General features: G+C 49.8%; 100 protein-coding genes (2 of these 100 running past the window's edge). 13 read left to right on the top strand and 87 right to left on the bottom strand.

The genetic code is table 11. The annotated features are described in order from the left end of the window. From BN3279_RS15335 to BN3279_RS24040, 24 genes are all read right to left on the bottom strand, one after another. On the bottom strand, positions 1-440 hold the start of the coding sequence (locus BN3279_RS15335; RefSeq protein WP_059052054.1) for a 6-phospho-beta-glucosidase. It extends 1,012 nt beyond the left edge of the window; 440 of the gene's 1,452 nt are visible here — the first part of the coding sequence; the start codon lies at positions 438-440; the stop codon falls past the left edge of the window. Positions 441-453: 13 nt separating this feature from the next. Next, a complete protein-coding gene (locus tag BN3279_RS15330; protein WP_059052053.1) occupies positions 454-1,488 on the bottom strand; it encodes a LacI family DNA-binding transcriptional regulator in 1,035 nt (344 codons plus the stop codon). Between the two features lie 115 nt (positions 1,489-1,603). After that, positions 1,604-2,998 carry a PTS transporter subunit EIIC gene (locus BN3279_RS15325; protein WP_059052052.1) on the bottom strand — a complete coding sequence of 465 codons (1,395 nt, stop codon included), beginning with the start codon at positions 2,996-2,998 and terminating at the stop codon, positions 1,604-1,606. A 294-nt stretch (positions 2,999-3,292) separates the two neighbouring features. Beyond that, positions 3,293-4,267 (bottom strand): sugar kinase, encoded by a 975-nt coding sequence (locus tag BN3279_RS15320; protein WP_059052051.1) that lies wholly within the window; start codon positions 4,265-4,267, stop codon positions 3,293-3,295. Between the two features lie 145 nt (positions 4,268-4,412). Beyond that, positions 4,413-5,009: a Fic/DOC family protein gene (locus BN3279_RS15315; RefSeq protein WP_059052050.1), complete on the bottom strand. Its 597-nt coding sequence runs from the start codon at positions 5,007-5,009 to the stop codon at positions 4,413-4,415. After that, positions 5,006-5,185 carry a hypothetical protein gene (locus BN3279_RS15310; protein WP_198343585.1) on the bottom strand — a complete coding sequence of 60 codons (180 nt, stop codon included), beginning with the start codon at positions 5,183-5,185 and terminating at the stop codon, positions 5,006-5,008. The genes BN3279_RS15315 and BN3279_RS15310 overlap by 4 nt, the downstream gene beginning before the upstream one ends. Before the next feature lie 157 nt (positions 5,186-5,342). After that, positions 5,343-7,061, bottom strand: a complete 1,719-nt coding sequence (gene rnjA / locus BN3279_RS15305; RefSeq protein ID WP_059052049.1) for a ribonuclease J1 — start codon at positions 7,059-7,061, stop codon at positions 5,343-5,345. Between the two features lie 24 nt (positions 7,062-7,085). Then, a complete protein-coding gene (locus BN3279_RS15300; protein WP_059052048.1) occupies positions 7,086-7,736 on the bottom strand; it encodes an SGNH/GDSL hydrolase family protein in 651 nt (216 codons plus the stop codon). 31 nt (positions 7,737-7,767) lie between these two features. Further along, the gene (locus tag BN3279_RS15295) at positions 7,768-8,541 is read right to left on the bottom strand and encodes a class I SAM-dependent DNA methyltransferase (protein WP_059052047.1); all 774 of its coding nucleotides are present in this window, start codon (positions 8,539-8,541) and stop codon (positions 7,768-7,770) included. Positions 8,542-8,577: 36 nt separating this feature from the next. Beyond that, positions 8,578-9,483, bottom strand: a complete 906-nt coding sequence (locus BN3279_RS15290; RefSeq protein WP_059052046.1) for a CvfB family protein — start codon at positions 9,481-9,483, stop codon at positions 8,578-8,580. Further along, the gene (gene rsfS, locus BN3279_RS15285) at positions 9,480-9,827 is read right to left on the bottom strand and encodes a ribosome silencing factor (RefSeq protein ID WP_059052045.1); all 348 of its coding nucleotides are present in this window, start codon (positions 9,825-9,827) and stop codon (positions 9,480-9,482) included. Before rsfS ends, BN3279_RS15290 begins: the two co-directional genes overlap by 4 nt. Beyond that, positions 9,828-10,415: a bis(5'-nucleosyl)-tetraphosphatase (symmetrical) YqeK gene (yqeK, locus tag BN3279_RS15280; RefSeq protein WP_059052044.1), complete on the bottom strand. Its 588-nt coding sequence runs from the start codon at positions 10,413-10,415 to the stop codon at positions 9,828-9,830. Next, complete coding sequence (locus tag BN3279_RS15275) at positions 10,399-10,992, bottom strand: nicotinate-nucleotide adenylyltransferase (RefSeq protein ID WP_059052043.1); 594 nt, start codon at positions 10,990-10,992, stop codon at positions 10,399-10,401. Before BN3279_RS15275 ends, yqeK begins: the two co-directional genes overlap by 17 nt. 15 nt (positions 10,993-11,007) lie before the next feature. Further along, complete coding sequence (gene yhbY, locus BN3279_RS15270; protein ID WP_059052042.1) at positions 11,008-11,304, bottom strand: ribosome assembly RNA-binding protein YhbY; 297 nt, start codon at positions 11,302-11,304, stop codon at positions 11,008-11,010. Positions 11,305-11,347: 43 nt separating this feature from the next. After that, positions 11,348-12,247, bottom strand: coding sequence for a shikimate dehydrogenase (aroE, locus tag BN3279_RS15265; RefSeq protein WP_082673098.1), 900 nt, complete (start codon positions 12,245-12,247; stop codon positions 11,348-11,350). A 50-nt stretch (positions 12,248-12,297) separates the two neighbouring features. After that, complete coding sequence (gene yqeH / locus BN3279_RS15260) at positions 12,298-13,425, bottom strand: ribosome biogenesis GTPase YqeH (protein WP_059052041.1); 1,128 nt, start codon at positions 13,423-13,425, stop codon at positions 12,298-12,300. Next, entirely contained in the window at positions 13,422-13,949 is a 528-nt protein-coding gene (locus tag BN3279_RS15255; RefSeq protein WP_059052040.1) for a YqeG family HAD IIIA-type phosphatase, read from the bottom strand. Before BN3279_RS15255 ends, yqeH begins: the two co-directional genes overlap by 4 nt. A gap of 107 nt (positions 13,950-14,056) precedes the next feature. Next, the gene (locus BN3279_RS15250) at positions 14,057-16,336 is read right to left on the bottom strand and encodes a DUF4129 domain-containing transglutaminase family protein (RefSeq protein WP_059052039.1); all 2,280 of its coding nucleotides are present in this window, start codon (positions 16,334-16,336) and stop codon (positions 14,057-14,059) included. Further along, complete coding sequence (locus BN3279_RS15245; protein ID WP_059052038.1) at positions 16,333-17,565, bottom strand: DUF58 domain-containing protein; 1,233 nt, start codon at positions 17,563-17,565, stop codon at positions 16,333-16,335. The genes BN3279_RS15250 and BN3279_RS15245 overlap by 4 nt, the downstream gene beginning before the upstream one ends. A gap of 2 nt (positions 17,566-17,567) precedes the next feature. Next, a complete protein-coding gene (locus BN3279_RS15240) occupies positions 17,568-18,524 on the bottom strand; it encodes an AAA family ATPase (RefSeq protein WP_059052037.1) in 957 nt (318 codons plus the stop codon). A gap of 156 nt (positions 18,525-18,680) precedes the next feature. Beyond that, positions 18,681-19,031: a stage V sporulation protein AE gene (gene spoVAE, locus BN3279_RS15235; protein WP_059052036.1), complete on the bottom strand. Its 351-nt coding sequence runs from the start codon at positions 19,029-19,031 to the stop codon at positions 18,681-18,683. Then, entirely contained in the window at positions 19,028-20,050 is a 1,023-nt protein-coding gene (gene spoVAD, locus BN3279_RS15230) for a stage V sporulation protein AD (RefSeq protein WP_059054448.1), read from the bottom strand. Before spoVAD ends, spoVAE begins: the two co-directional genes overlap by 4 nt. 3 nt (positions 20,051-20,053) lie before the next feature. Continuing rightward, a complete protein-coding gene (spoVAC, locus tag BN3279_RS15225) occupies positions 20,054-20,560 on the bottom strand; it encodes a stage V sporulation protein AC (protein ID WP_059052035.1) in 507 nt (168 codons plus the stop codon). Positions 20,561-20,605: 45 nt separating this feature from the next. Beyond that, the gene (locus tag BN3279_RS24040) at positions 20,606-20,875 is read right to left on the bottom strand and encodes a hypothetical protein (protein WP_059052034.1); all 270 of its coding nucleotides are present in this window, start codon (positions 20,873-20,875) and stop codon (positions 20,606-20,608) included. Positions 20,876-21,207: 332 nt separating this feature from the next. Here BN3279_RS24040 and BN3279_RS15215 point away from each other — a divergent pair, with 332 nt between their 5' ends. Further along, positions 21,208-22,281 (top strand): M42 family metallopeptidase, encoded by a 1,074-nt coding sequence (locus BN3279_RS15215; protein ID WP_059052033.1) that lies wholly within the window; start codon positions 21,208-21,210, stop codon positions 22,279-22,281. A 69-nt stretch (positions 22,282-22,350) separates the two neighbouring features. Here the strand turns inward: BN3279_RS15215 and BN3279_RS15210 are convergent, their stop codons facing one another. Continuing rightward, positions 22,351-24,378, bottom strand: coding sequence for a beta-galactosidase (locus tag BN3279_RS15210; RefSeq protein ID WP_059052032.1), 2,028 nt, complete (start codon positions 24,376-24,378; stop codon positions 22,351-22,353). A gap of 125 nt (positions 24,379-24,503) precedes the next feature. Between BN3279_RS15210 and BN3279_RS15205 the strand changes: the two genes are divergently transcribed. From BN3279_RS15205 to BN3279_RS15195, 3 genes are all read left to right on the top strand, one after another. Beyond that, complete coding sequence (locus tag BN3279_RS15205; protein WP_059052031.1) at positions 24,504-25,337, top strand: AraC family transcriptional regulator; 834 nt, start codon at positions 24,504-24,506, stop codon at positions 25,335-25,337. A 49-nt stretch (positions 25,338-25,386) separates the two neighbouring features. Next, positions 25,387-26,334 (top strand): helix-turn-helix transcriptional regulator, encoded by a 948-nt coding sequence (locus BN3279_RS15200; RefSeq protein ID WP_059052030.1) that lies wholly within the window; start codon positions 25,387-25,389, stop codon positions 26,332-26,334. A 113-nt stretch (positions 26,335-26,447) separates the two neighbouring features. Then, positions 26,448-26,852 (top strand): VOC family protein, encoded by a 405-nt coding sequence (locus BN3279_RS15195; protein ID WP_059052029.1) that lies wholly within the window; start codon positions 26,448-26,450, stop codon positions 26,850-26,852. A 98-nt stretch (positions 26,853-26,950) separates the two neighbouring features. Here the strand turns inward: BN3279_RS15195 and BN3279_RS15190 are convergent, their stop codons facing one another. From BN3279_RS15190 to yicI, 6 genes are all read right to left on the bottom strand, one after another. After that, entirely contained in the window at positions 26,951-29,320 is a 2,370-nt protein-coding gene (locus BN3279_RS15190; RefSeq protein WP_059052028.1) for a glycoside hydrolase family 95 protein, read from the bottom strand. A gap of 101 nt (positions 29,321-29,421) precedes the next feature. Then, a complete protein-coding gene (locus BN3279_RS15185; protein ID WP_059052027.1) occupies positions 29,422-31,152 on the bottom strand; it encodes an ABC transporter substrate-binding protein in 1,731 nt (576 codons plus the stop codon). A gap of 177 nt (positions 31,153-31,329) precedes the next feature. Beyond that, entirely contained in the window at positions 31,330-32,232 is a 903-nt protein-coding gene (locus BN3279_RS15180) for a carbohydrate ABC transporter permease (RefSeq protein ID WP_059052026.1), read from the bottom strand. A gap of 13 nt (positions 32,233-32,245) precedes the next feature. Beyond that, positions 32,246-33,226 (bottom strand): ABC transporter permease, encoded by a 981-nt coding sequence (locus tag BN3279_RS15175; protein WP_059052025.1) that lies wholly within the window; start codon positions 33,224-33,226, stop codon positions 32,246-32,248. A gap of 92 nt (positions 33,227-33,318) precedes the next feature. Beyond that, positions 33,319-35,097, bottom strand: coding sequence for a sensor histidine kinase (locus BN3279_RS15170; protein WP_059052024.1), 1,779 nt, complete (start codon positions 35,095-35,097; stop codon positions 33,319-33,321). Between the two features lie 127 nt (positions 35,098-35,224). Continuing rightward, positions 35,225-37,543 (bottom strand): alpha-xylosidase, encoded by a 2,319-nt coding sequence (yicI, locus tag BN3279_RS15165; RefSeq protein WP_059052023.1) that lies wholly within the window; start codon positions 37,541-37,543, stop codon positions 35,225-35,227. 149 nt (positions 37,544-37,692) lie between these two features. Between yicI and BN3279_RS15160 the strand changes: the two genes are divergently transcribed. Further along, on the top strand, positions 37,693-38,586 hold the full coding sequence (locus tag BN3279_RS15160; protein WP_059052022.1) for an AraC family transcriptional regulator: 894 nt from the start codon (positions 37,693-37,695) through the stop codon (positions 38,584-38,586). 15 nt (positions 38,587-38,601) lie between these two features. On the opposite strand, the gene BN3279_RS15155 is transcribed toward BN3279_RS15160, so the two are convergent. The 11 genes from BN3279_RS15155 to arfA form a co-directional block, all read right to left on the bottom strand. After that, complete coding sequence (locus tag BN3279_RS15155) at positions 38,602-41,448, bottom strand: glycoside hydrolase family 3 protein (protein WP_059052021.1); 2,847 nt, start codon at positions 41,446-41,448, stop codon at positions 38,602-38,604. A gap of 623 nt (positions 41,449-42,071) precedes the next feature. After that, the gene (locus BN3279_RS15150) at positions 42,072-43,628 is read right to left on the bottom strand and encodes a response regulator transcription factor (protein ID WP_059052020.1); all 1,557 of its coding nucleotides are present in this window, start codon (positions 43,626-43,628) and stop codon (positions 42,072-42,074) included. A gap of 209 nt (positions 43,629-43,837) precedes the next feature. Next, a complete protein-coding gene (locus BN3279_RS15145) occupies positions 43,838-46,390 on the bottom strand; it encodes a LamG-like jellyroll fold domain-containing protein (protein ID WP_059052019.1) in 2,553 nt (850 codons plus the stop codon). 38 nt (positions 46,391-46,428) lie between these two features. Continuing rightward, a complete protein-coding gene (locus BN3279_RS15140) occupies positions 46,429-47,913 on the bottom strand; it encodes an alpha-N-arabinofuranosidase (protein WP_059052018.1) in 1,485 nt (494 codons plus the stop codon). A 27-nt stretch (positions 47,914-47,940) separates the two neighbouring features. Further along, on the bottom strand, positions 47,941-48,786 hold the full coding sequence (locus BN3279_RS15135) for a carbohydrate ABC transporter permease (RefSeq protein WP_059052017.1): 846 nt from the start codon (positions 48,784-48,786) through the stop codon (positions 47,941-47,943). A gap of 48 nt (positions 48,787-48,834) precedes the next feature. Continuing rightward, positions 48,835-49,710 (bottom strand): carbohydrate ABC transporter permease, encoded by an 876-nt coding sequence (locus BN3279_RS15130; protein ID WP_059054447.1) that lies wholly within the window; start codon positions 49,708-49,710, stop codon positions 48,835-48,837. Between the two features lie 2 nt (positions 49,711-49,712). Further along, positions 49,713-50,966 carry an extracellular solute-binding protein gene (locus BN3279_RS15125; RefSeq protein ID WP_059052016.1) on the bottom strand — a complete coding sequence of 418 codons (1,254 nt, stop codon included), beginning with the start codon at positions 50,964-50,966 and terminating at the stop codon, positions 49,713-49,715. 65 nt (positions 50,967-51,031) lie between these two features. Further along, complete coding sequence (locus tag BN3279_RS15120; RefSeq protein WP_059052015.1) at positions 51,032-51,865, bottom strand: carbohydrate ABC transporter permease; 834 nt, start codon at positions 51,863-51,865, stop codon at positions 51,032-51,034. Positions 51,866-51,867: 2 nt separating this feature from the next. Then, a complete protein-coding gene (locus tag BN3279_RS15115; protein ID WP_059052014.1) occupies positions 51,868-52,761 on the bottom strand; it encodes a carbohydrate ABC transporter permease in 894 nt (297 codons plus the stop codon). Continuing rightward, the gene (locus BN3279_RS15110) at positions 52,761-54,092 is read right to left on the bottom strand and encodes an ABC transporter substrate-binding protein (RefSeq protein ID WP_059052013.1); all 1,332 of its coding nucleotides are present in this window, start codon (positions 54,090-54,092) and stop codon (positions 52,761-52,763) included. The genes BN3279_RS15115 and BN3279_RS15110 overlap by 1 nt, the downstream gene beginning before the upstream one ends. 129 nt (positions 54,093-54,221) lie before the next feature. After that, entirely contained in the window at positions 54,222-55,736 is a 1,515-nt protein-coding gene (gene arfA, locus BN3279_RS15105; protein ID WP_059052012.1) for an arabinosylfuranosidase ArfA, read from the bottom strand. A gap of 315 nt (positions 55,737-56,051) precedes the next feature. Here arfA and BN3279_RS15100 point away from each other — a divergent pair, with 315 nt between their 5' ends. From BN3279_RS15100 to BN3279_RS15090, 3 genes are all read left to right on the top strand, one after another. After that, on the top strand, positions 56,052-56,969 hold the full coding sequence (locus BN3279_RS15100; protein WP_059052011.1) for an ArsR/SmtB family transcription factor: 918 nt from the start codon (positions 56,052-56,054) through the stop codon (positions 56,967-56,969). Positions 56,970-57,121: 152 nt separating this feature from the next. Beyond that, positions 57,122-57,337, top strand: coding sequence for a heavy-metal-associated domain-containing protein (locus BN3279_RS15095; protein ID WP_059052010.1), 216 nt, complete (start codon positions 57,122-57,124; stop codon positions 57,335-57,337). 19 nt (positions 57,338-57,356) lie between these two features. After that, positions 57,357-59,222: a heavy metal translocating P-type ATPase gene (locus tag BN3279_RS15090; protein ID WP_059052009.1), complete on the top strand. Its 1,866-nt coding sequence runs from the start codon at positions 57,357-57,359 to the stop codon at positions 59,220-59,222. A 36-nt stretch (positions 59,223-59,258) separates the two neighbouring features. On the opposite strand, the gene BN3279_RS15085 is transcribed toward BN3279_RS15090, so the two are convergent. The 14 genes from BN3279_RS15085 to BN3279_RS23460 all read right to left on the bottom strand — a co-directional run bounded on the left by BN3279_RS15085 (position 59,259) and on the right by BN3279_RS23460 (position 75,997). After that, positions 59,259-61,562: a glycoside hydrolase family 3 N-terminal domain-containing protein gene (locus tag BN3279_RS15085; protein ID WP_059052008.1), complete on the bottom strand. Its 2,304-nt coding sequence runs from the start codon at positions 61,560-61,562 to the stop codon at positions 59,259-59,261. A 36-nt stretch (positions 61,563-61,598) separates the two neighbouring features. Next, entirely contained in the window at positions 61,599-63,215 is a 1,617-nt protein-coding gene (locus BN3279_RS15080; protein WP_059052007.1) for a response regulator transcription factor, read from the bottom strand. Then, positions 63,205-65,007: a cache domain-containing sensor histidine kinase gene (locus tag BN3279_RS15075; protein ID WP_059052006.1), complete on the bottom strand. Its 1,803-nt coding sequence runs from the start codon at positions 65,005-65,007 to the stop codon at positions 63,205-63,207. Before BN3279_RS15075 ends, BN3279_RS15080 begins: the two co-directional genes overlap by 11 nt. A 105-nt stretch (positions 65,008-65,112) precedes the next feature. Then, entirely contained in the window at positions 65,113-65,943 is an 831-nt protein-coding gene (locus BN3279_RS15070; RefSeq protein WP_059052005.1) for a carbohydrate ABC transporter permease, read from the bottom strand. A 17-nt stretch (positions 65,944-65,960) separates the two neighbouring features. Then, complete coding sequence (locus BN3279_RS15065; protein ID WP_059052004.1) at positions 65,961-66,836, bottom strand: carbohydrate ABC transporter permease; 876 nt, start codon at positions 66,834-66,836, stop codon at positions 65,961-65,963. A gap of 121 nt (positions 66,837-66,957) precedes the next feature. Continuing rightward, positions 66,958-68,274 (bottom strand): extracellular solute-binding protein, encoded by a 1,317-nt coding sequence (locus BN3279_RS15060; protein WP_059052003.1) that lies wholly within the window; start codon positions 68,272-68,274, stop codon positions 66,958-66,960. A gap of 353 nt (positions 68,275-68,627) precedes the next feature. Next, a complete protein-coding gene (locus tag BN3279_RS15055) occupies positions 68,628-69,644 on the bottom strand; it encodes a glycoside hydrolase family 130 protein (RefSeq protein WP_059052002.1) in 1,017 nt (338 codons plus the stop codon). Between the two features lie 265 nt (positions 69,645-69,909). After that, positions 69,910-70,623 (bottom strand): GntR family transcriptional regulator, encoded by a 714-nt coding sequence (locus BN3279_RS15050; protein WP_059052001.1) that lies wholly within the window; start codon positions 70,621-70,623, stop codon positions 69,910-69,912. Between the two features lie 11 nt (positions 70,624-70,634). Continuing rightward, complete coding sequence (locus BN3279_RS15045; protein ID WP_059052000.1) at positions 70,635-71,654, bottom strand: sugar kinase; 1,020 nt, start codon at positions 71,652-71,654, stop codon at positions 70,635-70,637. Next, positions 71,647-72,402, bottom strand: coding sequence for a 2-dehydro-3-deoxy-phosphogluconate aldolase (gene dagF, locus BN3279_RS15040; RefSeq protein WP_059051999.1), 756 nt, complete (start codon positions 72,400-72,402; stop codon positions 71,647-71,649). The genes BN3279_RS15045 and dagF overlap by 8 nt, the downstream gene beginning before the upstream one ends. Before the next feature lies 1 nt (position 72,403). After that, positions 72,404-73,510: a DgaE family pyridoxal phosphate-dependent ammonia lyase gene (locus tag BN3279_RS15035; RefSeq protein WP_059051998.1), complete on the bottom strand. Its 1,107-nt coding sequence runs from the start codon at positions 73,508-73,510 to the stop codon at positions 72,404-72,406. Next, positions 73,476-74,594 (bottom strand): amidohydrolase/deacetylase family metallohydrolase, encoded by a 1,119-nt coding sequence (locus BN3279_RS15030; protein ID WP_059051997.1) that lies wholly within the window; start codon positions 74,592-74,594, stop codon positions 73,476-73,478. Before BN3279_RS15030 ends, BN3279_RS15035 begins: the two co-directional genes overlap by 35 nt. Positions 74,595-74,796: 202 nt before the next feature. Next, a complete protein-coding gene (locus BN3279_RS15025) occupies positions 74,797-75,705 on the bottom strand; it encodes an oxidoreductase (protein ID WP_059051996.1) in 909 nt (302 codons plus the stop codon). Positions 75,706-75,835: 130 nt separating this feature from the next. Further along, entirely contained in the window at positions 75,836-75,997 is a 162-nt protein-coding gene (locus BN3279_RS23460) for an aspartyl-phosphate phosphatase Spo0E family protein (RefSeq protein WP_082673095.1), read from the bottom strand. Between the two features lie 171 nt (positions 75,998-76,168). On the opposite strand from BN3279_RS23460, the gene BN3279_RS15020 reads away from it, so the two are divergent. Next, positions 76,169-76,516, top strand: coding sequence for a helix-turn-helix domain-containing protein (locus BN3279_RS15020; RefSeq protein WP_059051995.1), 348 nt, complete (start codon positions 76,169-76,171; stop codon positions 76,514-76,516). Between the two features lie 187 nt (positions 76,517-76,703). After that, a complete protein-coding gene (locus tag BN3279_RS15015) occupies positions 76,704-78,524 on the top strand; it encodes an IS1182 family transposase (RefSeq protein WP_082673094.1) in 1,821 nt (606 codons plus the stop codon). 23 nt (positions 78,525-78,547) lie between these two features. On the opposite strand, the gene BN3279_RS15010 is transcribed toward BN3279_RS15015, so the two are convergent. The 22 genes from BN3279_RS15010 to BN3279_RS14920 form a co-directional block, all read right to left on the bottom strand. After that, positions 78,548-78,826, bottom strand: coding sequence for a holin (locus tag BN3279_RS15010; protein ID WP_059051993.1), 279 nt, complete (start codon positions 78,824-78,826; stop codon positions 78,548-78,550). A gap of 17 nt (positions 78,827-78,843) precedes the next feature. Continuing rightward, positions 78,844-79,779: a peptidoglycan recognition protein family protein gene (locus BN3279_RS15005; RefSeq protein ID WP_232436865.1), complete on the bottom strand. Its 936-nt coding sequence runs from the start codon at positions 79,777-79,779 to the stop codon at positions 78,844-78,846. Between the two features lie 26 nt (positions 79,780-79,805). After that, on the bottom strand, positions 79,806-80,093 hold the full coding sequence (locus BN3279_RS15000; protein ID WP_059051991.1) for a hypothetical protein: 288 nt from the start codon (positions 80,091-80,093) through the stop codon (positions 79,806-79,808). A 75-nt stretch (positions 80,094-80,168) separates the two neighbouring features. Continuing rightward, positions 80,169-80,312 (bottom strand): CD1375 family protein, encoded by a 144-nt coding sequence (locus BN3279_RS24035; RefSeq protein ID WP_187377803.1) that lies wholly within the window; start codon positions 80,310-80,312, stop codon positions 80,169-80,171. Then, on the bottom strand, positions 80,309-80,629 hold the full coding sequence (locus tag BN3279_RS14995) for a hypothetical protein (RefSeq protein WP_059051990.1): 321 nt from the start codon (positions 80,627-80,629) through the stop codon (positions 80,309-80,311). The genes BN3279_RS24035 and BN3279_RS14995 overlap by 4 nt, the downstream gene beginning before the upstream one ends. Positions 80,630-80,641: 12 nt before the next feature. Then, a complete protein-coding gene (locus BN3279_RS14990) occupies positions 80,642-81,394 on the bottom strand; it encodes a hypothetical protein (protein WP_059051989.1) in 753 nt (250 codons plus the stop codon). Between the two features lie 77 nt (positions 81,395-81,471). Continuing rightward, positions 81,472-82,761, bottom strand: a complete 1,290-nt coding sequence (locus tag BN3279_RS14985; protein WP_059051988.1) for a tail fiber protein — start codon at positions 82,759-82,761, stop codon at positions 81,472-81,474. Beyond that, complete coding sequence (locus tag BN3279_RS14980; RefSeq protein ID WP_059051987.1) at positions 82,754-83,329, bottom strand: YmfQ family protein; 576 nt, start codon at positions 83,327-83,329, stop codon at positions 82,754-82,756. Before BN3279_RS14980 ends, BN3279_RS14985 begins: the two co-directional genes overlap by 8 nt. Beyond that, entirely contained in the window at positions 83,322-84,440 is a 1,119-nt protein-coding gene (locus tag BN3279_RS14975) for a baseplate J/gp47 family protein (RefSeq protein WP_059051986.1), read from the bottom strand. The genes BN3279_RS14980 and BN3279_RS14975 overlap by 8 nt, the downstream gene beginning before the upstream one ends. After that, entirely contained in the window at positions 84,440-84,901 is a 462-nt protein-coding gene (locus BN3279_RS14970) for a DUF2634 domain-containing protein (protein ID WP_059051985.1), read from the bottom strand. Before BN3279_RS14970 ends, BN3279_RS14975 begins: the two co-directional genes overlap by 1 nt. Then, positions 84,894-85,271 (bottom strand): hypothetical protein, encoded by a 378-nt coding sequence (locus BN3279_RS14965; protein WP_392396884.1) that lies wholly within the window; start codon positions 85,269-85,271, stop codon positions 84,894-84,896. The genes BN3279_RS14970 and BN3279_RS14965 overlap by 8 nt, the downstream gene beginning before the upstream one ends. A 13-nt stretch (positions 85,272-85,284) precedes the next feature. After that, entirely contained in the window at positions 85,285-86,286 is a 1,002-nt protein-coding gene (locus BN3279_RS14960; RefSeq protein WP_059051983.1) for an XkdQ/YqbQ family protein, read from the bottom strand. After that, positions 86,283-86,936: a LysM peptidoglycan-binding domain-containing protein gene (locus BN3279_RS14955; protein WP_059051982.1), complete on the bottom strand. Its 654-nt coding sequence runs from the start codon at positions 86,934-86,936 to the stop codon at positions 86,283-86,285. Before BN3279_RS14955 ends, BN3279_RS14960 begins: the two co-directional genes overlap by 4 nt. A 15-nt stretch (positions 86,937-86,951) precedes the next feature. Further along, the gene (locus BN3279_RS14950) at positions 86,952-88,505 is read right to left on the bottom strand and encodes a hypothetical protein (protein ID WP_059051981.1); all 1,554 of its coding nucleotides are present in this window, start codon (positions 88,503-88,505) and stop codon (positions 86,952-86,954) included. A 558-nt stretch (positions 88,506-89,063) separates the two neighbouring features. Continuing rightward, complete coding sequence (locus BN3279_RS14945; RefSeq protein ID WP_059051980.1) at positions 89,064-89,537, bottom strand: phage tail assembly chaperone; 474 nt, start codon at positions 89,535-89,537, stop codon at positions 89,064-89,066. 462 nt (positions 89,538-89,999) lie between these two features. Continuing rightward, positions 90,000-90,416: a phage tail tube protein gene (locus BN3279_RS14940; RefSeq protein ID WP_059051979.1), complete on the bottom strand. Its 417-nt coding sequence runs from the start codon at positions 90,414-90,416 to the stop codon at positions 90,000-90,002. Between the two features lie 22 nt (positions 90,417-90,438). After that, a complete protein-coding gene (locus tag BN3279_RS14935) occupies positions 90,439-91,896 on the bottom strand; it encodes a phage tail sheath family protein (protein ID WP_059051978.1) in 1,458 nt (485 codons plus the stop codon). A 2-nt stretch (positions 91,897-91,898) separates the two neighbouring features. Beyond that, positions 91,899-92,153 carry a YqzN/YkzM domain-containing protein gene (locus BN3279_RS14930; protein WP_059051977.1) on the bottom strand — a complete coding sequence of 85 codons (255 nt, stop codon included), beginning with the start codon at positions 92,151-92,153 and terminating at the stop codon, positions 91,899-91,901. Positions 92,154-92,158: 5 nt separating this feature from the next. Continuing rightward, positions 92,159-92,665, bottom strand: a complete 507-nt coding sequence (locus BN3279_RS14925; protein WP_059051976.1) for a hypothetical protein — start codon at positions 92,663-92,665, stop codon at positions 92,159-92,161. Further along, a complete protein-coding gene (locus BN3279_RS23820) occupies positions 92,662-92,820 on the bottom strand; it encodes a hypothetical protein (protein WP_157686458.1) in 159 nt (52 codons plus the stop codon). The genes BN3279_RS14925 and BN3279_RS23820 overlap by 4 nt, the downstream gene beginning before the upstream one ends. A gap of 87 nt (positions 92,821-92,907) precedes the next feature. Continuing rightward, positions 92,908-93,030: a hypothetical protein gene (locus BN3279_RS24370; RefSeq protein ID WP_262362538.1), complete on the bottom strand. Its 123-nt coding sequence runs from the start codon at positions 93,028-93,030 to the stop codon at positions 92,908-92,910. 74 nt (positions 93,031-93,104) lie between these two features. Next, positions 93,105-93,608, bottom strand: a complete 504-nt coding sequence (locus tag BN3279_RS14920; RefSeq protein WP_059051975.1) for an ArpU family phage packaging/lysis transcriptional regulator — start codon at positions 93,606-93,608, stop codon at positions 93,105-93,107. Between the two features lie 302 nt (positions 93,609-93,910). Between BN3279_RS14920 and BN3279_RS14915 the strand changes: the two genes are divergently transcribed. From BN3279_RS14915 to BN3279_RS14905, 3 genes are all read left to right on the top strand, one after another. Continuing rightward, positions 93,911-94,264 (top strand): helix-turn-helix domain-containing protein, encoded by a 354-nt coding sequence (locus BN3279_RS14915; protein WP_059051974.1) that lies wholly within the window; start codon positions 93,911-93,913, stop codon positions 94,262-94,264. An 85-nt stretch (positions 94,265-94,349) separates the two neighbouring features. Further along, positions 94,350-94,943 carry an ImmA/IrrE family metallo-endopeptidase gene (locus BN3279_RS14910; protein WP_059051973.1) on the top strand — a complete coding sequence of 198 codons (594 nt, stop codon included), beginning with the start codon at positions 94,350-94,352 and terminating at the stop codon, positions 94,941-94,943. Between the two features lie 2 nt (positions 94,944-94,945). After that, positions 94,946-95,332, top strand: a complete 387-nt coding sequence (locus tag BN3279_RS14905) for a hypothetical protein (RefSeq protein WP_059051972.1) — start codon at positions 94,946-94,948, stop codon at positions 95,330-95,332. On the opposite strand, the gene BN3279_RS14900 is transcribed toward BN3279_RS14905, so the two are convergent. The 9 genes from BN3279_RS14900 to BN3279_RS14860 form a co-directional block, all read right to left on the bottom strand. Then, a complete protein-coding gene (locus tag BN3279_RS14900; RefSeq protein ID WP_059051971.1) occupies positions 95,313-96,506 on the bottom strand; it encodes an oxalate decarboxylase family bicupin in 1,194 nt (397 codons plus the stop codon). The genes BN3279_RS14905 and BN3279_RS14900 overlap by 20 nt on opposite strands. A gap of 86 nt (positions 96,507-96,592) precedes the next feature. Beyond that, positions 96,593-98,740, bottom strand: a complete 2,148-nt coding sequence (locus tag BN3279_RS14895; protein ID WP_059051970.1) for a phytoene desaturase family protein — start codon at positions 98,738-98,740, stop codon at positions 96,593-96,595. Positions 98,741-98,758: 18 nt separating this feature from the next. Then, positions 98,759-99,580, bottom strand: a complete 822-nt coding sequence (locus BN3279_RS14890; protein WP_059051969.1) for a 4'-phosphopantetheinyl transferase family protein — start codon at positions 99,578-99,580, stop codon at positions 98,759-98,761. After that, positions 99,558-104,348, bottom strand: a complete 4,791-nt coding sequence (locus BN3279_RS14885; protein WP_187377802.1) for an SDR family NAD(P)-dependent oxidoreductase — start codon at positions 104,346-104,348, stop codon at positions 99,558-99,560. The genes BN3279_RS14890 and BN3279_RS14885 overlap by 23 nt, the downstream gene beginning before the upstream one ends. 24 nt (positions 104,349-104,372) lie before the next feature. Further along, complete coding sequence (locus BN3279_RS14880; RefSeq protein WP_082673091.1) at positions 104,373-105,584, bottom strand: aminotransferase class I/II-fold pyridoxal phosphate-dependent enzyme; 1,212 nt, start codon at positions 105,582-105,584, stop codon at positions 104,373-104,375. A 61-nt stretch (positions 105,585-105,645) separates the two neighbouring features. Further along, positions 105,646-108,603 (bottom strand): beta-ketoacyl synthase N-terminal-like domain-containing protein, encoded by a 2,958-nt coding sequence (locus BN3279_RS14875; protein WP_059051967.1) that lies wholly within the window; start codon positions 108,601-108,603, stop codon positions 105,646-105,648. Between the two features lie 431 nt (positions 108,604-109,034). Further along, complete coding sequence (locus BN3279_RS14870) at positions 109,035-111,101, bottom strand: glycosyl hydrolase 115 family protein (protein WP_232436864.1); 2,067 nt, start codon at positions 111,099-111,101, stop codon at positions 109,035-109,037. Further along, the gene (locus BN3279_RS23455) at positions 111,098-114,613 is read right to left on the bottom strand and encodes a cadherin-like beta sandwich domain-containing protein (protein WP_082673090.1); all 3,516 of its coding nucleotides are present in this window, start codon (positions 114,611-114,613) and stop codon (positions 111,098-111,100) included. The genes BN3279_RS14870 and BN3279_RS23455 overlap by 4 nt, the downstream gene beginning before the upstream one ends. Positions 114,614-114,699: 86 nt before the next feature. Then, positions 114,700-115,343, bottom strand: partial view of an ABC transporter substrate-binding protein gene (locus BN3279_RS14860; RefSeq protein ID WP_059051966.1) — the final stretch only. It continues 691 nt past the right edge of the window; the window shows 644 of its 1,335 coding nt (coding positions 692-1,335); its start codon lies beyond the right edge, outside the window; the stop codon is at positions 114,700-114,702.

The following is a 115,343-nucleotide window of genomic DNA, read 5'->3' as shown; positions in this document are numbered from 1 at the left end:
GTCCATGAACCATATTTCTCTACTAAATATAACGGGGTCTCATAATGGGAAATCGTCACCACCGGCTCGATGCCATATTTCAAGCATTCATCAAACAGGCGATCGTAGAAGGCGAGTCCTTCCTCATTTGGCTCTGTTTCATCCCCTTGCGGAAATATTCTCGTCCAGTGAATGCTGGTGCGGAAGCATTTGAAGCCCATTTCCGCAAATAAGGCAATGTCCTCAGGATAACGATGATAAAAATCAATGGCCTCGTGATTCGGATAATACACCTCTTCCAGAATGCCGTCCGTATATACTCTCTTCTGCCCGTGCTTGCCAGCAGCAGCGACATCTGCGGTGCTTATTCCTTTACCTCCTACATTCCATGCTCCTTCGGATTGGTTGGCCGATATGGCCCCTCCCCATAAGAAATCATCAGGCAACTTCCCAGTTGACATACGGTTCCTCTCCTTACTCTCTACTTTTCACCGAGTTTCTTTCTATAATTTCCGAATGGAAAATAGCCCCTTGCTGCAATTTCTGCACCAGGTCGACCTTGGCTTTGTTCCCCTCCATCATGGCGATTAAGGATTTAGCCACTCTTCGCATAATCTGCTGTTGATGCAGGTCCACCGTCGTAATTGGCGGGGTAACCATTCTGGAGATCGGATAATTGTTGTAGCCTACGATCGATACGTCGTCCGGAACAGCAATCCCCTTCTCCAGCAGCTTCTGCAAACCTCCGACAGCCAGATCATCCGTAGCGTAAAATATTCCATCCACCCGCCCGCAAGCAATCTGTTCCACAATGCTCTCGGTAATCCCGTAGCCATGGTCATAATCGCTGCCGCGCGCTTCAAATATAAGCTCCTTGTCGAGCTCCAGTTGATATCTCTTCAACGTTCTCAAGTATCCTTTGTACCGATAGTTCGATCCGATCGACGTCCTGCTTCCTCGCACGAAAGCAATCTGGCGATGTCCTTTGGCAATCAGATACTCGGTGATATCCTCCCCGACGCGCTTGTAATCGAGGGGAACGTTGATCACATGTTCATTCGTAATCAGCTTCGCTGCCCGGCCGAGTACAAAGACCGGCATATTTTTATTGGCATACAGATTGATAAATTCCTCAGAAATAAATTTGGACATGCAGATGACTGCGTCCGCCCGATTTTCGGAAATAAACCGCTCAGCCGTTCCTTTATGCTTGTCATTGGCCGCAATAATTACCAGGTCGATATGCTTCGCAATCAACTCCTGCTGGATGACCTGCAACGAATCCGTAAAATAAGAACGAGTCGGATTATCGGTAATCAACAAGACAATATTCGTCTTCTGCCGCTGCAAATCAATTGCGGAGCCATTCTTGATATAGTTAAGCTGCTTGGCAGCTTCTCTCACTTTAATCTTGGTCTTCTCGCCAATTTCCGAACTGTCGTTCAAAGCCATGGAAACCGCCGAAACTGAAATATTGAGCAATTTTGAAATATCTTTAATCGTTGCCATGTTGTCTCACACCTCGCGCCTATTGTTCCGTTTTTCTTTATATTATAGAGTACGCCCAAGGGATTTGCAGTTTCGGTTGCTCTATGGCTTCTACCCGAGCTGGAAGCTAATCCTACTAAGACTTCTGCTTCTTGAACTGAATGTTTTGCTTGCTTAATAGAATTGTAGTAAAGAACGACACCGCCAGTGTTGCGCCTACCGCGATGAAATAAGTCGTTGCCGTTGGCGAAGACAGGAAGGCCGGAAGGCCGAACAGCCCCGTGAACGCAAAGTTCGTGATGTAGGACTTGGTCACGCCGCAGATAATACCACCAACCAGACCGCCTAGTGTGAGCGAGATGAAGTATTTCTTGTTCTTCATGACAACCCCGTACAATCCCGGTTCAGTCACCCCGGACAAGAAGTTGACGAAGGCGGAGGAGCTGGCAATCGTCTTCTCCTCCTTGCTTTTGGAGATGACCATAACAGCGAGACATACTCCAAGCAACGCGTAATTCCCCATTCCGCCCGAACCGAGACTGTATTCCATACCATGCTCGGCCAGATAGGACAATTGCAGAGGCAGCACCACCCAGTGAATGCCCAGCATGATGACGTAAACGAACAGAGCACCGAATATGGCGTTAAAAACAATGACGTTGGAGTTCAGGAAGAACTCATACCCGTCGGCCACCAGATTGGCCAGCAACCCGCCGACAGGACCAAATACCATCAGGGTCAAGGGAACCATAATCAGCATGGACAAGAGCGGCACAAAGATGAATTGCAGCATCTTGGGCAAAACTCTTCTCAGCAGCTTATCCAAATGGGAGTACGCCCAGATCGCCAAAATAATCGGAATTACGGTACTGGAAAAATTCATCGCCGTAAAGGGAATACCCAGGAAATCGATAACATTCCCCGTTGTCGTAATGCCCGTAATGTTCGGCTCCATCAATGCTGCACCAATCGCTGCCCCGATGTAAGGGTTAGCCCCGAATTTCTGAGCCGCTGTGAAGGCAAGCAAAATCGGGAAGAAATAGATAAGGGCATTACCCGCACCCGCCAAAATTAAATAGGTATTACTAGTAGCCGGAAGAATACCTGACTGTGCCAGAATATCAATAAGCCCTTTGATAATTCCCGATGTCGCCAGGATAGGAATGTATGGCGTAAAGATAGCCGAAATCGTCGCCAGCAGCTTATCGAACCAGGACTTCTTACTGCCCTTGGTATCGGCAGCAGAGCTGTCCGAGTTAACCGAGGCTCCCTCTACCACCGTGCCACCCTCCAATTGCTGCATGATTTCAGCGTGCATCTCATTGACCATTGGCCCGATAATGACCATGGTTTGCCCTTGGGCATCCATCACTCCCAGCACCTTAGGCAGAGCTTTGAGTGCCTCGCGGTCCGCCTTGGAGCTGTCATGTAATTCAAAGCGCAGTCTTGTCGCACAATGAACCAGGCTCGAAATGTTTTGGCTTCCTCCCACCAATTGGATGATACTTGTTGCCGTTTCTTTGTTACTCATTTACGTCACCCCAGTAACTTTATCATGTACTAAAATCCGTTTACTGAAACGTTACAGTAAAAGTTCAAAAAAATATTTTGAACAAACTGAAACGTTTCAGTAATGCTCAAAAAAATAAATCCCTGCAGGTATGTGCCTAGTATAAGTGACAAAATTCGACTTGTCAATAAACCGTTTTCAAAAAATAATGACAGCCTTTTGACAATCCTGGTCCGGTGATCCTCAACATAAATAAGGCATCATCGGCGGCTGAACTTCTCCCAGCTAATAGCCAGCCGATGATACCTCAGGTCATTACCGTTCCACATGCCCTTTCCCGGACAACAGTTGCTCAATCTCCACCGCGCTCGGCAGGCCTTCCCAGTCTCCCACCGCTTGAATCACTTGGGAGCCGATGAGATTACCAAGACGAACGGCTTCCTCCATACTGTATCCACGGACTACGCCCGTCAGAAATCCGGCGCAAAAGCCGTCTCCTGCCCCCACCGTATCAATGACCTGGTCAACCTTGAAATAAGGTACTGAGGTCAATTTATCCTTCTCCAGAACATAGGTGCAATCCTCGCCACCCTTGATAATGCTGATCCCTGGAAGCTTCTTCAATTTGTCCGTAATGGTCTCCATGGAATCGGTCTGATACAACAGCTTCAGTTCATCCAATCCCGGCAGGAAATAATCAGCTTGCTCTGCAAGCGGCAGGAGTACCTTCCGTGCCTCCTCCAAGCTCCACAGCTTGAGGCGCAGATTGGGATCGAAGCTCACCTTAACTCCATTCTGCTTGGCCATCTGAACCGCCGCATGGGCCGCTTCAATACAAGAAGCGCTTAGCGCCGGCGTAATGCCCGTCAGATGCAGCACCTTGCTACTAGCGATATACGCTTCATCCAGATGCTCCGGCCGCATGAAGCTGGCCGCAGACAGCTTGCGGTAATAGTAAACCGAGCTTTTGCCTGCTACATTCTCGCGAACCATCAAGCCCGTAGGTGCTTCATCTGTTAATTCTGCCCGAGATACGTCAACTCCCTCACCGCGAATTGCCTTAATTATACGGCGACCGAAGGCATCATTCCCCAAGCGACCACACCACCCCGAAGCTTGCCCCAGACGGGCCAGCCCAATGGCTACATTGGATTCCGCTCCGCCAAAGGAAGGGGATAGATTGCTGGCATATTCCAGCCCTTTGCCCCCTTCTGCAATCAGCAACGCCATGCTTTCCCCAAAGGTCACAACATCAAGCATTCCCTTGTCCTGCTGTTTACTCCCACTCATCGTTTCAAATTCACCTTCCTCTAATCTTCGGTACATGAGCAATTCATATACTAATCGTGTATATATGTATTTCTCTGAACCGCTTACATTTTCCTTTTTTCGAGTTTAAATAAAAAGGATCTAGCACCAGCATATAATTTCCGTATTAATCATCGGCAGCATATGGACCAATGATAGCCCTGAACATCGCTTCCATTTTTGCATAATCACATAAAAAGGACGCCGCGCTTGCTTCAATCATTTGCTTGCTTGTCACCTGAGATATATCCAGACTGTAGCCCGCCTGTTCCGCCAGGTAATCAATGAACAGCCTTTGTACTCTCCCATTTCCTTCCCGGAAGGGATGGAGGGCGTTGATTTCGCTAAGATAATAGGCCAGCCTGAGAGCTGCCTCATCTATAGAGGTCCCTCTCAGATCATTCTCTTTTTTTAGCTGTATGAACAATGAATCTGCATTGGAAGAAATATATGAGTAATTGCAAAACATATTCCCTTTAGCGATATTAACCCGTCTGATCTCACCAGCCCACTCATAAACATCTCCAAAAATGCACTTGTGAATCGCTCTCAAATGATTCAGGTCGAACTGGCCGGGGATGACCCTCAATTTCGCTTGGGCCATTCTCAAAGACGTGATTTCCCGCTCGGCAATGTGAAGCTTCTGCGCATCAGTAATGCCCAATTTGTTAATAAGAACATTCGACTGAGGATAGCAATAACTCTGATCCCACTCGCTGCTCATGAGGATGCTTCCTTAGAAGAAGTATGCTTCTTGACGAGTTCGGCTACCGCTTCCTCAACCTTCGCATCATCCCCAGCATAATGCCTGATTCTCTCTTTATCACTTTCCGTAAGTGGCATTCCTTCTATCGACATAGAACCGTTAACCTGCTCAATCAACTTCTCTAGGTTTTTCAAATAAGCACCACCTTTTTATACCTATTATACCATGCTAAGCCCTGCCTCTGGCATCTCAGTTCCGCTGAACAGCTCCGTCTTCCTAACAAAAAACAGCGATAGGACGCAACCTATCGCTGTTTGCTTGACTTCAACCAGAGTAACTACTCCGCATAAATTATATTTCAAGAATAGAAGGCATGATGTGAGGGGTACGGCCGACTTCTTTGATGAAATAACGCCGCAGTACCTGCCGCGTGGCCCGTAGCCAGACGGTCCGATCATAGGACTCCTTCTGGGTGCCCAAGCGGTTGAGATTTCGCTTCAGCATCGATTCAGCCCGCCGTAATAACGGTCTGGCATCCTGCATGTATACGAAGCCACGTGTGACGATATCCGGTCCCGCCATAATTTGCCGCGTCTTGCGATCAACGGTCATTACCACGATGACGATCCCTTCCTGTGCCAGCTCCATCCGTTCGAGGACCAGCGCATCTTCATTGGAGCGCATTTCCCCATTGCTGATTAATACTTCTCCGGACGGAATTGTTTTACCCCGCTTGGCCCGGTTACGATACACCGATAAGCTATCTCCGATATTCATAACGAAGATGCGATCATCAGAAATGCCGGTCTGCAAGGCCAGGTTGCGGTGGCTCAACAACATGCGATACTCACCGTGAATCGGAATGAAATACTTCGGACGGATAAAGCTGAGCATCAGCTTCAAATCCTCACGGCAGCCATGGCCGGAAGTATGAATGTCGAATACCGAGCCATAAATGACATTGGCTCCAGCCCGTAGCAGCAAATCGATGCTGCGATTGATATTTTGCCCGTTGCCTGGAATTGGCGACGAGGAATAAATCACCGTATCCCCAGGATACACCTGTACATTACGATGTGCCCCTGAGGCGATCCGGCTGAGAGCTGCATTTGGCTCACCTTGGCTACCGGTACAGACAATCAGCACTTGATGGTCTGGATAACGATCAATATGCTTCACATCAATGAGCATTCCTTCTGGCAAACGGATATAGCCCAATTCCTGACCGATGTTGAATACCTTCTCCATACTGCGTCCAATGACGGCGATTTTCCGTTTGCATAAGGCTGCCGCTTCCACAACCTGCTGCAAACGGTGTACATTCGAAGCAAAGGTCGCGAACAATATCCGGCCATCGCAATCCTGGAACTGCTTCAGGATGGCATCGCCAACCCGCCGTTCCGAAGGGGTAAACCCCTCCTTCTCGCTGTTTGTACTGTCCGCCAGCAATGCCAGCACACCTTCCCCGCCAACACTAGCCATCTTGAACAGATTGGCTGGACGATCCTCAGGCGTAAAGTCAAACTTGAAGTCCCCGGTATGCACTACCGAGCCGTAAGGCGTATCCACCACGATACCGAAGGCATCGGGAATGCTGTGCGTCGTGCGGAAGAAGTGAACCGCCAGATGCTTGAACGCATAGCGATCTTCCTCTTGGTAAACATGCAGTTCAGCCTGTCCAAGCAAACGATGCTCCTCCAGCTTGGCTTTCACCAATCCAATCGTGAGCGGTCCGCCATAGATAGGCAGTTGTAACTGACGCAGCACATAAGGAATAGCACCGATATGGTCCTCATGTCCATGGGTCAGGAACAATCCCTTCATTTTGTGCTTGTTTTCAATCAGATAACTGATATCAGGCACAATGCAATCGATCCCCGTCAGACGAGAATCCGGAAATTTCAACCCGGCATCAATGAGAATAATTTCATCCCTATACTCAATACCATACATGTTCTTGCCAATCTCCCCAATGCCGCCCAGCGAATAAATTCGCACGGGGGGTGGAGAAGATTTAAGCCGACGATGACTTTTGACTGGTTTAACTGGTTTACTAGCTGCTTCATTCATTAGGTTGTTAATCCTCTCTGACAATTACTGAAAAATCCCGCTGCTACCTACGACCTCAAGCCAGCGCTTGGCAACCAGATCATGACCCGCTGCCGTCGGATGAACCCCATCCCATAGCCAGTAAGCAGGACCCGCAACCTGTGCCGCTTGATCAAAAGCATTCTGTAATGGGACATGCACCGCACCAAACTGCTCCGCCAAACGCAATACAATCGCTTGATAGCGGGATACGAGCCCCTTCCACTCCTCCCATTTTTCCGCAGGAGCACCTGTGTTTAATATAAAGGGTTCACATAAGATCAACTTCGTCTCAGGCAGAACTTCCCGCGTCTCCTCAAGCAAATGCAGATAGGCGCGTTCAAAACGATCTGTTGCCCCACTAGGCTCGCCATTCATCTGCCGCCAGGCATCGTTCACGCCGATAAGAAGACTGATTACATCCGGCTTGAGACTGATGGCATCCTCATTCCAACGAGCATACAAATCCGAGGCACGGTCACCGCTTACCCCGCGATTAATAAAGCTAGGGCGCAAATGAGCGTATTCATGTCCCAACTTGGCAGCAATAATATAAGCATAGCTGTGTCCCAAAATATGATTCAGATCGTTACCGCGATCCCGGTTACCGTCCGTAATAGAATCCCCTTGAAATAACAACGTCATCGACTTATTCATCTCACCGCACTCGCTTTCCCCATGAATTCTTTTATTTTACCGCCACAAAAAATATCCGGGCCGCTTCATCTACGGCTTCAACCCACTCAAAATCCGCATAGCAGGTAATTTGGCTGAAGCCACAGCGTCTAAGCTCTTCCTTCATCCAGAGCGGATCGTAGGCCCGCTGAGTATGCGTCTCCTCAAAGCGGCGGTATAATCCCGGTCCCTGTTCTTCCTCGCGTGCGAAGATCGTCAAGTGATGTTCTATCTCGTTAAGACGGGCATCTCGCTCGCAAGTCCAGATATAAGCTACGCCGGATTCATCCCATATGAACGGCTGCTCTTCCTCATAACGGGCCAGGGTATTCGGATGGTGCACATCGAACAAGAACGTACCACCCGGCTTCAGGTTCTCATAGGTGCGGCGAAAGGTTCGCACGATCTCGTCCTCTTTCAACAAGTAATTCAAGCAATCACAAAAAGAAATTACGGCATCTACCGGCTCCGGTACGGCCCAATCTGTCATATCCTGCTGAACCCAGCGAACGCTTCCCTCACGCAGCAATCTGGTTCCCTGGGGAGTTGCATCCATCTTGCGCCGGGCCACTGACAGCATGTCCGAGGACAAATCAATGCCGGTTACCTCAAATCCTGCATTCACGAGCGGAATGGTAATGCTCCCTGTTCCGCAGCCCAAATCAACAACGGTTCGGGGCATCCCGTGGCGTTCCCAAGCTGTCCTTGCGAACCGAATCCAATCCGGGTACGGCATATCCTCCATTAACTCATCATACACGTAAGCAAATTTCCGATAGGAAGCCATCGTTGTACTTGTCACCGCTTTCTATAGATGCAAATATTACTGCTCGGTCTGGTTGCTTTCCTGCGGCTCCTGTACCAGATGCGTCCAGTTCTCCCGCTGCACAACCTTGCCTTCCTTCATCAGCTTCCCCAGCGCCCGCTTAAATGCGGCTTTGCTAATCGAGAAGCGCTGTTTGATCAAGTCCGGTGGAGTGCTGTCAGAATACGGCATGCTGCCGCCAGGACGGCTTGTCAGGTAGGCCATGATCCGCTCCGCATCCTGATCCATACCAATCTCCTTACGCGGCGCCATGGCCAGGTTCACCCGCCCATCCTCACGGATATGGGCAATGCGTGCCTGCACCCGTTCACCTAGCCGCAGCAAGCGATTACGCTCTGACGAATGAATCATGCCGATAGCTCCAAATCCAAGCACCCCGCCCTGCACAACGACAAAGGTACCCATTTGCAGCGGCTTGTACACGATGGCATCCATCCATTCGTTCCTCCAGGATTCTGGGGCATGGAACGCATGAGGAGCAAGCTCCTGCTCACCCGCCAGCTTGGCCTTAAGCCGCCCCTGCTTGTCATGCTCCATAATCACATAGACATGGTCGCCAACCTGAGGATGCAATTCCTTCAGTTCAGGGAGCTCGCGGATGGGAAGCAGCAATTGACGGCCCAGCCCCATCTCCAGGAAACAGCCGAGCCGTGGATGTACATCGGCTACCTCAAGCAACGCCAGTTCACCCAGCGTTAGATAAGGGCGCTTCATCGTGGCCGCAATCCGGTCCTCCGTATCATAGAACATAAATACTTCCACCGTTTCGCCTGGTTTCACCTGACGGGTCAATTCTGAATAATGCAACAATACATCCTGATCACCTGCACTCAGAAAATATCCGTAGGGAGAAACCTCGCGATCAATCGGCAATTGAACAACAGTACCTGCGATTAAGCTCATACCGTCTCCACAACTTTAGCGTCTGACCACAAGCGCTCAATATTATAAAACTCGCGTTCATCACGGTGGAAGATGTGAACCACGACATCACCCAAATCCATCAGTACCCAACGAGCTGCATCCATACCTTCTATGCCACGGATGTTTACTCCCGCCTCCTGTGCTCTTTTACGAACCTCAGTTGCAATTGCTTGAACCTGGGTATCCGAATTACCGTGACAGATCACGAAGTAATCAGCAATCAGGGAAATCCCTTTCAAATCCAAAGCTACGATGTTCATCGCTTTCTTATCATCCGCAGCCTGAACCGCCAAATTCAATAATTCATGTGAATTTACAGCCATTCACTCAGCCTCCTTAGATTTTGTTCTTTGCTTAATCAAATCATTACGTGCAAGCACAGTAAGGGGGAAAATCGGTTTGCCCTTCTCCAGTAAAAAAGAAATCGTCGAATCGAACCCGGCAATCAGCGCGTCCTCCAGACTTTTCTCCGCCAGCTCACGAATATGGTCCACACCGGGGAACTCTCTTCCCGGTTCAATATAATCAGCCAGACAAACGATCTTGTCTAGCAAGGTCATCCCGATTCTCCCGGAAGTATGATAACGTACCGCATCCAGAACCTCTACGTCCTGTACCCCATACTCCACACGAGCGATATAGGCACCTACCTCGGCATGAAGCAATTGCTTATCATGCTCTAACAGTTCCGCATTCAGCCCATGATTCCGAACAATCTCCTCTTGCTTGTCAATCGCCCAAAACTTGGCCAAGTCATGCAACAGCGCAGCCAAATCCGCCTTTACGGGATCAGCTCCATACCGCTTCGCCAGGAGAACAGCGCTCTCCATCACGCCTTCCACATGCTTCCACCGTTTGGCGGGCATGCCCGCCGATACGGCAGCTATCAATGCATCACGGTTGTAATCCATACAATCCGCTCCTTGTCATATACTCATACACGGAGTCAGGCACCATATAACGGACCGAGCGTCCTGCCAGTAATCGGCTGCGGATCAGACTGGAAGAAATATCGACCAGTGGCATCTCAGCCAATTGAACTGCCTGCTGAATGAACGGTGGCAACACGTCCAGTTCGAGGAAGCTTCCGGGACGCTGTAACCCGATGAAAGACAGCATCTTGACCAAATCCTCAATCCCCTCCCATTTGGGAAGGTAATTGACCATGTCGGCTCCGATGATAAAATACAGCTCCAACTCGGGGTGCAGTGAGCGGATCTCCCGAATGGTCTCCACGGTATAAGATACGCCACCCCGGCGCAGTTCAATGTCAATCGGCTTGAATCCCGGATGACTTCGTACCGCTGCCTCGACCATCTCCAGACGCTGTTGCCCGCTGACACCAGCCTGATGCTTGTGGGGAGGAATATGCGAGGGCATGAACCAGACCTCTTCCAATTGATACTGCTCCCTTGCGGCTTCAGCCGCGAGCAGATGCCCCAGATGAATGGGATCAAATGCCCCACCCATAATTCCGACCTTTTTCATGTACAGCCCCTCCTATCAGTTCGAGGGCAATACGATTTGCTTGTATTCACGTGATTCCTTGTACAGAATCACCGTACGGCCGATCAATTGCACCAGTTCTGCCCCTGCGCCAGAGGCCAACTCTTCAGCAATCTCCTGGGGAACTTCCAGGTTGTTGTTCAGTATGGACACCTTGATCAACTCCCGACGTTCCAGTGCCTCCGCGATCTGTTTGATCATGTGCTCGTTGGTACCGCCCTTGCCCACTTGAAAAATAGGCTGTAATTCATGCGCCAAACCGCGCAAATATCGTTTTTGTTTTCCTGTTAACATGTTATGCAAAACTCCTTACCTTCATATAGGTCATTTATTATGGCTACTGAGACATGCTCTCCATAACCACGGCTCGCATCGCTTCTACAGGAGCAGGCAGACCCGTCCAGTGTTCGAACGCATAAGCACCCTGGTATACAAACATCCCCAGACCCCCATGGACCGTACAGCTTCTAGCTTCGGCCTGCACAAGCAGCTTGGTCTTGAGCGGATTATAAATCAAATCACTAACGACAATCCCAGATGGAATTGCATCCACATCCAGTGGACATTCATCCACATGAGGATACATACCCAGGGTCGTTGTATTAATGACGATGTCGCATTGTTCCAAGAAATTGTTCGCTTCTTCCATCGCACAACCGATCAAATGACCGAGATGCGCCCATTCCGCAGCGAGTTCGAGCGCTTTAGCCGCCGTCCGATTAGCCACAACCACCTGTTCAGGCTGCTCTTGGAGCAGCGCATGAATGATACCGCGAGCCGCCCCGCCCGAGCCCAAGACCAGAATTCGCTTGCCTCGAAGGTCGGGTACGGCTTCTTCTTTCAAAGAACGCACATATCCAATTCCGTCCGTATTGTAGCCCGTCAGAATACCGCCGTCATTCACAATGGTATTGACGGCACCGATCAGCTTGGCTCCTTCGTCGATATGATCCAGGTAATTCATAACCTCCAGCTTATGTGGCACGGTCACATTGATCCCGCGGAACCCTAGTGCCCGAATCCCCCCAATAGCTTCACCTAGCCGCTCCGGCTTGACGTGAAACGGCAGATACGCACCGGTCAGACCACAGGATTGCAACGCAGCTCTATGCATAATCGGTGATTTGGAGTGAACGATGGGATCACCGAGGACTCCAAGGAGCAGCGGCAGATTATCTTTGCCTACTTCCTGCCCTTCATGCAGCTTGAGTTCGGTATGAGTTGCTTGCTTCTCCATGTTGTCTCCCCCAAATCGACTTAAATTAAACGGCTCTGCCACGTCTTGCGTTAAATAAGCGAAGGACGTACCAGCACCTTCACGCCCTTAGGCACATGCGCGGCAATAACGGCGCCCAAATCATTATTGATCTTGATCCAGCCTAGCCCCGAAATGAACAGATCGCTGCGGCTTCCCTTAGGAATACGGAACTCATGACGCGTCCACTCCGGCAAGCTCTCAAAATTCTCCCGGTTTGGCGGAGACAACATCTCCCCGGCATGATTTACGAACAGTTCATCAGCCCGTTCCAGCTTCGTGCGATGAATCGGCAAACGCCCGCTGATGAAGCAGGTAAAGGACTGACGTTCCCCTTGAATAAAGTCAAAACGGCCAAACCCGCCGAAGAAGAGCGTTTGCCCCTCGTTCAATTGATAGACGGCCGGCTTGAGCGTCTTCTCTGGCATAAGCACGGCCAGATCGACCGGGGCCACCAGTTCACTATAGCGTGAAGGATACACGATTCCCGGCGTATCAATAATAGCCCGACCATCATCGAGCGGAATATGAACCATATCGAGTGTCGTTCCCGGATAACGGGAGACGGTAAGCTCCTGCTCCAAATCGCTATAGTCGCGAATAAGCCGATTGATTAACGTAGATTTACCCACATTGGTTGCTCCCACAACATACACGTCGCGATCTCCACGTCGTTCGGCTATAGCATCCAGCAAGCGGTCAAACCCGCTGTTCTGCTTCGCGCTGCACAGGATAACGTCCTCTACCTTCAGGCCCATATCCTTGGCTTCCTTCTGCACCCAATTGCGCACTTTGTTCCAGTTCGTTACCTTGGGCAACAAGTCCGTTTTGTTGACGGCCAGTAATACTGGATTACTGCCCACAAACCGCTGCAAACCGGAAATCAAGCTACCTTGAAAGTCAAACAAATCGACGATATGAATGACCAGTGCTTCCTTCTGTCCAATCTGTGCGAGCAGACGCAGGAATTCATCCTGTTCTACTGTGACTGATGAGGACTCATTGTAGTTCTTAATCCGGAAACAACGCTGGCAAATCACCGGTTCCTTCGATAACGCCTGCTCCGGGGCAAATCCCGGCTTCCCGGGGTTCTCACTTTGCAGCAAAATACCACAACCGCTGCAACGAAGCGCGCGATCCGCGCTCTCTACCTCCGTCATTGCTTGCTTTCCTCCTCCAACCATAATCCTATTTTGCTAAGCCGCCGTTTGACCACTCGTTCCAAGCGACGGTTAATTCTTGTACCCATACCCTCATCCTGTACGGAAATTGGCAACACCAGTACCGTATACAGCCCTTGACGGTTGCCTCCGAACACGTCAGTCATCAACTGGTCGCCAACAACAATCGTTTCTTCCGGCTTCAACCCCATCATACCTACCGCCCGGCGAAAGGCCGCACCTGAAGGCTTCTTGGCTGCATGCACAAATTCAATATTTAAAGGGCCGGCAAAGACCGACACCCTGTTCAAATTATTGTTTGATACAATGACGAGTTTAAACCCGTTTTCCTTCACTTTCGCGAACCATTCAATCAATTCCGGAGTTGCGAGCGGCGCCTTGGCTCCGACCAGCGTATTATCGAGGTCGGTAATAATTCCTCGGTAGCCTTGGGCATATAGCTCTTCCAGATCGATGTCGAATACGCTGTCCACACGCATATCCGGTAAAAATTTCTCGAACAAGTATATTCACCTCAGTTTCATACGACAAACTATACCATAATCTTGTCCTGACTTCCTTATATTTTAAAAAAGAAAACGCCTCCCGCGCAAGCGCAGGAGGCGATTGTTCATCGCTTTGTTTCATTACGCCTGCTTAAGCCAGGTAAAGAAGCAAACCGCTGCCAACCTACGTCTCCGGCAACCTTCACTGCCTGCTTGACCAATGAGCGCGTAGCGAGCCAGTCGCCTGCTGTCACTGTGCCAGAGCTGTAATTAGCCCGTTCAAATTGCTGTAGCAACGGATCAAGTGTCTCGGCCAATTGCGGACGTTCCACCTTCCAACGCCCGAAAGCCTCGCGAAGTGTTTCTTCCCTCGTTCGAGACAAACCTCGGTAGCCAAGTCGCTTGACCAGACGCAACGTCTCGTAAATCGTCTTCTCTCCCGGTGTTAGTGGTCGACCTAGCCGCAAACGCAACCATAGGAAGTATAGCTCAGAGCGCCACTGATACAAGTTCCATGCCACGAGCACGCTGATGATGGAGAGGAGCACTCGTCGTACAATTCCCCAGTCCAGCCCGGAAAGGAAGCTCTCTTCCCTGGATACCGCCTGTTCCTCCTCCTCCACTTCCGGAGCCAGCGTTTCCTCGCTTTCCTCGGGAGCCAGCATAATCGGTGCATCAAAGCCCGGGGTTGCCTCAAACGTAATCCAGCCATATTCACCAAAATACAGCTCGGCCCAGGAATGGGCGTCCGCATTGCTAACCTGATAGGAACGTCCCAACTCCGGCGATCGAATCATCATTTCATCGCTTGGCTGGCTACCCGGAGCATAGCCTTTGACCCATCGTGCCGGTATTCCCAGCGAGCGAGCCATCATTACCATAGAAGTAGAGTAATAATCGCAATAGCCTTGTTGAATTTCAAACAAGAAACTATCAACGAAATCATCGCTTTGCTTTCTCGTCAAATCCGGTTTGTTGGTGTATTCAAAGTTCTGGCGCAAATAAACCTGCAACAAATCCATTTTCTCATAAGGCGTCGTTCCTTCAGCCGTGATTTCTTCGGCGAGATTCCTCACCCGTTCTGGTAAGCTACCGGGAATCTGCAAATATTCCTCCACGTCATTCGTGCCCTCCGGAAACAGACTTTCCAGACTGGCTGCCTTCAACTCTTCCAGCGGAATGAGCGGGATATTGGCTACCACCTTGTATTTCTGTGGGTAATTCGGCAATTCTCCAGGACTACGATAGCCGTTCCAGAACATCTCCGCCTCCTGGCTGGCCCATCGCATATTACCCGCTTCCCGTTCATCCAGCAGTTCTATGCTCTCCATAGCGTATCCACCGAATAACACCGGATAATCCTTCTCAGTATTCATGGTTACGATTTGTTCAACCTGCATCGTCTCCACCTTACCCGGCTGACCATTTACCAGCAACTCGGCATCGGGGGCCCCCTGATAACGTTCGGTATCCCGACTTTCATCGTCCAGGTCGGCCCAACCTTTACCGGAATAGATCCGCCGAGTCTCCCCCCGCCAATACGATCTCACTGGCGTCTCAATCGACATAACCGGGTTGTAGCTGAACTCAAAGCCGTCACCAAGGCTCGTATCGTCGCGGCTATAACCGGAGACAACCTCATTTGGAGCGGAGGATGATGAACTACCGCTCCCCGATCCGGACAGAAGGGTAGTGCCGCCTCCTGTTCCGCCGCTGCGCTTAATCCACGCCGTATAAGGGTCCGTTAAGGTAGGAGATATCTTGGGCATGCTGATACCAATCAGCAGCACGCAGGCAAATACCAGCATGACATTAACGGCAATCTTCAGTGGCCGTCTACGTAGCTTTTGCCACCCCTGCGGATACTGGAGCCGATATTCATAGAAATGAATACTGACCAGCCAACCTAATCCGGCAAATACCAGCCAGGCTACATTTGACCATAGATGATAGGAAGTAAATGAATCCAAAATGGTGAACGCCAGCAAATGCGCCCCTAGAAGGAATAAAATCCGGCGACGGCTCGTCATGGAGTACAAAATAGCTTCCATTAATATCCAAGCCGTGAGCGAGAACCAGATATAGGGTGTGAACGTAGCCGCCATATCCCGGAGCTGGTCCGGGAAGAAAGGCCCCTGCGGCTGATAAATTTGGGATTCCATCATCATGACTCGCCAAATCAGGAGGAGCAACGGAACCTTGACTGCCCATTTCCAGACCGTTCTGAAGGGGAGGACAAGCTCAGCCAAGGCCATTACCACCACGGTAACGCCGACCAAGTTGGTCGTTGCGGTCAGCCAGATTGGCTCGGTAAAGTCAACCCATTGGAACGCAATAATTACAACCCAGAGCAAGGATAATAATCGGTAGGAGAAAGATTGCGTGCCCTTCACAGCTTGCTTCATAGCTTGGCACCCCCGATCGCCACCGGAAGTTCGCTAAGGGAAGATACGCTTACTCCGCGAAGTCCCCGTTCCTGCAACACGCCTTGCCAGCCCGAATGGGGTTCCCCGATTTGAATATGATAGGGAATCATTTGCCGGGACTTGGCCCACCGCAGCATGGCCAGGGCCTGGTCATCCGCTAGCGGGGTAATCAAGATGAAGAAGGCACTGGGCTGGAAGAGCTCCTGGTGCGCTTCCAATTGCTCTTTATGGCGGCCCCGCCCGTCAGCATTGATATCTACCAGATGATGGAGCATTTGCTGTCGCTCCAGATAACCTTCCACTGGCGGAAAAGAGCGAAGCACCTTGCCCATGGTATACATCCCCATGCTGATACGCTCTCTGGCCCCATATTCGAGTAATGAAGCTACTGTAGAGACAGCAAGTTCGAACTGCTCGGGCTGTACATAGCCAGACGCATGAGCATCCAATACCAGCATCGTCTTCGGCAATGATTCGTGCTCGAACTCTTTGGATTTCCAAGTGCCCGTCTTGGCTGTGGCATTCCAATGAATCCGGGAAATGCGGTCACCATAGACGTAATCCCGCACTCCGTTAATTTGCGTGGTTTCCCGACGCGACAGTGTAATGGCCGTCTCCGGGCCCGCCATACGCGAGTTACGACTATAGAGGCCCCAATGGGGAATAAATACCGTCCGGGGCAGAATACGAAACTCTCCTTCGGCATGAAATACGCCGGTATGCTCCATAAGCCCGAAGATGTCCTCGGCACTACACAAGGTGCCATTAAAGATATATTTGCCCCGCTCCAGCGGAGGTGTCTTATAAACCAGTTCTGAACGAACGCGAAATTGGGGAACCACACTGTCTTCAAACGCCCAGGTGTCTCCATTGTGCCGCTGAAGCGATTCTTTGACGATAAAGTAAGGAATCGCAGCGAAAGCCGGGAGCTGAAGATTGAGCCGGACCAGCACTTGATCTCCAGCTTGCAGCAGGCTCCCATGTTCCCCATCGAGCGACAAGCTACGCGTCCCTCTAATTCGCTTCACTCCACCCAGGCTGCCGAGCAGCCAATAAGCGGCCAGCAACGAGACCATCATAAATAGCATGAGCGAGGTTTTCCCGCCCTGAAATAGTACGTAGAATAAGCAAATCAGCCACACTATGGTCAGGGCCCAAAATTTGCGAGAGGCCAAGCCTGCCTTGATGCCTTCTGCCAAAGCGCGCATCGTTATCGGCCTACGCTCACCGGCACATGGATCTGCCGCAGAATTTGTTGCAGGACCTCGCTTGCGTTTCGATGACCCAGCCGAGACTCAGGTCTGAGTAAAATTCGGTGCCCCAGCACGTAAGGCGCCAAGGTTTTGATATCATCAGGCAATACGTAATCCCGCTCTGCCAGGAACGCATAAGCTTTCACCGCCATCATAAAAGCCAGCGTGGCCCGTGGTGAGGCTCCCAGCAATACATCCGCATGCTCTCTGGTCTGGCGGACAATGTCCAGCAAGTAGTCAGACAAGGCATCGCTAAGATGCACCTGCTGCACCTCACGTTGTATCGCCGCGATCTCTTCCATTGTGGTCACCGACTCTAATTGTTCAACCGGCTGTCCCTGGCTATGAGAGAGCAACATCGCCTTCTCCGTATCCGCATCGGGATAACCGATACCAATCTTCATCATGAAGCGGTCAAGCTGTGCTTCCGGCAGCAAATACGTACCCTCGAAATCAATGGGATTTTGCGTTGCACACAGCATGAAAGGATGAGGAAGAGCATAGGTTACGCCATCAGCGGTCACACTGCGCTCCTCCATGACCTCCAGCAAAGCAGACTGTGTCTTGGTCGTGGCTCGGTTAATCTCATCGGCCAGCAAAATATGGGTCATAACCGGTCCGGGTCTGAACACAAACCGCTCCTCATGGGGGTGAAACACCGATACGCCTGTAATGTCACTAGGCAGGATATCCGGATTACACTGAATCCGCCGGTAATCACCGCGCATGGATTTGGCCAAAGCCCGGATCAGTTGAGTTTTCCCTGTACCCGGAACATCTTCAATTAAGACATGCCCTCCGGCTAGCAGCGCGGATAGCAAGAGATTGATTTCAAAAGACTTTCCCAAAATGCAAGATTCCAGATTATTTCTTACGGCGGTCAATATGCGTGTCGATTGCTCATTTACGGGCACGTGTCTTTTCCCTCCCAAATAAACCTGTCTATGTCAGACTGTTGAGCAAATCACAATGCTCTCTCTAAACAGTCTGACTATATCTACCTATTTTACATGAAGATAGATAGGGAGTACACTCATGCCCTGTTAAATGGCCCAATTTATTTCTGGTAATTAGCCCTTCGGCCTGACCACCAGTGCCGCCAGAAAGGAAAAGATGATCGCCGCAGAAATCCCTGCGCTGGTCACATCGAAGATCCCGGTGATAACCCCAATCCACCCGTCGCGCTGCAATTCGGTTAATGCCCCGTGCACCAACGAGTTACCAAAGCTCGTAATCGGAACCGTCGCTCCGGCCCCGGCAAATTTCACCAGCGGATCGTACAAACCGAGAGCATCCAAGACCGCGCCAGCAACGACCAGCGAGCTCATGGTATGTGCAGGCGTTAACTTTAACACGTCAAACATCAACTGGCCGATCACACAGATAAGCCCACCAACGATAAAAGCCCATACGTAAATCATGAATTGATTCCCTCCTGTTCAAGTGCTACGGCATGTGCAATGCAAGGAATGCTCTCGCCTTGCTGATAAGACAGCGGAGACAGAAGCGCTCCTGTAGCTACTACCAACACACGATTAAGCTCCTTGTTCTTCATCTTCTGCAAGATATGTCCGTAGGTGACCACTGCCGAACAGCCACAGCCACTCCCGCCAGCGATGACAAAGGGCTGCTTGTCCCGGTCATAGATCATCAGACCGCAATCATCAAAGTGTGTTGATTCCATAGACACACCGTCTCGTCCCAAAATTTCCTTCACAATCGGATGACCGACGGATGCCAAATCCCCCGTTACGATCAAATCGTAATCCTCAGGCTTCCGCCCCGTATCCCGAAAATGGGATACCAGCGTATCGGCCGCCGCCGGAGCCATCGCTGCCCCCATATTGAACGGGTCCTTCACTCCCAAATCCTGAATTCGCCCGATCGTTGCATGGGTAATACGCGGACCCGAGCCTTGGCGGGCCACTACAGCACAACCCGCACCGGTAATGGTATACTGGGCGGTCGGTGGCTTTTGAGAGCCGTATTCGGTCGGGTAGCGGAATTGCTTCTCCACGGTGCAGTTGTGGCTGGCCGTTCCGGCCATGACATAATTTGCCCCACCGGCATCGGCCAGAAAGGCAGCCAGTGCCAAGCTCTCCATTGAAGTCGAGCAGGCCCCAAACACGCCCAGGTAAGGTGCCTGGATCTCCCGTGCCGCAAAGGTGGCCGTAATGATCTGGTTCATCAGGTCGCCACCAATAAAGAACGACAGGTCCTCCTTATTGATACCGGCATGAACCAGTGCCAGGGATGAGGCGTGTTCCAACAGCTTGCGTTCTGCCTTCTCCCAGGTCTTCTCGTCAATTTCCAGATTATCGTATACAAAGTCAAAGGTATTCGACAGCGGTCCGGCTCCTTCTTCCGGCCCAACTACCGTAGCGGTCCCAATAATCGCCGGCTTGGTCTTGAACTCCCAGGTTTGTTTGCCCATTAGCATCACTTAATGCACTCCTCCCAAGCCAAAAATAACGTGAATGACACCGATGATAAAAGCAGCCACCACGCCAAAAACAATGACCGATCCCGCCAGTCTGAACATATTTGCCCCTACCCCCAGCACCAGTCCTTCGGAGCGTGCTTCAATGGCAGCCGAGCACATCGAGTTAGCAAAACCGGTGACCGGTACAGCCGAACCCGCTCCCGCCCATTGAGCAATCTTATCGTAGACACCGAGACAGGTCATAACGACGGAGATCAGGATCAAGACGGCCACGGTCGGACTTGCAGCCTCACGTGATGTCATGTCCGCGAAGGTCATGAACAACTGTTGAATGCATTGACCGATCAGGCAAATGAAGCCCCCGACCAGGAAAGCCCGCAAACAGTTACCCCAGATTTTCTTCTTAGGCTGGTGCCGATCTGACACCTGCTTGTATTCTTGCTCCGTTAACGACAAGCGATTAAGCTTGATACGGGCACCTGATGAATTTTTGCTCTTTGCTGGCAAACGATACCCCTCCTTATTTTCCGATTAAAAACGGTATACTCATCATTATTTGTCATTTGTGGATTTGTTATGTTTGGAAAATGATAAGAACATTTGAAAAGCAAAAATGAAAACAAAAAAAACCGCCGGAAGATGTCCGGACGGATACATGAACATGGCATGCCATAAGCTTTCCTTTACAAATATTGAAGGATAATGACCAGCAGGATGAACAGAAGACAGATCACGAGCCAATCCTTGGAATATCGCTCCATTATCGTTTGCCTCCCTTAACTCGCCCAGCGAAGTGCTGCTTGATACAGTATATGCGTCCATATATACAGGGTGCCTACCTTCACATGAGCCGAGACATGGACAATCGAAACGAGGTAGTTCATACTTAATATTATTGTTCACATTGTTAAGGTAAAAATACGAGTTCAAAAAGTCGGGTTTACAGGACCGAGAAGGTTGGATGAAGCCAGGGACGTCAGTAGCGGAGCGTAGACAGATCTACGTGAGCAACTGAAATGTTTCTGAAGGAAACATACTACGGAAGCATATGCTAGGCCCGGCTGAATTCAAGATTCGATGTCGAATGCACTCCTCGAACAACTTCGTCCTGGGAAGACGACTTTTTGAACATCCTCTAAAAGGAGAATTAGAGCATGAATAATCAAACACGGGAGTTGTTCAAACAACTTACCGAATTTCCCTCAGCCCCGGGATTTGAGCGAGAGCTACGTGCCCTCGTCAAAGAGAAAATGTCCGCCTATACTCAGGAATTTGTCCAGGATCGGCTAGGGGGACTGTTCGGCGTTCTGCGCGGAGATGATCAGGGCCCGAAAGTCATGGTCGCGGGTCATTTTGATGAGGTAGGATTCATGACCATTGGAATTAGCGACAACGGGATGATTGCCTTCCAACCCCTCGGCGGTTGGTGGAGCCAGGCCGTACTGGCCCAGCGTCTGCAAATTATTACCCCAAATGGCCCTATTGTAGGTGTGGTAGGCTCCATTCCAACACATTTGCTAGACGAATCGCAACGTAGCAAGCCTGTCGACCTGAAGAGTATGTATCTGGATATCGGCGCAGATAGCCGGGAACAGGCCGAAGCTGCTGGTGTACGCCTAGGTCAACAGATCGTGCCCATTTGTGAATTCACACCTCTGGTGAATCCGAAGAAAATCATGGCCAAAGCGTGGGATAACCGTTACGGGGTTGGATTGGGTCTGGAACTGCTAGAGGCTGTGCATCAGGACAAGCTGCCGAATACGCTTTACATCGGCGCCAATGTTCAGGAAGAGGTGGGTCTGCGCGGGGCTCGTACCGCCGCCAACCTGATCCAGCCAGACATCTTCTTTGCCCTGGATGCCAGTGCAGCCAACGACATGACCGGAGATAAACGTTCCTTCGGGAAGCTTGGTGAAGGCGCCCTGCTGCGCATTTTGGACCCGACCATGATTACCCATCGCGGCCTGGTAGAGTATATTCAGGACACTGCCGATACACATAAGATTAAATACCAATACTTCGTGTCACCCGGAGGAACGGATGCAGGACAAGTACATCTTAGCGGCATCGGCGTCCCTTCCAGTGTAATCGGGATATGCTCCCGCTATATCCACACTTCTACGTCAATCATTCATACGGATGATTATGAAGCCGCCAAGGAGTTGCTCATCCGCCTCGTACGCGGTCTGGACCGTACGACATTGAACACGATTTTGGAGAATAGCTGATTATTGAAGCTAAAAAAGGCAGTGCCAGAGGATTTATTTCCCCCGGCACTGCCTGTTTCATACTCTCTACTATTTGCTGCCTTGCAGAATGACAACACCACGTCCCGGTACGGTTACCGTGCCAGACACCTCAAGATTTGTCAGTGCGTCCTTCTTCCCGGAGCCTACCTCTACTTCCGCTGCTGCTTCATTATGATTTAGCAGGAATAAGAAGGCTTGATCGTTCTTCACACGGCGAGCTACTTCTACGCCAGCCGGAGTCTCAAGCAACGGCTGAATGCCTTTCTCTTCACACAGGTTCTTCAGGAAGCCTTGCAGGAAAGTAGCTTCCGGACTGCTGGCCAGATAATAGGCACGCCCTTTCCCGAAGGAATTAACGGTTACGCCTGGCATGCCCTTGTAGAAGTCAGAGCCATACTCAGCCAAAACTTCAGCCCCCTCCGCATGGATTAAGTCGCACAGGAGTTCACATTGATATTGACCGGAGAGCTCACCCCAAGCCTGCTTCATCACCAATTGATTGCTGCGTCCTGGCAACAGCGCATCGATTTCCTCCGCCCAGATGCCAAGAACCTTACGTAATTCACCCGGATAACCACCGGTGGTTACCAAATCATTTTCATTGACAATGCCGCTAAAGAACGTGGTCAAGAAGGTGCCACCACTTTCCACAAACTTCTCCACTTTCTTCGCGAAGCCTGGCTTCACCATATACATGACAGGTGCAATCACGACTTCGTATTTATCAAAATTTTCTTCAACGGAAATCATGTCACTTTCCACGTTCATCTGGAACAAAGCATCATAATATTTATGCACTTCATTCGCGTAATTAAGAGCTACGCTTGGACCGCTGGACAATTCAATGGCCCACCGGTTCTCCCAATCGTACACGATCCCGATCTTCGCTTCCGTCCGTGCATCCAGCAATTTGTCGCCAAGCTGCTGAAGCTCCTGCCCAAGTTCGGCGACCTCGCGGAAGACCCGGGTATGCTCGTGACCTACATGCTCGATGACCGCTCCATGATATTTCTCGCAAGCCCCGATCGAACGGCGAAGCTGGAAGAACAGTACCGTATCGGCTCCACGGGCTACCGCCTGGTAACTCCACAAACGCATGACACCCGGACGCTTGAGCGAGTTATATGGCTGCCAATTTTGCTGACTTGGTGTTTGCTCCATGAGCATAAATGGGTCGCCGCCCTTGAGTCCCCGCATCAAGTCATGGGTCATTGCCGTTAGACTTACCGGGGTATCGAGAGAAGGATAGTTATCCCAAGAGACAATATCCAGATGCTTCGCCCACTCAAAATAATCCAGTTCGGGGTACAAGCCCATCAGGTTTGTTGTGATCGGAATATTCGGCGTATGCTTTTTGATTTCTTCATATTCCAGCTTGTAGCAATCCAGTAAGGCCTGGGATTGAAAACGACGGTAATCCAGCGAAATCCCCTGGAAATTCGTGCGATTGCCGTTCCATTCCTCACTCAACTCGCTGGGCACCACAATTTCCTCCCAGTCATAAAAGGTATGGCCCCAGAAGCGGGTATTCCACACCCGATTAAGCTCATCCAGCGTCTTGTAGCGTTCCTTCAGCCAGACCCGGAAGCCGGCTGCACAATTATCGCAGTAACAGTAGCCGCCATATTCATTGGATACATGCCAAATCAGCAGTGCAGGATGGTCCTTATAATGTTCGGCTAGCTTGCCAGCCAGCTTGGCTGAATACTTACGGTACGTCGGGGAGGATGGACAGGAATTATGGCGACCCCCGAACTTACGTTTTCTCCCTTGAGCATCAACTCGCAATACATCGGGATGACGATGCGCCATCCAGGCAGGATGAGCCCCTGTGCTGGTCGCCAGACATACGTGAACTCCACTCTTGTACAAGCGGTCAATCGTTGCATCCAATTGGGCGAAATCATAAGTATCCTCGCTTGGCTGATTCAAGGCCCAGGCAAATACGTTGACCGTGGCAACGTCGATCCCCGCCAGCTTGAACATACGTTCATCCTCTTGCCAAGCATCAGGCCCCCACTGCTCCGGGTTATAGTCACCGCCGTACCAGATTTTCGGTAATTTATCATTTATCATTTAAGTGCACATCCTTTATATAATATAATTATAACCTCATTGTAAGCCGTATCATCTCCGCTTTATATATAATATTCTCGTTTTGTTATATAATAATATGGACGAAGCAAGGAGGAATACATAAGATGAATCCACGGGCCTTTACCCGTTTCGCATTTTCGCCCGCCGCCACTCCGGATCTCCCGCTGCTGATGGAGAGCGTGGGCTATAATCCACATCAAGAGAAGATCACTCGCCCGGATGGCTATCCTTACTATCATTGGCTACAAACCGCCGAAGGCGAGGGTCGCATTACATTGGGCAGCGGCACCATACCCCTGCCCCCTGGCAGCGGCATCCTGTTGCCTCCCGGCATGAGCCATGCTTACGAGGCCAAGCGGGGCACAAGCTGGAAGACCTATTACGTAACCTTCGGAGGAGGGGCGGCTGCAGCGATTCTAAGCGCATTTGGCATTCAGGAAGCTGCCCTGTTCCGCTGGGAGCCAGAGGCCCCCCTGACCCCACTGCTAGCCGAATTGCTGAACAAGTTGGAGAACACGCAGGATTTGTTTGGCCTGGAGACCTCCACGGAGGTATATCGATTTCTGGGCGTATTAAGCAAGTTCGGCCATGTCAGCAACAGTGCCGTTCCCCGCAATATGGAGAAGCTTGGCCCTCTACTCGCCTGGATGGAGCAAGAATACGGGAATCCCGATATCGGGCTGGATTCCATGGCTGATATCATCGGCATGTCTGGACGGCATCTGAGCAAGCTGTTCCAGCAGACGTTTGGTATCGCGCCTTACAGCTATCTCACTCAGATGCGTATACATAAGGCGAAGGAGCATCTGGCGAGCGAGCCCGGAGTGACCGTGTCCAGCATCGCCGGGAAGACCGGCTTCCGCGATGCAAGCCACTTTGTAGCCACCTTCCGCAAGCACACAGGCATGACACCGCAACAGTTCCGCAGACTGCATTAGCACAAATTTTCCGTTGTACAGCAGGCATTAGGTTTCAAGGGGGCAGTCCATGAACAAGACAGATCGTTTGTTAGCCATCGTGCTGGAGTTGCAGAGCAGGCAAACAGTACGTGCCGAAGATTTGGCGGCATTATTTGAGACCAGTGTGAGGACCATCTATCGAGATATTCAAGCGCTCAGCGAAGCTGGCGTGCCGATTAGAGGCACTACTGGCACAGGCTATTCCTTAATGGAAGGATATTTTCTTCCTCCGATCAGTTTTACCATCGAGGAAGCCGTAACCTTGCTTATAGGAACAGAATTTATCGAGCAACAATTTGATGATCAATATCGGGATAGGGCTAATGTGGCTAGAAGGAAAATCGAGATCACTTTATCAGACACTGTCCGCAGTGAGACCGCGCATATACGTAAATCCCTACGATTGCTCGCTCCTCGCAAAGAGATAGCTCCGTCCAACGAAAGAGAGAATCTCAATAAGATACGCCAAGCTCTATTAGATGGACGAAAGATTAGTTTTCATTATTGGAAAAGCATTCCTGATTCCACGGGGAATCGCCATAGCAAACGTACCGTTGCTCCTTATGGTCTTGTATTTATTGAAGGGTCCTGGATGCTTGTAGCCTGGTGTGATCTACGTCAAGGCATCCGCCACTTCCGATTGTCCCGAATGGCTGAACTTCTCGAACTGGACGAGAGATTTGAACTTCCAATGGGCTTTGACTTAAGGGAGTATGCCCCTCCAGATGATCGCCACTTGCAAGTCTTCCTTCGATTTAATCGTGAAATAGCAGATAAGGTCAAGGAATCGAACTATCATTACATAGATGATATGAAAGAGCATCAAGATGGATTGGATGTGGTCTTACGTATTCGTCAGGTGGATGATTCGCTGCAGTGGGTGCTTGGCTGGGGAGCGAACGTAATTGTGCTTGAACCGGAGGCCTTCCGAAATCGGATTTGCGAGGAAGCCCAAAACATTCTAAAACGCTACTGACATAATGCTGTCAGTAGCGTTTTTTTATAATGGACAATGTAGATGTAAAGCAGACTGATAGACAAAGCTATGTTTTGCAACAGTCAAGCCAATATTGGGAAGGATGTTATGTTATGAATTTTGCTTCTGTACGCATCATTACTGACGATGTAGATCGTCTCGTCAAGTTCTATGAGAAAGTTATGGAGGTTTCGGCGGAGCGCCCTGCGCCCGTCTTTGCCGAATTCGTTACGCCATCGTTCACCCTTGCAATTGGTCACTCTCAAACGGCGCAGCTATTCGGTGCGGATTCCGTAGTGGCGGCCAATAATCCCACTGTCATTATGGAGTTCCGCATCGACGATGTTGAGGCCGAATATGTACGCCTGAAGCCATTTGTCGAACATTGGGTAAAGGAACCGACCACGATGCCATGGGGTAATCGCTCCATGCTGTTCCGCGATCCTGATGGTAACCTCATCAATCTCTTCCAGCCAGTAACAGAGGATGCGATTAATCGATTTAAAGACAGACATTAACGAAATGACGAAATAGAAAATACTAATGCATTCAATTCAAACTCAAACAGCGCGCATCGATCGAGTATCGGTACGCGCTGTTTGTGGATATCCACTTATTATGCATGAATAGAGTAAGTTGCTCCTGCTTCCGTCTCGAACCGTTCGCCTTCGCCAACGACGGTACCATCGGGCTTCCAAAGTTTTAATCCATTTAGCCCCCGTACTGTGCACCAGCCTCCCACGACGGATAAGAGAGTCGCTGACGTCAGTCCATTATTCTCCCAAGCCAAGTCGACTGTAAATCCACCCCGAGCCCTCAGGCCGCTAACGAGTCCGCAATCCCAAGTCTTTGGCAGGGCTGGCAGCAAATCGATTCCATCCATATGGCTCTGCACCAGCATTTCGACGATCCCCGCCGCACCGCCAAAGTTGCCGTCAATCTGGAACGGAGGATGATCGTCGAACAGGTTCGGATAGGTAGAACGGGACAGCAGTGTATTGATAAACTGATGGGCCGTTTCTCCGTCTCCCAGGCGAGCATATAGATTGATTAGCCAAGCACAACTCCATCCTGTATGTCCACCGCCACTCTTGATCCGTGCGTCAAGCGTCTTTCTGACCGCTTCGGCCCATTCCGGCGTATCCCTTACGGTGATTACATCCCCCGGGTAAAATCCGTACAGATGGGACACATGCCGATGCCCTGGCTCAGCCTCAGCAAATGGTTCACTCCATTCCTGAATTCTCCCGTCCAGCCCAATCTTCGGCTTGACCATACGCTCCAGCACACCTGACAGTTCCTCGCGCCATTCCTCATCCAGATCAAGCAACCCGGCAGCACGAATCGTGTGCTCCAATAACTCGCGAATCAGGAACAAATCCATACTGCTTCCTGCCGACACACTGCATGGCTCCCCCTCAGCCGTCAGGAATTTGTTCTCCGGCGAGGTAGATGGAGCCGTAGTCAGTCTTCCATCAGGGCCTTCAATCAGCCAATCCTGACAGAACTCGGCCGCCCCCTTCATCAAGGGGTACGCTGTCTCCCGCAGAAATTCCTCGTTCGGCTCAAAGGCATAATGCTCCCACAAATGCCGGCATAGCCACACGCCACCCATGGGCCAAAAAGCCCAGCTTGCTTCGCCATCGGATGGGATGGATTGACGCCATACGTCTACATTATGATGTGCTACCCAACCTCGGCTGCCATAATGGATTTTTGCCGTTCTTGCCCCGGTGACACTGAGATCGCGAATCAATTCAAACAACGGCTCATGACATTCGCTCAAATTGGCTATTTCCGCAGGCCAATAATTCATCTGAACATTGATATTGCTGGTGTACCCGCAGTTCCATGGAGGCTGAACCCGAGGATTCCATATTCCTTGCAAGTGAGCAGCTTCCGTTCCGGGTCTGGAACTGGTCATCAGCAAGTAACGCCCATAATGGAAATAAAGCGCTTCTAGCCCTACATCCCCGCCCCCCTCGCGGTAAGCGTCCAGACGCTCATCCGTTGGCAGAGGGTTGTCTGCGTGAGATAACTCCCCTATCTTGAGCTCCACGCGATTGAACAAACGCTGATGGTCCTGGATATGGCGTTGCCGAAGTTCTGCATAGCTTAGCTTTGCAGCAGCCGCAAGCACCGCGCGGCACTTCTCCGCAGGGTCTACATCTCCACTGCCTGGCATCACATCGTAACCAGCAAAATCCGTTGCTGCTGCCAGCAGCAGGGTTAGCTCCTTCGCTCCCTGTACAATCAGCCGCCCCGCTTCATCGTCAAATGATACTATCCCGCCGGTAGAAAGCACCTGCAACTGCACTTCAAAAGATATACCCAAGCCATCCTCATATAACACCGATTGCGGATGATCCTCACGGTAGTTGTCGGCAACGTGACTAGGCGCTTGCCCTTGCATTTTGAGATAAGCTGCCTGTGGCACGCTACCTATGCGATAGGGTAGCAGTGAATCAAGCGATGCCGAGATATCGATTGGCTGATCCCCTGTAGCCTTTAGGTGTACAGCCAGCACCTGATCCACAGCGCTCACCAGTACCTCACGGATATACACCGCTTGTCCAACCCGGTAGGTGCTAGTAGCAATGCCTGTCGTCAAGTCCAACTCCCGCTGGTATTCTGTCTCCTCACCTGCTGCCAAATGCTCGACACGCAAATTGCCAAGAGGCTGGTAGGACTCTGTACCGCGACCAAGCATGCCCGCATCAATTAATTGCTCTGCCTCTTTATATTTCCCGGTAAATATTAATTCCCTTGCCGGACCCAAATGTCGTAATGCATCATAATTCTGAGGGTCCCTTGGGAACCCGGACCATAGTGTATCTTCATTTAAAGCAATCAGTTCCTGGCGGGCGCCTCCGTATACCATTCCGCCGATTCGCCCGTTTCCGACGGGAAGGGCCTCCTCCCAACGGGAAGCAGGCTGCTTGTACCAAAGCTTCCATTGCCTTTCGCGCTGATCTAATCCCGTCATGCTACATGCCTCCATATGTTCAATAATTAAGAGAAAAAAGCCCGAAACAAACGGGCCTTTTCTCTAATCAAAATATGCGGTTTTTGCTACCAAGTCAAGAATTATTGAACATCTTTTCCTGTGAACAAGGATACTCTCTTCTTAACAAGTTCTGTGTATTCAGCTTCCATTTTCTCAGCACCGGCTTTATCCAGCTCGGCAAGGAAGTTGTCAAACACGGTGTCAAATTTATCCGGTGTAGTCAATACAGCCTCAGGAATCCGTTTGCGGATAATATCCTGGGTTTTTTGATAGATGACTTGATAGTCTCCATCTGTTGGTACTGGCATATTGTACAGGGCGCCCCATTCCTTCGGTTTAAAGTCGCCTTCTTGAGGGAACAGGTCCTTCCATGTGGTTGCGCCATAAGCGGCTAACGTTTCTTTTTCCGCTTCGGTATAGCCAGCAACGATTTGGTCAGGGAAGTTCGTGGTGTAATAGTTACCAGATGGGTCCTTGACACCGTCACCATAGTGAACAGTCATCGCGGTATACAAGCTGATACCCGATTCTTTATTGAAGTTGTTTGTGTCGTTAACTTTTCTGTTCTGGATTTCTTCCGGAACTACGCGCACACCGTTCTCAACATTGTAGTGCTTGCCTTCGATCCCCCAGTTCATCAGCACTTGCCCTTCATCAGAAGCAAGCCAATCCAGGAATTTAATCAGGCGAACCGGATCTTTAGCAGCCGTCGTAATGGCGATACCCGATCCATCCAGACCTGCTGGCTGGAAGGAATGGTCCACATAATCTTCATTCAGCGTGACAGGGAAATGCGCATAAGTGTAATCATCCTTGCCTGCTGCCTTCAGCGCATTTTCACCGTCTTGGTATTCCCACTCCTGGCTGATCAGGCCAAGTACGCGTCCACTAGCGATCTTCGCTTTGTACTGGTCATCCTTTTGGATAAATGTATCTTTGTCAAGCAGGCCTTCGTTGAACATATGGTTCAACCAACGGAAGTATTCTTTTTCCTCAGCACGCTTGTAGTGCAATTGCGTCTCATAGGTTTCAGGGTTTACATAGTATTCACCATCATCCGGAGCGCCTGTTGCCAAGAAGGCCGGGTTTGTTACGGTGATCATGATCTTCCAGTCGTCTGCATTTAATGAAAGCGGGATGGTTGGCTGGCCATCGGTTTCAGGATATTTTTCCTTATATTTTCTAAGGATGTCCTCAAAGTCCTTCACTGTGCGAATTTCCGGATAGCCAAATTCCTTCAGCACGCGCTGTTGGATTTCAAAACCGCCACCTGCATCAAAGGATTGTTGGTCAACCCCCATATTCGTAGTAATTTGATAAATGGAAGGATCTTCATTACTGTACTTCATACGATTGATGTTATCGCCCAGAATCCTCTTAATATTAGGGGCATGTTCTTCAATTAAATCAGTCATATCAATAATGAGACCTGCATCCACAAGCTTGGACAAGCTGCCTTTTGCAAAAATGAAATCAGGAACATCGCCGCTGGCAGTCATCAAAGCAATCTTTTGTTCGCCCCCGCCAGAGCCTACATCATATTCAGCTTGGATTGTAACTCCTGTTTTCTCCGTAATCGCCTTACCTACTTCATCCTGCATATTGTTCCAGTTTGGACTTGCATCGGCCCCGAAGAAGGTGAAGGTAACCGGACTAGTGTCTTCTGCACTTGCGTTTTGACCATTGTTCCCTGTTCCTGTGTTCCCATTGTTGCCCTCGGAAGCACTTCCCCCATTACTGCCACAACCACCAATGAGCAGTGTTGTTGCCAATAAAAGCGCGGCAAAAGTTCTTGGAGTTTTCCACTTCATATCTGCTTGCCCCCCAATTCATAATTTGTGATGCATATTGTATATCAGGCTTAGCCTGGGTATACCGTCACTTAATCTAACTCGCCCAAAAGTAAGGGCTTACAAAATAAATGTTTTTTTATCAACTTCCTTCTCGATTTGCAGGGCTGGAGGCTCTGCAAATCGAGGAGAAATAACCTAGGCCTTAACTGCTCCAAGCGTCATACCCGATACAAAATATCTTTGAAGGAACGGGTAGACTAGCAAGATCGGCAACGTTACAACAATTGTAATCGCCATCTTGATTGATTCAGGTGATACCTGAGCCATCAGATTCGCCATATCATTGGCGTTGACCATCCCCGAGCCTTGATTGGTGCTAGCGAGGACCTTCATCAATTCATACTGCAATGTTGTCAAGTTAGGTTTATTTCCGTTATACAGATAAGTATCAAACCAAGAGTTCCATTGTCCTACCGCCAGAAACAATGCGATTGTTGCCAATACCGGTTTACAAAGCGGCAAGATGACTCTGTAGTAAATGGTGAAATCATTAGCACCGTCCAGTTTGGCCGATTCTTGCAAGGCGTAAGGTAATCCATCGATAAAGGAACGAATAATGAATACGTTAAATGCACTTACGATACCTGGTAATACATAGATCCAGAACGTACCAATCAAGTCCAGATGACGCATCAACATGTACCCCGGAACCAGACCACCCGAGAAATACATCGTCAGAGCGAGAAAGGTCGATACAAACCTTCTGGAACGAAAATCGGGACGGCTAAGTGTATAGGCCAACATGGAAGAGCTGATTAACCCGAATATGGTACCGACGATTGTTCTTAACACAGATATTTTGAAGCCTTGGATCAAGCCCGTGTAGTTAAAAATTGTCCTATAGTTCTCCAGTGTAAATTCGCGAGGCCAGAGATAAATGCCACCTCGTACGGTATCCGTCGAATCGTTCAAAGAGATCGCAAGCACGTTAAGGAACGGATATAAAGTGACGATAAGGATAAGAGTCATTAAAATGATGTTAAAGATATCAAACAATTTTTCTGATTTTGTAGCGTTAAATGCTTTTGAAGCCGCCATCTTTTTCCCTCCTTTACATGATGCTTTCCTTCGTAGTTTTCTTCATAATGCCGTTTGCCGTGAGTAGCAACATAACACTTACGACGGAGGTGAACATACTGATTGCCGTACCGTAGGAGAATCGACTAATCTTTATCCCATAATTCAAAGCATAAAGGTCTAGCACCTCGGAATAATCCAGAACAAGCGAATTTTGAAGCTGAAATTGCTTCTCGAAGCCGATCCCAATCAAGTGGCCAATCGACATAATCAACAATACGGAGATCGTTGTTCGAATGCCGGGGAGCGTGATGTTCCACATTTGACGCAAACGCCCTGCTCCATCCACGCGGGCTGCTTCGTACAATTCTTTATCGATACCGGTAATCGCTGCCAGATAAATAATCGCGTTCCAGCCGGTTTCTTTCCATATATCTGAAGCGGTTACAATTCCCCAAAACCATTTCCCTTGAGCCATAAACTGAATCGGTTCATTGATAATTCCAGTTGTCAGCAAAAGTTCATTGACAATCCCTCCGTCGATGGAGAGCATCTTCGTAATAATCCCGCCCACGACAACCCAGGATACAAAGTGAGGCAGGTACGATACGGTCTGAACTGTACGCTTGAACATCGTTCCCTTCAGCTCATTCAGGAATACTGCAAAGAAGATAGGAACGACGAAGCCAAATATCAGACCCATAATACTCATGGCCAAGGTGTTTCTTAACACCAGATAAAAACGTTCATCCTGAAACAAGGTGACAAATTGCTTCAGTCCGACCCATTCTTGTTCACTGAACGACTTGGAAGGCTTGTAGTTCTGAAAAGCCATGGTCCAGCCCCAAATCGGTAAATAGTTAAATACAAAACACCAGATTACAAATGGTAAAGACATGAGATAAAGATATTTTTGTTGGACGAGAATCTGCCAGAAACCTTTCTTCCGCTTTTTTTGCGGAGAAGGGGTTACGCTTGAGAAATCAGATTTATTCTTAGCTGACAGCGTTTCCATTTGTCCAATCCCCCCCTTCATTTATAGTTTAATTTTAGATAAAAAAAGCGTTTTCAAATACCTGGTAGATTGATGCAAAAACCATATAAAAATTAGAGATTCAGGGGTAAAGTGAAAATAATCAGGGTTCCTTCTCCATACCTGCTATCCATGTTCAAGCCATGCTTCTCTCCATAAGTGAGGACCAATCGCTGGTAGACATTGCGCAGACCGATTCGGTTTTTCTCTGATTCTTCGGAAGCCATGATGGACTCCCTGACCTCTTCCAGACGTTCCGGTGTCATTCCCATTCCGTTATCCTTAACGCTGACTTCAAGCATCTCTTCCAGCCGCCGGATGCTGACCACTACCTTGACCCCGTCTTCCTTGTTTTCAACTCCATGTACAACGGCATTCTCCACAAGCGGCTGAATAATTAATGGAGGAATCCGAAAATTCATGACTGAGGGGTCCACGTCAATTTCATACTTGAGGCGATTCTCGTAGCGGAATTTTTGAATCTCCAGATAGGAGCTGACCATTTCAAGCTCTTCCTTGAGCATGATGTTTTCCCGGCCCACCTCCAGGCTTTTGCGCATCATCTTACCTAATCTGCGAACCACGTTGGCAATTTCCTGGTCACCCTTGAGATGCGCATTCATCCGTATGGATTCTAGGGCATTGAATAGAAAATGAGGGTTAATCTGACTGGCCATCATCTTTAGCTTGATTTCCCGCTGAGCCAATTCAAGCGAATTATTTTGCTCCGTCTTCTCTACAACCTGATCCATCAGTCGACGTATGCTTTCTACCATATAGTTAAATTGCCGGGATAGTTGACCAATTTCATCCTGACCATCAATTCGCGAGACCACCGTCAAATCTCCCAAGGCCAGTCGATTTAAATGCCGACTCAATCGAAGCAACCGGTTTGTCGTCAGGAAAGAAACGGTATAGACGAAGATGAAGGCAAGCAACAAGACCAGCAGAATAATGAACAACCCCATCAAGCTAACCGCATTCGCGTCCTTAACAATAGATTCGGTGGTAAATACTGAAATAAACCTCAGACCATTCATGCTTGAATCCGGTGTTAGTGTATCTATGACAAGATAAGCAGGCTCGCCTTGGCTCTCCACCTGGAGTGTTTCCTTTTGCTGAGTGCTAAGATCAATTCCATAATCAAGTTCGCCCAACGTTTTGCCGACAAGAGACGGGTTCTTGGCCGCAACGACCACTCCCATATCATCCGTGATTAGTGTCTCGAAAGGCTCCTGCTGTAGCATGCGATTCAGCTCTTCCTGATTGATAATAACCATTAGAACGCCGCTTTTCCGCGTACCTTCAAAGGATATCTGCCTAACCAAGCTAAGTCGCTTGACTGGGAACTCCTCAGCATCATCGATGTAAAACCATCCTATTCGCTTGCTCTCCATCGCTTGCTTAAACCAAGTCGCCTGTTCAATTCCCTCATTAATCGGGATAAACTCCAGATTGTTGATCAAAGTCGGGTTATCGTAATAGAAACGAATGCCTGAGATCTCCCGGTATTGGAGGATAAATTCGCGGAAATTATCGTAATTCAAATAGGATTTGGTCAATTCAAGCACGTCAGGATATTCTGTCTTGACCGCTGTCGCCAGTTCCCGATCCAGCATAATCATATCGGAGATATCGCTGGGCACCCGCAGCATCATAGCCGTACGCGTCTTTACCTTCTCCACGTTGTTCGTGGCTTGGGCAATCGCACGCTCCATGGCCTGATGGCGAAAATAAGCGGTAACGCCAACCCCAACGATAAGTACGGGGATCATCACCACCACAATATAAGAAATAAGAAGCTTATGCTTAAGCTTCAGGTTGTTGGTAGAACGGATAATTCTGTTCAGCATGGCCTCGCCCCCTCAAAGAGGTATTTCGAAAAAGTCATCTCTTGATACGAAAATATCCCCTAACACAAGGGGAAAGGGGATATTTCGGTTACTTCTAATATAATGTCGTTCAGCATAGCCGAGCTACTTATTTTAAGGTAATGACCACTTCAGTTTGTCCACTGAAGCTACCTACTTCAATGACACCGTTACTGGCAAGCACGCCCCCTTGTACGGAGGAGGCCTCGCCTAGCCCGTGAAGGGCAACTTGGAACGGTTTGCCTGCTCCTTCTGCGGATAACTTCACTGTATTTCCATTGCGTGAGACAGATACCTGGAGCTCACTTTCTCCCTCGATGTTGCGGACCGTACGTGACACGGTAGCCCCATCCTGAATTTGATAGAGGCCGAGTTCTACGCCATCGGCAAAGTCATAATCCGGACGGTTGTCGTTGGCACCCTTCGCCAGAATCGAATTCTCCCGTACAAACAGCGGTAACCCGAAGAAATCATATTTCTCCTTATACCATTTGCCGCCTTGGACCGCTTTCCCGGTAAGAAGATGCGTCCATGTTCCTTCTGGCAGATAGTAAGTGACCTCACCATGCTCGCTGAATACCGGTGCTACCAAGATAGAATCACCTAACATATACTGACGGTCCAATGTTTCACTACCCGGATCGTTGGGGAATTCCAGGAACATCGCCCGCATCGTTGGCACGCCTTGCTCTGTAGCTTGAACGGCAGTATCGAACATATAAGGCATCAAGCTACATTTCAGCTTGGTGAAGAACCGTGTAACATCAACTGCTTCATCATCGTAAACCCAAGGCACCCGGTAAGAGCTGCTGCCGTGCAACCGGCTGTGGCTGGATAGCAGGCCGAAGGCCAGCCAGCGCTTGAATACATGTGCAGGCGCCGTATTCTCGAAGCCGCCGATGTCATGGCTCCAGAAGCCAAAGCCGGAAAGACCCAGGGACAAACCTCCGCGAAGGCTTTCCGCCATGGATTCATAATCGGCGTAACAGTCCCCGCCCCAGTGAACCGGGAATTTCTGTCCGCCAACCGTAGCCGAACGGGCAAACAATGCGGCTTGATTCTTACCGACCTTCTCTTCCAGGGCTTCAAACACAACCTTGTTGTAAAGGTAAGTGTAGTAGTTATGCATTTTCACAGGATCGGAGCCGTCATGGTAGACCACATCCGTTGGAATCCGCTCACCAAAGTCGGTTTTGAAGCTGTCTACGCCCATATCGACCATCTCGCGCAGATAGCCCGCAAACCACTCGCAAGCAGCCGGATTGGTGAAGTCCACCAAGGCCATCCCCGGTTGCCACATGTTCCATTGCCATACATCGCCATTCGCCTTTTTCACCAAATAGCCGTTCGCTTTGCCTTCTTCAAACAAACGTGAGCGTTGGCCAATGTAAGGATTGATCCATACGCAAATTTTCAAGCCCTTTTCCTTCAGGCGTTTCAGCATGCCTACAGGGTCCGGGAATACACGCTCGTCCCATTTAAAATCTGTCCAGTGGAATTCACGCATCCAGAAACAGTCGAAATGGAATACATGCAGCGGAAGATCACGTTCAGCCATGCCATCCACGAAGGAGTTCACTGTAGCTTCATCGTAGTTGGTCGTGAAGGAAGTGGTCAGCCACAATCCGAAGCTCCATGCCGGTGGCAGCGAAGGCTTACCTGTCAGAGCCGTGTATTTGTTCAGGACCTCCTTCGGTTCAGGACCGTCAATCACGAAATATTCAAGCGATTCACCAGGAACGCTGAATTGCACCTTTTTCACTTTTTCCGAAGCCACTTCAAAGGACACCGCACCCGGATCATTGACCAGCACGCCGTAGCCTTTATTGGTTACATAGAAAGGAATATTCTTGTAGGATTGCTCGGAGCTTGTACCCCCATCCTTATTCCAAATATCCACGACTTGACCGTTCTTGACGAAGGACGTGAAGCGCTCACCCAAGCCGTAAACCCACTCGCCTACACGCAAATCCAGTTCTTCACGCATGTAAACGCTGCCATCGTTCTCAGTAATATGAGCCATCGATTTAGCCCGGCTACCGGTAATACGCTCTTCACCACGATAGAAGTCAACAGCCCATTGCGGACCTTTCTTGATACGTACGCTCAAATTGCCACTCTTCAATTCAGCATATTCCTCATGTTCGGCAATCTCCACATGGGCCCCGCCCTTGGCTATCTCAAAATGAGGACCATGGTCAGTTGTCCCGGCAAAGTGGATCAGCTTGACTCCAATAACACCTGGAAGCGGAGAATGAAATTGCATAGTCAGCAAAGTCGTATTAATCATGTTGCCCCGGCCAGCGATTGGCGTCGTTGACGCTGAAGCGACCAACGTGTTGTCCTGAATCATAAAATCATAAGCCTGTACCGCAGTATCAAGCGTAAATTCCTCGCGAGTCATCCAGTTGCCATCCGTAAATTTCATGTTACTTAGCCGCCTTTCTGATTTACATTGATAGATGGACATTGTCTTCTAGTGGAAAACGTCCTATACTTGCATTATACTGACACAACGGCTTATTAACTAACATAATCAAACGAAAATATAACACTATCTTGACGAGGTGAACTCACATGGATCAAGCGCTTCGCCGCTCATTGAAGGAAATCAAGGATCATGGCAGTCAGCAGCTTCCTTTTGGTACTTACTGGTACCGATACGGCCCCGGTGAACATGTCATTGATTGCCATTGGCATGATGAGCCTGAGTTCTTCTATTGTCTAGAAGGGGAAACGCTGTTCCAGGTAGATACCGATTACTTCCCGGTACGCGCCGGAGAAGCCGTCTTCATTGATGGCGGCGACATTCATGCAGCCCACGCTCACGGCAACGAAGGTTGTACGTTCTTCTCCCTTGTCTTTGATACGCAGCTTTTGGCCAGCGCTCATTATGATGCCGTTCAGGAGAATCTGGTGTTGCCCTTACAGGAACGCAGAGCCACCTTCCCTCGTCACATGCGCCGCGAATCGGCTGCAGACATCTCGCTGTTAGAGCATCTTCTGGCAATGATGCATAGTTGCAGTAATGAGACACCTGGCTATGAAGGCGTAGTCAAAGGACATCTTTATTTAATGCTTGCGGAAATTGCCGCGGAAGGCCGGGCTGTCAGCCGGGCTTCCACGGCCACCCGCAGCGAGTCCTCCAAAATTGATCGGCTCAAAACCGTTATTCTTCACATACAGGATCATTATAGCCAGCCAATTCGTCTGGCCGAGCTGGCGTCCTTAATCCCTATGAGCGAAGGCCAGTTCTGCCGCTTCTTCAAATCAATGACCCGGCAAACGCCGGTGGATTACATCAATTCCTACCGTATCCGGCAAGCAGCCGAAATGCTGCGTAATCCGGAGCGTAAAATTTCGGATGTGGCGCTGGAGGTCGGATTTGATAATATCAGTTATTTTATCCGTGTGTTCCGCAAGGCGATGAATTGCGCACCCTCTGAATTCCGCAAGAAGCTGAACTCATGATTAAGGTTCCCCATCCTACTCTACCTGGAACCAACTGATTTGCACCTCTCCTTGAAGATGTAAGTATAGACTGCGTCGACCGGACCAGCCGGATTCTGCCTGCCCTGCTACTGTCGTCCAGCCTTGGCGGCCACCCGTTGGGAGCACTTTGCAGTCAAGCACTTGCTCACCCTCCGGCTTATCCAGTGTCAGCACGATCTGGCCTCCGCCCTTATTTCCCGTAACCCGGGCAGTAAAGCGAGAGGCCCCTTCACCAAACTCCACATCATGAAAGGCAATCCAGCCACTCTCCTGCGCAAGTCTTACGCTGTCCCCACCCTCGCGGCATTCATCCAGAAAGACGCCGCTGTAATCATCATAGTTGGCTGCTCTTACCTGCTCACAGAGCGAACGAGATGGAACGGTCTCGCCCTGAACCTGGAACGTAGCTGACTCCGCTATAAGCCCGGAAGAGGGTCCAACCATAACGGTGTAGTTCCCCGTCTCAACACAATAACGATCCCGAGTAACATCCCAAAATGCCAGGTCTTCAGCCTTCAGAGTGAAGGACACAAGCTTTGTTTCTCCTGGGAGCAGATGCACCCGTGTAAAGCCCTTCAGTGTCTTCAGAGGACGAATAACTCTGGATTGTTCAGCTCGAGCGTACCACTGCACCACTTCATCACCGGCCCGATGGCCTGTATTCCGAATTTGCACACTCACTGCAATCTGACCGTCCGCTGTCACTTCAGCTTGATCCAGCGATAGTCCACTATACTCGAACGTTGTATAGCTAAGTCCATGCCCGAACGGATACAGCACCGATCCATCAAAATATTGATACGTCCGTTTTCCTTTAATAATGTCATAATCCATCAGGTCCGGCAGTTGGTCCACCGATTGGTACCAGGTCATGTTCAAGCGCCCCGCTGGATTGTAATCTCCGAACAGCACATCAGCTAGCGCCCGGCCATGCTCTTGCCCGCCATGGGACATGAACAGCATCGCTGGTACATGCTCCTCTTCCCAATTCACTGCAAATGGATAGCTGCCAACGATGACAACCACCGTTCGGGGATTGGCTGCATACACGGCTTGAATCAAAGCCTGCTGCGCCGGAGGCAGCACAATATCCTGGCGATCGATGGTCTCCTTGGCGTTGATGAACGGGCTGTTGCCCACGAATACAACGGCCGTCTCTGCCGCCTTGGCCGCGGCCACTGCCTGGTCAAGACCATTCTCCACAATCTCGACGAACAGTCGTCCCGCTTCGTCTTCCAGCCGTTGTTCATCTTGGGCAACCGTCAAACGAGCTTGCCCGTCCAGTATGATTGGTTTGCCATCCCATGATTTCATGGCTACCTTGCCCGACTCTTCTGCATCAAATCCGAATACTTCCTTGACGAACCACCCGCTCACATCCACTGAGGTGGATGTCAACACACTGTCATCGGTCAAAGTCACAAACTTCTTGCTGGCTAAATCATACAAAGTGAATTGTCCCCAGCCCCAATCATTACGCTCAAAGACAGCCGCTTGAGATGCATCCTCCACATTGGCTGTTAGCACAGCTTCCCCGCCTTCTCCGGAAGCTACGGCAATGTACTTGCCAGTAGCTGCGCAGCGCAGACGAATCCGTTCCAGCCCGGTCCCGAAGTGGACCTGCCCACTGCTCACCTTCTCCTGTACCCCTTGCAGTGGCGTAACTCGGTAAACCGGCGTTCCACTGTACCAGTCGGTGAACACTTCACCCGCAAGCGGGCCGATCAAAGCAACAGAGGAGGAGCCTTCCTTCTCCAGTGGCAAAATGCCATCATTCTTAAGCAATACGATAGACTCACGAGCTGCGGTTAAAGCCAATTTCGCATGCTCCGGTGCGCATAATTTCTCTGTTGGGGTCTGTCCATAGGGATTGCGTTCCACAGGATCGAAATCTCCCAAGCGGAACCGGACGCGGAAGGCATTGCGCAACGCACGATCCAAATCAGCTTCGTCCAGCAAGCCTTGCTCCAATGCGTCATGCAGAGCCTGGAACATGATGGGCTCGTCATCGGTCAGGCTATCCAGTCCTGCCTTGATCGAGCCAGCTACGGCCTGAGCATAGGAATCTACATATCCATGCTCCAGCACGGTCCCCATTACATCACCAGCATCGCCTACGACAAATCCGTCCATGCCCCATTCGCCCTTGACGATCTCATTCACTTCCGTGTTGAAATTGCACGGGATGCCGTTAATGCCATTGTAAGCCGTCATCATTGACCCGGCTCGCCCCTCGCGGAAGACTTGCTCAAATACCTTCAAATAATATTCCCGCTTGTTTCTCGGGTCGATGCTGACCGAAGCACTACCCCGATCTATCTCGTTATTATTGCCATAGAAATGCTTCAGGGAAGCAACTGCCTTATAGTAGAAGGGATCATCCCCCTGCAGCCCCTTAACCAATTCCGTAGCTAAGGTTCCTGTTAAATGAGGGTCCTCGCCATAGGCCTCTTCCGTACGACCCCAACGCGGGTCCCGTTCCATATCAACTGTTGGCGCCCAAATCGTTAATCCGTTAACCACTGGGTCCCGGTCAAAATACACCCGTGCCTCATCCCCGATGACCGAACCGATCTGATGCAGCAATTCGGCATTCCAGGTACAAGCGAGTCCCGTATTTTGCGGGAACACCGTCGCTTCGCCCAGCCAGGCCACGCCATGCGCTCCTTCCGTACCTTGCTTATGTCCCTTCACCCCAAGGCGCGGAACGGCTACCTGATGCTGGCACATCAGTTGGATTTTCTCCTCTACCGTAAAGCGTGACACCAAGTCATTTACCCGCTCATCTAATGGCAAATCCGGATTCTGAAAAGGATACTGATTCGTATTGGCTGCTGTCATAGAGTTACCTCACTCTCCTACACTATAATTTTACTGTAAGCGCTTAACAAAATAACGTCCTCACAGGCATATTCTTTTACTCCACCCTATCATAACTTGCCATTAAAGCGCTTTATACACGGCAGATTAGATATGTTTTCATGTGAAAATATCGCATTGGTCAAGCCCTAAATTTTGTAGGCATTGAAATGAGCCTGGGGCTACAAGTTGGCGCCATTTCTCAATCAAACCTTCTTCTCGTCAAAATTTTCATAAAAAGGCACCCCTTATATTTCATTGAAATACCCAAGGGTTCTGGGTTCTCCAATGTTTATTCTAAGGGGTGCATTTTTGACACTTCCATTTACCAAGGAATGGCTTCTTTTTTTGCTTTACGATTTAAAGATAAGGCATGCTTGAATGATCTGATTCGTTGAAATAATACATATGCATAACAAGCAAAAGAGAAAATGATTCTGGAAGAAGCGAAGCGTTCGCCTTTGTGAATGGATTTCTACCTCATAATAATTAATTAAATAAGAGAAATCCATGAGGGGCAGCGATCGGAAGAACATTTTCTCGTCTGCTTCTTTGTATAGTTTATATATTAAACGAATTGGAATGACTTATAGGATAATCTCGTCTTATGCATGGTTGGACTGCTTGCGGTAAGCAGATGGACTGGTCCCGACATACTTGCGGAATTTGCTATGAAAATAGTCCACGTTCGTATAACCAACCTTTTCAGCTACCTGATAGACCTTGAGTCCTTCCTCCAAATACGTCTTGGCCTTCTCGATCCGAACCTTATCAATATACGTATTGAAGTATTCTCCCGTCGTATTTTTGAACAGCTTGCCTAAATAGGCACTATTATAATTGAAGATGCTTGATAATGTCTCAAGCTTCAAGCTTTCATTGTAGTTGCGATGAATCAGATCTAGCATAATCTTGACCTCGCGATGCTTGCTATCTTCGCCAAGCTGGCTCATAAGCTGCTCCAGCAAGCTTTCCGCCTTATCATACAAATCAAGAATGGTGCGTGCCTTCTGCATTTCTGCAAAGGCTCCGGTAAATTCCTTTTGCCGACCTGGCTGACCCGAAGACTGATCAAGTACCTTGTGCATAATCGTTGTGAGCAGTTCAGCGAACCTGTCTTTGATATCTATCTCGGACAATGCCTCATCCATATACAACTGTCCCAATTCTGGCAACAGTGTCTTCACTGCTGTACGATTACCGATATCCACGGCAAAATATAGCTGGTCGCCCAGTTCTTCAGCCGTTCGTGCCTCTCCTTGTCTGGCAGCAGCACTGGCTTGCAGCATACCTGGCATTAATACCTCTCCGTGATCCAGTACAAACTGCTGCCGAATCAGCTCATATGCGGTGCGATAAGAATGGCGCGCTTCGGCCAGATTGGTCACTTTGTCGCCCAAAGCTATGGAGAAATACGCACCACATCCGCTAAGCGCCTGGCTAATGCTGCGATAGATTCCTTCCGTCTCCACCGACAACAACGGCTCCTTAAGCAGTACGCCCAGCTTGGCATGGATGGAGAACACCCAACCTCGTTCGGATTGTTCAAATAAATGGATTAGAGCCTTACGTGCGGCTGCATCCGTACGTGCCTCCGCTTCCTCCCCGGCTTGGAGCGAGAGCAACATAATTTGAAATGCCTTACCTTGGATGCCTACTTGCCCGGCTCGCTCATACAATTGAGCCGACTGCTCTTCCCCAAGACCCTCGTCCATGACGATCGACTGAATCAGCGCTTCGCGGTTCCAGTCAGAGGTCACGCGCTTCCACTGCTCGGAAGCCTTCTCTTCCTCGATGACCCGTTTGATGTTACGCAAATAATCCAGCAGTTCATCCTCATCAACTGGCTTGAGCAAATAGCCATCGGCGCGTTGTGTCATGGCGGTCTTGGCATAATTGAAGTCAGCGTAACCACTAAGAATTAAAATATGCAGGAGCGGGTCCTGCATACGCAATCGTTGAATCAATTGAAGTCCATCCATACCAGGCATGCGTATGTCAGCTAACACCAAATCCGGATCATGTATTTTATATTTATCCAGCGCATCTTTCCCGTTAACCGCCGTATCAACAACCTGATACCCTTCGGCTTCCCAATCAATGAAAGTTCGCAAGCCTTCACGAAGCTTGGGTTCATCATCAACAATGAGCACTTTAATCATCCTACATTCCTCCAGCCGGAAAATAATATTGGACCTTCCAGCAAGCGACATAAAGCGTTTACATTCAATTATAAGATAATTTTGCAATTTACAACAAACATTATCATGTTCATTTGTAGCACTATTTTGATGAATGCTAACTCAAATCAGACATAACAAACAAGGCTGCCCTCGCCATTAGCGATTAGAGCAGCCTTGTGTATTTATTATTATCCTTCCTCGAACAGCTTCTGAACAACCGACTCGGTTATGGGCAGATCATAAACACGAAGCTCATCTATTAAGCCCTGATAAGGAGGGTCCCACCAGTTTACGCCCAAGCTGAATATGCCTGTTCCTTCCGTGAAGACGTCCGGGAACCCGTTCCCGCTAAACGCAAGTGCTCCGTTCACATATACCTTCACTGCACCGGCGTCTACCGTAAAGACGACATGATGCCATTGATTAGCAGCCAGCCGCGAGCCCGTACTGCCGTCATACCAAGCTTCTCCTGACCAAAGCATGGTATTGTTGTCCCAGGATTCCGGAACAAGACTAATCCAACTGGCAATGGATTCGGCACCAAAGAAGCTCGTTGTAAATGGAGTGAACTGCGCGGGGTTCAACCATAATGAAACGGAGTATTGATGACCCATGATTAAGCCATCTGCAAGGCGAACACCTGAAGTTCCGTCGAATTGTGCAGCCCGTCCTCGCACTCCATCCGTATAAGTCAGCGTTCCCCCTTCTACATCCAGCTTCTCTCCAATGATCTGCCCCGCAGTAAAGCTCCCTGTCGATTCAGACAAATCCCCATTTAGTCCATAATGTGCTACTAATCCGTAGTTGATATCAATTGGAGCTACCACAATAGAGAAGGATTTCGTCAAGCATGCCTGCCCCTTGGTAATCGTAGCCGTCAGTACCGCCTTGGCCTCTCCGTCACCAGGATCTGGCGGATAAATGATGCCTGTATGGGAAATGACAGCCAGGTTGGACGTTGCCCATGAAATTGTGGACCCATGAGTCCCTTGCGTCGGCAGGTTTAAGTTACTCATCACTTGACTGGTATCACCAAGACTCAAATCCTTCTCCACAGCCTTCACAACTTGCCAGTCACTCCGTACCGGCTGCTTGATGCCCCATAAGGTCTGACCTTGCTCCGTCATCGTTGTAAAAGTCAGCGTAGTCCCGCCCCTATCGGCATCCCAGCCAATGGCGAATACTCCATCATATACAATTCCATCGATTGTAAGCACCGCTTCATAAGCATCGTTCAAGGCCCATGTCCCGGTATGGGTACCCGAGAGGGTATGGTCTTTATTCAGCGAGACATACACCGATGTCGGGATTTCTCCGGAATAGTCAAGGCCATGGCGCACCAATTCATAATCTCCGACGATCTCTGACTCCTTGATAGGCCGAAGTGTTTCCCCGGCATAGCGCAGCGGGGCCATCACCAGCCAGTCATTCTTGGTCATGAACAACTGGTGGATTCTGAGTTCATGCCGTTCTCCTTGCTGCGGAAATCTGGTATGGAAGACGGAGAAATATTTGCCCGACTCCTCATCCTTATACAGCGAGTTGTGACCCGGGGATGCATAGCCGTAACCGATTCCCGTGCCGGGAGCGCCCGCTTTACGGTCAAACAAGAAATTACCAACCATTTTGATGCCGTAATGGGTATTGTCGGTATTCGCAGGCAGTACCGCATCCTGCCCCGCAGCATCAAGATAAGGGCCATCCGGCTGTTCCGCCCGGAACTGGCGGATGTTATAACCGCCACCAGCCCCCAGCCAACCGTACGATACGTTTAAATAGTAGTAACCCGTTTGGGCATCGTACAGAATATAGGGACCTTCGCCGGACTTCGTGTGTCCTCCGGCAATCTTTGTACCAAAATACCGATCCACTAATCGTCCATCAGGCGTTACTCCATCCTGACCAGGGTAGATTACCTGCCCTGTAGCCGGGTCCAACTCTACAATGAAGATTCCACCTGACCAGGAACCGTAGGTCATCCACAGCTTGCCATCAGCATCAAAGAACAGGGCAGCATCGATGGCATTCGGATACAGGGCATTATTGTAAGAACCGTCACCATTGAACCAACCCGGATTAGCCTCTGCCAGTTCACCTTCCTCCATCAGTTCTTTAATATTGGTATTCGTCCATTTCTTATCAACCTGACTATCAGGATCGTACGCCGTATCCTGCGTAAACCCGGAATACAGCACCGTATCTACGTACGTATATGGCCCTTCAAGATTTGAGGATACGGCATAACCGATGGCCGAGCGGATGTAGGTGGACGACACGCTATAATACATCATGTACGCTCCCCGTGTGCCGTCCTTATTGACGTAATGTTCGTTCCACATGACAGCCGGGGCCCATACGGCAAATCCCCCTTTACTGTCAGCATCATTTTCCCCCGCCCATAAGAACGATTCCGATAAATTGGCCGACAAATCGTCAAAGAGCTGATTCCCCGGCGTTTGATAGCCATTCGTAAAAGAGGTCCACTGTAGAAGATCCGCAGACTTGGCCGCCTCGATATGTGAGCCAAAGGCATAATAAGAGTCTCCTGCCTTGACAATGTTCGGGTCATGAACCGATACGTTGCGGAATTCAGGCGACAGCGTCTCCAGCCACATCCCTCCGTTCTTCACTTCATCTGCTTCCTGCGATTCGCCAGACGCACCATCACTGGCCCAGCCTTCAGCAGGTAGAAGCAGTATAAGCAACACAAGCACAGCCAGGCATCTGCTAAGACTTCTCATCCTTCATCCCTCCTTCTTGAATTAAGACATTCTGCCGTTCATTGAATGACTAAAGTCACCAGCGACATCGGGGGCAGCTTGGCCCGCAGCAAACCTTTCTCGGTTCGGATATCACGGAACGGAACAGGAACGACCGTATTAGGCTGATCAAACGTGTTGTGGGCGTTCATTGCGGTAGCGGTCAGCATGGTTCCGGTGATTGACGACGGCTCTGCTTGATGACCACGAAGCTCCAGACTGATAGACGCTTCATGCCGAGGGTCCATATTGACCAGACTGATTTGAATAGCGCCTGCCTCGCTTCGGGATGCAGAAACAGAAATTTGCGGTAACTTCCCGCCCTCTTCCATATAAACCTGCGAGGACAATGCCATCTCCAGCCGCTCTGCACCCTGATGGACTTTGAACATATCAAAAGCATGATAGGTCGGCGTCAGGAGCATGTTTTCCCCCTCAGTCAATATCATGGCTTGCAGCACATTCACAGTCTGGGCAATGTTCGCCATATGCACCCTGTCGGCATGCTGATGGAAGATATTGAAGTGGAGCCCCGCCACAATGGCATCACGAATCGTATTCTGCTGATAAAGAAAACCCGGATTGGTGCCCGGCTCAACGTCGTACCATGTACCCCACTCGTCAATGATCAAGCCTACCCGCTTGTCAGGGTCATAGCGATCCATGATGGTGCTGTGCTTGGTAATCAATTCATCCATGTGCAGCGCTTTCTGCATGGTGATAAGCCACTCCTGCTCCTCGAACTTCAGCGCCGAGCCTTTGCCAAGCCAGAAATCTCCGGGAATTGTGTAATAGTGCAGGCTTAATCCGTCCATCAGCCCCCCGGCTTCCTGCATCAATACCTCGGTCCAGCGGTAATCGTCGACATTGGCCCCGCCAGCTATTTTATAAATACGTTGCTCTCCATAATGGCGAACAAAGGTTTGATAGCGGCGATAAAGGTCGGCATAATATTCCGGTCGCATATGGCCGCCGCAGCCCCAGCTCTCATTGCCTACACCGAAATAAGTCAGCTTCCATGGCTCCGTCCGGCCGTTCTCCTTGCGCCAAGCCGCCATCGGCGACTCGCCGTCAAAGGTCATGTATTCCACCCACTCTGACATCTCCTGCACCGTCCCGCTACCTACGTTCCCGCAAATATAAGGCTCGCATTCCAGTAGCTCGCAAAGCAGCATAAATTCATGGGTTCCGAAGTGATTGTTCTCAACGACCTCACCCCAGTGGGTATTGACCATACGCTTACGATTCTCCCGCGGGCCGATGCCGTCCTTCCAGTGATATTCGTCGGCAAAGCAGCCCCCTGGCCAACGAAGCACCGGCACTTTAATTTGTCTGAGCGCATCCAGCACGTCATTGCGAATTCCTTGGATATTGGGAATGGGTGAGTCCTCCCCCACCCAGATTCCCTCATAGATGCATCTCCCCAGATGCTCGGCAAAGTGACCATATATATTTTTGCTAATAACTCCCCTGGTTACGTCCGTTTGAATGATTACCTGGTTCATAATTTCCTCCTCCAAGTGCAAGTTCACTTATCCCTTGATTCCTGAATTCAGGTTGATGGATTGGATGAAGTATTTCTGTGCAAAAACAAACAGTAAAAGTGTAGGAATGATCGCCAGCATGGCCGACCCCATCAGTTGTCCAATCATACGGTAATTCCCGTAAATATCCTGGAGCAGCAACAGCCCTGCCGTAATCGGCATTTTGTCCACGTCCGTATACACAATGACAGGCCAGAGAAAATCATTCCACGAGCCCACGAACGAGAACAGCCCGCATACGATAAGAATCGGCTTGATCAGGGGCAAGATGACCCAGAAATAAATGCGAAAATCTCCTGCCCCGTCAACCCGGGCCGATTCATCCAGTTCTGTCGGAATTCCCCTCAGGAATTGTCTGACCAGGAAGATGTTGCCCATACCGGCCAAGCCAGGAATAATCATCGCCCAAGCCGTGTTCACCCAGCCGAGAACATCAATGATTTTGTAGGAGGGAATGATGTTGACGACCCCTGGGAAAAAGGAAATGCCAAGCAGCGTAAAAAACAAGGTGTCTCTCCCTTTAAATTTCATCCGCGAATAACCATACCCGGTCACGGAGATGATGACGAGCACCAGGAAGGTGTGCATCACCGCAATAAACACAGAATTACTGAGCCACCGCAAGATCGGGGCTGTCGAGGTGTTCTCCAAAATCGTTACGTAATTATCCAGAATCCAATTCACCGGAAATAGTCGGAAGCCTGTGGATACCACCTCTGCTTGAGAGCGGAACGAGGTCGAAATTCCGAACAGCACGGGGATAACCCATATGACGCACAGCATAATCAGATATAAATACGCGATATATTTGGAAATGCTTATTTTTTTCAACATCTGCCTACCCTACCTCTCGGTCTCCATAATCCCACAGCATTCTCCCATTCAATGGGCATTCCGGTTCATCACATAATATTGCAATGCCGATATGACCAAAATGACTAATCCCAGCAGCACCGCCATCGCGGAAGCCATCCCGGCAATAGATTCTCCGTGCCCAAATGCCAACTGGCGAATATACATCATCAAGACATGGGTGGTTTGCCTTGGGCCTCCATCCGTCATCATCAGAGGTTGGCCAAATACGTTAAATGCTCCCGCCGTCGTCATGACAAAGGTGAAGATCAACGGGAAGCGAATGGACGGTAGCGTGATGCTTATAAATTTCCGACCTGCCCCTGCTCCATCCATCTCCGCAGCTTCATATAAATCTCTCGACACCCCGGCAATGGAAGCCCGGTAGATGATCATATTCCCGCCGACGCCTCCCCACACCGTGATGACAAAAATGATGATCCAGGCATAAGGCTGTGTCGCCGGCCAAGCGGCTTGAGAGTGGAACAGATTGCCCGTAATCCCCAGTTGCTTGTTGAAGATCAACAGCCAGATTAAAGCCGCAGCCGAAATGGAGATTAAACCGGGAATATATAGAAGGGCCTGGATGAATCCCTTCATGCGAACCTTCTTATGCTCGAGCGCAACCGCTACGGAGAGCGGGATGACGATGAGCAGGGGAACGCTGATGCCAACAAAAATCAAGGTGTTGCTTAATCCGTTCACGAATTGGTTGTGGAAGGTGGAGCTTTCATCGAACAAAATCGCTTTGTAGTTGGCCATGCCTACCCAGACAGGATCATTCATCAGATTCCATTGTGTGAATGAAGCATAAATCCCATAGAGAGTTGGAATGAGAATAAAGATCAGGAACAAGATCAGATGAGGGCCGACAAAGACAAAAGGTGCAATGGATTTCTTGTTCATCATCACGGGGTTCCTGCCGCGCCACTGCTCTCTGCAATTTTGTCTTCCACAAATTTCTGCATCGTTGCCAGTGTCTCATCCAGATCCACATTACCACGCACGATATCGGCACAATACGTATCCACTGCTTCCGCCACGTAAGGGTAATATTCATAGGTATAGATGTAGAGCGATTCTACTTCCTTCTCATTCGAGGTAAAAAACGATTGCATGAATTGATCATATTCAGGACTCTCAATCACCTGCTTGCTGGCAACGATCTGCCCTGCCTTGGCCCATTCCAGCGAATTCTCACGGATAAATTCCAGGAAAGCACCAACCCCGGCCTCTTTCTCATCCGTACGTTGATCGTTCTTCAACATCGCAAATAAATGGGATGAAGCCCGGTTCGTGAACTTATCCGGGGTTGCCGAATAAATGTTAGTTACGCCAAAGTTCAAGCCTTCTACCGCAGCATGAGCCGTCGAGCTCCATGTCCCATCCGTGGAAAACAACACATTGCCAGCCTGGAACATTAAATATCCATCTTCACCGAAAGGAGTCATTAACCCCGCGTCGGCAATTTTCTTGACTTCCTCGAAGGCCTGCTTCATGACCGGAGTATTGACCGCAGGCTTGCCGTTCTCCTGAATATCCCCGCCCAGGTTCTGAATCTGCGCCATGATGACCCAGCCAAGCAGGGCATCGTTCACCACGTACTGATCCGGCTCCATCTTGCCTTGAAGAGACAGCATTTCCTCAATGGTAACTACATCATCGTCCAGAAAAGACTCCACTCCGTACTGCTTGAGCAGGTCCTTGTTGTAGTACATGGTGTTGCTGTGAATATCGAGGGGAACGGTATATTGCGTACCTTCAATATTCCCTGTGGCCCAGGCCTGCGGCAAATAATTCGCCTCCGTGATCTCCGGCTGTCCAGAGATGGCTGCGCCCATAGGCTCCAATACCCCTTGCTTGACGAAGCCAGGGACGCGGTCCGCATGAATGATGGCCAGATCAGGAACGCCCTTGCCCGAGTTGAGCACGGTGGAGATTTTGGTATACATATCTGCGGTAATGACATGTTTGATCTTAAACTCCGGTTCGGTCGCATTGTAATCCTTGACCAATTGATCCATATAAGCACCATCATCACCAGTTAGAGGTGTCCAGAAGGTGATGGTATTCTTGTCCGATCCGCTTCCGCAGCCTGCCAATATTGTCATGCTGCCAAGTATAAGTACAACCATAATCAGTGCCATTTTCTTTGCTTTCATCGTCTTACCCCCTATTGCAATTTAGGAATGATCCATGCATAGGCGGAGCAGGTCCTGCCTGTACACTAGCCTTTGACTGCTCCGGCCGTCATCCCGTCGATAAAGTATTTCTGAAAAGCTACAAATAACAGGAAGATAGGAATGATGGAAAAAAAGGAACCGACAATCAGCAAATCGTAGTTATTTCCGTAAGGCGTAAGCAAGGTTTTCAAGCCGATAGGCAATGTGTATTTATTGGCATCACTCAGTACCATGAAGGGCCAGAGGAAATTATTCCAGCTATTCATCCCGTTGAGAATAGCCATTGCTGCAAAAGAAGGCTTCATAATCGGCAGAATCAGCCGCACATAAATGGCGTATTCATGGGCACCATCCACTCGCCCCGCCGCAATGATCTCCTTGGGAACTCCCCGCAAATACTGGCGGAAGAAAAATATCGTAGCTGCGCTGGCTATTCCCGGCAACACAATGGCGGAATAGGAATTCATAAGCCCCAGGTTATGGGTTAGCGTGTATAAGGGCAGCAGCAAAATTTCGAAGGGAACCATCATAATGAGCAGTACGCAAACGAAGAGAGCATTTTTCCCTCGAAATTCATAAGCCGAAAATCCATAAGCTACGGTGGCACTAACGAGGAGCGTCAGTACGACCTGCACTACCGTTAGCAGCAGTGAGTTAAAGAACCAGACGAAATAAGAATGACTACCAGTGAACAAGTAGACAAAATTATCAAGGCTCATGACCGACCAGTCGAGACGCAGGTTCAAGCCATAGCGAATCAGATCCTCTCCGGGCTTGAAGGAGGCCAATGCAACAGCATAGAAAGGAATCAAGATCAAGATGCACAACACGGCAAAGAACAGAAACAACAAAATGCGAAGTGGCAGTCCTTTTCTCATGACTAATCCTCCTTCTTGAACATGCCGGTAAAGGCCAATTGAGTCAGATTAATGACCATAGTAATCACGAGTAGAACAATACCAACGGCTGCCGCGTAACCAAGATTGTTCTTCTCAATCCCTTGCCGATATAAGTAGCCCACGATGGTCAGGCCGATATTTTTGGGTGAGTTGTTGCCGTTCCATAACATCATGCTCTCAATGAACATGGCCAGCCCGGCATAAATACTAATGGTAAGCACATAAATCGTTGTTGGCTTAAGCAGAGGCATCGTAATTCTGGCAAAACGCTGAAAGGGGGAAGCTCCATCTATGGAAGCGGCTTCATAATACTCGTCAGGGATGTTCTTCAGACCCGCCAGGAAATACAGCATGTTAACCCCGGTCCATCTCCAGGTTGCCAAGGCTATCAAGGCAATAAATCCCATCACTTGCCCTTTCAAGAATTTAAGGGGCTCGATGCCGAACCAACCTAAGACACTGTTGATCAGCGAGCCCTCCATTTCACCAAACATCAACCGGAAGATCGTCCCGGCAACAACGACTGAGGTCAGGGCAGGAAAGAAAAACGAGGATTTAAAAAACTCCCTGGCCCACATAAACTTATGATTGATCAGAACGGCGAATAACATGGGGAACGGAATGAGGATTGCTAAAGTCAATATCATATAAATTGCACTATTGATGACAGCCTTGAGGAAAATACCATCGCCCATTAACTTATCGTAGTTGTCCAGGCCCACCCAAGCTGCTTCCTGACCCAACGTTACCTTCTGGAAGCTCATCAGGGCGGAGCTGCCCAGCGGGTAGACCCAGAATACCAGAAAGACCAGCACGAACGGAACGACGAACACATAAGGGGCAACCTTCTGTGAGTACAGGAATCTCTTAACCATTATTTCAACTCCTGCTCGATCTGGGCCTGAGCATCCTCCAAAGCCTGCTTGACATCCTTGCCATCCTCAAAAATTTCGTTCAGCGTCACCGTACATAAGACATTATTAATCGTTGGCGAAGCCGAGACCGATTTGATTAATTGAATCTCATCCTTAATCTCATTGAGCACGTCAAATGGATTGTTAACGAAATATTGCACGAACTGATTGTCTTCATTATGCGTGACATCCTTCATATCCCACACATCCATATTGATGGGATCGAAGCCGAGCGTATTCCAGATCTCGATATTGGCATCCAGGGATAGCTTGGCATAAGCGATGAACTCCTTCGCTAACTGCACATCCTTGGCGGTCTTGGACACGACGGTCGCCGTCCCGCCCCCACCGTAAGAGCGAGGCATGCCTTCTTCCATCACAGGCAAGGGAGCAATCGCAATTTTCCCGGATAGGTCCTTCATGTAGTTGGTATAGCGAGACATTTGCCATAATGGCATGAACGCGCTAACGAAATTACCCGAATTGTACTCCCCGTAAGCTTCCTCGGTATCCGGCTGCCCACCGGCAATCGTCGTAATTACGTTATTGTCCTGCAAATCCTTTAGCATCGAGAGACCTTTGACCAGAGCCTCCGAGTTCACCTGAGGGTTACCGGCATCATCCGTAAAGTCGGCCCCTTGCTGCGCCAGCAGCATGGAGGATTGCCAGGTCGCGCTGGTATCCGCCGTCCCCATGGTCTTGCCTGTCTTCTCGTAAACCTGAATGCCGGCCTGCTTGAAGTCCTCCCACGTAACGATGGTCTTGTAATCTACTCCGGCCTCTTCCAGAACTTCCGTATTGTAAAAGGCGACGGTTGCCCCAACATGGGTGGAAAGTCCATAGAGAGTCCCTTCCTTGCTGTAAAGGTCCAACTGCGACTGGACCACGGTTCCTTGATAAGGCTCCGCCACATCATTCAGCGACTCTAGCTGCGGTGTGCCCTGCATGAAGTCAGGGTATTTCCCAAGCTCGATATCGGCGATATCCGGAGCTCCCACGCCCGTCTGCACCGCGATGGACAGCTTGTTATGCATGTCGTCATACGGCATTACCGTCACATTCAGCTTAATCTGGCGATCCGGATTGGCCTCATTCCATTTCTCAAGCATTTTCTCGAAGTGCTGGCCATGTAGTTCAACAAAGGTCCAATAGGACAACTCGGTTGCACTCTCACCGGCCCCGCCGTCCAGCACCGAGGTCTCCCCTCCCGACGCTGGCGTTGATTTACCGCAGCCCCATAGGAAGGTGACCATGGACAAGATAATGAGCAACACCAAACCTTTACTTTTCATAAAGACCCTCCCTGACATTTGAAATTCCACACTTCTATCTACAGTTGGTTTCCCTCACGTCCGCCTGTTTGTGATAAGCCCGTGCAGCTTTGTCTGATAGTGTCTGTTCAAAAGGTTAGGTTTTCAGCATCAAGAAGGTTGAATCAGCCGAATCACATTCCAGGAAGCCTTGCTCAACCGGGCTTTGACATAGCCGCTATCACATTTCGCATCGCCACCGCCGTGCGGCCGCACCTGTTCCTGATCCGCCGTATTAACGGCTTTCAAGTCGTCATGCTCCAGCACAATATGTTCTGCCACACGATATCCCTCGAAGCCACGAATGTCGCAGTCCAGCTCCAGACTTTCCTGCAAATGCCGGTTAACAGCGAAGATCGTCAGTTCTCCCTCCGCTTCATTGTAGACGACTGCACTGTCCAGATAAGGAACGTCAGTGTAGTCCTGGGCATCGTATACTGGTGAATCGACAACGGGTTGCAGTGCAACCCCCCGCCCATAAGCTGATACATGCATGTATGGATAGAAAATCGTCTGCTTCCAGGACCGGCCTCCGTTCTCCGTCATGATTGGAGCAATGACATTGACCAACTGGGCCATACAAGCCATCTTCACCCGATCAGCGTGACGCAGGAACGTAATCAGCATACTGCCGACCAGCAGGGCGTCCTCGAAATTGTAGATATCCTCAAGCTGCGGTGGCGCTACGCCCCATGGCTCAATCTGGCTATCGGCATGATTAGAGTGATACCAGACGTTCCATTCATCAAAGCTGAGGTACATCGTCTTCTTGCTTCTCTTCTTGGCCTTCACATAGTCACAGGTCGCAATGACCGTCCGGATAAAATGGTCCATATCCATCGATCTCGCCAAATAGTTGGCGGAATCATGGTCACGGTTGCCATAGTATTGGTGTAAAGAGATATAGTCCGCAACTTCATAGGTATGATCCAGAGTAACTGCCTCCCAATCAGGGAAGGTTGGCATTGAGGAACTGGAGCTTCCACAGGATACTAGCTCAATATCGGGGTCCAGCAGCCGCATGGCTTTGGCCGTCTCATAAGCCAATCTTCCATATTCCTGCGGTGTCTTCTGCCCCACCTGCCACGGTCCATCCATCTCGTTACCCAGACACCAGGTCTTGATCACATGCGGTTGCTCATAACCATGGCTGCGACGAAGATCACTCCAATAACTACCGCCAGGATGATTACAATATTCCAGCAGGTTTCTCGCAGCATCAACTCCTCGTGTACCCAAGTTGACTGCCATCATAACCTCGGAGCCTACCTCCTTGGCCCAGGCAGCAAATTCATTGGTGCCGACCCAATTCGGCTCAACCGTTCTCCAGGCCAATTCCAGGCGTTTTGGGCGTTCTTCGACAGGGCCAACCCCGTCTTCCCAGTTGTACCCGGATACGAAATTCCCTCCCGGATAGCGGATAATCGGAACATTCAGTTGCTTGACCAGTTCCTTCACATCGTTCCGAAACCCAAGCTTGTCGGCCTCGGGATGGGAAGGCTCATAAATTCCCCCGTATACCGCACGGCCCAAATGTTCAATGAAGGACCCATAAATTCGCTTATCCACTTCTGCAATTCTAAAGGCTTTGTCGATCACCATTTTTGCTTTGGATGCTGCTGACAAATAGATCACCTTCCGTTTAGTAAAATGTTAAATGATTTGAATATTACTAAATGAATCCGTTTACAGGTATAAAATAGCATAAGGAGATATCGTTGTAAATATATAAACCTAAATCTTTTTAAACTTTAATAAACCTATTAAGCGTTCTATTGTGAACACTATTTTGTATAATATATAAGCCGTGCTATTAAATATGCCTATTAAATCTAAGGCTTTTGATTTGTTTCTTTATTAAACGGCTCAGTTAGTTTATAATAACCTAAAATAAAACAAATCAGATTTACGATCTCCTATCGGAAGAGAGTTGACTATAAAATGATTTATATTAAAGATCTTATGAGCGGCATTGATATTTTCAAGGCATTAAGTTCCGAAATCAGAATTCAAATTCTCCAATTACTTGCGGACAACCAGTCTCTGAACCTGAACGATCTGGCAACCCGGCTAAATTTGAGCAACGGAGCCATTACGATGCATATTCGCAAGCTGGAGGAAAGCGGATTAATTGAAATCAACACTTCAGTTGGCAAGCATGGTATCCAAAAAATCTGCTACCTCAACAAAGATAAACTGATGGTTGATCTGCGCAGCAAGGATGTGGAAAATCTTTACGAGGTGGAGATTCAAGTTGGTCATTATAGCAACTATCAGGTTGTCCCTACCTGTGGTCTGGCAACCAAAGATAGTATTATCGGCGATTTCGACGATCCAAGGTATTTTGCCGACCCGCAGCGCATTGATTCGGACATTATCTGGTTATCCGAGGGTTTCCTGGAATACCGTATCCCTAATTACCTTAAGCCCAACCAATCATTCCGTGAAATCCAGTTCTCGATGGAGCTAGGCTCAGAAGCCCCCGGATTTTGCGATAATTATCCCTCCGATATTTACTTTTATCTAAATGGAGTAGAGATCGGTTTCTGGACCAGTCCGGGCGACTTCGGAGACATTCGAGGCACCTTTAATCCAGAGTGGTGGCCACCTCATCTGAACCAATACGGAATGCTGAAGCTGATCCGGATCAATCGGGATGGAAGCTTTATCGATGGTTGTCGCATTTCCGATGTCACCCTTGACCAGATCAATCTGGATTACAAGAGTGAGCTTACCTTCCGAATTGCCGTGACCGATAAGCCGACCAACAAGCGTGGGCTAACGATCTTCGGCCGCAACTTCGGCAACTATAGCCAGGATTTGCTGGCACGGGTTCTGTATGACGTGCATCAGACGTAATCGTAAGATGTTTTTCACCTGCATAAAGAAGTTCTTCGTTTCCACTTCTATAAGTGGTTATGAAGGGCTTCTTTTTTATTGATTTAGATCAAAGCCGTTCTCCGCGTCCAGCGGTAAACTGAACCCATAAACCACATAGGGAGGGTTTCACAATGAGTCATATGACTTTTCAATTAGAAACGGTATCTTGCCCAAGCTGCATCAACAAAATCGAAGGCATGCTGAGCAAGACAAAGGGTATTCAAAGGGCAGAGGTAAGATTCAATACTTCGAGGGTCCGGGTTGAATTTGATGGGAACATCGTATCCTCTAGCGGAATTGGAGCGAAGATCGAAAAGCTGGGCTATCGTGTCTTGTCCGGAATGTAAAGGAAAGGGGGGAATTTCGGTGTTGAAGTGGAACCAGAAGCAGACTGTGCAAATTTCCGCCTTACTTATTGCCGTCTCCTTCGTTCTGATGAAATGGTTGGGAAATGAACCTGTCACCATTGCCTTGATGTTGACAACAAGCGCTGTAGCCGGGGTCTCCATTTTCAAAAAAGCTATAGCCGCTCTTCGCTATCGCATCATAGGCATCGATACTCTCGTCACCCTCGCTGTCATTGGGGCAATAGCCATCGGAGAGTATTGGGAGGCGGCTGCCGTCACCTTCTTGTTCACGCTGGGCAATTATCTGGAAGCCCGCACATTGGAGAGAACACGCTCTTCCATTCGCGCCTTGATGGACTTGGCTCCTGATATTGCAAGAGTCCGGCGGGATGGAGGTGAGACCGTAGTCTCTCCCGAAGAAGTCCGCTTGGGCGAGGTGGTCATCGTCAAGCCTGGAGAGAAAATTCCGGTGGACGGCACCGTGATAGAAGGAAACGCCTATGTAAATCAAGCTGCCGTTACTGGAGAAGCACTTCCGCTTAGCCGCAAGGCCGGGGAGATGGTATTCTCTGGAACAATTATCGAATCGGGATATCTGCTGGTCTCAGCAGAGCGTGTCGGGAACAATACAACCTTTGCCCGGATTATGCACCTGGTAGAGGAAGCACAGGACAATAAGGCCAAAGCGCAAAAATTTCTCGAATCCTTTGCCCGCTACTACACCCCTGCTATCATGCTGCTTGCCGCCCTGCTTCTCATCGTAACCAGAGATGTTCACTTGGCGCTCACCATTCTGGTCATTTCTTGTCCCGGAGCCTTGGTTATCTCAACTCCAATCTCTATCGTCGCTGGTATTGGAAACGGGGCGAAGCACGGGATTTTGTTCAAGGGTGGAGAAGTCATGGAGAAGCTGGGCGCCGTGCGTGCCATTGCCTTTGACAAGACAGGAACCCTCACCGAGGGTAAGCCCACAGTCACCAAAGTTACCACTTACGGCATCGACGAGCTCACCTTGCTACGTCATACAGCTATTGGCGAGGCCTATTCGGAGCATCCGCTTGCTGCGGCCATCGTGGCCGAAGCCAGACTTAGGAATGGCGGGCCAATTCAGGGGATGGCCGAGCAAGTTCGTATAATTACAGGTCAAGGAATTTCTTTTCTCTATCAAGGACGCGCTTATTACGTAGGCAACCGCAAGCTCTTTGCCCATAAGGGCTGGAACACGGAAGAATACGAAGCTTATTTGCAAAGCGAAGAGCAGCAAGGCCAGACCGTAATCATGGTAGGCACGGAGGCCGGAATACTGGGGATGATCTCAATAGCAGATACGGTTCGATCCGGGGCAGCCAAGCTGGTTACCAGGCTGAGGGCACAGGGAATCTCCAATATGACCATGCTTACCGGGGATAATGGTCGGGCAGCTCAAGCCATAGCGGGGACGACAGGACTTGACGCCTGCTATAGCGAGCTACTCCCGGAGGATAAGGTACATATCCTCAAGCGCTTGGCTCACCGACACGGTTCCATAGCCATGGTGGGTGATGGGGTAAATGATGCCCCCGCGCTAGCTTCAGCCGATTTAGGCATCGCCATCGGTGGCGCAGGGAAGGATGTTGCGATGGAGACTGCGGATGTGGTGCTGATGGGCGGAGATATTGACAAGTTATCCTATGCCGTAGGTCTAAGCCGTGCTGCGGCACGCAATATCAAGCAAAATATCTCCTTCGCCCTGCTGGTAGTTGGCCTGCTCCTCACAGGCGTCCTGCTCCAGACCGTGGATATGTCGATAGGCATGCTAATTCATGAGGGTTCAGTGCTTCTCGTCATCCTGAATGCCATGCGGTTATCCCGATATGGTCGAATAACGAACAAACGCGAGACTTGAAGCAGCCTGCTCCAGGTTCTCGCGTTTGTCTATGTCTTAAGCTGTTACGTTCAACTCTACAGATATTGTATCCCGGCTGTTCCCGCCGACCTGCACGCTTACCTTGCATGGCTCAGCCTTAAAGTTCATCTCCCGGTTCCAAATCCCCAGTTCCTCCCGGCCCAAGGTAAACTCGACTGTCCGCCGTTCCCCTGGCTCAAGCGTCACTTTGGCAAAACCCTTCAATTCAGCAAAGCGCCGGGTAATTCCGGACTCGGTAGCCTGAATATACAACTGGGCCGTTTCCGTACCGATCACAGCACCGGTATTCTGCACTTCTACGCGAACGGTTACTGCTTCATCGCCTTCCAGCTCTCCCGCAGATATCGCGGTACGCGACAAGGACAGGTTCGTATAGGCGAAATCCGTGTAGCTCAAGCCGAAGCCAAATGGATACAATGCCGCCGACGGCATATCGACGTATACACGTGGCCGCGATGGCGTCTTCTGGTTGTAGTAAACCGGCAATTGTGCCGAAGAACGTGGCAACGAGACTGGCAGCTTGCCACTTGGCTGCTCTTGTCCGAACAGAACTTCAGCCACTGCCCGTCCCCCCTCCGTACCTGGATACCAGGCACAGAGGATAGCACCACAAAGCTCCTCAATGTCGGTTAGCGCATGCGGCCGACCCTGAATAATGACAGCGACAACCGGCGTGCCGGTAGCGGCTACCGCTGCGGCCAACTCGCGTTGAACGCCGCCAAGCGATAAGTCGGCCAGGTCCACGCCTTCGCCACAATCCATCTCCGAAGGACTCCCTTCGGAGAGAATCGCTGCACCGTTGCTGTCGAAGTCGCCGCCGAACTGGCGCGCACTGCTTCCGCCCAATACCAGGACTGCAACATCGGCTCCCTTCGCGGCTTCCACCGCTTCCGCGATGCCCGATGTAGACAGATCGCGAATGCCGCAGCCAAGCGCGTGTACGATTTCCGTGCCTTGCGGAGCTAATGAGCGAATGCCTTGCAGCACCGTCGTCCCACTCCCCTCCGGCTGTACGCTGGTATAATCGCCCAATTGATTGTATAGACGATCCGCATTTGGACCTATAACCGCAATACGGCGAGGTGAAGATGCGAGCGGCAGCAAGCTTGCTTCATTCTTGAGCAATACCAGCGATTCTCTGGCAATTTGCAGATTAACCGCTTGATATTCCGGTCTTCTGGCCGCTGAGCCAGACTCGGAAACATACGGCTGGTCGAATAAGCCCAACCGGAATTTAAGGCGCAAGACACGTGCCACGGCACGGTCCAGATCCGCTTCCTTGACTAAGCCCTGCTTCACCGCCTCTTCCAGCGTTGAGAAGGCCGTATCCCACAGGCTGAGGTCCACGCCGGACTTCAAGGCCAGCGCCGCCGCAGCCTCATAGCTGCCAGTCAACGTTAATAGGCGATCCACAGCCTGCCCATCGGCCATGACAATGCCATCAAATCCCCATTCTTCACGCAGAATGCCCGTCAGCAAATCCGGGTTAGCGTGGCATGGCACGCCATCAATCTCGTTGTAGGCGGCCATAAAGCCCGCAGCACCAGCCAAAGCCCCGGCCCTTGCAGCAGGCAGATGGATCTCCCGCAGCTCACGCTGTCCAATGGCAGCCGGACCCGCATTACGGCCTCCCTGGGCAGCCCCTTGAGCACATAGATGCTTCAGGACGACTGCCAGCTTATCCGTCCCGGCCAAATGCTGTGGATCGTCTCCTTGCATACCGCGCACCGCAGCTTCGGCAAACTGCGAGGCCAGATATGGGTCTTCGCTAAAGCATTCCTCTGAACGGCCCCAACGTGGCTCTTGCAGCATATCAAGCGCAGATACCAGACCGATATGTGCACCGCGGCTGCGAATTTCTGCGGCCATCATGCCGTAGGCCTGCTTCATCAATTCCGGATTCCAGGTTGCGCCTGCGCCCAGATTGACGGGCAGCAAGGTGCCATCCAGCGCCTGGTGTCCATGCGGACACTCCTCGGTTAACAGCACAGGAATACCCAGCCTTGTATGTTCAAGCACATAGCGCTGCACTTCATTTGACGCCTTGGCACTCTCCTTGGCCGTAAAACCGTTGGTATAGTTGACTCCGGACCAGGGATCACTGCGGAACAAGCCGTACAAGGCTCCCATCCCGCCCCCACGGGCCACCTCGTCCTTGAATGCGTCAGTCAATTCGAAGTGTTCACCTTGACGAACGTAGGCATCCCAACCATACATCCGTTGGTTAAGCTGTCCTACCTTTTCTGCAATCGTCATGCGTTCCAGCAAATCTGCAATCCGCTCCTCCAAAGGAGCAGATGATTGTTTGTATTTCTCCATGTGCTGTTTCCTCCCGTATGTCGATACTTTACGTGATTATTCATTTGTCTTCTGATGATAATGACGTTCTTGCATTTCCGTGCCCTCCGGAGCCGTATCCTTACCGACACGCAGCCCCCGATACTCCTTCGGGGTCATGCCTGTGTGCAGCTTGAAGACAGAGACGAAATACTTGTATTCCTTATAGCCGACTTTATCAGCAATCTCGAACACCTTGTCATGGGTCGTGGCCAGCAGGTCTTTAGCCTGTTCAATTCTCATTTCGTTCATATATTCCGTAAACCCTCTGCCAGTACTTTGCTTGAAAATATAACTAAAATAACTCGGCGTAATCTTCAACCAGGCAGCAACTTCAGAAGCCTTCAGGTCGGTACGGTAGTGATCGACGATAAATTTCTTGGCCTTCTCTACGACCCAGTAGGATTTGTCCATCCCCGTCTTGTCAATCAACTGCTGCAAGGCCTGCATGTCCTCCATGACCACAGCCTCCAGGCCGGCATAGGAATTATAAATATTCGGGTCCGGCTGTCCGGGATGACCGTAATCAAGCCCTGTCATCCCACTTTGACGCAAGCGTTGGCGAAGCAGGGCGAAGGCCTCCTCATAAATCTTCCATATTTCCGGCAGTAGATAACCTGAGTCACGGAAGAAACGGAACATCTCAGCAACGATGGTCTGTACCTCCTGGCGATCCTGCTTGAATAAGGCTGAGACGAGCTTTTTCATAATGGAAGCTACATCCAGTCCTGCAAGCTTGCGTTCAGTCATAACCTCTGTGTAATCCCGTAATGTAATGACCTGACACTTGCCCAGCACTTGTAGTTCAAGCAATTTCCCAGCCTCTGCACATCGCTGCGCAGTGTCCTCCAGGTGACTGTAAATCGCCGAGGCACCGCCAAAGATAAGGCCTGCTTCTGCTGGAGCCAGAGCCTCTATGGATTGACCCATCAAGCTATCCCATAATGAAGAATCCAGCGGTTCATCCGCAACCATTAAGGTAATCAAGAGGTTTTCATGATCGAAGACAGAGATGGCCTGAGAGAGGCGCTGCTTCAAGCGACGTTGCAAGCCATCAACCCAAGCCTGTTGCAGATCCTCATAGGACTCAGCATCCATGCCAGCGAAGCGTTCGCGGAAATCGGCAATTTGGGTAGCTAGAATTCTATATTGAACGCCGGCCAGCGAAGTTGGCGGCTCCTGTCCATAAGCAGAACCATGACGAGCAACACCAGATAGCCATGATAGAATTTCACGCTCAGCTTTTTGCCTAACCTTTTCCCGGATTCCCGTTACAATTCCACTTACAACAGTAGTAAGCTCTTCGATATCTACCGGCTTGAGCAGGTAATCATTGACCCCCAAACGGATGGCCTGACGGGCATAGCCAAAATCCTCATAACCACTGATCATGACAACCTTCACATGAGGATGATGCAATTGAAGCTGTTCGGCAAGCTCCAGTCCGCCCATTCCGTCCATTCGAATATCGGACAGTACCAGGTCGACATCATACTTCTCGACCAGCAACAACGCCTCTCTGCCATCAGAAGCCTCGCCAACCACTTCGACCCCACACTCGGCCCAATTAATAGTATAGCGCAACCCCTCACGAATCACAGCTTCATCATCAACAATGAGCATTTTAATTCGCATTGCGTTCACCTCCCAAATGATTGGCCTCTCTGAAGGGAATGCGAAGACGTATCCAGGTTCCCTTGTTCGTAGTCTCCACCACTTGCAATCCATAATCTGCTCCAAAAAATATGGACAACCTGTCATGAATGTTAAGCATGGCCCCTTGTCTGACCAGATTCGTTCGCCGCTGCTCCATCGCCATACGAATCTTCTTCACCCGCTCCGGGGCCATACCGTGACCGTTGTCAATTACATCAACCCAAACCTCATCCCCCGTACTATAGCAACGTACTACCACTTCATTTTGCACATTTTTTTGGTGCAGTCCGTGCTTGACGAAATTCTCCACCAGCGGCTGAATCGTCGCCTTGAGCATCGCGGCTTCCTCCAGACCCGACTCCACATAAAGCGCATATCTGAACCGCTTCACTCCAAGCCGATGCTGCTGCAAGTACAGGTAGGAACGAGCGAATTCCAATTCCTTGCGTAATGTCGTTTCGTAACTGCCCGTACCCAGGCTGGAACGGAAAAATTTCGACAACATCTCAATTAACTGACTTGTTCGTTCTGCCTTCTCCAGACGAGCGGTCCAGCGAATCATATCTAGCGTATTATAGAGAAAATGAGGGTCCATCTGATTTTGCATCAGCTTCAATTCCGATTCCCGTTCACGAAGCTCCAGCTTATATTTGTGCTCGATCAATTCCCGAATGGTCTGGACCATCTCATTAAATTTCCGGTTCAACTCGGCAATCTCGTCGCTTGATCCAACGGGGACATAGGCATTGAAATCCCCATTGGCCACTCGATTCGTCTCCTTCTTCAATCGTAAAATCGGACGAATAATAGTATAGTGAAAGCCGATCAAGGCAGTGAGCCCAAGTAACAGAATGGCGATCAGGATGAAGAGCATCGTCAGCTTGACCCCGCGAAATTCCGCAGCCACCTCCGACTCCGGAATAGCAGCGATGATCTTCCAATCCGAATTCTCCACTTGCTGATATACGATGAGCTGCGGAGTTTGATTCGCCTTATAGGTGAAGCTTCCTCCAAGAGATAGCAAGTGGTTCCTGAACTCATCGGATTGTAAAGTCCCCTCCACTAAGGGTCCTGCCGATCCCAGTATGATTTGTCCTCCCGAGCCTACAATGAACACATTCCCTGTGCCTTCTTTGAAAATCCCCTTCTCCAGCAGCTTCACAATGCTTGCTTCATCCAGGCGAATAATTAACTGTCCCAGCGGTGTCGTGACCTGACTATAAGAGTTAAGGACTCGAAACATCGACAATACACGCACATCGCCATTCCAGTCACTGTGCAAAGAATAGCTATTGGTCCAGACGATCCCGCCCTTCCGCTCCTTGGCAGCCTGTTGCCATTTCAGCTCATCTCCGTTAAACGGCTCACCCATTTGAATATAGCTGCCGTTATACCCCACCACCTCAATGGAACGAATATATCCCTTGGACATCAAATGAAAGCTCAGAAAACCCTCGATATTATTTTTATAATTCGCTCTGTGCTCGCTGGTAAGCGGTGGAGAGGGCCTCAGAAAATTACGCATATCCGGACTGAGAATCAAATAATTGGCCATATCCTCCACCATCTTGTTTTGCTCGCCAAGTTGATTTGCCACATTATCCAGATTACGCTTGGTAGAGTTAATGAATTGATCTCTGAAAATGACATTAAATTGATGTTGCACCACCACTCCAACGCCAATCGTTGGCAAAATGACAAACAACAGAAAGATGATAAGCGCCTTACGCTTCAAGCCAATTCCACCAAACGCCTTTCTGTAATAGGTCATCCTGCCATCTCCTCCGTCGTACGTCTACCTCTCTAATGCAAATGGACCGCCTGTGTGCCACCCTCTTATTCTTGAGGATGGCTTACAGACGGCGCAGATTAAATTTTACCCTTTTACCGCTCCTGCTGTCATACCTGTTACAAGCTGCTTTTGCAGGAGTAAATAGAAGATAATGATAGGAATAAGAGCCATTGTTAACGCCGACATTTGCAAAGTCAGATTCGCCGTTTCGATGCCGACAAAGTTCGCCAAGCCCAGCGGTAATGTCTTGAGATCCGATGAACTTACCAGCACTAATGCAAACAGGTACTCATTCCAATTATATATGAAATTTAGAATGATGACGGTGGCCATGGCCGGTCTTGTTATCGGCAATATAATCGACCAGAAAATTCGGTAAATTCCCGCACCATCCATCACACCCGATTCTTCAAGATCCTTGGGAAAACCTCGCATAAATCCTTCCAGGATGATGATTGTCAAGGACAGGTGGAAGGCAGTGTAGGGAAGAATGAGAGCTAAGTGGGTATCAAGGAAACCTAGCTTTTGCATAATTAAGAAAATAGGAATCAGGGTAGCATGAATGGGTACCAGCATCCCGAGTAGAAACAGGCCGTAGGTCAGTCCTCGAAGCTTGAACTGAAACCGTGATAGAAAGTAGGAAGACAACGCCCCGAGCAGAACAGTAATAATCAAAGCTGCAAAGGTAACTAATAAGCTGTTCAGAAAGTAAACATTCATATTGGCAATTTTCCACGCCTCTGCGTAATTGGAGAATTGTAGGGTTTCAGGGAAAGAGAAGGGGTTACGGGCATATTCCTGCTCGGTTTTGAAGGAATTAACTACCATCCAGAATAGTGGAACTATATTCAAGATAGCCAACAAACTCAAAAATACATAGGCAAATACGCGAAAACCAAGCGACTTATTATTCATGATGTAATCCCACCTCCTTAAGCATCTTTTTCTCTCCCCAAACGATTGATCAATGAAATGACAACCAGACTAAACAACAGAATTAGTACAGATACCGCACTACCATAGCCGAAGCGCATATTCATAAAGGCACCATTGTACATATAGATGGTCATTACCTCGGACTGATGAGCCGGACCTCCGCCTGTCAAAATTTGAATGAGGTCAAACACCCGGAATGAGTTACTAATGCTGTATACAATGCCGACCATTAAAGTGCTGCGAATCATCGGAATTGTAATGTAGAGGGTTCGTTTTAACCCCGTAGCCCCATCCAGTTCAGCGGCCTCGTTCACTTCTCCCGGTATGTTCTGGAGAGCAGCCAGAAAGATGACCATATACAAACCGCAGTTTTGCCAAATGTAGGCGATACTTATGGATAGCATGGAAAAACGATAATCACCAAGCCAATTTTGCTGCCAGCTCTCAAGCCCGAAAACACCCAGCAAGTTATTTAGCATGCCGTATTCGGTATTATAAATCATCCCCCAAATCAACGACACCATGACGGAAGAGATAACGACCGGCATAAATCCAACGGTACGGAAAAATCCGGAGCCTTTAAGCCCGCGATTCAGCAAAAGCGCCAGCAGCAGACCCAGCGGGATTTGCCCCACCAGACCCGTAATCATAATAATGACGTTATTCTTGACGGACAGCCAAAAGATATCATCCGTTAAAATTCGTGAATAATTTCTAAATCCTATAAACTCCATCGCTCCGATGCCGCTCCAGTCCATCAGAGAGTAATAGATTGACAAGCCGATGGGAACGATTGCGATCCCCAGGTAAATGATCAAGGCTGGCAGTAAACCGATAAAAATCGCCAGCTTCGCTCCACGCAGCGTATGCATATCAGGGGCCTCCTTCATGTCAGTTCTTGCTTCACACCCGATGAAAGAAGAAAACCCGAGGCTCGGGTTTTCTATCCAACATCGATTTTGAAGCCGTGCTGTTCTTTCGTTTTGTTGCTATTTAGTTCATATCGTCCAATGCTTTTTGCACATCCTCAGCCAGTTTTTCAGGAGTTGTACGTCCCATCATCATCGCCTGCAAACCATTTTGCAGTACGTCGACCACCTGAGTTGGAATCAAAGCATCAAATACAGGAGACATGCCACCACTGGTGAGGGCTAACATTTCCTTCAGGTATGGGCTAGCATCCTCAGGAACTTCAATTTTTGCCGGTACAACCACACCATTACGGGCAAGTTCCTTGTACAGGTCCTCACTTACAAAGAACTTAAGGAATTCTTCGGCTGCCTGCAATTTCTGCTCATCGAGCCCACTCTTAATGCCAATCCCAAACTGCATAATACCCGAGCTCTTCTTCGGATCGCCCTTCCCACCTTCTACGCTCGGGAAGAGAGCGATGCCATACTTATCTCCTTCTTCATTGTTCATACGAATGCGTCCGTCTACTGTGGCCGAGGAAATATGCATAGCTGCCTTACCTTGAATCAGATAATCCTGACTTTGTACCGAATCCATATTATTAGCATCTGTATTAAAGGCTCCAAGCTTTGTCAGTTCATCAATTACAGCCAGCGCCTTCACAAACTCAGGATCTGTAAACTTAGCCTTGCCCTCGAGGACAGCCGGCAAAAAGTCGCTTCCTGTAAACCGATCTCCGATACCCGAAACGTAGGTCGATTGGAGAGGCCACTGCTCCTTGTTCCCTAAGGAGATAGGGGTAATTCCCGCTTCTTTCAATTTAGTGATTACATCAATAAATTCATCATAGGTCTCCGGGAACTTGTCATAACCAACCTGAGCAAACATCTCTTTATTGTAATAAATGATATCAACAAAATTTTGCTTTGTTGGAATGGCGTACTGTTGACCATCCACATTGAATCCGCTTAAAGCATATTCCGGCAAAATAGTTCCCCAATTGTCCATTAAATTATTGATTGGCTGAAGTAAATCTCCGGCTACGAGCGGTTCCAGATCCGCACCAGGCCAAATGACATTGATATCGGCGAGATTGTTAGCTGCTGCCAGCGTACGTAACTTCGTCTTGTATTGCGCAGACGGCACTCCGTCCTGCTTGATAACAATGTTCGGATGCTGCTTCTCAAATTCGGCAATCCGCTCCTTGTATATCTCGTTATCAACATTCGGTGTAGTCCAAGGGTGCATCATATTTAATGTAATGGTTTGACTCGCACCGGAATCACCAGCACCGCTGGTACTATCGGTGTTGTTGCTGCCACATGCCGCAACAAACAAGGTTAACGCAGCAAGCAAACCAAGCATTAACGTTTTTCTACTTCTGTTTCTTGTTTTCATTGTACAACCCTCTTTCTTTTGTTTTTTCATTCCTCTTCAATTAAATAACAGAATATGATTGTTTATATATCTTCATCTGTCATATTACTTATTATAAATGGTCGTCATCTTCCCCCATATCCCAATTTCCTACGATTTTGTCCAAAAAATATAGGTAATTTTAATGTTTTTAGTCAAAAACAATACTTTAAATGTTATATATTATAACACAATAATTCAGTAGGCTGATTGATCTAGTCAACTGCTATCGCTTCGGTTTATTAGTAAGCGCTTCCTAAATGCTCTGTACAAAAACGTGATGAACAATCAGAAATCTACTGTAGCTTGTTCATCACGTTTTAGATGATCAGGGATTAGTTCGAATCTTTCAGAATGTGGTCGACCAATTCTTCCACCGGTACAGTGGCCAACGCAATCGCGGTATCAGTCACCCCGTAGTAGATATAGAGCAGACCGTCCTTCACTACATTCCCTGTCGGGAACACGACGTTGGGAATTTGATAGCCAAACTTCTCATAGTACGTCTCCGGCTCCATGATGAAGTTATGCGTTCGTGCAATCACTTTCTCCGGATTCTCCAAATCCAGCAGCATCGCCCCTACCCGGTACACGATCTCATCATCCACCCCGTGGTACAACACCAGCCAGCCCCGGTCCGTCTTAATCGGCGGGGTGGATCCCCCGATCTTCCGCGATTCCCACGTCATATTCTCTGCCTTCGCCAGCAGCTTCGGCTCTTCCCAGTGAATCAGGTCTTCCGAGTACGTGATCCACATCGCGGCCTTCTCCGTGCCATACTCCTCGCCGATGTATTCCTCTGGACGGCGCAGCAGCACGAACTTCCCGTTGATCTTCTCCGGGAACAGGATGTTGTCCCGGTCGTTGATGTCCAGCGGCGTCGTATCGGCGACAAATTCCCAATCAATCAGGTTCTTCGAGGACAAAATCGACGAGCGGGTCAGCCAGTGCCCTTCCTCTTCTCCCCAGCCGTCCGGATATTCCGGGATCGAACGCTCCGGTACGCCCCGGCCGGTCGGGTAATAGCTCATCGCGCAAGGACGCAGCGCGTAGTTCAGGTAATACGTATCATCAATCTTGACGATACGCGGGTCCTGTACGCTGCCATACGGGAAGCCCAGCATGTCCGGGGTCACGATCGGCTCGTCCTTCACATGCGTGAAGTGTACTCCGTCCTCGCTCTCCAGCAAGCCCAGATAGTTCTTGCAAGGGGTTAGTGAACCCGCCGTCCGCTCGATCATATAGAATTTATCATTATCCAGAATGACGGCCGGGTTAAATACGGTCACCATTCTCCACTCATATCCACCGGGTACTACAATGGGGTTCTCCGGATGTCTTGTAATTTTCATCTCTTCTGCCTCCTCATGTAAGCCCTTTATTCCTTCTATTAATGTTATTATAGCCTTGACTTCCAGGATGAAATATCCCTTAAAGTTTAGAAAACATCTGAATATTGCTGATGGTTTTTCGCCCCCCCCATAATCCTGAGCCATAAGAAGCGAAAAGCCTGACACGACGCGTAAATTCAAAGAAACTTACCATTAAAAAGGCTCTTCGGAAGCAGGATTATCCCTGCCCGAACAGCCTTCACTTTTTACTCAAAAAAAGTACCCCTTACGCATCATAGTCGACGACATAATTTTGCAGTTCCGTGTTGTAGTAACCAATGCTGTATTCGACGACCTGCCCTTGCGCATCCCGAGAGTAGCGGGACCTCTTCAGAACAGGAGTTGCATCTGAAAGGCATAAAATCTGCTTCACCTTATCAGGCGGTATGGATACAGCAAATTCATCGCGCAGCTTCTCCGGAGAAATTCCCTGCTCCTCCAGCAGCTCATATAACGACGACTCGCGCACATCGCTCAGCTCCCACTCTTTTCCAGCCAGGATCACGTAATGATCATAATAAATGTATGGGGCATCGCCAAGATAATAAACCCGTTCCAGCTTCATACAGCGATCTCCAAATAGCTGATGGGCCTCGGAGCCTTCTTCCGTCCAAACGACCGTGGCACTTAGCCATTCCTTCCGAATACGGTGGCCATCCTCAACCAGAATTTCGGTAAAATGCTTCCACTTGGACCATTTGGAGGCGGCTTTATTGCGGATGACCTTGGTTCCCTTACCGCTGCCCTTCTCCAGAAGCCCCTCTTGAACGAGCTCCTGAATCGCGCCGCGAACCGTAATCTTGCTCACCTTGAACTCCTGCTCCAGTTGGGGCTCCGAAGGAATGTTGGTACCTAACGGGTACACGCCGTACAAAATCCGTTCCTTCAAAATGCTCTTAATCTGCAAATACAACGGTCTATCTTTGCGGGATAAACTCACGATCCTGCTCCCTACCTTTCCACATCACCGGCAGAGGTCTGCTCCATCGTCCGTACGATTTCAGCCTCCGTTGCCATAGGCGTATCCCCAGGCACCGTATGTGCGAGCATCCCCGCAGCAGCCGCAAACCGCACCGTCCGTTCCGGTGCAAAGCCCTCCAACTCTCCATGGATAATTCCGCTAGCAAAAGCGTCTCCTGCCCCTATTCTATCATAGACAGAAAAGGTTAAGCGTTCCGAGAAGGCCCACAATCCGTCCTTGTAAAGAAATCCGCGCAGTGAATGAGTGTTGTCTCCATTAATTTCACGGTGTGTTCCGGCAATCGCAGTAATATTATATTTCTTGGCAACCGCAGGAATCAGTTCCTTAAGCTGCTGCTCACGTTCATGATGCTCCGTAGGCATGCCCAGGGTAAATAACGCATCCTTCTCGTTCATCAGTACAATGTCGGCCAAATGGAGCATTTCTTCCATATGAGGTCTGGCCTTCGTATACCCGCCCTCTCCCCACAGAGACGGACGGTAATTGCAATCAAAGATGACTTTCCCGCCCTGCTGCTTGACCTGCTTCGCAAGAGCCTTCATCTGTGCGCGCACACTGTCATTCATCGCCAGTGTAATACCGCAGAAGTGAACAGCCGCCAGCCCAGAGGCTATTTGCTCGAAATTGTAAGCCTCCGCCGGTGCTGTATTAAAGCTGCTCTCCAGGCGGTTGGTATAAGTGACGCGGCTGGCCCGTACTCCAAAGCCGTTCTCCAGGAAATACATGCCCAGATATTTGCCACCGCTGGCAATACGGTCCGTAGCAATGCCCAGCTTGCGCAAGTAGGTTGCGGCCGCGGCCCCGAGCGGGGTATCCGGCAAGCGGGTAATCAATGCCGCCGCATGTCCATAACGCGACAAGGCTGACACGACGTTGACCCCCGAGCCGGAAAAGGAATATTTTAGCGTATCCGCCTGTGCCAGCGTTTCATATCCCGGCACCTGCATCCGCATCATCACTTCGCCAAATGCCGCAATCTGCTTAGGCATAATAATCCGCCAGCTTCTTCATAATTTTGGTCAGCAACACTACATCCTCGGTACGGGTTTTGCCTGTACTCGAATCAATAATCGAAGTGTACACATGTGGAATCACTTGCGGAACTCCCGCTTCCAAGGCAATGCGCAGCACAGCTTCGAAATTATCGAGATCAATGCCACCGGTTGGCTCCAGGGCAAAATCAGCTTTGGCACAAGCGGCTGCTACGGCACGCAACTCATCTTCACGGCTAAGGCCTTTCATCGGGAAATACTTCAAGGCATTCCCGCCCATGTCGCGAACAAGCGCAATCGCTGCTTCAACAGGAACGATGGCTTTCTGCTCTTCTGCCGCACTTACAGGGCCTGTCGAGATATTTACATAACCAACCTGTCCAGTCGGGGACACCAAGCTGTTAATCCAGCTATCCTTCGCTCCAAGGTTGGCGCGGGTCGCACCCACAGCCGGGAAGACCTGGTTAATGTGGCTGCCTGGATAGTGCTTGGCAATCTCCGCCACCACGGCTGCTTGACGGTTATCTCCCGCACCCAGTCCGATGGATACCGCATCATCAATCTCCTGACCATAAGCCTTCATTGCTGTTACCGCTTCTTCAACGGTAGCATAGTCCTTGGACAGCACGCCGACCAGTACATATCCTTCTGCTGCTTCAAAGACTTCCTTGGCATTGGCAATATCCTTGGCCAATACATTCAGGGCAACCCGTTTCTTGTAAAATCTCTTTGCGATTTGCGACATATTAGTTTCCTCCTGCGAGTTCTCGTATTTTTGCAGCAATAACCTCGATATCATCGCCCAGCAGTGGACGCGGATCGATATCGAAGAAGCCCTGTCTCACACCATAATCACGTGTATAAATAGCAATGTCCCCATTTTGCAGCGCATGGACCATCTCCTTGGCATTCATGCCCGCCTGCTCGGCATTCACCTGTATCCGTGCCCGGTAAATGGCGCGGCCCGCTTCATCCTGCACGATGGATACCTTGATGCCCGGAAGCTCGCCCAGCGGCACCAGAACATCCTGCAGCGCTGCCTTCTCCCTTGCGCTGTTATCCTGCTTCACAGCGTACTCGTCTAAGGCCTGCAGCAGACCGAAGGAGGTCTCCTTCCCGACCTTCATACTGCGTCCGATCCCATGAAGCTGTACCTTCACCCATTCGACCTGCTCGCGCTTCCCGGCCACGATCCCCGAGGTCGGACCTTCAATCGCCTTCGAGCCGCTGTAAATGGCCAGATCGGAATATTTGACATACTTCTGCAAGTCCTCTTCGGCGGCAGCATCCACAATCATCGGAATCTGATTGCGCTGTGCTACCTCCCAAGCTTCTTCCACAGAAATCATGTTCTTCTGTACGGCATGATGAGACTTAACGTACAAGATCGCTGCTGTTTTACTTCCGATTGCATCCTCAATATGCTCGGCTCGACCTTCATTGGCATACCCGACTTCAACCAACTTCCCGCCGCCAAGATAGACCATTGTCTCAATCGGTGCACCATATTGCACATTATGACCCTTCAAGATAATAATTTCATTCTGCTCTATGACTTCCTGATGAAGGCGCAGACTTCTTCTACGCTCCCCCTTGGTCACGATGGCCGCAACCGACAGGGCGATACCGCTGGAAGCCGAGTTCACAATCACTGCCGCTTCCGAGCCGGTATGCTTGGCCACATAATCCCCGGCCTTATCGACCAGGTCAGCGATTTCCACATAGCTCTGTCCACCTTGCTTCATCGCATCCATGACGCTGTCGCTTGGTGCGGACACTCCCAAGATGCTCATTCGCCCACTGGCATTGATGACCCGCTTAAGCCCGTACTTCGCATTCAATGAATTTCCCATGAACAATCACTCCTTTGGCTTCTATGCAGCGGTCTGCAGTCCGCTTCTCTCCTTCGGAATCCACTAGCTCGGTGGCCTGCTCCTTGACGGCAAACAGTGTCAAATTCGCAGGGTCACCGATCTGAATCCGGCCTAATTCTTCCTTGCCCAGCCAGCTTGCCGCACGCGAGGTCACCGCAGCGATCACCTCTTCCAGCGAATAGCCAAGATACAGGAACTTGCTGAGTACGCTTGACATGCTGTATACCGGACCGTTCATCCGGTTGCCCCGATAAATATCAGTGCTGATCGTATCGGGGTGTATCCCATGCCCCTTGGCAGCCTCTGCCACGCGGAAGGAAAAGCTCGCCGTTCCGTGGCCCACATCCAGATGAACGCCCCGGCTTATGGCTTCGGTCAACACTTGCAGCGGCTCACCTGAACCGTCGAACAGATTATTAACTTTTCCGTTGAGATAATGGGTGATTACGTCCTTGCGCTCTAATAGCGGAATGACGTCCCGAATATCCGGCGGCGCCGAACCAATATGAACCATTAAGGGCAGCCCCGTCTCTTCCGAAAGTCCCCGTGCTATTCTGAGCGGCTCTGTTCCGTTCCCCTTCACCACGCTTTGGCTAATTCTTGCCTTCAGTCCAATGATGGAATCACGGTGATTTGAGATCGCACGCTTCACTTCTTCCCGGTCAATCCACGACAGCTCGGACAGTTCATCGATACGTTTAAGACCAATACGGGAGATATTCAAAAAGGCCAGCAAATTCGTATCTGCTTGCTTCCCGCTGGCTACCAGATCACCGATCCGGTCCGCGCCGCAGCTTCCCGCATCCACAATGGTAGCTACGCCTTGCTTGACACCGATTTCATCAATTTCATCGCCATAGGGATCAAACTCCGGAAAGGCATGGACATGCATATCGATCCACCCGCTGGACACGTAAGCAGGCTGAGCATTTCCATCCCACTTCACTTCCCCTTGCGCTTGCCCGGCACCGGTAATCTGCACAATTTTGCCGTCTTCCACCACAATGTCGATTTCTTCTCCGCTTACCCGCTGGAGCCGACGAAGAACGTATCTTTCTTCCATTTTAGGTTCGCCTCTTTTTTGGATATAAAGCTGTATTTGTTGAATCGAGTTCAGCATAACATGATTAAACGCCAGAGTAAATATAACGTTATAATGTTTTAGGGGTAAAAATTTGCACTGAACAGAGATCAATAGGAGCCACGCGCAAAAACCAGCTAACGCCTGATAGGCATTAGCTGGTTACGTATTCCCCTTGTCCCCTTTATGGATAGAAGATCCCCGTCGCCTCTTCACTGATTTCCCATAGCCGATCACATTGAGCTTTATTCACTGCTCTGGATGGCATTTTTACTTCCGCAGGCGCTCCAGTTAAGCCAAACAACCCGGAGGGTGCCCAAAAAGAGCCGTTGGCCGCCTCAGGATCACAAGCTGCGCGAAGAATGGGGAGAGCGCCTTGGGATGGGGGATGGGAGGTTAAGGGAGTTAATATCCGCCGGAAGAAGAAGCCTCCATTCTGCTGCAAATTTGTCGGAGAGCCGCCAGGGTGTGCAGCAACCGCGATCGTACCGGAACCCATAACCTTTAACCGATTAGCGAGCCCGTGGGTAAACATCAGGTTGGCAAGCTTGCTCTGTCCATAGGCGAGCATTTTGATATAACGTCGACGTTCATAATTAAGATCGTTCAAGTTAATTGATCCTGCCACGCCAGCCAAGCTCGACATGGAGGCAATGCGTGAGCCGGGCGTTTGCAATAAGAGTGGGAGCAGTTGACCTGTTAGGGCAAAATGACCCAAATGGTTTGTTCCAAACTGAAGCTCAAAACCCTGTTTGGTGTGGGAAAATGGGGGAATCATTACACCGGCGTTATTGATAAGCAAATCAAGACGCTTAAAATTCCGTTGAACTTCTTGTGCACATTTGGCTACAGAATTCAGATCAGCTAAATCCAGCATAACCAAAGATAGCTTTGCGCCAGGAGCTTGCTGGGCGATCGCTTTCAAAGCCGCATTCATCTTTTTGCTGTCACGACCTGCCAGGATGACCTCTGCTCCCTTTTGGGCCATCATAAGCGCTTCCTGATATCCCAGCCCGGAATTGGCTCCCGTAATCAGAACGACCCGCCCGTTTTGGCCGGGAATGTGATCATATGTCCATGTTCTCTTCCCCATAATCTTCTCCTTATTCAAATTTAATGAATTTAAGTTATGTACAATTGTATACCGGGCGGGAAAGGATTCAATTCTTAAAAAGACAGATTACGTGCATTATTGCACGAATGCTTTGAAATTGTGTAATGCATTAGGGACAATTCCTCGCATCGGCAAGTACATTTAACAATTGATCCAGTTCACGAGATTTTTCAAGCACTCTTTTATCCTGCAATCCATACAACTGAGCCAGTTTGTTTAATTCGGTCCGCACTAGTTCAATCTTTTGTTGTATTACTTTTTGCCTTCTCAAAGTCTTCGTCCCCTCTTATGTAATCGCCTCTTGGCTCTTTATAAAGACCAGAAGCATGCCGAAATAGTCCTTAAAAGGACTATTATAATTGAAAAAGAGATGTTATAAACACCTCCACCCCTTTGCAACCTTTGTCTACACTTAAATATTAGAAGGCGCCTGGAGGTCAAAATGAAGAGTTTAAAGCTAGAAACGACAACGATTATAGGTAAAAAAATTCGTTACTACCGCACCCTACGCAACCTGACTCAAGATGAGTTAGCAGAGAGAATTGGCAGTACCGGTTCTTACATTGGCCGAATTGAACGTGGTGAACAAAACGTTAAGTTAGCAACTATTGAAAAAATTGCAACGGCATTAGACCTGAATGTCTTTGTCCTATTGAACCAAGATATAGAGCCACTGCAAGAATATCCATGGATTCAAAAAATCATTGGACTGTTGTCTGAGCAATCTGAGTATAACCAGCAAAAAGCTTTTCATATTTTGAAAGAGGTTTTTACAAATAGAGTCGAATAGCTCTCTTGGTAATATTTTAGGGGTAATTTCCAAAAAATCCAGTGGAAGAATTAAGGCAATATCAAGTTACAACAAAAAAAGGGGCTGTCCGAAAAGTCAGTAAGCATTGACCCTCAGGCTGCCCCATTTTTCATGAGTTGGAAGTTTTGTTAAAAAGCATACAAAAAAATCGCCTTTTCTTGGTAAAATGGAGTCACCACAACAACCATTTAGAAAGGGCGATTTTTTGCGTAATCTAACGACTACTACTGAAGAGTATATCATGCAGGAGCTCCTTCCACTAGAGGGAATTGAAGAAACACAGGCTGCCAAGCGCCAACTTGCTCCTACCTTCAAACCCTACGACAATAAGCAAGCTCACATGATTCTGGATCTGGAAATGTTCATTCCCCCGCATCATATTGCCCGAGTCTTTGATGAAATGATCGAGGCCATTCCCGATTCACAGCTGTTTGCACATTACACTGGTGGTGGCCGCAGTGCCTACCATCCCAAAATGATGCTCAAGGCGATTTTGTATGGCTATTCGCAAAAAGTTTACTCTTGCCGCGGCATTGAAAAGCTACTGCGTGAAAACCTTCCGGCCATGTGGCTCACCGCCATGCAGCAGCCGGACTTCCGTACGCTCAATGAATTTCGCGGTGTACGGATGAAGGCCCTGATGGATGAGTTGTTTGAATCGATGATTCACCGGCTAATGGCCGAGAACTACATCACGATGGACAACTACTTTCTGGATGGGACCAAGATTGAAGCCGATGCCAACAAGTATTCGTTTGTGTGGAAAAAATCCACCCTGCGCTTCGAGGAAAAGCTCCAGGAAAAGGTACAGGCGACCTTGGCGCATATCCATGAGCTGACCGCTCAGGAGGCCAACGAATATAGGCCAGCCGAAGCCGAAGAACTGCCTGCCAGGCTGGAGGAAACAGCGGCCGTACTGGAAGAAAAGGTAGAAGCTTTTACGGAGCAGTTGGCCCAAACCCGTGATGCCCAAACCCGAAAAGCCTTGCGAAAAGAGCGCAGCCGCTGGAAGCAGCCGCTGAAGCAAATCCGGGAAGACTTTCTGCCTCGCCTCGCCAAGTATGCGCAGCAGAAGGTTCTCTTTGGCGATCGCAATAGCTACTCCAAAACTGATCCCGACGCTACGTTCATGCGGATGAAGGAAGATCATATGAAAAATGGCCAGTTAAAGCCTGGTTACAATGTGCAAATGGCCACGGAGAACCAATTTATCCTATTTTACAGCTTACATCAGCGTCCCACCGACACGCGCTGCTTCACCCCACACCTGAAGCAATTAGCGGCGACGGGCTTACCGATGCCTAAAACGGTCGTAGCCGATGCAGGCTATGGCAGTGAAGAAAACTACTTGTACGCCTTAGGGGAAGAAAAAGCACCGCGTTTTGATTTCCTCATCCCGTATGGAAGTTACTTGAAAGAGAAAACAAGACGTTACCAAAAGGACATTCGGCATGCTTCCAACTGGCCATACGAGGAACGGGATGATCGTTTCATCTGCCCGAATGGCCGCTATGTATGCTTTAAGAAATACCAGACGAAGAAAAACAAATCCGGTTTGGAGCAAAGCTTCAAGATTTATGAGTGTGAAGATTGCAGCAACTGCCCGTTGAAGCCTAGCTGTACGAAAGCAAAGGGAAACCGCCAGGTGCACTGGAACACGATTTGGGAAGAATTGAAAGCCAAAGCCAAACGAGCCCTTGAGGATGACGAGAAATCCGTAATTTATGCTCGGCGAAAAGTCGAGGTAGAGAGCGTATTTGGTCACATCAAGGGCAATCGGTCGTTCCGTCGGTTCTCGCTACGGGGGTTAGACAAAGTACATACCGAGTTCGGGATTGTGGCAATGGCTCACAACCTGCTGAAAGTGGCGAGCATCCGCCTCGCTGCTTTTTTGAATAAGACTGCAAAAAAAATGGTGAACGAGAAAATATCTTTTTCCTCGTTCACCATTTTTTTGTTTGGGGACTTATTGGACAGCCCCTTCTAAGCGTCACACTTCATAGTTCCCCTTTATTTCTGCTTCGTCGTTCCATTGCGATTGTTGCCTAATTCAAACAGCCCCGTAGCGGATAACCCCGCTAAGCCCCCCGCCCACAAGCGCAGAACGAGTTCCATTTCTGTAAACGGATAAGCCGCCGCACCCACCAGCACGCCGATGAGTACACCAATAAACGGAATCCAGTTCTTCGGCAGATTGACCGTCGTCTTGACGAGTTGAACCAAAGCCAATACAAAGACCGATAAGACCGAGGCAAAGGCCAGTACATTGGTTAAAATCTCATTTTGCATCAGGTGTTCCTCCTTTCTTACTCCTCGGGAATGCCTGCCGCGCGGCGCAAATAATTGGCCAGATTATTAAAATGCTGCGCCCGCTCCCGATTGCCCTCGTCCCTCGCCTTAAACCACGCGGGAGATAACCAGCGAAAGATAATCTCCTGGGCATTACTCTTTGGAAGAGGGATAAGCGGACCCGCTGAAGATGCGGAAGAGAGGGGAATCCCGGCAGCCACCCGCAGATTATTAGCCAAATTGTGAAAATGCGTCATCCCCACGCGGTCATTTTTCTTCTGCGAAACAAACCAGGCCGGAGATACATAGTTATCAATCAGTGCTTGTGCGATGGAGGCCGGTAGAGGTGCTTGCGAAGTCCCCGCCCCGGGAAGCGGTACGGAAGGCCGCTCGGTGGCACGCATTTCCGCAGCAACATCATCCAGCAGATTTTTTAGCGTCTTCCCTTCGGTGGCCAAGGCCTGATCGGGATCACTTCTTCGCGCAGGGTCTAACTGACGATGCGAGGGAATGAAAGTATAGGGATTCTTGCTCCATTTGTGGCAGCAATAGGCCAAATACCAGACATACCGCTTGTACGCCTCCGTAAAGTTTATGCGCCCGCCGTAACATAATTCCACACCCAGCGCCACATCGTTGGCATCGTAGCCAAACCGCTCGTTATCCGTTCTCACGTCATACCGTACATGCCAGGCCTTTTCGGCTGCGTCAGCCCCCGTTCCCGTCGGGATAATCTCCAGAATACGAGTTCCATCAATAAAAACATGAGCGGAGGCCGCCCGGTCCCGCTGTGTATTGAAGTAGTTGTAATGATTATCCGCGGTAGCTCCGGGATTGCCGGTGTCATGGGCTACAAAGAAAGCGGGTGTCCCCGTCGATAGCCGAGTGCCCGGCCGCACATTAGACCTCTTGTTGATATACCGCCGTTCAATCTGATACTTTTTGATATCCATCTGTATGCTCACCCCTTTCATCTATATTATTCTTCCAATCGATCAATTCGCTTGTGCGCTTGCTTGGTGGATTCCTCCACCCGTGTGAGCCGCTCGGAGAACGCTTCGAACCGCTGACCTTGCAGCTTCTGTTCGACCTTCATATCATCCACGCCACGCTTGATATATTCGACGTCTGCGCGTTGCACAGCTTCGGCTTCGGCCGTCTCCTCGGCCTCCTGCCGCACCGCCTTGGCGCGCCCCGCCCACCCCAACGCCACACCGCTAATCGCCGCCACCACCGACGTCGCCGCCGTAATGATCGTTATGTCCATCTGTTCACCTGCTTTCGGGGAAATAAATAGCCCCGGAAGCCGGGGCGTAAAAAATACGCCTTGCGGCGCTGTCTGTTAATATTCTGATGTATCGTTGATAATTTCAGTGATTACTACCTTGAGATTGAAGAGTTCCGGAACTTGCTCCAGCGTGTATGCCCCTGCTTTGACCAGGCTAAACCATACCTTGACCAGTCCACTGTCTTTGGTGTACGTCATTGCGCTCCTCCGCTCATAACGGCGGCAATTGTCATTGTCAGGTCGGCTATGGCCTGCTTATTCTCGGCATCAGCCTGACGTAGTTCAGCATTTTCGCGCAACATATTAGCAACTAGCGGGGTTTGCCTAACCGCAGAATATGATATACATTCGTCATCCTCATCCACTTTGTTGACGACAATATAGTGCTTAAGCTCATCACCTTCAGTAAACTTTCCGACATTTTTGATCACTTTAAAAGCGGGATTGTAATCAATTATTTCTGTGGATGACACTTGCATTACTTCGCCATTTTCATTAATTAATGCATAGTTCATTTTCTTCCTCCTTTAATCACCTGGTAACATAACAATCATGGTTAAACCAACTGCGAAATTTAGATCATTGGTTGAATTTCCCAACATCTTTATATGATATTGCCCAGATAAAGATGACGTATCTAAAATTAAATATTCGTGACCAACATCCTTACCATCATCGGAAACGCCACTATACCTAAGGGTTCCAGTTACACCAGTAAACGAAGTTACTAATTTTTGTTGGGGTGTGCATGTACCGACATACAATTCTGCTGTGCCAACCCTATTATAATTTGCAACTAGTCTGGAAATATTAAGCAAAACTATAATGTATTTAATATTATCAAAATTGATGGTCAGATCAGTCACAACCGATGCATGGATATCTCCCTGCCCCCAAGTGAAAATCAAGGTGTCAGGCGAATTTGTATTAACAGCGCCGCCACCTAGGACACCAGGAATAAATTTATAGATGTCAACAACGTTATTATAACCTTTATACCATCTCGGTATATATCTATCTAACCCTGTTTTTAAAGCATCCATCTTACCTATCAAGGCTTCCCAATTTTCCGAAGTGGTTGCCGGAACCCCCTTGGCAACAAGCGCGGCAACCATATCCGCTTTTCGCTCATTGCCAGACGTAAAAGCCTCGTTAATAGCGGCAACCAGATTAGATTTAGCTGTTGTTTGTAAATTGGACAGTGTCCCCACTTCACTTTTCATAGCCAATTTGGCAGCTTCTGCCGAATCCATTTCTTGCAGCGTAATTCCGTCAGCCATATTTTCCACCTCATTTTATTATGTGTAGTCCGTAAACCAACAACACTTAGGGAGCATTAATATCATTGTCAACCCTTCTATTTATAAGCATATACCACGACTTGGTACTTATAGCCTACCGAATTATTTTCCAAAGTCTGTGTATCAGGTTTGTACCAGATGCTACCATAGCTTCGCTGCCATGTCCCTTGTGTATCTTTGCAACTTGCAATAACATATATAGGTTCATTAGTTTCCGTTCCCAGCGTGTAAAAAGTAATGACGGCGGAAGGCTCGTAACCTAAGTTTAAGGATAAGGAAGAGTTTGTGGGTACCGTGCCGAAAGATTTATACGTAATTTGTCTAGCTTCAAGCGCCCCCATCACCCCAAACAAATCCACCCCACTCCGGATATTCTGAGGAACCAAATCCGCATCCCCCAGCACCGTAATCGGGCTGCTATAATACCCCGCTGCCTTGGTCTGGTTGGACGGACCCGGTGTTACTGTGCCACCTGCTCCACGGCTGGGCATTGTACCCGTGAATGGCCCGCCCGCATTCGATGCCGTCTTACCCGCCAGCACATCAGCCGGTGTGGCATTCCCCGTGGCCCGGATGACCGTGGACATCTTGCTAATCAGTGTATCCCAGCTATCAGCCATGGACGCCGTTACTCCCAAGGCAATGAGGGCGTCCACGACTTCTTGCTTACGCTCATTGCCAGCTTGAAAAACCTCGTCAAGCTGTGTTTGCAATCCACTCACACGGTTAACTGGCACGCTGTCCACTGCCAATACGGCTCCGTTAATTGCTCCGTCAGAACCGATGGGTACATTTTTGAGAACGACCATTGTAACTTTTGAACCTGTTTTAATACCAGCTAACAGATTTAGCCTAGCCCGTTGAGTGACTTGTCCCGCTCCATTACGAACGGTGTTTGTTACGGTGTAGCGAGTTGGATCAAGGGTGGCCCGGTTAATAGAAACTAATAATGTGTCCGTATCTGCATCAAACACATCCAGCGGAATCTCAAAAACGCTTTGCCCGTCCGTTGTAGCCGTCACTAATAACGGATAGCTGACCAATTTTGGAATACCGGTTTCAGTAACGAGATTAATTTGCTGATCAGTGTAGGACTTTGCCTGAAGTGCTACTTCTTTAACCGCCTTCGGCGTAGCCGCCCTGTCCTCAGCCTCACTATTTACAGCACTGGAAAGCTGTACCTTCCCCTTCACATCCAGGGAGGCATCAGGAATATCGATTCCCCCCATGGCTTCATCAATCTTATCCCAGTTGTCGTTCATCATCGTTTGGATATTAAATGTGTCATTTCCATCGGTTACAGGGTCTTTCTTATGCAAATTAAGATTGGGAGTTTGACTAGCCAACCGGATCACCTCCTGCAAATTTGTTTAATGGAATTTGTTCCAACTCCTGAATCGTCAATACTTCATGAATATCTCGAATAAGCATATAGTTAAATTCAAAGTTAGCCTTCAAGTGCGCTGGCTTCACTTCTTCAATGGCTGCCTTCAGATCCTCCAGATTAGGTGGCGTGCCCAAGGTGTCGATAAACTTAACGGTAAAACTCCACTCCTGAGGCTGAAAAGTAACTTCAACCTTCCCTCCGTCATAAGCCTCCGCCACACTCTTCACCAGTTGCCCCGAGAACTTTCCGCTGCCGCGTAGCCGGGATTCTACCACCGCCCGCCTTTGCTCCAAAGGTTTGCTCAGGTCGGTCTCAATACCGAGCTCGCTTTCCCAGCGGTCCAGCCCCCAGGTCGCTGTTCGGACAAAAAACTGCTGCAACGTCTCATCAAGCGCCGTAAACAACAGGTCAAGCTCCGCTCCCTTGGCATTCATGTCCGCCCGCATCACTCGCGAGCCTTCATAATAGGCCGGCAGGTAGGTCAACATTTCACGGCCTCTCGGACTGGTCATTCCCGCTTCATTCATAAGCATCTACCGAACCTAGCACAGCCACTTGGCCTGTGTAGATCTCCAGATTTGTATCGGCATTGCCGTTCACGGTCAGGTCCGAATAGTCGATGATCGGCGGAATATCGAGCAGGATGGCTGCGATGCGAGTGAAGCGTACCAAGGGATCGGCAAAAGCAAGCTGCTTCAAATAAGCACGCACCCCATTCTCTATTCTCGCCTTCACTTCAGCCATCGTGACCCCACTCGCCAGCGTCAGCCTCACACGAATTTCAATAGGCACCTCTTCGGCAGGCATAACCGTAACAATCGCCCCAGCCGGAGCCATGCCTTCCCCTTGCCCGTCCATCGTTGGATCAATGTAAGCCTGAGCCGAATCCACAATCTCCTCACTGGCCGCACGCTTATCGACATCCAGTAGATAAATGCCCACAGTTCCGGGGCCTTGCCATAAAGGCTCTACTTGCGCTCCGCCTACCCCAGGCACTTCACCCGCCCATTTCAGATAATGGGCTTTATTGCCACTGGTGCCCTGATTCCTTACCTGGGAATAAAAGCGTTCCACCAGCAGTTCATCGGACTCTGTATCCGATCCGCCCCGCGTTTCTTCGGGGTTCATTACGGCTCTCACCCCGCTAACGGGCTCAGCCAACACCGTGATGACCCCTGCAGGAACTACACCAGCCCGCCCGGGCACCATGGCCCGAATTGAAACCTGGCCTTCTCCTTGCTCATCCAGCGTAATCGCAGCCGTCGTCACAAATTCCACGGACGCTTCTGCGGAAAATTCATCCGCCGGAGTGGCGACTAACGTGCCTGCCGGAATCAACTTGCCCGGCTCACCGATGAATCGTACAACTCCGGTAGCTGCTACGGCCTCACGCCGAGTCACCCCATGCTCAGCAACCCTTAGATCGAGATATTCCCCGAAGGTTGTCCCGGCAAAGCCGCGCTCCAGCACCTGCTGCGCCCATATCGCTGCTTCCGCCAGCATAAAGGCCGTCGGCGCCTCTGCATCCCAAATAAAAGAACCCTCGGATTTATCAATGTCCGAAGGCACTCGGTCCAGCATCCGCTGCATGATTCGCGCTTCCGTCTGGTCCTGTAAATAAAGCGGGATTTCCGCCATCATCCTGCACTCCCTTCCAGCCTGATTTCTTCGTCACGACTATTTTTCACCCGGCAGGTGAACCTACAACCATCCTCCTGCCAGACAAAAGTAAACCCGTCCACACTCAAGGTGCGAGGGTCTGTCAGCAGCGTTTCCTCGGTCATCCGGCGTATTTCACTTTCCTGTACGGCCCGGCTATAGCCTTGACCAATCAGGTCCTCGAACTCCTGCCCATACGTGCGAGAGTAAATGACATGCCGATAACGCGGTGTACGAATAGCCTTCTCGCACCACATTTTCCATGCGGCGATCTCATCCGCTATGGCTATTTTTCCGGTGGGAGTCACCACAAACTCACCAGCCGTAAAATCATAACGCCAGCTCCGTCCAAACTTGACTTCATCAAGGGTAGCTTCTGAGATGTTTTGCTCCGTATTTTCCCAGGCATCAGCTACAGACTCTGGAAAAAGATTAGCCATTTCCACTCACCACCCTGCATAATACGATCGCGTCGTTCCCACCGTTTAACGGCAGCGCGAGCACGCGGTCTCCCGGCTTATAGGCCAGCGCCAGCACCGCATCCTTGGTTTCAGATGCTTCATAGGAGAAGCTCCCTTGACCTGTGACGCTGCCCCCGTCGCTATCCTTAAGTCCGCTCACGCTGCCGTGGAGCGCAAGCTGCGGAAGTCTCAACGTTCCCGGTAATTCAGCCACAAAATAGTCCGGAATCTCATGCTTGAAGCCATCCAGCTTCAGGCCTGTGGACGTAATCCGTCCCAATTCTGCCGATACTCCGCTTAACACCTCTGCCGCTTTTTTTGCCGCGTTCTCTCGCAGCGATACGGCCAACGCCGCAAATGGATCAATACTCAAGGAAATACCTCCTTTTTAAATCCTCTGCCGTGGCCAGTTCCAGCATCATATGCCCCGGCTCGCCCAATTCATGAGACACCGAGGTCGCAATCAGATTCATTCCGTTAAAAGAAACCCGATCCCCTGCCCGCACCGTATTCAGGTCCAGGCAAGTGACGCTATAGCTATGCCCCTGTCCATTCAGCATGGACTCGGCGTATTTCTTCGCCGCCGCAGCCGTCTTGACGTTCTCATCCTGCATAATCCGTTGCAGCACCCCGTATTTGCCGGTCTCGCCACTGGCAACGGCCAGTACCTTGGACAGCGCCTGTTCGCTTCGCGCCTCCGTGCCGATGACCTTCACCTGTGTCACGGCCCCCTCCAGAGTGCGGTTTTGCGTGGCTTCCTCCAGTGCTTCCAGCCGCCAAACCACCTCATTGCCCCCTACGGGAGCAAGGGTCAAGCCCGACGGTGTCATCCGCGGAATATACATCTCGCCCCCAGCCTTCACCGTCTCCTTCAAGTCCGACATCATCATGTTATAAATGGTTTGCGGACGGTAGATGGACTTCTTCAGCTTGGTTTTCGTATCAGGTACCTTGTCCAGCTTGATATTCCAATCGGCAGCATACTTTCGCAAGCGTTCCGAGGCCGTTCCACCCGCCGGAAAAAGACGCTCATCCTCCGACTTGGCGAGGTAAATGGTACGGTCGTAAACGGTCACCGTCATATGCTTGGCCTGCTTGACTGTACTGGAGCATTCCCATACCACGCCCGGATGGAGCAGCGGAACCATTCCCTTGCTAGTACCGCTGGGTTCCCCTCCATTTGCAGCATAAGGAACTCCGCTTATCCGAATCTCCTGTCCAGGCTCAATCCCCGGAAAAGAAGCCGGAATTGTCAATTGAATCGTGCCTTGATACGAAATCTGGTCCAGTGAATCCTTCAGCGAAATGCTCTCTACCAGCTCTCGCAAATAATATTTATTTTGCAGCACCACTTCATAACTCATTGCGGCATCACCAGCTTCTGACCTGGCTTAATGCGGTTCGGGTCCTTCCCGATGGTCTGCTGATTGGCGCTGTAGATTTGCCGCCATTTTGCGCTATCCCCAAGCTCCAGCTTGGCAATTTTCGATAACGAATCTCCCGCTTTGACCACATAGGTCTTGGAAGGCTGCTTCGTATCAGGTCGGTTGGGCTTGCCCGCCGCCGCTCCGGATGCTGATGCTGCTGCACTTGTATGCACCTTCATCTCCCGCCAGCTTCGCGCGGTCAAATCAAAATAAACCTCCCCTGGCTCACCGCCCCTAAAGCTGCTGCCATGTGCAGCCAGCGTCACCAGCACATTCACTGCCGTGCCCGAAATAATCAGCCGCACCGGGGATTTGCTGTTCATCAGCGTCGTTAGGTGGTTCATCGCCTCCTGGGGATCGGGGAGATTTTCATAGTTGCAGTAGCCCGGATCATACGCCACAGGAAAAAAAGAAGAGAAGGCAATTTCCTTCACCTTCTCTCCACCCGAAACATCGTACTCGCCAAGCGACAAAATGCTTACAGTCTCCAGCCCCTTGCTGCGGGAGATCGTGATCTCATCCGGATTAACGGGAAAATAAAAATCATTGCCCGCCCCGTCGATCAAATGTATCTCTGTTGTACTCATCGCCAGACCTCCCTCCTACTTCACATTTTGCATGGCCATCCGCATGGCGTCGGCCAGTTTTATCCCCATCTTTTCCGCCAGTTCCTTATAGTTAATCTCGTCCTTGTTCACCGTCAGACTGAGTGCGCCGGGGGAGATAGTGACGTTGATTGGGTTTGGAGGAGGAAAAGTGGGGGCCGGTTTATACGTTGTTGTCCCTCCATATCCAGGGATCTTCTCCCTCACGGACTCAGGCAACTCGTAATAATCCGAAATCGGTGTCCCCATAACCTTAGGAACAGGCGGCTCTGATGGAGCCGTAATTCCTTGCACGCTGGATGGAATAACTCGGGTAGAAAATTCTCGAGTTTTTTTATTAGGTGCTATATCTAATTCACCATTTACAAGGTCATATAGCAGTCCCCCAAAATAGTCACCTGCATACCCACCTAGGACTCCGCCGACAGTTCCACCAATAACAGCACCCAAGGCAGTACCTTGAGGCCCTGTTGCTGAAAGCACCGTTGCTAATCCCAGCCCAAGATAGCTACCAGCTACGGCAGAAAAAACAGCAGAAGTTACTTTTTGTGTCTTCTCTCTTGGTGTATCAGCAGAAGCGAAATCAATAGCATCAAAAAGCAAACCTGCAGGTCCACCTACTTTACTCAACACAGGTTTAGCTTTCCCCAGTAATTTCCCACCCTTTGATCCCCATTTTGTAAGAGAATCCATTACAGATTCACCTGATTTTGGTTCAAACCGCGCACTTATTTCAGGCCACTTCTTATGCCACAACTCCTTCAGTTTTCCTCCCCATTCTGAAAACTTATCATTAGAATAATCTTTAGATCGATCTTTCAGATATTCTTCGCCAACGTCTCCAATGAAAGATAAAGGAGTTATTTCCTCGGGAGAAGTCGATCCAAAACTTCCTCTCGAACTACTTGGACTATATAGCCTGTTTTCACTGGAATACATCTCAGTTGGTGATAGTACCTCTTTTAAGAAGTCTTCCCCTGTATAGTTTCCGTCCTTGCCAAATTCAGGTATCCGTTTTTTGTTTAGAATACTATCACTAGCATTCAAACTTTTCTTATTAGGTTTGCTTTCCCACTCAAAAGCTTGTTTTGCAAACTCTCTCATACCATCCCCCAGCGCTTGACTAATAGAAGATGAGATGCGCTGGAGCGTCGCTTTTCCGTCAGAGCTCATCCATGCTGTGAAGGAGTCTCCCACCGCTACTTCCCAATCGACTCCTGCCACGGAAACGCGCCAAGGCGTACCTGTCAGGGAAGCCAGCGATCCACGAAGCTCGCGAACGGAATTTATCGCTTGATTTGCACCTAGTCGGACTACAGGCATAGCCTGAGTTTGATTTAGTCTTTTTAAAGAGTCACTGATTTTGCCAGCGGCTGAACTGAAACGATCAACCAGGGTAATGGTCGGATTCATTCGAGTTTTGCCCAATAATACGGCTCGTCGACGCGTTTGCTCCAACAGCCGATCCAACCCGCGAAGCTTCTTCTCCGTCCGGTCGATATCCGTGCTATTGATCTGTATATCAAGCTCATTGCTCTGATTTTCTGCCATAAGTTGCGATTACCTCCTTTCTCTACTTAAATGGATTGCAGTAGCTTCTACATGATCTATAATTAAATGCAGGTAGTCCAAGTTGACCGATGAAGCTGCCTCATACGTTGATTTAGCTGGAAAAACTCATGTTAATTCCGTGTATTTCCAGCCGTAGAGCAACTTAACTGGAAAAGCTCCAGCTAATTTTGACCATTCAGGCCAAAAACAACGATTTCCAAAATATTAACAGGAGGAATTCCAGTTAATTACCCATAATCCACCAAATTCGGTGAATTAACAGGAGTATTTCCCTATAATTCATTCAGCAAGCTGCTCCTCGTCACTTAAATCCACAAAGTAACGTCAGCCACCAGGTTTGCCGCCACACAACGCAACGCCAGCCGCCATGTGGAAGCGCATAACGCCTCTCCGTTATTCACATCAGTTCCAATTCCCGCTCTGTGAAGGCCCGCAGCAGCAGGCGCTCTCCCTTGGGCAGTGACCAATATTCTCCGGGGCGCAGATGATGCCGGGTCCACATGTGGAATAGCAGCGTGGTCTGGCCACCGGAGCTGATTAGTTTTTTACGTCTTCAATATCCACGCCAAAGCCGGAAATTTCCAGCACCTTGTCGCCCACAGCGTCCAGTTCCCCAGCTAGCAGCAAACGACGCACGGCCTCTTCGCCACCCGACAACTTCAAGCGGCTGACCAGACGATCGTCGCCCCAACCACTCAGCTTCACGCCACTAGCCGTCTCCCCGGTGGAATCCTTCTTCACCACTTCAAGCGCAGAGGTTGCTTCCTTAATCAACACTGCATTAAACAGCTCGCTGTCAATTTTTTCAGTAATATGGCCTTTCGTTGTCTTGCGAATGGTGCAACGCTCACGAATAGCGTCCACCTTGCTTGAAGTCAACCCCCGTAAAGTCACGCGCAAACCCAAGCGGCCGATGAAGACCGTCTCCTCGGGCAAATTAGCGGCTGTCTCAAACAGCCCGTCCAGAATCTCCTGCTCATTCACAGGATCATAAGGTGTATGTTCACTCAAGATCAGTTCCTCCTTCTTCACTTCAGAAATTATAAATTTTAAATTCAAGCCTCTTCCATACCATAACCAATCCATCTATTAAGACGTATGGCCCAGGCAGACAGAAAGCTCGCTAAATAAAGACGGAGCAAGACAGCAGGGGGAGCTTGGGAGCTTGGGAGCTTCAGAGTTTAGGAGTTAGGAACTTCGGATTCCTTGCACCGCCCCAGGACTTGGTGCTTTCTTGATTGACACCAAACGCACACCGTTCTACCTTAGGCCACCACAACTTCCTAGCCATGACGAGCTACTCCCGTCTCTTCCTCAAACACGCCATCCCTCGTGCCTAGCCCTACTCTTCAGGCATCATCACTTGCGCCCACTTCATAGCCACCAAGCCATCAGACCATCCTGCTGTCTCCCCCGCTCCATCCGTCGCCTATCCTGTTAAACCACGCTCACAGTTACCCCATCTTCTTCCCATTAAGAAGCAACAATTGGATCAAGCAGTTCGTAGGATTCAAATGTAAACGGCGTTTCCTCCACGATCTCTTCGCCTGCGGTCCAGTTCGCGAGTTGAATGCGGTCCACCATGCAATTGTTCAATTGAATGCGCTCAAAGCCGTAGGCTTCGGGATCATCCAGCTTATGAATGATCGAGAACTTCTGGAAGCCACGGACGATCATATCCGAGGTCACCTTATAGCCGCTCATCGTGCCGGTGCCTTTTTTGCGTCCCAGCTTGAATACCGTGTATTCCGTGCCAACGAGATTAAGCTCCTTCTTCTCCGCTTCCACATTGGCTTCCAGGTGGTTCAAATTGGACTGCCAAGCCCCTTCGATAAAAATCTGGCCGAACGTACCCATAACTACGCGGCCGGGATCAAGAAATTGTGCCATTGTTTTGTTCCTCCCCTATTCTTTATTGCACGTAGAACGTGCCGAAAATTTGTTCCATCACATCGGTGTCGTCCGCCGTCCAGGACAAGAAGACCTGATCATCTTCCGGCGTAAATTGTGGTGCTGTGCCGTAAAAGCGCGGGTCCAGCGTCACATCAAAGCCGGTGCCTTCAATAACATTTTCTGCGGCCAGTGTTTGCAAATACTGCTTGCCTGCGCCAATCAGCGCGAGTCGACCTTCCTCGGTGTTGTTAACCTTACCGATATAGGCATCCTCAGCCGTACGTTGCAGGTCTGCATTAATCTGGTCGATGACACGAATTTTGCGAATCTTCTTCCAGCCTTTGTTCTGACCCTCACGCGGGGAAATTAAGCTGTTCACACCTCGCAACACCTTCACTCGGCGTCCGTCATGCACCAGCAGGAATACTCCTCCCTTCACGGCCTGCTCCTGCTCGGAACGCGTCCAACGCCGGGTCACATCATCAAATGGAGAAGCCGCATACGTTGTCGATGCCTTGAGCGGCTGACCTGCGATGAGACCTGCCACCCAAGCTGCCACCTGGGCAGATGAATACGAGGTTCCATTCAATACAGCACCTGTCCCCACATTGATGATGCCTTCATAATCGATCAAAGCGCTACGCGTCACCGCTTTGCTAACAGCATCGGCAGCCGCGTCATCCGTATCAGAGCCGCCAAGTACGGCAATAATACCCTTGCCTTCCTCGCGAACACGCTTGACCCATGCCACAACACTAGTGTGCAATGCAGCCTCCGCAACTCCATCAAGTGTCAAGACATGGAAATCTTGAGTTTCAAAAGCGGACAGAGCGCTTGTGTATTCGGCATGAGTAATGCCGGAAATACCGCTCTCCCCGCCGCTCAAAGCTGCTCCGGATACATCCACCAGCACACCGTCACCCATCTCCTCAGCCGTGATCCACAGATTGGCCGGATCTCCGTTGATGGCCGCGGCCACCGCTACAGTCGAGCTGTCTCCTGCCACAAACGTACGCAGCAATGTGGTTCCTTCATACAGCTTCAATTCCTTGCTACCCGGAACCGTCAAGCTAGGCTGTAACGTCACGCGGAAGTCGTTCCCCCGTTGACCAGGATATTTGGCTTTGAGCACCAATACGCCCGCAGTAGCTTCATCCTCAAGCGTCACAGACGCGGCGGCGGCTGTACTGTCGGCCAGTCGATAAGCCAGCAGCTTCTGCGGCCCGCTAAGCAAGGCCAAATATAATGTAGTGAACGCGGTTGCTCCTTCGGAAGCATCCTCCGAGAACAACTCGCGAATCGCCGCTTCACTAGACACCTCCACGAATTGTCCCACCGGACCCCAATGGGCCTTGACCGGAGCCACTACAACCCCACGCGCCCCCGCTTGAATCGCATTTCCTGCCGCACTCACAAAATTCATATACAGTCCCGGCAACACCGGCTGATCCGTTAAACTCCAAGTTCCTCCTGCCATACTTACCGCACCTTCCTTCCCAAAAATTGTTTGACCAAACGTTTGGCTACATCCACACGCAACTTTTCCTCTTCCAAACCTATCGCCGCTCCCGCAAATACCTCCGGCTTAACGCCAAGCAGCATCTCCGATGCAGCGAGCAGCTCGCTATACGTATAACTTGGCAGCGGGCTTGTGCTTCTGAGCTTCCCTGGTGCTGCGGAGTTAACCGGCGCCTTATTGCGGGATGCCGCTAATTTCACCTTCTGAGTTGCCAACCTCTTCACCTCATCTTCGATTGATATTGTACATATTGCATAAGCGGGGCTTCCTGCACAGGCCCGGACATTCGCCGCACCAGCGTAACGGTAAGCCTGCCGAGTGCAGCCGCCCCTTCTGAGGTCTCGTCCAGCGGCAACGCCAGCCTTGGCTCCACCACCCGCATATAAGTACGGGCCGCTTCATCCAGCGGAACTTTAATCGCCACCCCCAGAGCCTCGAGCAATCCGGTCAAAGCCGTTTGCTCTTGCTCGGCATCCTGTCCCCGCACCCAGGCCGACATTTGGCTGCGCACCTCAAAGGACGCCGGGCCAACAGGGTTGACCTCCATCCCCATGAGCTTCCATAGAATCGCCGGACGAGCCATGTCTTCAGGCCAAAGAATCGTATAGACCTTCCACTCCGGTCCAAGCGCACCCATTGACCAGGCCGCAAGCGCGGTCAGCCAGGAATCCCCCAAAGTTAAATTTGAGGCGGCGGCTCCATTTATCGCTTCGCCAATGATGATCACCTCCTTTCCAGCTCATCCAAATCAAGCACGCAACGCGGCAAGCCACAAAACTGCTTGGTTCCTTCCAGCCGGCCCCAAATACAGCCCTGGCACTTTAAGGGCTGAATCCATTCATCCGTGGACTCCGGTGGCGGCGTTTTATTCTTATTTCGCATCCTGCAAGGCCTCCCAAATCAAAAACCGCCGATTCTTTGGAAGAATTGCAGCGGCTTTCCTTATTCTCTATTGCCGGGAGCGATGGATCAGATGGTTAACTGAATCATCTGTGCCTCCGCTTCCCACACTACCAATTTAACACCCTGGAAACGAAGCGGAGGGCCATCCAGCGGACAGCTATCGGACAGCAACCGGACAAGTGGCTCCAACTGCTTATATTAATAGGAAGAATAGCGATTTCCCTTCACCCGATCTCCTTTTCAGCGCACAAAAAAAGCCGGCCTCAGCCGACTTCATGCTTTGTTTTCCTATGCTCAGTACGTGAACGTTCTTCTTTCTCATAGACTTCAAGGCCCATTGCTGCCGCCAAGAGTCGGATGGCACTGGCTTTGATTCGGCGATAGGTCCGGTCGCTAATACCCATCTCCCCGCAACTGATAAAATCATATTCGCCCTCCCGGCTGAGATAGCTCCGCCCAATAACCTCCTGCTGATCCTCCGATAGTCGCTCCATCGCCAGCTCAAGCAGTTCGGACTTGCGAATCAGTTCCGCTTCCTTGTCCGCATTCATAATAGCCAATCGCTCTGTAGGGTTGCTGACTCCCCCTCCACCTTGATATCGCGGCTCGTACTTGGCGGTAACAAAAGCCTCTTGGCGAATCAGCCCGATTTGCCGGTATTGCCGCACCTCTTCCAAGCGCCGTTCTACGGCTGCCCGGGTGGCTGTCTCGTCAACTGGCAGTGGACTGAACAAGGCATGATATACATGTATACGTCTTCTTCCCATCTGAACTCCTCCTTCATTATACTATTGTCAATTCGGCAATAGCCGTGTGTCTGTTTGTCCCATAAAACATAGCTTGTCTGCATTAATTTTCTTATTTATTACCGATTCGGTAACCTTATCCTCATTATAAATTACCATTTTGGTAATGTCAACCCAATTTATTACCAATTCGACAATTAATCATGAAACTTATCATTCTCTCTTTACCAATTTGGTAACATGTGATAAACTAGTTATAAGAGAGGCCATGCTTCATTTCGTGGTCATCGTTCTGGTGGTATCAGAAGAGAAGAGGAGTAGCTATGCATACGTTAGGCGATCGGATCAAACACCTCCGAGAACAAAATAACCTTACGCAAAAGGATTTGGCCGCCAAAGCGGATATTTCTATCGTACAGTTGTCCAGATACGAGACCAATGACCGCAAACCCGATCCCGAAGTGCTGCGCAAAATTGTAGACGCTCTGGATACAAGCGCCGACTATTTGCTTGGACGGACCGCCGATCCCGCGCCTGCATCGGACAAGGCTATGAGTTTATCCTTTTTTGGTGGACCTGAAGCCTACACCGCAGATGAAATCGCCATGATGGAAGCCGCGCTCAAGGCCTATCGGGAGCAGAAAAAAAAGCTGCTTAACGAGGACAGTTCGAATTAATCTTCAAGTCGTCATTACGGCCCCGGCCAGGGGCTTTTATTTCGGCCATTAAACCGAACATACATTCTTATTCGAGGTGGTTGGATTGTTATATACCTATTATCGTGAGACCCTTCTGGAGCAATGGATTAACAACAAATGTCTAAGCCAGGGAATCTTAAAGCCGTCTGATCTGGATATTTCGCGCATTGCTGAAGCCTTTGGCGTTGAGGTGCTTACAGGGGAGTATCCATCGTTCTCTGACAATGAGGAGAAAGTTATTTTCCTGAACAAGCACGCCGATCCCGCCGAAGCCAGGGTCATCTTCTTCCATGAATTATGCCATGTGCTGAGACATGCGGGAGACCAGCGGAGAATGCATGCTTTGTTCAAAAATGCACAGGAAACGGAAGCCGAACAATTTGTGCTTTACGCAGCCATTCCCTTTTACATGTTCGCCAAGCTCCCCGTTCCAGATTACCGGAATGAAGCCGTGGCCTATATCGCGGAGCAATTTGATGTTCCCGAAGGATTGGCTGAACAGCGGCTGGATCAAATTCAGCGCCGAGTGCTGCATGGCAGTCTGTTGGCGGCTGCACAGGATACGAAGCGAAGAGAATTCGAACATCAGTGGTCACCCGAGACCCAGCGGGTGCTGTCCCAATTGGAGCGCCAGTTAGGTGGCAAAGGAGGGCTTTAAGGATGCGCATTGCAGCATTTTGCGATTTTTATGGGGAAGCCTCACGTCCGCTGCAATTAATCATTCGGGGCGCCGCAGGGGAGATGGATTGGTCAAAGCCCGTGTATATTCCGGTTGCAGCTCCCTTTGAGCCCTTCACTGCCGAGGACTTTGGGGATTTGTACGGCGTCTCCGTCTTGCTGGAGGATTTGCTTATTTGCGAATACGAAGAACCGCCAGAGTACACCGACGGTTCAGCGGAACTGAGTATGAGTCATAGCAACGCCGAGGTTTATATCGGCATTGATTTGCCACAGATTGCAGCACGTTGTGCCAATTCCGAAGACATCCGGTTCTTGGCCGTTCAGATGGACGATGTCGAAGAGGTACTCAATTATCGCCGTCGTTAGGCTGAGCAACATCAGGTATATCATATTTCACCACAGGCCACTTTTCCTTGCGCAAGGCATTCATCAGCAGCGGTCCTACATGCAGATTGTCCTGAACCAACTCCCGTGGCGTTAACGCCATCCATTGGTTCAGAGAGACATCAGCAAAGCGGTCGCTCTTGAACATCTCCAGGAACCAGATGCTCTGCTCTCCGGTATTCTGGATGTAATGTCCATAAGCAAACGGTACATAACCCACATCCCCGGCCCGAACATTGAAGGTGCGCGCCGCGCCGCCCCCGGCAAATACAGTCATGCGGCCTTGACCCGACAAGTAATATTGCCACTCATCATTGTTAGGATGCCAGTGCAACTCGCGCATGGCACCGGGTTTGATTTCCACCAGAGCAGCCGCAATCGTTCGGGAGATCGGGAAATTAGACGAATCGGCAATGCGAACACTACCGCCAGGTGTAATGATGGGCTTCTGTGCAAGTAGATTATATTTGAAGCTAAGGGGGATTTCTCCGTAAGGAGAGGTCACCCGCTGGCTGTCGACCGATCCGGGAACGGCATCCTGATAGATATAGACCTGCTTGGAGGGGATATGGTCAAACGCCCGCTCCGGAACTCCGAAATTGGCGGATAAGACCTCCTTCGGGGTATGGGCGAACCAGTCCGAAATGGACAGTGTGTTCAAGTCCGAGAAGTTACCGTCATCAAATACCAGCAGGAATTCGCAGCCTTTCTCTAATCCCTGTATGGAGTGCGGAAGTCCCGGCGGGAAATACCATAAATCTCCTACACCCACATCGGCAATAAAATTTCGCCCTAGCTGATCTACCGCGGTTATTCGCGCTTTTCCCTGGATCATAAACGACCATTCCGCCTGCTGATGCCAATGCAGTTCCCGAACCCCTCCGGGTGTCAAGCGCATGTTTACCCCCGCCAGAGTGGTTGCAATGGGGAGCTCTCTGGCCGTGATTTCCCGGGACCAGCCTCCATGATTAAGCTGCATATGCGTATCAGAGAAGGAGAATTTCAAATTCGGCACCAATCCGTTATCCGTTACCGGGGGAACCAGCATATCAGGGTTCTCCAGGTCACGCCAAATATCCCGCGGCCCCGGGTCTGTGGCCCCGCTGCCATCATCCCGAATCGGCTCGGGAATCGAGAATTTTCGCTTTTCCGGCATTCCTGACCACTCCTCTTTCCTGATCCATCCTGATCATTCCATGAAGAGTGTATTCCCTATATGCACAAAATATGTTCTACAAGCCCTCACGGGCCGAATACGACAGATTCATCCCGTACGCCTTCTTTTCTCGGCCGATTCCTGACCTGTTCCATTCGCCAGTTACCGATATCCGCTGCACATATTTTACCCGATATAATGGCCGGCTCCACGCCCGCACCCGGGAAGACAGAGGCCCCTACCAAATAGAGTCCTTGAATCGGTGATTTGAAGAAAGGTCGCTTCGTAGCTATCGATTGATCCAGAGAATAGACGGCTCCCTCGGGCATCAGATTGTAACGTTCAAAGGTTCTAGGGGTCGCTGTCTCCTGCAGCACAATTTGATCCTTGATGCCCGGGATATGTCGATTGACCTTCTCGATAAGCGACTGCGCCAGTTCAGCCTTCAGCATGGCATACTCCGGCATTTTTCTGTCCGGGAAATCCGCATATCGAATATCCTTATCCAGCAGCACCGTCACACTCGCATAACCCGGAGGCGCCAATTGGGCATCCGTATTGGAGTTGATCGTTACTTCCCAGCCTTCCTCCAGGTTCTTGATCAGGGTTGGATAAGCGGTAAGATCCATCTTCACGCCCAGATACAGCAAGAAGAAGGAGGTCGACATCTTCTGTTCGTTGAGATCGGCCAAAAATTCCGGGGACACCTCTCCTTGGGGCAGCAACTCATTAAACGTCGATTTTGCATCGATGTTGGATACAACGACAGGGCTGAAGTAGCGCCCTTTGGCGGTCTTAACTCCCTTCACCCGGCCCTGCTCCGCAAGAATCTCCTCCACTTTGGTTCGCAAAAACAAGGTTCCCCCATGCTTCTCGACACTGGCCCGCAAGGCTTCAGCAAAAGCCTGTGCTCCTCCCTTCACGGCGTAGCCCCCAAACATAGGGAACGTAAGACATGCCGCAAGTGCGCTAATGGCCGAAGTCGTATTGGCCTCCGTACCCATGTACACCATCCAGGCCGATAGCAGCGCCTTCAAATCCTCATCCTCAAAAAATTCGTCCAGCTTCTGTCTGTACGTGACCTGAATCCATTCGTAGGCATGCTTGCGCTTCTGTGGGTAAGAGAGTAATTCCTTCATCCCGAACCGCTTGGCCAGCAGTTCCGGGGAGAACACGATTCCACTTCTGCCTGCTTCCTGGTAGCTCTCTTCATACGCCGCCTTGGATTCGGCAAAGAAACGGGTCAAATTTCCGCTCTCCTCCGGATACATCCGAGATAGCATTACAATGAGCTCATTCAGATTAGATGGGAGATCGATGCTCTGTCCCTTGAACAGAAATCGGGTGCTGTTGCGCGCAAACAATTCAGCGCGGCTTAAGCCAAGCTCTCTTAGCAACACATGGATGGAACCATGCTCGCCAAGTCCGCTGATATCCTGAACCCCCGTGTTAAAGGTAAAGCCCTTGCGGGTGAAGGAGGAGCAGTAACCGCCCACATGTTGCTGGTGCTCGAATACAGCTACCCGGTAGCCCCGTTTGGCCAGCAAAGCAGCACAAGTCAAACCGCCAATACCGGCTCCAGCTATGATGACGTCATATTCTCCTGGAGCAAGCGAACGCTCCCGATCCACCTTTACACGCCAGTCATTTTTGCTAAATGCCCATAAATCGAGCAGGACGGGAGCCATATAGGTAAAGGCGATAGACAGAAATATAAGCAATACCAAGACAGCCAGCATAATGATCGGTGCGGCAGGCGAGGAAAGACACGCAAATAGTAGCGCCTGACCGACGAAAATAAACATCCAGGCGGTGGTCAAACAGCGGTTCATCGCTTTAAACGTCGATTGATGATGCCCCGCATCCGTGAAATTCTTCGCTGTGAAACCCGCTGTAATCGGACGTCCCAACAATAATGAAAGTCCCGTTACCGCTGCCAGATACAAATGGCCCCATGCCGCTGAATTCTCCAGCCATATAGTCGGCTCACCCACCATGGTGGCCCATCCGAAGGTGACGAAATAGACCAGGGAAGCCACATCCAGCCACATGGCAGCAAAGCGACGAAGCCTCCATTTATAGAGCAGCAGCACTAACGAAAGCGCCAGCGGAATAAAGCTGACCACCGACTCAAAGCCCGCTTGCACCCACCAAAATACAACCCACGGGACCAACGAAACGAGAAAATCCAACATTCCCGGATATCCGCCCACAGACGATTTAGAATTGTTCACCGCTAATCTCCCTCTCATTTACGAAAATAACAAGCAGACCACGCCGCATACCGAATGCTCAATATCGTAATCGTAGTACACCATTCCTCGGGGATAAGGCCCCGGCGCATAGATCTCAAGCTCCTGATCCAATTCAAGCCAGCAGCTTGCTCCTGCTTCTTCTGTCCGTGTGGCCGCCTGCAGCCGCAAGGAGGAAAAGCCGCGGGAAAAGCCCGTTCCCAGGGCCTTTCCCACCGCTTCCTTCACAGACCACATCAATGAATCGCATTTATCAGGAGCCAATCCTGCGAACAATAACGGCATCAGTTGTTGCTCCTCCGTAGTCAGGAACAAGTCGGCAAACCCCTTGCCTCTTAACCTGGCCTGCTCTACGTCAATTCCCACCAAGCAGTTCTCTCCTACCGCCGCTCCCAGCAGCCCACCTCCGTGAGCTAACGAAACGGATAGATTGAGATGGCTCCAGGCCGGACCTGGCGCAAGGTACGGCATCCCTTGGCGCAGGCCCTCTTCCACTTGAAGCAAGAGAATTTCCTCTTCATCAATATCCGCCATTCCCGCGGATTCGTGCAAATAATCGTACAGCAAGCGCTTGGCCAGCAGGCGCGTATGAAGCAACTCCTTCTGCCGGGCCGGATTACGATAAAGGGCAAGATATCTCCGCAGTTGTGCAGGAGCCAGGGATTGCCGAGCCAGCGTATAATCCAAGGATTCCCTTTCAGGTGGAACGCTAATCGCCTGGGGAACCGGCATCCAGCGAAAAATAGCCTTCTGACTCCCCTTCCCCAGCCCATCCGTCGTTGGCTTGGCGAATAGCGGCTTAGAACAAATCGTGAGCTCCATCTTCCTTGGCGATCCGAATCAGCTTGATATCGATCATATCGAAGATCGGGCGATTGTATTCATCTACCACTTGAGCATGGAAATCAAGAGTCTCCCCTTCATCCTTCAGCAAGCGGCAATGGACATAGACCGTTTCCCCTTTCTTGAAAGGCCGATACAGCACAGCGCTGCCAATACCTCTAGGCACAATGATGTTGCCGTTCTTGTGGAAGTCATTGAACAACATGCAGCGGCCTACATTATCGATCGTAATCGGCGAGATCAACGTCTCTGCACTGCTGGTATAAGAGAAGATATGCCGGTCGTCAGGCACCGTCACTTGTCCGACCACTTCCTCCTCATTGACGTAGCCGACATAATCAAGGCAACGGAAGGCCGGGCCGAAGGAAATGTAATGATCGGTCAGCTCGTAGAACTTCTCAATGTTCATCGGCGTAGATTCCCGAACCATCTGCACCACATCCACATCAACTACGCGAGGCACCGGACGCTTGCGCTCAAACACAGCATATCCTGTGGAATGCAGGCGCTCCTTCTCCAATAACTGGCCTTGGCGATTGTAAAAATCTGAACGAATCTCCGTCTTGATCTCCTTGTAGGTGTCATTTCGAGTAACCAGTTCCGCCTTCATGTCCAGCGTAAGCTGGCTACCGGGAAAATATTTGACGAATTTGTTGAATTCCACGCTATGAATGCGAGTGCCCACCCAATCCGTATCTTCGGCGCGTAGCCGATTCATCAGCAAGCCCAATTCGCCAAAGGCCTCTACATGCATGACCCCGGCATAAACATATTTGCCCTCCACTAAATGATCCTTCAGATAGATATCTTCATCAATCGTTAATTCCTTCTGCACTTCAAGCGTCTCGCCTTCAAATCGTGTCACCCGTTGCAGGAGCGGAAAGCGAATACGATCATGCACCTCACCGTGGAGACCGGATTGAATCCGCAAGCTGCGGCCCGATTCATCCAGAGCATCCATCTGGCCTAATGGCTGATTGGTGCCCAGGCTCCCGAAATACAACACCTCCGGATAGTCTCCCCCGTATACCATCTCCTCCAAAAACCGGCGGGTCCCCTCCTTGCTTCCGATGAATTCAAGGCCACGTTGCTCCTTCTGTACCTTCTGTACCTGTGGATCGGTTGCCATCCCGACTTCATCCCAAGCGGTCCAGCCCATGACGAAGGTCTTGAGTTCCGGGCGGTTACGGAATAACTGGAACGCCATTCGGACGATCAGATCAGCGCCTCCCGCATAATCCACTTGCCCATCCATGCCAAAGCGACCAGAGATGGAGCCAATGCAGGCGAAGAATTTAAGCGGATCATTGGCAAATTCATGATACAAGTGGAAGAACCCGTTAGCTTTAACGCGGACCACATTCAGCGAATGGGCTTCCGGCTTCTTCGGAACCTTGCCGAAAGAAGGCAAGCCAGCGCCATGAATAATCCCCGTAACCTTGCCGAACTTACCGCGAATATCTTCGGTCAAGCGACGAATGGACGGACCATCCGATATATCGCAGCGGTAATAATGGAAGCGATGGCCTGCCGCATTAGCCTCTTGCAGATTGCGATACAATGCCGCGGCTCCCTTCAGCTTCTCGAGCTCCTGCTTGATTTGAATCGGCGTAAGATGTGGGGCTTCCTGCTTTCTTTGTTTGAAGAAAGTCGTGCTGTACTGCTCAAATTCTTCTTCGGAATAATTCAGCCATACCTCGTTCCCTTGAGGGAGCTCTGTCCGACCCGTTACGATAACGGTAGGGTTATAGAGCTCTGCTAACCCCTTCACACATTCATAGATGATGCCTCTGCCTCCACCAGATACGAGAATAACGTCCTCCGTACCTAATCGAAGTGGCTGAGCCACCTGTTGAGGATCAATCGGAGCCGGAAGCACCTGAATGGTTTTTCTCCGTCCACGTACATAACCTATTTCAATCAGCTTCTCAATTAGACCAAATTCGCGAAATAGCGTATCTGCCAGCATTTCACTATCGGAGACTTCCGTAAAGTCGACTACCTTCCCGTTAAAGGCATCCAGTTCCTTCTCCATGCTCTTGAAGAATCCCGCTGTCAGGGCTCCAAGCGGGTTATAGGTGGTCTCCCGCTCCATACCAAACACCCCACCGATGCTTGTCGCTGCAAAGCAGCCAGCTTCACTGCCCTGTTGCTCCACCTCTTCATAAACAGCCTTGGCGGTGTGGAACAGCAGATTGAAGTGGTTATCAACCTCGCGGCGCCAGGATTCTTCCTCCAGTTCAAAATACGATAACTCCGGCGCCAGGGGATAAAGGTAAATAAAGCCGTGAATCTGATCCAGGCGAGCTTTAGCTACCTCAAGCGACCTCGCGAACAGCTCAATCTGGTTAAAATCGGTCTGAACCCCTGATGCACCGTACTTCTCTGGCGCAGGGGACAGCACGCTAAGCTCCGCCCCCTCTAGGGCAAGCCGCTTCGTCAGCTTGGCCGTAATCTCTCCGCCCAGCCGATCCTCAACCACGATAAAACCCTTGCCCTTGAAGGAAAATGCTCGACCAGCAGCTTGGTCATATTGCCGCTCCACCGTGACCGGGATGTATCGCTCCGCCACATGTGCTTGATCGTAATTGTCCAGCCACTGGCGAAGCCGCTCGTCCTGCGCCTCCTGGCTGTCTACCTGAGCGGTCTCGGCTGTTTCAGCCGCTGGCGCCGCCTCCAGCCGACTTAGCGTATAGTCCGTAATTTTGGCAATCGTGTTGAATTGCTTAATGTTCAGATCGGGATTCACTTCATAGCCAAACGTCTCCCGAATTTGCGAGAAAATTTCAGCCTGTTTCACGGAGTCGATGCCAAGATCAGCCTCCAAATCCAGGTCGTCCTCCAGCATTTCTGTCGGGTAACCGGTCTTGGCCTGAATGATAGCCTTCACTTGTGCCATTGCTTCAGCTTGGCTTACGGCAGGCAAGGCCGCTGCCGCTGGTTGCGTCGCTACTACGACTTCGGGTGAAGCAGCGCCACCAGCATCAATCCCTTCCACTTGACTTAACGTATATTCTGCTATTTTACGAATGGTATTAAATGCTTTTACATTCAACTCTGGATTGACCTCATAACCAAAGGTTTCGCGAATTTGCACGAAAATCTCCGCTTGCTTCACTGAATCAATGCCAAGATCCGCTTCCATATCCAGATCGCTCTCCAGCATATCTACCGGATAACCGGTTTTAGCTTGAATGGTCTCCTTTACTTTGGCTTCAACTTGAGCCAGGGACACCTCATCCCGTTGTTTGGCCTCGGTGTGCGGAGCCTTGCCAGGAAGCTCCCCTCCTTGAATTGGCTGCACCGCTTCATTCACTTCGTTTGCCCATCCCAGATTGGAACCAATGCGCTGCAGAATAGCTTGCAGTGATAATTGCGGATCAAGCGGGAGCCTATCCACTGATAAGTCAAATTCCTTCCGCAACTTGCCTATAATCGTGGCGAACACCGTATCATTCAGTGCCAACGCCAGCTTCATCGGCTGATCCGAAATCTCAATCGCTTCTCTTGGATAGCCCGTCTCAAGCTGAATGAGTTTCAACAGCGTACCTGTGATTTCGTCCTTTGCGGCGGGACGTCCCGTTAATGCTGTTCCCCCTTGAGGTGCAGAGACTAAGTCAGTTAGTAAGCATTGTGACGAATCACCCATAATTTTCTCTCCTCCTGGCACTTGAATCAGTTGATGCACCTGCAAATAGGCATGAAGCCGCTCCAGAGATACCTCGCCACCAAGCGCCGCTGAGTTGGCTGCATGTGCATAAATGTCCGAATCACTTAAAATATTTCTGACCAACTTGGTGAGAATATCCTTTGGCCCCACTTCGATAAAGACATTAGCTCCGTGGACTTCATGCAAGTTGGTTACAATATCGCAAAAGCTGAATGGCTGCAGCAATTGCTTCGACAGCAGGGAGGCCATTTCGTCCGTGGTGAAGTGATGCGCTTCATAGAAAGCGCCCAGGATAGTCGAGAATACCTTGACCTTCGGCGGCTGGTAGGTGAATTGCAGCAGCTTCTTGCGGAAGGCCTTCACGGCGGGTTCCAACAGCTTGGAGTGGAAGGCGTGGGATACTGGAAGCTTGCTGTAAGATACCCCGTGAACATCGCAGTGGGTCGCAATTTTGTCGACTGCCGCCTGAGTGCCGGACACCACCAATTGATCAGGAGCATTATGCAGGCTGACCGTGTAATAGTCGCTTACCCCTCTTAAGACCCGATTTAATTCAAAGCTGCCACGAGTGGCCTTCAGGCTGATCATGCTCCCTCTTACAGGAGGCTCAATAATATTCAAAGATCTGGCGCGGTAGTAGGCAATGGCCAGAGCATCGGCAAAGGATACCACCTCTGCGGCAGCCAAGGCAGCAATCTCCCCCAAGCTATGCCCCAGATGAAACTCGGCTCCACCTATCGTTGACTTCATCAGCCGATAAAGGGCCATATTTGCCATAATAATCGCAGGCTGCATGACTTCGGCTGCAGCTAAATTCTTCTCTGCTGCACTCTTTCCCGCTTCATTATCATAGAAGATGAGTTCCGTCAGTTTGCGACCCGTGAGCGATTGGTAGGTCTCATCGGCCTCTTGCAGCGTTGTCTTGATGATAGGGATCTCCGCCAGATCTTTGAGCATGTTCGGATATTGGGAGCCATGTCCCGTGAACAGAAATACGGTATTTCCTGCTACACGCTGTTCGTTACGACTAAAGTAAATGCCTTGCGCTTCCAGCGCCTTATAGTTAATTGCCGTCATACTCATCCCGATCATCCCTCTCTTCTATATAATGCCGAACTCTTTGCCGCATTTTTGAAGCTTGTCCAGGGCGATATCAATATCCTCATCACTTAAGGAGGAAGTAATTGTTGCCCGGAAGCGGGCCTTATTCATCGGTACCGCCGGGAAGATTGCCGTAGCAATATAGACACCCTCCGCGAGCAGCCACTTGGTCATCCGCATCGTCGTAAGATCGTCTCCAATCAAAATTGGAATGACCGGCGACAGACTGTTCAGAATGTTATAGCCCATCTCCATCAAGCCTCTTCTGAACCGAAGCGTATTGTGCCAAAGCTTCTCGCTTCTCCACGTCTCCTTCTCCATAAGGTCAATCCCCTTGAGAACACCCGCCATGATGGAAGGCGGCAAGCTGGCATTGAAGATATATTGATGCGAGACATGCCGGATATAGTCGCAAGTGTCCCTGTCCGAAGCAATACTCCCGCCTACACCAGCTACCGATTTGCTGAACGTGGCCATCTTGATATGAACCCGATCCTCTACGCCAAAATGCTCAGATACCCCGCGCCCGGTTGGTCCGAAGAATCCGAGGGAATGGGCTTCATCCACCATCACACTGGCTCCGTATCGTTCTGCCAGCTTGACGATTTCATCCAGCTTGGCCAAATCCCCATCCATGGAGTACACGCCATCCACCACAATCAACTTCTTAGGGAAGCTTTCGGTACGTGTAAGAATATATTCAAGCTTCTCCATGTTGTTATGCTCGAAGATTCTGACCTGCCCCTTCGCCATTTCAATTCCATCCACAATGCTCATATGATTTAATTGGTCCGTGATAATGACGGACTTCTCATCCGTGGCGAGCGAAGTAATCGCCGCCAGATTGGTCATATATCCTGTACTCACATAAACGGCATCTTCGGTATGAAAATATTCTGCAATCCGTTCCTCAAGCCGCTTATGCAGTAATGTCGTACCGTTATGCAAACGCGCACCGCAGGTTCCTGAACCGTAAACATCCAGCGCATCCTTCATCGCCTTGATGATCTCTGGATGAGTGGACAATCCCAGATAATTGTTGGAGGTCAGCATAATGACATTTTTGCCCCGATAAGCCGTATTGCCATCCTGTGGTCCCTCAAATACCGGCTCGAATACATATAAATCATTTCTCTTGCCCTCCTTGATGGGGGCCAAAAATGAAGCAAACTCCTTGGCATAGTTCTCCGGTATAGGTGCGGTTTTCAGCATATAAAAATCCCTTCCCTTTCTTCCTGCTTCTTAAAATAATGAAGTCGTATGAATAGTAGATCTAACGCAAGGCATTCAGCTTTCTCCGCAGCTCATCCTGCGTCTTGTACACGATAGCTACACGGCAAGCAAATGCAGCAGCTACCTCCGGCGAATCAGAGCGAATCTCTTCTGCGTCCAGCATACGAGTGAGCTTGCTCAACAACTGCTCGGTGTTCACCTCGCCCGCATAGAACGTATATGCGGAACGCTCCACCTTGACATCATGCACAACGAGAGACTCAATCCACCTATCACCCTGATGCCCGGTCTGATCGGTTGTGGCTTCATTACCGTCCCAACTTAGCAAGCATTCAGAGCTTGCTTCATCCAACAGCAGTTCATAATCCCCGCCCAAGATCGAATGGGAATGTACACTGGTCAGATTCGTTGATCCCGGCTGGTCTGAATGATTTCCCGTCGGCTCCAACCATTGTGTTACTCCATGCTCCAGTGCAAGCACCGCCTTAAGCATCACGAATCCGCCATGGGCCCCGAAATAAAACTGATGGCGTCCGGCGTTGTTGCCAAAGCTGTTACAGCATAAGGAGTAACTCGCAAGCTCTTCTGCCGCTCTCCCCGCTACCTGTCCATAGCTGGCCTTTTTGGACATATCAGCTTCATTCAGCACCCCTTTAATCCGGGCGTAAACCTTCTCTCCGGGCAATACGTCGCTGTACTTTTTCAGAACAAAAAATACTGAGCCTTCCGCCGGGATGAATTGTCCTAGCTCGGTGAGGCATTTCGGGCATGAATCCTTAAACACTTCCTGAATTTTGCGGAAGAAATCAATGAATTCCGGGGTCATATTCGCATGAACTCCACCAACAATCACGGTGTTGTTCTCGCCGCTGCTAAGACTCAGCATCCCCTGCTCCAATGCGCTCATGAAGGAGGTCGTATCAGAGTCGATGACAACGTTAGGCCCGTTGACGTTATAGAAATTAGCGATTCGCCCGGCAATGATGTTATCCATATATCCTGGCAACGTATCTTCTCCGACCTTCGGAATATAGCTTCTGAACTTTGCAGTGATGTCCGTAATCAGCGTATTTTGCACTGTTTCCGGCAACTGGCTGAATTCCGGAATTTGCTTCAACATTTCGATATACTCGACAAACCGGATACGTAAATCGGCCATTACCGAAGATTCCAGTCCAAGCATGGCACCCACGTAGATTCCTGTTTTGGCTGGAATCAGCTTGTCCTGCCCGTAATCCGAAATCGCCTCACCTGCCGCCATTAAGGCCATTTGCTGCCCTTTGTCAATCTCCGGCAAAATAATCGGCGGAATCTTAAACTTGATGCTCGGGAATTTAAGATCTTCTACGAAGCTGCCCTGAACGGTGGAATCCTCATCAAATATGGCATTGATCTCTTTGTTCCAGCGCTTCTCGGGATAGCCCGTACGGGAAACGAAAACCTCGTTGATATTGTCCCACCAGGCCTCTTTACCTGTTCCGCGGCTGTCTACCACACCCACACCAACAACGGCAATATCCGGCTGCAATTGCGAGATTTTGTCCGGCAAACCTTCCTGGGCCAACTTCCGGTGGTATGGCTCAAGGTACTCTTCAACGACTACACTGGCATTAATGCCCCCAAAACCAAAAGCATTAATGGAAGCGCGCTTGGGTTCACCCGGCACCCGAACCGGCCATGGTTTGGTTTCTGTATTGACATAGAACGGGGTGTCCTCTAATCGGATGCCCTCTGGCGTACGTTCGAAATGGTGGGTTGGCGGCATGACATTATGCCTCATCCCTTCGATAACCTTAATCAGGTTAGCCATGCCTGCCGCAGAGAAGCTGTGTCCGATCTGAGATTTGACGGAGCCCAAGGCCACAGATTTCGGCGGGAGTCCCTCTTCCTCAAATAACATTTGCAGTGTAGTTAACTCGACCTTGTCGCCAACCAACGTTGCCGTAGCATGAGTCTCAATATAATCGATATCCTTGGGTCGAAGTCCGGCCCGCTCGATGGACTTCTGCATGGCAGCAAGTTGTCCATGGGAGCTTGGGGCATAAATCGATTTGCCTTTACCATCACTCGCTGCACCAACACCACGAATGACCGCGTAGATGGTATCACCCTCGGCCAGCGCATCATCCAATCGTTTCAGAATGATCGTGCCTGCTCCTTCTCCGGGAATAAGTCCATTCGCCTTGTGATCCAAGGGGCTGGAGTGTGTCGGAGACAAGCCGCCGATCTTGGCGAAGGCTACGTTGCCCGTAATGTTCATATTGCCGAGAACGGCGGTGGTGATGCAGGTCTTCAGCTTCCTCTCCTGGAGATGCTTGATCGCTTCGTCAATGACGAGCACGCCGGCGGAGCAAGCTGAATCAACAATGATGGAAGGTCCGCGGATACCCAAGAGGTTACGAACCGATTTGCCTAAGGCACTATACATGATGCTTTCTGTATTGGTATCGTCGAGTGCGATGAAAGACTCGTCCACCATACGGCGGAACTTCTGTCTGATTTGATCTCTTTCTTGGGAAGGGAGCCCCGTGTAGGAAGGATGCTGTTCAAGATAATAGATGAATTCCTTGGCTCTGAGGTTGATGGAGTAATCCGAAAAGGCCTCGTCACCAAGCATGTTGCCGACAAAAACGCCGGTCTCGCTATTTTGAAAACTATCCTCAGCCAGTTTGGTCATGGACATGGCCTGAAGAATGCTGTCTAGTAACATAAGTTGCGTTCTGCTAAGCTTGTCCAAACTGGTCCGGGGGTAGTTGTATTTGTCGAATGGGAACGAATAGGCATCAATCGTTCCACCCAGCTTGCAATAAGTTTTGTCTTCCGCGCTGCGGTTCTCGTCGAAATAAGTTTTGAAGTTCCACCGCTCGGGCGGGGTTGTCCGGACTCCCGGCTTGCCCGAAAGCACATTATTCCAAAATCGTTCCACGTCATATCCGTCCGGAGGAAAAATGCAACCATAACCGACAACCGCAACCGGATGAGTTAAATTTTTGTGCATTATTTCACTTTCCTTTCCATGATTTTCCCTGGGTTTACAATGCCTTCGCTTGGATTAACATGTGTTTGCTTCCTTGCCAATTATCACCTCCGTGCCGACTGATTATCTATATGAATGGAGTAAAACCGTAAGGGGGGAGCATCTGAGAATGCTTTTTTTGTGGGTTTTCTAATCTGGATTTTTTATGAAAATTATCACTTAATTTCCTAGCTAACTAGATTATAACGGTTTATTGTTAATGCGCAATTAATTATCCATTTCGTCATAAAATTGACATTTTTGGATTTTGTCGGTTTTTGTTTGTTCAGATAGGTTCCTGTCGGATCGGAACTTCCGCTTCTTATAGCAAAACAAAAACAGGTGCCGGATTAGGCACCTGCTCAGGGTTCAACCCTATTATAGAAATTAGAGTTATCATACACCGATCATCATTAGTCTGTATTTAGTAACTTAAGTCTCAAACGTTCAGCCAATACATCATCAGGCAATGGATTCCGATGAGTGTTTTCCAAATAAATATATTTCTCCGTCTCAGGCATTACATATTCCTTATACCACCGAAACAGATCAGGACCATCGTCCATAACCCGGATGTAGCCACGAATCGTCTTGGCATGAATGATAGTATTGTCGATGTTGGTCAGCCAGTCAGCACTGTAGAACGATTCCCATCTGCCTTGCTGGGCATGATCCAGCGCGGCTCTCCCTGTGGAGAAGAAATTCACAGCATCGGAAGCAAATATAAAGGCATGCGGATAATGGCCCTGGGAATAAGCTTCATAAGCACGGCAAATGGCCGTAAGTCCTTGGCATCCACTCAGATGAAGGTCAAGCTGAACCAATAGTTGGTTGTACAGTCTGCGCTGTTCAGCTTCGCTCAAGCCCTCAAGTGCCTGCTGAGCTTGTTCTTTCAATTGCTCCCATCCTGCAATAGCCCCTTCTACCAGAGTCCTGAACCAGATGACCTGATCCAAAAAGTTCCTCTCCCCGGCCACCCATATCAGATTCTCACAACAGCCCGTGTCCCCTTTCAGCCAATGAACCATCAATTGTCTCGCCGGATGATGATAGAACTCCTCCCCCGCCCGATCATCGAGATGAGGCCCATACTGAACGGTACACTTCGCATAGCTTTTGTACAACCTGACAATGGCCTCTTGGTTTGAGGTATATTGTCTGGCAACAAAATCACGCAAATGTTGGTTCACATCAACGTGTCCACCGTTCCATAATTCCTTTACCAAGTCCAGCGTATAAATATGCTGTAAGATATTTCCTGAATTCAGCAGCAAGTAATCTGTCGCCCCTACGGCGAAGGCCTGGTGTAATTCGTCTGCAATTAACGACGCCGGGGAAGGAAACATCGTTAAGTGATTGGATGCCTGAAGATCATGAAAGGTTACGTGATAATATAGCCCATTGCGACCCTGGTCGTGTTCATCTGGCAAGGCGGGAATACGCAGATTCAAATTTCCATGTCGGCGGGACACCATCTTGCCATAGCCGTTATCTGCCCATATCTTTATCACATTCGGGGGAACTTCAATGTAGCCCTGCTTATACAATTCAGCAATCTCTCCGTACATTGCCATACTGCATACAGGATCAGCCACATGCTTGCAAATCATATTATATTGCGTACGCACGACCCGACTGATTAATTCTCCCCGCTTCTTTGGCGTATCAAAAGCAGGATCATTCTCCCAGAACGGTTTGTCACCCTGGCCTCGGAAGGACAATACCCACACGGTTTTCTGGTCCTTCTGCCTTTGAATAGCCTCTTCCCATAACTGCTGGAAAAGCTCGGGGTGTGCTTGATAGCTGGCCTGCTGGCCTGGATATGCCCGTAAGAACATCTCAGCCCCCAGGGGCTCAGCATGATGGTGTGTAAGCCACAGCCCCAGTTCATGAGCCAGTTTGTGGTGAACTCCATGCCGAGGCAAATCCGTGCCTGGAATAACCATGTTGCCTCCACAGCGCAGCAAGGCTTCAAATACGGGCATCCAGACTTCTGTTGTCGGCGGATACTCAGGCTTCCAGCCAATGAGACAAACCTCATCGTTCACGAACCAGCCCCGAAATCGGACGGTAGGCTGTAGGCTCATCTCGTCCTTGATTGGCATAGCGATGTAATTCTGTGGAGCGGGCTCCTTCTCAGACCAGAACCAGAAGGGGTCCACCCCCAGAACCTGATGGCTATAATGAAGCAGGCCATACACCACTCCCAGTTCATCGCGTCCAACAATATGCAGAACAATCCCCTGTGTCTCCTTAGTGAAGCAAAAGCCAAAGGCCTCTGGCCAATCAGGACATAGGTCGTCAGCCTGGGCATATCTGACCACAATGGATGCAGATTTCCCTATCTGCGGCGCTTTGCCAAACACTTTCTCATGATCTCGGGCAACCATCCTCCACACATGCTGGATAGCCGTGCTATGTTGATCCTGGATATCATAAACGGTGGAACTAGAAATATGAAATGGATTAGTAGGGTTCACTCCGCTGCAACTCCTATCCTTGGGCCCCGTCTGTCCACATAGGCGGGAGTGACAGTTGCATCTTGTGGGCCTGAAGACGTAATTCTATCAATTTCAATCTGGTACTCTTGATAACCCGCCCCATCAGCCGATGCCGTCGTAATGATGAATCGACTCAATTCACCTGTTAAATCGATTTCCACCTGCTGCGTATCAGGGTCGAGCAACTGTCCATTCACCTTCACCTCGGTTAAAGGAGAACCTGCTACCGGGTGAACCCGAAGTGAGTAAACGCTATCCGTTACACTTAGTTGGTAGTGATCCTGATTGAAGGTAAAGGCCGGTGCAAGCTCTAACTCCTGTCCACGGTCGTCTGAGATGCGTAAATCTTGCAGAGTCGAATCCATACTTTGGGAAATACGATTCACATATACATACACCGTATTTACAGTAATGCCATCCTGTGCAGTAACCGTAACCGGAATTGAATTCTCCCCTTCCGCAAGAGCCACCGTCACAGGCTGGCCGCTCACGGCGGGAACATCATTTATGGTCAGAGAACTAATAGGCGGCCCGCTTACTTCGGCATTCAATATAATAGACTCCACAAAATAAGGGACTTCTGTCCGGTAGTTCTGCTGTTCACTCTTCAGAGGGAACTCTCCCATAGAAGTCACCTTGAGTTGACCGGTATCGCTAGAGTCGTAAGGAATTCCTTTATATAGCTTGATATTGTCCATATAGATAGTTCCGTAATTAGAGCTGTTCGCATAATATTCAATGCGTCCGATGTCCGGGATCGGATTTCGGAAGTTGGCTTGATCCAGTATTTTTTCGTTATCAATATAAAAATCAAATTTTGCAGAATCGGTATTAAGCACTAGCCGGATATGATACCAGGCATTTGCCTCGTATGACATAAGCTCCGTGGTCGAACCTCCGACATAAGCAATAATTTTGCCCTTTGAGAAGGCAAGCGAGATGCCTACATGCTGACCGGATGTGCCTGCGCTGCTGTAAATGTAAGGTACACTGATCCAGTTACTCCCTGAACTATTATTATCGGGCCGCATAATATCTGCGGTCAGCGTAACTACACCTTTAAGGGAGCCTGGGCTAAAGGTTTGAGACATGGACGTGCTTCCACTGTTACTGGAACGGTGTAGCATAACACTCTTATTAAAAACATCCGGAATATCGGCAATTTGTATACTCCCGCCTGTCTGAGATACAGCCCAGGGTGCTCCAGGAGCTTCTCCGGTTGGCGTTTGGTTGAAATTGGAAGAAGATAACAACGTTGCCTCGCTTGATACCAGATACAAGGTCTTCACCGACGTAGTCAGTGCCGGATCTACGGGAATATCGGCTGCTCTGTCCTGATAATATTGAGCTTTTGAGACTCGAACAGCATAACCTTCACCAATTTCCACATCAGTAAAGAGATATTGACCTTGTACATCCGTTAATACTTCTTGTACAGTAAGACCATCCAGAGTCAAGGTTACGGTTGCCCCAGAGACCAGTGACAAATCACCGTCTTTGACTTCACCTCTAATGGAACCTGTGCCTGATTCTGAAGACAATTCCATGTCCTTGGTCATAATATTCCCACTTACAGCCACAAAAGGTCCAATCTCACTGATAGAATACCCGGTTCTTTCCGCTTTTAAATGAACTTGGTTGCCTGAAGTCACTCCCTTAATGACGTAATAACCCGCCACATCAGTAACAGCCTGAGCTGCATTCCCTTCTAAATCACGAATAATTGCTCCACTAATTCCCTTGCCTCTGATATTTGTAACCCTGCCGGCTATGGTTACTTGCGTATCGGATTCGTCATAATACTCAAAAGTACCCGGATCTGCCGTACCGTTGTATAACACATTTCCAGCAAAATCCTTTGCACTTTCCACAGTCGTATCTATGATATTTAGACCCCGATTAATTAAGACCGATTCCGGTTTCAATTGATACCCCGACAACGAATCCAGTGAAGGCCCATCTACCTCCGATCCCGATGTTCCTGATCCTGGATTCACGAGATACGGATTGGCGGTCAAGGCATTCAAATCTTCTACGGGAGGAGCTAATGATCCATTGGTAGAATAGTAGCTGTTATTGTCGTAAGTAATTGTTGGGCTGGTCGTAAGTTCCTGAACCGTACGAGTAGTATAAAAAATATTGTTGCGAATGTTGTAAGTTGCGTTCAAGGAGCTGCCATAGCCATAAACTAAATAATTGCTGACATCATTATAAATCGTGTTGTTATAAATCTCGGCCACAGCTTGCCGGTCTGAATGCAAATAAATCGGATATCTACTATTGCTCTCAATTACGTTATAGCGAATCGTTGTGCTGCCAAAGCTGAATTGGCACACCAATATGCCATCTCCGTTGTCATGCACATAATTGTATTGAATCAGTATATTTGTGGTAGCCTTATCCGGGTCAATGCCATTGGAATCGGCTCCGCCTGCTTTCTTGGTTGTATTAAAGACCTCATTGTACTGGATGGTGATTTGATCCGCATAGTAGGCTTCAATCCCTGAAGTCCCCGCGCCATCAACCACATTCCCCTCGACCATCACGTCCCTGACACCCGTCAAATACATCGCATTACAACCGTAGTCTGTATCTTTCTGCGTAATAAAGTTATTACGAATAATAATATTGGTATGCGGCGTAAAATTAGGATCTTGCTCATTTGTTCTTGTGCCCCATCCGGTATTGACAGCATTCTCTGTGTCTCCGGCGTATTGCTTGAAGATGATTCCACCGAAAGAGGTGTTCTTCACACTTGAGTCTTCAATGATAACATCGTTAAATGTAGTAGCCTGCTGGGGATTCTGCAAATCCGAGACCGTTGTATCAAATACGATGCCGCCGGTCTTTTTCGATCCATCCCAGCCCGTCTTGAACCTTATACCCGGCTCCGGTACGGTGGGAATCGTCCCACTGATCCAGGCGATTTCCCCTGAGACATCATGTACTTCTACACCCTGAATTCGAAAATATTGAAGCTCTCCCGCATCCACGCCAGTAATATGAATGCCTCGATAGTCACCAAGTGATTCGGCGAAGGTTCCTGTAACAGGAGCTGCATTGGAAATGTTCAAATTACGAATTTCCCAGTATTGCTGATTATGAAGTGTGAGCGCATCGTTATATTTGCCTTTAGTAGCGATTTTCGGCTTATCTCCGATTCCATAACGATCAATCCGAATGGGGCTGTTTGCTTGCCCTGAACCCTTCGGTGCCAAGGTCTGTTCTTCCCAAATCCCCCCGGAACGAAGTAGAATCTGGTCTCCAGGTTGAAAGACAAATTGATTTACTCTCTCAAGCGTCCTCCATGCTTGATCCTCTGATGTTCCCGTATAACTATCATTTCCTCCAACATCGTCGACATAATAAGTTGTCCCGGCTACATCGGATGCCCCATAAGCTTGTGACGTCCCTGTTGCAGGGAAGCCTCCTAATAGCATAGTCACCACGATCATCAAAGCTAACCAGGGCTTCATAAACTTGCCATTCATATCAGCAACCTCCTTATTCTAAAGTACGCTTATTGTGGCAAAGACCGGCCTATACCTATGGGCCGGTCTTTATTTATGGACATTGCTTATTTTTTAGCCTCTTCAGCGTATTTGTTGCCTGTTTTGATAAGCTCCTCATAGGCTTGCTCTGGTGTGGACTGATTGTATTGAAGCTTCTCCACGATGGTCTTGTAGTCGTTCTTGAAATTCCCCCACCCCTTGGGATCATTAATAAATTTCTGAGCGTCTGGCGTGACCTTCTCCAGAAAATCCAGTGAAATCTTATCTGCATCGCTAAAAGTTGGAGTCAGAGCCTCGATTACTTTAGAGTTAATCGGTGTTCCCCGAGTAAGTCCAAGCGTCTGTCCTGCTTCCTGATCATTGACGAACCAATCAATGAATTTGACAGCTTCAGCCTGATTGGTGGATTGGGCATTTACACTCCAGAACATCCCCGGCTTCAGCCAGCCTCCTGATTCAGTACCGTAAGGCATGGAAGCATAGGCATAGGTATTGGGCTTCAAAGCTTCAATCGATCCTATTTGATTAGAGAACAAATGTCTGGCTACAGCATTACCGATAATGACATTATCCAATTGCGGGTCCAATTCCTTATCCGTGGTCGTAATATCAGCCGGAGTCAAAATTCCCTTGTCACGCATTTCCCCCATCTTGGTCATAAAGCCGATCCAGGTATCTTTATCAATGGCCAAATTTCCGCTGTCGTCAA

This window comes from Paenibacillus senegalimassiliensis, from assembly GCF_001486585.1.
Classification (GTDB): Bacteria; Bacillota; Bacilli; order Paenibacillales; family Paenibacillaceae; genus Fontibacillus; species Fontibacillus senegalimassiliensis.
The sequence above is the reverse complement of the archived record's forward strand: the minus strand, read 5'-3'. Positions and strand labels throughout refer to the sequence as shown.

What these genes read in the sequence shown, in the direction of transcription:
- BN3279_RS15330 (WP_059052053.1), bottom strand. Translation starts at nt 1,488, where the DNA reads ATGGCAACGATTAAAGATATTTCAAAATTGCTCAATATTTCAGTTTCG.
- BN3279_RS15325 (WP_059052052.1), bottom strand. Translation starts at nt 2,998, where the DNA reads ATGAGTAACAAAGAAACGGCAACAAGTATCATCCAATTGGTGGGAGGA.
- BN3279_RS15320 (WP_059052051.1), bottom strand. Translation starts at nt 4,267, where the DNA reads ATGAGTGGGAGTAAACAGCAGGACAAGGGAATGCTTGATGTTGTGACC.
- BN3279_RS15315 (WP_059052050.1), bottom strand. Translation starts at nt 5,009, where the DNA reads ATGAGCAGCGAGTGGGATCAGAGTTATTGCTATCCTCAGTCGAATGTT.
- rnjA (WP_059052049.1), bottom strand. Translation starts at nt 7,061, where the DNA reads ATGAATGAAGCAGCTAGTAAACCAGTTAAACCAGTCAAAAGTCATCGT.
- BN3279_RS15300 (WP_059052048.1), bottom strand. Translation starts at nt 7,736, where the DNA reads ATGAATAAGTCGATGACGTTGTTATTTCAAGGGGATTCTATTACGGAC.
- BN3279_RS15295 (WP_059052047.1), bottom strand. Translation starts at nt 8,541, where the DNA reads ATGGCTTCCTATCGGAAATTTGCTTACGTGTATGATGAGTTAATGGAG.
- BN3279_RS15290 (WP_059052046.1), bottom strand. Translation starts at nt 9,483, where the DNA reads ATGAGCTTAATCGCAGGTACTGTTGTTCAATTGCCGATTGATCGCGAG.
- rsfS (WP_059052045.1), bottom strand. Translation starts at nt 9,827, where the DNA reads ATGGCTGTAAATTCACATGAATTATTGAATTTGGCGGTTCAGGCTGCG.
- yqeK (WP_059052044.1), bottom strand. Translation starts at nt 10,415, where the DNA reads ATGGATTACAACCGTGATGCATTGATAGCTGCCGTATCGGCGGGCATG.
- BN3279_RS15275 (WP_059052043.1), bottom strand. Translation starts at nt 10,992, where the DNA reads ATGAAAAAGGTCGGAATTATGGGTGGGGCATTTGATCCCATTCATCTG.
- yhbY (WP_059052042.1), bottom strand. Translation starts at nt 11,304, where the DNA reads ATGTTAACAGGAAAACAAAAACGATATTTGCGCGGTTTGGCGCATGAA.
- aroE (WP_082673098.1), bottom strand. Translation starts at nt 12,247, where the DNA reads ATGGAGAAGCAAGCAACTCATACCGAACTCAAGCTGCATGAAGGGCAG.
- yqeH (WP_059052041.1), bottom strand. Translation starts at nt 13,425, where the DNA reads ATGACGGAGGTAGAGAGCGCGGATCGCGCGCTTCGTTGCAGCGGTTGT.
- BN3279_RS15250 (WP_059052039.1), bottom strand. Translation starts at nt 16,336, where the DNA reads ATGAAGCAAGCTGTGAAGGGCACGCAATCTTTCTCCTACCGATTATTA.
- BN3279_RS15245 (WP_059052038.1), bottom strand. Translation starts at nt 17,565, where the DNA reads ATGCGCGCTTTGGCAGAAGGCATCAAGGCAGGCTTGGCCTCTCGCAAA.
- spoVAE (WP_059052036.1), bottom strand. Translation starts at nt 19,031, where the DNA reads ATGATTTACGTATGGGCTTTTATCGTTGGTGGGCTTATCTGTGTGATC.
- spoVAD (WP_059054448.1), bottom strand. Translation starts at nt 20,050, where the DNA reads ATGCTAATGGGCAAACAAACCTGGGAGTTCAAGACCAAGCCGGCGATT.
- BN3279_RS24040 (WP_059052034.1), bottom strand. Translation starts at nt 20,875, where the DNA reads ATGGACGCATATACTGTATCAAGCAGCACTTCGCTGGGCGAGTTAAGG.
- BN3279_RS15215 (WP_059052033.1), top strand. Translation starts at nt 21,208, where the DNA reads ATGAATAATCAAACACGGGAGTTGTTCAAACAACTTACCGAATTTCCC.
- BN3279_RS15210 (WP_059052032.1), bottom strand. Translation starts at nt 24,378, where the DNA reads ATGATAAATGATAAATTACCGAAAATCTGGTACGGCGGTGACTATAAC.
- BN3279_RS15205 (WP_059052031.1), top strand. Translation starts at nt 24,504, where the DNA reads ATGAATCCACGGGCCTTTACCCGTTTCGCATTTTCGCCCGCCGCCACT.
- BN3279_RS15200 (WP_059052030.1), top strand. Translation starts at nt 25,387, where the DNA reads ATGAACAAGACAGATCGTTTGTTAGCCATCGTGCTGGAGTTGCAGAGC.
- BN3279_RS15195 (WP_059052029.1), top strand. Translation starts at nt 26,448, where the DNA reads ATGAATTTTGCTTCTGTACGCATCATTACTGACGATGTAGATCGTCTC.
- BN3279_RS15190 (WP_059052028.1), bottom strand. Translation starts at nt 29,320, where the DNA reads ATGACGGGATTAGATCAGCGCGAAAGGCAATGGAAGCTTTGGTACAAG.
- BN3279_RS15185 (WP_059052027.1), bottom strand. Translation starts at nt 31,152, where the DNA reads ATGAAGTGGAAAACTCCAAGAACTTTTGCCGCGCTTTTATTGGCAACA.
- BN3279_RS15180 (WP_059052026.1), bottom strand. Translation starts at nt 32,232, where the DNA reads ATGGCGGCTTCAAAAGCATTTAACGCTACAAAATCAGAAAAATTGTTT.
- BN3279_RS15175 (WP_059052025.1), bottom strand. Translation starts at nt 33,226, where the DNA reads ATGGAAACGCTGTCAGCTAAGAATAAATCTGATTTCTCAAGCGTAACC.
- BN3279_RS15170 (WP_059052024.1), bottom strand. Translation starts at nt 35,097, where the DNA reads ATGCTGAACAGAATTATCCGTTCTACCAACAACCTGAAGCTTAAGCAT.
- yicI (WP_059052023.1), bottom strand. Translation starts at nt 37,543, where the DNA reads ATGAAATTTACGGATGGCAACTGGATGACTCGCGAGGAATTTACGCTT.
- BN3279_RS15160 (WP_059052022.1), top strand. Translation starts at nt 37,693, where the DNA reads ATGGATCAAGCGCTTCGCCGCTCATTGAAGGAAATCAAGGATCATGGC.
- BN3279_RS15155 (WP_059052021.1), bottom strand. Translation starts at nt 41,448, where the DNA reads ATGACAGCAGCCAATACGAATCAGTATCCTTTTCAGAATCCGGATTTG.
- BN3279_RS15150 (WP_059052020.1), bottom strand. Translation starts at nt 43,628, where the DNA reads ATGATTAAAGTGCTCATTGTTGATGATGAACCCAAGCTTCGTGAAGGC.
- BN3279_RS15145 (WP_059052019.1), bottom strand. Translation starts at nt 46,390, where the DNA reads ATGAGAAGTCTTAGCAGATGCCTGGCTGTGCTTGTGTTGCTTATACTG.
- BN3279_RS15140 (WP_059052018.1), bottom strand. Translation starts at nt 47,913, where the DNA reads ATGAACCAGGTAATCATTCAAACGGACGTAACCAGGGGAGTTATTAGC.
- BN3279_RS15135 (WP_059052017.1), bottom strand. Translation starts at nt 48,786, where the DNA reads ATGTTGAAAAAAATAAGCATTTCCAAATATATCGCGTATTTATATCTG.
- BN3279_RS15130 (WP_059054447.1), bottom strand. Translation starts at nt 49,710, where the DNA reads ATGAACAAGAAATCCATTGCACCTTTTGTCTTTGTCGGCCCTCATCTG.
- BN3279_RS15125 (WP_059052016.1), bottom strand. Translation starts at nt 50,966, where the DNA reads ATGAAAGCAAAGAAAATGGCACTGATTATGGTTGTACTTATACTTGGC.
- BN3279_RS15120 (WP_059052015.1), bottom strand. Translation starts at nt 51,865, where the DNA reads ATGAGAAAAGGACTGCCACTTCGCATTTTGTTGTTTCTGTTCTTTGCC.
- BN3279_RS15115 (WP_059052014.1), bottom strand. Translation starts at nt 52,761, where the DNA reads ATGGTTAAGAGATTCCTGTACTCACAGAAGGTTGCCCCTTATGTGTTC.
- BN3279_RS15110 (WP_059052013.1), bottom strand. Translation starts at nt 54,092, where the DNA reads ATGAAAAGTAAAGGTTTGGTGTTGCTCATTATCTTGTCCATGGTCACC.
- BN3279_RS15100 (WP_059052011.1), top strand. Translation starts at nt 56,052, where the DNA reads ATGATTTATATTAAAGATCTTATGAGCGGCATTGATATTTTCAAGGCA.
- BN3279_RS15095 (WP_059052010.1), top strand. Translation starts at nt 57,122, where the DNA reads ATGAGTCATATGACTTTTCAATTAGAAACGGTATCTTGCCCAAGCTGC.
- BN3279_RS15085 (WP_059052008.1), bottom strand. Translation starts at nt 61,562, where the DNA reads ATGGAGAAATACAAACAATCATCTGCTCCTTTGGAGGAGCGGATTGCA.
- BN3279_RS15080 (WP_059052007.1), bottom strand. Translation starts at nt 63,215, where the DNA reads ATGCGAATTAAAATGCTCATTGTTGATGATGAAGCTGTGATTCGTGAG.
- BN3279_RS15075 (WP_059052006.1), bottom strand. Translation starts at nt 65,007, where the DNA reads ATGACCTATTACAGAAAGGCGTTTGGTGGAATTGGCTTGAAGCGTAAG.
- BN3279_RS15070 (WP_059052005.1), bottom strand. Translation starts at nt 65,943, where the DNA reads ATGAATAATAAGTCGCTTGGTTTTCGCGTATTTGCCTATGTATTTTTG.
- BN3279_RS15065 (WP_059052004.1), bottom strand. Translation starts at nt 66,836, where the DNA reads ATGCATACGCTGCGTGGAGCGAAGCTGGCGATTTTTATCGGTTTACTG.
- BN3279_RS15060 (WP_059052003.1), bottom strand. Translation starts at nt 68,274, where the DNA reads ATGAAAACAAGAAACAGAAGTAGAAAAACGTTAATGCTTGGTTTGCTT.
- BN3279_RS15055 (WP_059052002.1), bottom strand. Translation starts at nt 69,644, where the DNA reads ATGAAAATTACAAGACATCCGGAGAACCCCATTGTAGTACCCGGTGGA.
- BN3279_RS15045 (WP_059052000.1), bottom strand. Translation starts at nt 71,654, where the DNA reads ATGCCTAAGCAGATTGCGGCATTTGGCGAAGTGATGATGCGGATGCAG.
- dagF (WP_059051999.1), bottom strand. Translation starts at nt 72,402, where the DNA reads ATGTCGCAAATCGCAAAGAGATTTTACAAGAAACGGGTTGCCCTGAAT.
- BN3279_RS15035 (WP_059051998.1), bottom strand. Translation starts at nt 73,510, where the DNA reads ATGGGAAATTCATTGAATGCGAAGTACGGGCTTAAGCGGGTCATCAAT.
- BN3279_RS15030 (WP_059051997.1), bottom strand. Translation starts at nt 74,594, where the DNA reads ATGGAAGAAAGATACGTTCTTCGTCGGCTCCAGCGGGTAAGCGGAGAA.
- BN3279_RS15025 (WP_059051996.1), bottom strand. Translation starts at nt 75,705, where the DNA reads ATGGGGAAGAGAACATGGACATATGATCACATTCCCGGCCAAAACGGG.
- BN3279_RS15020 (WP_059051995.1), top strand. Translation starts at nt 76,169, where the DNA reads ATGAAGAGTTTAAAGCTAGAAACGACAACGATTATAGGTAAAAAAATT.
- BN3279_RS15015 (WP_082673094.1), top strand. Translation starts at nt 76,704, where the DNA reads ATGGAGTCACCACAACAACCATTTAGAAAGGGCGATTTTTTGCGTAAT.
- BN3279_RS15010 (WP_059051993.1), bottom strand. Translation starts at nt 78,826, where the DNA reads ATGCAAAATGAGATTTTAACCAATGTACTGGCCTTTGCCTCGGTCTTA.
- BN3279_RS15005 (WP_232436865.1), bottom strand. Translation starts at nt 79,779, where the DNA reads ATGGATATCAAAAAGTATCAGATTGAACGGCGGTATATCAACAAGAGG.
- BN3279_RS15000 (WP_059051991.1), bottom strand. Translation starts at nt 80,093, where the DNA reads ATGGACATAACGATCATTACGGCGGCGACGTCGGTGGTGGCGGCGATT.
- BN3279_RS24035 (WP_187377803.1), bottom strand. Translation starts at nt 80,312, where the DNA reads ATGACGTACACCAAAGACAGTGGACTGGTCAAGGTATGGTTTAGCCTG.
- BN3279_RS14995 (WP_059051990.1), bottom strand. Translation starts at nt 80,629, where the DNA reads ATGAACTATGCATTAATTAATGAAAATGGCGAAGTAATGCAAGTGTCA.
- BN3279_RS14990 (WP_059051989.1), bottom strand. Translation starts at nt 81,394, where the DNA reads ATGGCTGACGGAATTACGCTGCAAGAAATGGATTCGGCAGAAGCTGCC.
- BN3279_RS14980 (WP_059051987.1), bottom strand. Translation starts at nt 83,329, where the DNA reads ATGAATGAAGCGGGAATGACCAGTCCGAGAGGCCGTGAAATGTTGACC.
- BN3279_RS14975 (WP_059051986.1), bottom strand. Translation starts at nt 84,440, where the DNA reads ATGGCGGAAATCCCGCTTTATTTACAGGACCAGACGGAAGCGCGAATC.
- BN3279_RS14970 (WP_059051985.1), bottom strand. Translation starts at nt 84,901, where the DNA reads ATGGCTAATCTTTTTCCAGAGTCTGTAGCTGATGCCTGGGAAAATACG.
- BN3279_RS14960 (WP_059051983.1), bottom strand. Translation starts at nt 86,286, where the DNA reads ATGAGTTATGAAGTGGTGCTGCAAAATAAATATTATTTGCGAGAGCTG.
- BN3279_RS14955 (WP_059051982.1), bottom strand. Translation starts at nt 86,936, where the DNA reads ATGAGTACAACAGAGATACATTTGATCGACGGGGCGGGCAATGATTTT.
- BN3279_RS14950 (WP_059051981.1), bottom strand. Translation starts at nt 88,505, where the DNA reads ATGGCAGAAAATCAGAGCAATGAGCTTGATATACAGATCAATAGCACG.
- BN3279_RS14940 (WP_059051979.1), bottom strand. Translation starts at nt 90,416, where the DNA reads ATGGCACAATTTCTTGATCCCGGCCGCGTAGTTATGGGTACGTTCGGC.
- BN3279_RS14935 (WP_059051978.1), bottom strand. Translation starts at nt 91,896, where the DNA reads ATGGCAGGAGGAACTTGGAGTTTAACGGATCAGCCGGTGTTGCCGGGA.
- BN3279_RS23820 (WP_157686458.1), bottom strand. Translation starts at nt 92,820, where the DNA reads ATGCGAAATAAGAATAAAACGCCGCCACCGGAGTCCACGGATGAATGG.
- BN3279_RS14920 (WP_059051975.1), bottom strand. Translation starts at nt 93,608, where the DNA reads ATGGGAAGAAGACGTATACATGTATATCATGCCTTGTTCAGTCCACTG.
- BN3279_RS14915 (WP_059051974.1), top strand. Translation starts at nt 93,911, where the DNA reads ATGCATACGTTAGGCGATCGGATCAAACACCTCCGAGAACAAAATAAC.
- BN3279_RS14905 (WP_059051972.1), top strand. Translation starts at nt 94,946, where the DNA reads ATGCGCATTGCAGCATTTTGCGATTTTTATGGGGAAGCCTCACGTCCG.
- BN3279_RS14900 (WP_059051971.1), bottom strand. Translation starts at nt 96,506, where the DNA reads ATGCCGGAAAAGCGAAAATTCTCGATTCCCGAGCCGATTCGGGATGAT.
- BN3279_RS14890 (WP_059051969.1), bottom strand. Translation starts at nt 99,580, where the DNA reads ATGGAGCTCACGATTTGTTCTAAGCCGCTATTCGCCAAGCCAACGACG.
- BN3279_RS14885 (WP_187377802.1), bottom strand. Translation starts at nt 104,348, where the DNA reads ATGACGGCAATTAACTATAAGGCGCTGGAAGCGCAAGGCATTTACTTT.
- BN3279_RS14880 (WP_082673091.1), bottom strand. Translation starts at nt 105,584, where the DNA reads ATGCTGAAAACCGCACCTATACCGGAGAACTATGCCAAGGAGTTTGCT.
- BN3279_RS14875 (WP_059051967.1), bottom strand. Translation starts at nt 108,603, where the DNA reads ATGCACAAAAATTTAACTCATCCGGTTGCGGTTGTCGGTTATGGTTGC.
- BN3279_RS23455 (WP_082673090.1), bottom strand. Translation starts at nt 114,613, where the DNA reads ATGAATGGCAAGTTTATGAAGCCCTGGTTAGCTTTGATGATCGTGGTG.